Here is a 113,088-nt window from a genome sequence, read left to right as displayed (position 1 = left end):
GCGGCGGGGTCTCTTTCGATCTGATCATCGACAAACGCGACGGGGCGCATCACTCGGGCAATTGGGGTGGCTTGCTTGCCGATCCGGCGATGATCTTGGCCCAAGCGCTGGCGACCATCACCGACAAACGCGGGCAAATCCAGATCGCTGAATGGCGCCCTGACAGTCTGACACCTTCGGTCCGCGACGCGCTGAAAGACCTGCCGATCGAAAGCGATGATGGCCCCGCCATCGACACCGACTGGGGCGAAGAAGACCTGTCCCCGGTCGAGCGCGCCTATGGCTGGAACAGCTTTGCCATTCTCGCGATGAAAAGCGGCGTCCCCGAAGCGCCGGTCAACGCGATCTCGGCCTATGCCACCGCCACCTGCCAATTGCGTTATGTGGTCGGTACCGATCCCGAAGACATCTTGCCCGCGCTGCGCCGCCACCTTGATAAACACGGGTTTGAGGAGGTGCGGATCGAGCCGCATGACCGTGGCTTCTTCCGCGCGACGCGGCTGGATGCGGATCACCCTTGGGTGAAGTTCGTGGCGGCCTCCCTCACGAAAAGCGCCGGAAAAGCGCCACATATCCTGCCGAACCTTGCAGGCTCCCTGCCCAACGACAGTTTCAGCGATATTCTGGGTCTGCCGACGGTCTGGGTGCCGCATTCCTATCGCAGCTGTTCGCAGCACGCGCCGGATGAACATGTGCTGAAACCCGTCTGCCGCGATGCGCTGCAGGTGATGGCGGGCGTGTTCTGGGACCTGGGCGACGGCAATACACCGCCGCGTGCCGCGTGAGAACAAACGGGCGGGGGCAACCGGCCCCTGCCCGACTTACAGCGCAGCCCGGATGCAATTTTCCAGCGCATCTTGGCTGAGGGCGCAGGGGTTTGCCCGCATGGAGGAAGACGCCGCCGCTTCCTGCGCAGTCTCTCCAAGGTCGGTCCCTTCGGGGATCCAGCGGTTCAGACGCTCCAGCCCCCAATCGTCAAGCAGGGCCGAGAGGGCGGTGAATGTGCCGGTCTCGGGCAGATCAAAACCCTCTGCCAGCCATGTCTGCACTTCTGAAAACCGCCGGGAGGCACCGAGCACATCACTATTGGCGGCCAGCACCGGCCCCAGCAGACGCCCACAAATCAACCCATGCGGCGCGCCAAACTGCCCGCCGATCACACCGGCCAGCCCATGCACCGCGCCGAGGCCCGCATTCGCCAGCGCCAAACCGCCCGACAGGCTGACATAGGCCATCGCGTCCCGCGCGGCAGGGTCTTCGCCCGCCGCCAGACGTTTGAGCGCGGCAATCCCCTGCGGAATCGCGGCACGGCAGAGCGCATCGCTGAGCGGGTTGGCTTTGCTTGAAAGATAGGGCTCGATCACCTGCACCAACGCATCAAGGCCCGACCCCAACGTGACGCCGCGCGGCGCGCCATCCGTCAGCGCAGGATCGACCAAGGCCAAACGCGGCAGCATTCGGTCGTCGCGCAGGCTGACTTTTCGCGCGGCTTGCGTCACGGCGATAACGGCGTTTTTGGTGACCTCGGCCCCGGTGCCCGCGGTGGTCGGGATCGCGATCATCGGCAGCGGGTCGGCTTGCAGCGGCTTGCCCGCGCCCACGACTTCGAGATGTTCCATCACGTCGCAATCCGACGGGATCAGCGCCGCTGCGGCTTTGGCAAGGTCGATGACCGCCCCTCCGCCGACGCCCAGCACCACCTGCGCTCCGCGCCCTGCCAGAGCGGCAGAGCGGACATCCTCGACCGAGGGTTCGCCGCTGCTGCGGACCTCGGTCACGTCACATCCAGCCGCCGTCAGGTCACGGCTGAGTTCATCGACCCAAGCGACGGATCCACCGCGTAAAATCAGCACCCGGCGGCCAAAGCTGAGCGCGGCGTCGACGGCTTCTGAAGCGGTCCCACGGCCAAAGCGGATGCGCCCAGCGGTGGCGAAACCAAAGGCTGCGATCCCCTCCATCAGAATTGCAACGTGGCGTTCACAGCGCGCTTCCATGCGCCGTATTTCTCATCACGCGTCGCCGCATCCATCTCCATTTCAAACCGCCGATCAAGCGCCCATTCGCGGGCAAAGCCTTCCATGTCCGGATAGATGCCCGCCCGCTGCCCCGCCAACCATGCCGCTCCAAGCGCCGTGGTTTCCAGCACATCAGGACGGTCGACCGAGGCGCCGATCACGTCGGACAGGAACTGCATCGCCCAGTCACTAGCGCTCATCCCACCGTCGACACGCAGGGTGGCGATCTCGCCCGCCTGCCCCTGCGCGGCCCAATCCGCCTGCATCGCCTCCAGCAAATCGCGGGTCTGGTAGCCGACGCTTTCCAGCGCCGCGCGGGCCAGTTCCGCGGGGCCGGAGTTGCGCGTCAGCCCATAGATCGCGCCGCGACACTCCGCGTTCCAGTAAGGCGCACCGAGGCCGACGAAGGCGGGCACCAGCACCACATTCTGATGCGGATCGGCCTGTTCGGCCAGTGCTTGAGTCTCGCTCGCCTCACGGATCATCTTAAGCCCGTCGCGCAGCCATTGCACCACGGCACCAGCGACGAAAATCGACCCTTCGAGCGCATAGGTTGGCTTGCCGTCGAGTTGATAGGCGATGGTGGTCAGCAGGCGATTGGTTGAAGTCACCGCCGTTTCGCCCGTATTTAGCAGCGCAAAACAGCCCGTGCCATAGGTCGACTTCATCATGCCCGGTTGGAAGCAAGCCTGCCCGATGGTCGCCGCCTGCTGGTCGCCTGCCACACCAAGGATCGGAATCTCGCGGCCAAACAGATCGGGACGGGTCATGCCGAAATCGGCGGCGCAGTCTTTGACCTCGGGCAGCATCTCGACGGGAATGTCGAACATCTTGCAGATCGTCGTGCTCCATCGGCCCTTGTGAATGTCATAAAGCATGGTGCGCGCGGCGTTGGTGGCATCAGTCACATGGCGCGCGCCGCCTGTGAGCTTCCAGATCAGGTAGCTGTCGACCGTGCCGAAAAGCAACTCGCCCGCCTGTGCGCGGTCGCGCGCCCCGTCGACGTTATCCAAAATCCACTTCAGCTTGGTGCCGGAGAAATAAGGATCGGCCAGCAGGCCCGTGCGTTCGGTGATGATCTTGTCGTCACCACTCTCGCGCAGCGCGCGGCAGAAATCGGCAGTGCGGCGGTCTTGCCAAACGATGGCGTTATAGACTGGCTGGCCGGTCTTGGCGTCCCAGACCAGCGTCGTCTCACGTTGGTTGGTGATGCCGATGGCGGTGATGTCATCGGGGCGCAGGCCTGCTTTTTCGATCACCGCGCGGCAGGTGCCCGCAGTGGTGGACCACAGATCGCCGGGATCATGCTCAACCCAGCCGGAACGGGGGAAATGCTGCGGAAACTCTTCTTGGGCGGTGGCCGTCACGGCCATGTTGCCGTCAAAAAGGATCGCCCGCGAGGATGTGGTTCCTTGATCAATGGCGAGGATATGGGTCATGGCGCAGCCCCCGGATAATGGTTTGGACATGAAAAAGGGGCCGGGACGCTAATACGCCCCGGCCCCCAAAGTTTGGCTTACTGCCAGGACTTGATCAACTCTTCGTAGCTGATGGTCTCAGGCTCTGGGTCTTCGTTGTCGAGCTTGGCAACGGGCGAACCCTCTTGCTGCAGCCAGTAGGAGGCTTCCTGCTCTTCGTTCATCTTCGGACCCAGATCGCCTTGGACGCCTGCGCGCTCAAGACGTTCCATGACCTTTTCCTGCTCGGCGCAGAGGCTGTCGAGTGCTTCTTGCGGGGTTTTCGCACCGGACATTGCGTCGCCGATGTTCTGCCACCACAGCTGCGCCAGCTTGGGGTAATCCGGCACGTTCGTCCCGGTGGGCGACCATGCGGTGCGTGCGGGGGAGCGGTAGAATTCCACCAGACCGCCAAGTTTCGGCGCGCGTTCGGTGAAGCTTTCGTGCTGGATGGTCGACTCGCGGATGAAGGTCAGACCGGCGTGGGCCTTTTCAACATCAACGGTTTTCGACGTCACGAACTGCGCATAGAGCCATGCGGCTTTGGCGCGATCCACGGGGGTGCTTTCCATCAGCGTCCAGCTGCCCACGTCCTGATAGCCGACCTTCTGGCCGTCTTTCCAATAGGCACCGTGTGGACTGGGTGCCATGCGCCACTTGGGTGTGCCGTCTTCGTTCAGCACGGCTTTGGCGGCATCGTTCACCATGTCCGCGGTGAAGGCGGTGTACCAGAACATCTGCTGGGCGATGGCACCCTGCGCAGGTACCGGGCCGGCTTCGCCAAAGGTCATGCCAGCGGCTGCGGGCGGCGTGTACTTTTCAAGCCATTCGATGGATTTGGAGATCGCATAGACCGCCGCCGCATCGTTGGTCGCACCACCACGGGTCACACAAGAACCGACGGGCTGCGAGTTTTCGTTGACCCGGATGCCCCATTCGTCGACCGGCAGGCCGTTGGGTTCACCGACATCGCCCATGCCAGCCATGGACATCCACGCATCGGTATAGCGCCAGCCAAGCGACGGGTCTTTTTTGCCGTAGTCCATGTTGCCAAAGACTTCGACGCCGTCGATGGTGCGGCCGGTGAAGAACTCAGCGATGTCCTCATAGGCAGACCAGTTGACCGGCACGCCCAACTCATAGCCGTATTTTTCTTTGAACTCAGCCATCAACTCAGGATCGGTGAACCAGTCCTGGCGGAACCAATAGAGGTTCGCGAACTGCTGGTCGGGCAGCTGGTACAGCTCACCGTCAGGCGACGTGGTGAAATCAAGGCCGATATAATCGTCCAGATCGAGACCGGGGTTGGTCACGTCTTTGCCTTCGTTCGCCATCCAGTCAGTCAGGCTGCGCGCCTGCTTGTAGCGCCAGTGCGTGCCGATCAGGTCAGAGTCGTTGATATAGGCGTCATAGATGTTCTCGCCCGACTGCATCTGCGTTTGCAGTTTCTCGACCACGTCACCTTCGCCGATCAGGTCGTGGGTGATGTTGATGCCCGTGATCGCGGTGAAGGCCGGGGCCAGCACGTTGGCCTCGTATTCATGGGTGGTGATTGTCTCGGACACCACTTTGATGTCCATGCCCTTGAACGGCTCAGCAGCGTCGATGAAGAATTGCATCTCCGCCTCTTGCTCTTCGCGGCTCAGCGCGGAGCGTTCGATTTCCTCGTCGAGGAATTTCTTCGCGGCATCCATATCCGCAAATACTGGTCCGGCGAGCAGACCGAGCGTGACCGCAAGTGCGGTACTCGATTTCATGACAGATCGTTTCATTATGTCCTCCCTAGACATTTGGTCGTGTCGTATGGCTGCCCCGATTAACCGGGATCAGCCGTGATAGCGCCTAGACCCAGCGAAATACGGCTGCGGCATAGGCAAGGCAGACCAGCAGCGCATAGGGCTGCGGCCCCGCCTCGAAACCCAGCCAGATCAAATTGATAAAGGCCGAGCCGAGAAGCGTGATGAACAGACGGTCACCACGGGTTGTTTCGATCCTGAGAATGCCGGTGCGTGGCGTCTCGGGGAATTTGATCGCGAGGATCGTGAAGGTCACGAGTAACAGCGCGATGACACCGAAGAAGATCGCGGTGGGCATGGTCCAAGCCATCCAAGACATTATGCATCCTCCAGACTGATTGAGTTAAAGAACACCGGCACGGAAAATGAAATCCGATTGATCTCTTCTTTTGACGCTCCGGCCCTCAACTCACCTGCACTGAATACCTTCAAGCCGCCCCCGCCTTCTTTGCTAGTTGTAACCGCTATCTCGAAGTCTACGGTTTGCTGCTTCCAAACTGGCTCCACTCCAATTGAACCGAGAGCGATCCATGGGGAATTGCTTTCTTTGCGAGCGTTTTTGATCCCGGCTTCGATTTCCGATAGCGTTTCTTCTACAAATTCGGACAGTTTCATTACACCCTCCCCAAAGCAAAGCCCTTGGCAATGTAGTTGCGGACGAAATAAATTACCAAAGCGCCCGGCACGATTGTAAGCACACCCGCCGCAGCCAGCACGCCCCAGTCGAGGCCCGAGGCCGAAACAGTACGGGTCATAGTGGCGGCGATGGGTTTCGCGTCGACCGAAGTAAGCGTCCGCGACAGCAGCAGTTCCACCCATGAGAACATGAAGCAGAAGAAGGCGGCGACCCCGATGCCGCTGGCGATCAGCGGGGTGAAGATACGGATGAAGAAGCGCGGGAAAGAGTAACCATCAAGGTAGGCCGTCTCGTCAATCTCCTTCGGCACGCCACGCATGAACCCTTCCAAGATCCAGACCGCCAGCGGCACGTTGAACAGGCAATGCGCCAGCGCCACGGCGATATGCGTGTCGAACAGCCCGACGGAGGAATAAAGCTGGAAGAACGGCAGCGCGAAGACCGCCGGAGGGGCCATGCGGTTGGTCAGCAGCCAGAAGAACAGATGCTTGTCGCCCATAAAGCTGTAGCGCGAGAAAGCATAGGCCGCAGGCAGCGCCACAGCGAGCGAGATCACGGTGTTCAGCACAACATAGATCAGGCTGTTGACATAGCCCATATACCAGCTCGGATCGGTGAGGATCTTGGCATAGTTCGCCAGCGTCAAATCACGCGGATAGAGCGAGAAGCTCCCCAGGATCTCTGCGTTGGTCTTCAGGCTCATGTTGATCAGCCAGTAGATCGGCAGTAGCAGGAAAAGCAGGTAGAGGGTCATCACCACCACAGACCCTTTGGGCCGAAAGCGGCTGCGCCGGGCGCGTTTGGCAGTGGTCACGTCACCCGGAATGGGCGCGGCACCGGGGGCTTGCACGGTTGTGTCGGTCATCACACACCATCCCTTTTGTCGAGGTTAACCATCACGGTGTAGAACACCCATGAAATCAACAGGATAACGAGGAAATACATCAGGCTGAACGCCGCTGCGGGGCCGAGGTCAAACTGGCCGATGGCCATTTTCACCAAGTCGATGGACAGGAAGGTCGTGGCATTGCCCGGCCCGCCCCCCGTCACGACGAACGGCTCTGTATAGATCATGAAACTGTCCATAAAGCGCAGCAGAATCGCGATCATCAGCACGCCTGCCATCTTGGGCAGTTCGATGTAGCGGAACACGGCCCAACGGCTGGCTTGGTCGATCTTCGCGGCCTGATAATAGGCGTCCGGGATGGATTGCAGCCCGGCGTAGGCCAAGAGCGCCACCAACGAGGTCCAGTGCCAGACATCCATGATCACAACAGTGATCCAAGCGGCGGTGATGTCTTGGGTGTAGTTATAGGTGATCCCGAGCTTGTCGAGCGTGTAGCCCAAAAGGCCAATGTCGACGCGGCCAAAGATTTGCCAGATGGTGCCGACCACGTTCCACGGGATCAGCAGCGGCAGCGACATGAGCACCAGACAAAAGCTGGCCCAGAACCCGTTTTTCGGCATGTTCAGCGCAACAAAGATGCCCAGCGGAATTTCGATCGCCAGAATGACACCCGAGAAGATCAACTGTCGGCCAAGCGCATCCCACATCCGGTCGCTGTCCAGCATGTCGGAAAACCACTCAAGCCCGGCCCAGAAAAATTCATTCCGGCCAAAGGTGTCTTGCACCGAATAGTTCACCACGGTCATCAGCGGGATCACAGCCGAGAAGGCCACGAGGATCAGAACTGGCAGGACAAGGAACCATGCCTTTTGGTTGACGGTCTTGTTCATGCGGCTTCTCCCTCTGCGCTGATGCGCCAATCGTCGGCATAGACATTGATGCCCGCCGGATCGAAACTGATCGCGGTGTTTTCACTCGGCACGGACGCGCCTTCCTCGGCGATGGCGCTGACCGGCTGGCCGGCCACATCAAGGCGGATGATTTTGTGGCGGCCCACGTCTTCGACGCGCGTCACCTTGGCAGGCAGGCCCAGCCCTTCGCCGTTAAGACGGATAAACTCGGGCCGGACGCCCAGCTGGGTTTTGCCACCTTTGGGGGCGTAGCTTTTGGTCAGGTCAATGTGTGTGCCCGCGACCTGCGCGGCATTGCCAGAGATTTGCGCATCAAACAGGTTCATCCCCGGCGAGCCGATGAAATAGCCCACGAAGGTGTGCGCGGGCCGCTCGAACAACTCTTGCGGCGTGCCGATCTGCACCACCCGGCCATCATACATCACGACGACCTTATCGGCGAAGGTCAGCGCCTCGGTCTGGTCGTGGGTCACATATATCATCGTGTGGCCAAATTCGTGGTGCAGCGATTTGAGCTGCGTGCGCAATTCCCATTTCATATGCGGGTCGATCACGGTCAGCGGCTCATCGAACAACAGCGCGTTGACGTCTTCACGCACCATGCCCCGACCCAGCGAAATCTTCTGCTTGGCATCCGCCGTGAGGCCGCGCGCCTTGCGATTCAACTCGTCTTCCATGCCGATCATCTGCGCGATCTGCTGCACGCGATCTGCAACATAAGAGGCATCCGCACCCCGGTTGCGCAGCGGGAAGGCGAGATTGTCGCGCACGGTCATCGTGTCGTAGACCACCGGGAACTGGAACACCTGCGCGATGTTGCGCTCGGCGGTGGGGGCGTGGGTTACATCGACATCGTTAAACAGAATACGACCCTGAGAGGGCTGCAACAGCCCCGAGATGATGTTGAGGAGGGTGGATTTACCGCAACCGGACGCACCCAGAAGCGCATAGGCTTCGCCGTCGATCCAGTCGTGGTTCAATTCCTTGAGGGCAAAATCATCCTCATGGCCGGGGTTCGGCAAATAGGAATGCGCAAGGTTATCAAGCGTGATCTTGGCCATTATGCCGCCTCCGCATAGGGCGCGGCAGAGACGAGCGCCCCGTTCGCGTCAAACAAGTAAATGTGCGCCGGATCCAGATAGACCGGCAGCGGCTGGCCGGGTTGCAGATGCTGGATGCCATGCACCAGCCCGACCCATTTCGCGCCGTGATAGTCGAGGTGGATAAACGTCTCCGAGCCGGTGATCTCGGTCACGTTCAGCACCGCGTCAAAGCCGATCGCGCCGGGGGTCTGCGCTGCGAGTGTCAGGTGGTTGGGGCGGAAACCAGCGGTATATTCGCCGTCCTTCAAGCTCGCCATCGTGGCAGGAGCGGGCATCTCACCGCCGTCGAACCGCAGCGTGTTGCCCGATTTGGTCATGCTCAGGAAGTTCATCGGCGGGTCGGAGAAGACCCGCGCCGTCGTGGCATTCTCGGGCCGGCGGTAGACGCTTGGCGTCAGGCCGAATTGCGTGACGCGGCCCTCCCAAAGCGTCGCGGTGTTGCCGCCCAAAAGCAGCGCCTCTTCCGGCTCTGTCGTGGCGTAGACAAAGATCGACCCGGCGCGTTCAAAGATGCGCGGAATCTCGGCGCGGAGTTCTTCGCGCAGTTTGTAGTCGAGGTTCGCCAGCGGCTCATCCAGCAGCACGAGACCTGCGTTTTTCACCAGCGCCCGCGCCAAGGCGCAGCGCTGTTGCTGGCCGCCCGAAAGCTCCAGCGGTTTACGGTCAAGCATCGGGGTCAGTTGCATGAGTTCAGCCGTCTCGCGCACGGCGCGGTCGATCTCATCCTTCGACTTGCCCACCAGCTTCATCGGCGATGCGATGTTGTCGTAAACGGTCATCGAGGGGTAATTGATGAACTGCTGGTAGACCATCGCCACCTTGCGGTCTTGGACGCGCATCCCGGTGACATCCTCACCGTTCCAGATCACTTGGCCCGTGTTTGGCACATCAAGCCCGGCCATCAGCCGCATCAGCGAGGTCTTGCCCGCAGACGTAGGCCCCAAAAGCACGTTCATCGTGCCCTTTTCCAAGGTCAGGTCGGTCGGGTGGATATGCGTTTGACCGCCCACCGTTTTCGACACGTTTTTTAGGATCAAACTCACGTTCGTCCTCCCCTCATTCCGCCGCAGAGGCGGCTTGTTTCGCCGCGCGCATCTGCATCCATTCATCAAGACGCGCGATCTGCGCCTCATCCATTCGCAGGCCCAACTTGCTGCGGCGCCAAACGACGTCCTCTGCGCTGAGGGCATATTCTTTGTTCATCAGCCACGCGACCTCACCCGCCGTGAGGGTCGCACCGAAATGCTCGCCCATATCCGCGAGCGTTTTCGCCGCGCCCATCATCGCCCATGCATCGGTACCATAGGCGCGGATCAGCCGTGCTGCCCAGCTTTCATCAAGAAAGTCATAATCCGCTTTCAACCGCGCGATCAACTGCGCGACACCGTCCACCGGGAAATCACCGCCGGGCAGCGCCACGCCAGCGGTCCAATGATCCGACAGCCCGCCGAAATGCGGGGCGATCAGATCCAGCGCGTCTTCGGCCAGTTTGCGGTATGTGGTGATCTTGCCGCCAAAGACATTGAGAATCGGCGCGCCGCCGGTTTCGTCCACCTTGAGCGTATAGTCCCGCGTGGCCGCCGTGGCACTGCTGGCCCCATCGTCATAAAGCGGGCGGACGCCGGAATAGGTCCAGACGATGTCTTTGCGGGTGATGTCCTGCTTGAGATAGCCGTTCACGAAGTTGATCAGGTAATCCTGCTCTTCGGGGGTGCATTCCGGGGTGACGGAAGGATCGGGGTGATCTGCATCGGTGGTGCCGATCAGGGTGAAATCCTGCTCATAGGGGATCGTAAAAATGATCCGCCCATCGGTGCCTTGAAAGAAATAGCATTTGTCGTGATCGTAAAGCCGTTTGGTCACGATATGGCTGCCGCGCACCAGCCGCACCCCTTCGGAGGAGTTCAGCCGCGCAGTGTTGTGGATGATCTCGCCCACCCACGGGCCGCCCGCGTTGACCAGCATCTTCGCTTGGATCACCTCGCGCTGACCATCCGCGCCATGCTCTACGGTGACCGCCCAGCCATCGGCGCTGCGGTCGGCAGAGACGACTTTAGTCCGGGTCATGATACGCGCGCCGCGCAGTTCCGCATCGCGGGCGTTCAACACCACCAGACGGGAGTCTTCGATCCAGCAGTCGGAATACTCAAAGGCTTTCTCGAAGCGATCCTCCAGCGGTGCCCCTTCGGGCGTGCCGCGCAGCGACAGGCTGCGGGTGGCGGGCAGGATCTCGCGACCGCCGAGGTTGTCATAGAGAAACAGGCCCAAGCGGATCAGCCACGCCGGGCGGCGGCCCCGCATCCAAGGCATGAACAGCCGTAGCAATTTGGAGGTCGGCGTGTCCCCCTCAAACCGCATGTCGCGGTGATAGGGCAGCACGAAACGCATCGGCCAAGAGATATGCGGCATCGCTTTCAGCAGCACTTCGCGCTCGGTCAGCGCGTGGCGCACGAGGCCGATCTCAAAATACTCAAGGTAGCGCAGCCCGCCGTGGAACAGTTTGGTCGAGGCCGAAGAGGTCGCCGAGGCCAGATCATTCATCTCGGCCAAGGTCACGCTCAGCCCCCGTCCTGCGGCGTCGCGCGCGATCCCGGCGCCGTTGATGCCCCCACCGATGACGAAAAGATCGACCGGGGCAGCGGGCACATGGCTATCGGGCTGTTGGTTCAAAATCCGGCCCTCCCCCAGCTCAGACTGTCCAATTAGGGGCAGTGTTACGAAACGACTCTCATCTGCACAAGTTTTATTTTCGTTTATGTTCGTTTCACCAGTATATCGAACATGCTAACCACAACCTGCTGCGCGATTGCTTGCGTTAGACAAAACACTGGAGATAATGCGCCAACAGCAGGCAGGAGCGACACCCATTTCACAGACATTCCGCCATCCCGACATCCTTGAAATCGCCCGGCGCGAAGGCAAAGTCACCGTCGACGGGCTGGCCGAGCATTTTGGCGTGACCCATCAGACCATCCGCCGTGACCTTACGGAACTGGCCGATAGCGGTAAGCTTGAGCGGGTGCATGGCGGCGCGGTGCTGCCTTCGGGGGCCAGCAACATCGGCTATGCCGAGCGGCGCAACCTGCACGAAGAGGCCAAGAATCGCATCGCCCGCGCCTGTGCCGAACATATTCCCGACGGTTGTTCGGTCTTTCTGAATATCGGCACCAGCACCGAGGCGGTGGCCCGCGCTCTGCTGCATCACCGCGATCTGATGGTGGTGACGAACAACATGAATGTCGCCAATATTCTGGTCGACAATCCCGAATGCCGCATTGTGCTCACGGGCGGGGCGCTGCGCCGCATGGACGGTGGGCTGGTCGGCAATCTGACAATCGAAACGATCCGCCAGTTCAAGTTCGATATCGCGGTGATCGGCTGTTCGGCCATGGACGCGGATGGTGATCTGCTCGACTTCGATATCGAAGAAGTGGGGGTCAGCCAATGTATCATCGCGCAGTCGCGCAAGACCTTTTTGGTAACGGATCATTCCAAATTCAAACGCTCCGCCCCGGCGCGCATCGCTTCGGCGCGGGAGGTGGATATGTTCTTTACCGATCTGCCCCTGCCCGCCGGGCTTGCAGAGAAATGCAAGGGTTGGGAGACCGAAGTGGTCTTTGCCCCGGATGCCTGACGCGCGCCGCTAGGCGTCCGTCCATTCCCGCGCGGCGGGTTTGGTCACCAGCGTCGGCAGGCAGGCTTGCAACGCTTCGACAAAGTTCTGGCTCCAGCGGTTTACATCCGTCGCCCGCACCTGCGCCATGCAACTGGCATGACGGCGTTTGCGTTCCTCCAGCGGCAGGGCAAGCGCGGTTTTGAGCGCCTCGCTCATGTCCTCGATGTCGTACGGGTTGACCTGAATAGCATCTGTCAGGTCTTCGGCGGCCCCGGCCATATGCGACAGGATCAGCACGCCGGGGTCTTCGGGGTCTTGCGCCGCGACATATTCCTTGGCGACAAGGTTCATCCCATCGGCAAAGGGGGTGACGATCCCCACCCGCGCACGGCGGTAGAGCCGCGCCAAGAGATCGCGATCAAGGTTGCGGTGAATATAGCGCAGCGGGGTCCAATCGATCTCTCCATGTTCGCCGTTCACCCGGCCGACAAGTTCTTCCAATTCGTAGCGCAACTCGCGGTAAGCGGCGACCTCTTCGCGGCTTGGCGGGGCGATCTGGACCATACTTACCCGCCGCTCACGCTCATCGCGGGTTTCCAGATAGCGGCCAAAGGCGCGGAAGCGGTTGGGCAGACCTTTGGAGTAGTCCAGCCGGTCCACCCCGATCACGATGTCCCCCGCCATATCATCGGCAAGCCGGTCCTGCGCGCTGCCGCCTTGGGCGGCCTGCACAAAGGTCTCCACATCGATCCCGATGGGGAATGATCTCAACGCCACTGCCCGAGAGCCGCATTTGATCGTGCCGTTCATCAAGAATTCGGAGTCCGTTTCGGCGCGGAACATTTCAAGGCAACGCGCCACGTCAGCGCGGGTTTGCAGGCCCACAAGGTCATAGTCCGCCAGCCAATGCGCCAGATTGGCCTCCCGCGGGAGGGCGCCCATATCGCCCAATGCGGGGAAAGGAATATGCAGGAAAAACCCGATCTTACCTGCAAAACCCAGCTTGCGCAGTTCTGTCGCGAGGGGAAAGAAGTGGTAGTCGTGCACCCAGATCATATCGTCCGGCCGGGCCACCTTCATCACCTGCCGCGCAAGGCGCGCGTTAACGGCGCTGTAGCCCCGCTCGAACCCCCGGTCCAACTCCACCAGATCGCCGCGACGGTGACAGACCGGCCAAAGCACCGAGTTCGAAAAACCGAGGTAGAAATTCTTGTAGTCTTCGGGGCTGAGGCTGAAGCTCAGCCGGGTGTATTTGCCCTGATCGCCATATTCGCTCAGGCTCTCTGACGGGGTTTCGGTGGTTTCCGGGTGCGACCCGATCCAGATGCCGCCGATCTTGCGCAGGGTTTCATGAAGCGCATAGACCAACCCACCGGAGGGGGCGGCCTCTGACGGGATGCGATTTGAGATTACAATTAATCTGCCAGCCATTTTATGCCTCGGGAACAATCAATTTTTGGCCGCCGAGCCTGCTAAGGCGGAACGCCGACCACCACTAACGGTTTAATGGTTTAGGTTGGTAAAGGTTCCCAGCTTGGTCGGCTTTGGTCAATTCTTTTGCAGGCGCAGCATGGCAAACCGCTGCGATTATTTTTTCAGCGCCCAAGAAAGAACCATGCAACCCCCACGGGAAGCAGGGACATCAAGACCATCGAAAAAATCACGACCCTGCCGTCGCGCATCAGATAGCCCGCCGCGAAAATGGCGATCATGGCCGAGGCGATAGAGCCGGAAGTGGGCACGATTTCCATGAACGGCATGAACATCGACAGGGCCATCACCATCAACAGCGGCAAGTAAATCCACGGGCGGTGCAGGATGAAGGTCGACCGCTGATGCAAATATTGATCCACGAAATCCACCGGGCGGCGCAGCCAGCGCACCCCCGCACGCAGCTTCTTCGCAGCGATGTCGCGGCGCATGATAAAGCCCGGCAGCCACAGGCTCTCGCGGCCAAAGATCATCTGCACCACTAAAAACAAGACCACCAACCCGATAAACGCCGTAAAGCCGGGGATGCCGCTGGCCGGAGAGGTAGAGATCAGGCTGAAGGTCAGGATCGTCGAAGCAAATGAATGTTTGCCCAGACAATCGATGATCTCTTCCACGGTAATCTGCCGATCCGCGCCGCCGGACAGATGCTCCATCTGGTCAAGGACACCGCTGAGGGTTGGCCCACCTGTCTCGTTCATGAAATTTCAGTCCTTCTGCAGCCGGGCGATACCACCATTCATGTTTACAATGCCTGAGCGCGGTTAAAGTTCGCCCGTCCCGCCAATTCAGGGTCACGCGGTGCTGCGCAAAAAGGCCAGAAGCCCCCGTTCGGCTTGGGTCAGATCGTCAATATCAGGTGGGTCCGGCAGGTCTTGGGGGTTTTGGCAAAGGTCGATGACCTGCGGATGGATATAGCTGTTGCGCGCAATGGTGGGCGTGTTGTGCAGCCGTTGGGCCGCCGCTTCGGCCATGGCTTTGATGGTCGGTTTGTCGTCCTTTAATGCCACGTCAAAGGCCGCGACAGACCCGGCCCAAGTGCGAAAAGTCTTGGCGGAGAACCCTTCGGTGCCAGCGGCCTCGGCGATATAGTCATTCAGGGCCGAAGAAGTCAGCCTGCGCGGCTCCCCCTCTTCGTCGAGCCATGTCAGCAGGTCCGCGCCCGGCAGATCGCGGATTTTCTCCAAGGCGCGCATCAGGGTGCGGTTAGCGATCTGGCGGCGGACCCGCTTGCCGCCCTTCGCCATGAAGGAGGCCTGCAATTTCCCATCTTTCAAGACCAGATGCCGCCGTTTCAAGGTCAGCGTGCCATAGGTGCGGTTGGTCTTGGCGTAGACTTGATTGCCCACGCGCAGCGACAGGCGGTCGATCATCGCCACAGCGGCGGCCAGTGCAAAGTCACGTTCGCCCAACTCTTCCTTGAGGTCCCGGCGCACGCGGCGGCGGATGCGCGGCAGGGTCTCGGCAAATTCGGGCAGGCTTGCGTATTTCTCCTGCGCCTGCGCCTCGGACCAGAGCGGATGATAGCGGTACTGTTTGCGCCCCCGCGCATCGAACCCCGTCGCCTGTAAGTGACCGTTGACATGAGGGCTGATCCAGACCTGCTCATAGGCCGGGGGCACCGCCAGTTTTACCAGACGTTCGCGTTCGGCCTTGTCCTTGATGCAGCGGCCATCGGGCGCGTGATAGGAAAACCCCCGGCCGCAGCGCCGTCGCGCAATGCCGGGTTTGCTGTCGGGGTAGTACCTAAGCGTGGACGGTGCGGTCATCTGGGGTTCCGAATGTGTGATGCGGGGTCTTGCGGGGGCGCGCAGATTGCCCTTCGTCTAGGCAAACGCCGCTGCATTGGCTGGGTTCCCGCCCCGCAGGACGCGCATCTTTGCGCAGTTGCGGCATAAATCCTTTGATTTCGCTGCGCCGGCGCATAGGTTTCGTGAGAACGCCCGCGCACTGAAAATCCCAGTGCCCTGAAACGGATAGACCAGACCCTATGGATAGCACCACCCTGTCGCACAGCAATCTGCCGCCCGTGATCCCGCTTGAGCGCCATGCGTTTTTCCTTGATCTCGACGGCACGCTGGCCCCCATCGTCGACAACCCCGAAGACGCCTGCCTGCCGGAGGCGACGCGCCACCTGCTGACGCAACTCGTTGCGCAGACCAATGGGGCGGTGGCGGTGATCTCGGGCCGGGCGCTGGCGGATGTGGACCGCATCTTGGGCGCGCTGCGGCTGCCGGTCTCTGGCTCGCATGGGTTAGAGTTGCGGCTGAGCACCGCGGCGGATCACGCCCCAAAGCAGAGCGCAGGGATCCCCGCCCCCGTGATCGACCGGGTGGAAGAATTCGCCGTGCTGCATGGGGTGACGTCAGAACGCAAACCCGGCGCGATTGCGCTGCATTACCGCAAGGCCCCCGATCAGGGCGAGGCCTGCCGCGCTTTTGTCGATACGCTGGTTGGCGAAGACGCCAGCCTGCGCGGCCTGCATGGCAAGATGGTCAGCGAAGTTGCCCTAAAAGGTGTCGACAAGGGCGGCGCGGTGACGCGATTCACGGCCTCCCCCGCCTTTGCCGAGCGACTGCCGGTAATGGTAGGCGACGACGTAACGGACGAAGATGGCTTTCGCGCGGCGCAGGCCATGGGTGGCTTTGGCATCAAGATCGGCCAAGGGCCAACCGACGCACAACATCGCATCGCAGATGTGGCCGGCTTTGCCGATTGGCTGAAAGAAATTCTGCGCTGATCCGGCCCGCCCGGCAGACGCATCGAGAATAGAAAAGAGGAACTTATGGATCTGGGTGTCATCGGGAATTGCGCGGTTGCGGCGCTGGTCAGCCGCGAAGGGGCGATCAACTGGTTTTGCCTGCCACGGTTTGACGGCGATCCGGTCTTTCACAGTCTGATGGGCCACGGCGCGGGCGAAGAGGGCGACGGGGAGTTTGCCGTCGAACTCGAAGACATGACAGAAAGCGAACAGAGCTATCTGCCCAATACCGCGATCCTGCGCACGGTCCTGCGCAGCGCCAAGGGCGCGGTTGAGATTGTTGATTTCTGCCCCCGTTTCACCGCCTATGGCCGTAGCTTTCGCCCCCAGATGTTGGTCCGGCAAATCCGCCGGATCGAAGGCTCGCCCCGCGTGCGGATGCATCTAAAACCGCGCTTTCAATGGGGAGAGGTGGCCCCCACGCTTACCCGCGGGTCGAACCATGTGCGCTTTGTCGGGCCTGAGCAGAACATGCGCCTGACCACCGACGCGCCGATCGACCATGTGTTGGACGGGCGCATGATCAACCTCGAAGGGGAAATGACCTTCATCCTTGGCCCGGACGAGACACTGTCGGACAGTCCTGAGCAGATTGGCACCACCTTTCGAACCAAAACCACGCGCTATTGGCAGCGCTGGACGCAGCGGTTGGCGATCCCTTTCGAGTGGCAAGAGGCCGTCATTCGCGCCGCGATCACGCTGAAACTCTGCAGCTATGAGGCCACGGGCGGTGTCATCGCCGCGATCACCACCTCTCTGCCCGAAGCGCCGGATTCGGGGCGCAACTGGGATTACCGCTATTGCTGGGTCCGCGATGCGTTTTTCACCGTGCGCGCGCTCAACAGTCTCGCCGCGACCCGCACCTTGGAGCATTATTTCCAATGGCTGATGAATGCCGTGGCGGATGCCGAAGGCGGGCATATCCAGCCCGTGCTAGGGCTCGGGCTTGAGACGGCGTTAACCGAACGTATCTCACCCAGCTTGCAAGGCTTCCGCGGGATGGGGCCGGTGCGGATCGGCAATCAGGCGCATGAGCATTTCCAGCACGACACCTATGGCAATATCATCCTTGGCGCAGCGCCCGCGTTTTTTGATCACCGCCTGCCGATGAACACCGGGCGCACGGCCTTTGAACAGCTTGAGCCCTTGGGCGAGCAGGCGTGGGAGCTGCACGACGAACCTGATGCCGGGATTTGGGAGCTGCGCAGCCGTGCCCGCATTCACACGTCTTCGTCGCTGATGTGCTGGGCTGCCTGCGACCGTTTGGGCAAGATTGCGCGCCATTTGAAGTTGGACGACCGCGCCGCCCTCTGGGCCGAGCGCGCCGAGGTGATCCGCGACAAGATCCTCGACAACGCTTGGTCAGAAGAACGCGGCGCCTTTGTCGAAAGCTTTGGCGGCAGCACCTTGGACGCCAGTGTCTTGCTGATGGGAGAGGTCGGTTTCCTGCCACCGAAAGACCCGCGGTTCATCGCCACGGTCGAGCGTCTTTCCGAAGTGCTGGGCCGCGGCCCCTTCATGCTGCGCTACGAAGAGGCGGATGATTTCGGCGTGCCCGAGGTCGGCTTTAACGTCTGCGCCTTCTGGCGGATCGATGCGCTGGCGCGGATTGGCCGCGAAGAGGAAGCCCGCAAGCTGTTCGAAGAACTGTTGGAAGCCCGCAACCACCTTGGCCTGATGTCCGAAGACACCGCCTTTGCCACCGGCGAGGGCTGGGGCAACTTCCCGCAGACCTATTCCATGGTCGGCATCATCAATGGCGCGATGCGCCTGTCGCGGCGGTGGGAAGCCGAGCTTTAACGCGCGAACAGCAGGCGCACTCCCAAAAGCCCCAGCACCGCTGAGGCCACCCGGTCAAAGTAAACCTTCGCGCGCAGGTAGCCTTGGCTCACTGCCGGGCGGCTCATGCCGAAGGCCAAAGTGGTGTAAAAGGCGACTTCGATGATCAGGTGGTTGGCGACGATCAAAAGGTTCTCGCTCAGGCGCATCCCCTCGGGGAAGATGACCACCAGAACCGCCGCGGCGAAAAGCACCGATTTGGGGTTCAGAATGTTGATCATCAGCCCCTGCCGAAAGGCATGGCGGGCGGGGGTCACCGTACTTGTCACGGGCGTCCGCGCCCCGCGCCACATGCCAAAGGCCACATAAAGCAAATAGACCGCGCCCAGTGTTTTCACGACTGCGTAGGCCCATGGGAAAGCGAGGAACACCGCCTCCAACCCCAAGAGCGCGGCGAGGGTCCAGAACGATGCCACGAGGCCAAGCCCAAGCCCCACCGCAACACCCGCCTGCCGCCCCGAACTTAGCGTGGTCTTTAGCGCGATCAGAAAGGCCGGGCCGGGGCTGAGGATCGACGCGATGAGCGCGATGTTAAAGGCGATGAGATGCGACAGTTCCATGGCAGCGGCCCCCCTTTGTGCGCCCCCAGCTATGCGGGGCTGAGGCACCCGGTCAACTGAGATTGGGTGACCCCGCACCGTCGGGAGGTTGATCCGCCCCACATCTGCCCAAAAAACGGGCACGGCCCCTAGACGAAAGACCGCACCGTCGCGATGGCCCCGTCGAGCGCCTTTCCTTCGGCATCTTGCAGCGCCGCCTCGCGCAGACGTGCAATCCACTGCGCCGCGTCCTTTCGCCCGCGCAGCAGCGCGGCGGCATCCATCACCTTGTCGAACTTGCCCAGCCCCCGCGCATGGGTGTCGGAATAGCCTTTAATGAGCCGTCGGCATTTCACCAGTTCAACCGCCGAGTCGTAGTCGGCTTCGACCTCCGCCAGACAGCGCGACAGCCAACTGTCGAGATGGGCGACTTCGATGGCATGGCGATGGGTTTTCAGACGATACCCTTTGAGTCCGCCGAGAACATGCAGCATGAGAAACGCAGGCAGCCTGTCGGTGCGCAGGCGGCGGCCCTTGTCGAACCAGCGGTTCAGACGCGCCATCCACTTCTCGCTCGCCTCTACCTTTGCGCCAAGACGGGCAGGCATCAGGCCCGCGATTTCGTCGGCGCGGGGGTGAAAATATTCGGTCAGCTGCATGAGGTTGGCATCGCCCGCCCGCATCTCTTGCCGGATATGCGCAAAGCGCGGCGCGCGGGTTTTCAGGTCTGCCACCCGAATAACGTCATCATAGGCCATGGCGTTGGCAATATATTTCGCCGCAGCCGCCGAAAGCCGCCAGTCCTGCGCAGCGCTGTCGCGGGCCAGGACGGTATCGAGCCGATCCAGATAGAGCGTGCCATAGGCGCAGTCTTGGTAGTTTACGACCTTGGCAAGCCCCGCAAAAGCCAGATCATGCACCGCTTCGGGCAGCGCATCGGCGCGGGTGACCAGCGCGTCCCACTGGCTTTGCAGCGCGTCCGGCCCGGCAAGGCGGAATGCGGTTTCGGGGTCTTCCACAGGGTCCGGGGCGGCGTTGGGCAGACGGCCCTGTGCCGCGTCATAGCCCACGGCAAAGGCACGCAACGAAGGCTCCACCCCCTTGCCCCCGGCGCGGATCGCATCCTCATAGGCCTCCCGGCGGAACGGCAGCGCGCCAGACCCGGCCAAAGCGCCAAAGAGCGAGGCCGAGATGACAGAGCCCGCGCCCACGGCCAGCCCCTCCATATCTTCGAGCACCAGTTTCTGCGCCGCGATCTCAGCCGCCGCGCGCACTTCATCGGCATTGGCAATGCCATCGCCGGGGGCCATCTTCTCGCTCACCGCAAGCGCGCGGTGGGTTGAGCCGATCAGCGTGGTGCGGTCGGGTGTCACGAAACCGCGCATCACGGCGCGGCCAACTTCCATCATCTCAGCCGCGATCAACACGTCGACATCGCCCGCCGCAGGGGCGAGGGCAAAGACCGGCTCAAACGCGGTTTTCGGTGCCATTTCAATGTAATAGATCGTGGCCCCAGTGCGCTGCGCCACCCCCGCGACCGAGGTCGCCTGACAGACATAGCCTTCGGCCCGGGCCATGGATTCGATCCACCCGGTCAAAACGCCGCCGCCCTGCCCGCCCACGGCCATGACCGCGAGCTTGATGATTTCGCCGACACGCGCGTCGGGTGTCTTTTGCGGCAGAACCAAATTCACGTCGTCACTCCTTCGCTGCGCAGCCGCTTGGCATCGCGCCGTCTTTGCAGCCAAGCGATGATCTGGCTGGACTTATCGGCACGCCACCGCTCAAACCGCGTCGGATTGTGCACCACATCCGCTTGGTAAAACGACGGGCACAGCACCGCCGTATCGGCGACCTCGCCGCAATTGCCGCAGCCCACACAGGTCTGATCGATATGCGCTACCGGATCGTCGCGCAGCGGATCGTCGAGCCGTTTGAGCGACAGCGACGGGCAGCCCGAGAGCCGGATGCAGGCATGATCCCCGGTGCAAACATCGGCATCGACGCCAAAGCGCGGCACCTCCATGCGGCGGCCTTCCTTGATCGCCTTGTTGCGCAGGGGCTTTTCGCGGCGCTGCTTGTTGAGCATACATTCCGAAGAGGCCACGATGACCTTCGGCCCCTTATAATCGGTAGTCAGCGCCTCGCGCAGCACCTCGCGCAGCTTGCCCACGTCATAGGTCCGGTCGATCTGGCGCACCCATTCGACGCCCACGCCCTTAAGCGCCTTGGAGATCGGATTGTTGGTTGATTTCGTGTCGTTATGCGCCCGCGAGGACATCACGTCCTGACCGCCCGTGGCGGCGGAATAGTAGTTGTCGACGATCACCGCGACGCTGTCGGACTTGTTGAACACCATGTTCCCGATCGAGGTCGAGAGCCCGTTGTGCCAGAATCCGCCATCCCCAAGAATCGAGATCACCCGTTTGTCGCCGCCCCCGTCGAAGGCCGCGTTAGAAGCGGGGCCAAGGCCATAGCCCATGGTCGAGCCGCCGATCTCAAAGGGCGGCAGGCACCCGAAAAGGTGGCAGCCGATATCGCCGGTGATCTGGTGCTTGCCCAGCTCTTGCTCAGTCAGTTTCATCGCAGCAAAAATCGGGCGTTCGGGGCAGCCAGTGCAAAAACCCGGCGGGCGGATCGGCACGGTGTCTGACAGATCGGGGATCGCGGGCGCTTCGGCATTGGGCGCGCGGACCTTGCCGGGGAGCATTTCGGGCGCGGCGATCTTAAGGAAAGCGGTCATCCCATCGAGCAGCACCTGCCCGGTATATTCACCCGCCATCGGCAGCACGTCCTTACCGTGCAGTTTCACCTTGCGTTCGAGCCTGTAGAGGTAGGAGCCGAGTTGCTGTTCGATGTGATCGGGCTGGCCTTCCTCGACCACCAGAACATGCTCTTTGCCCGCGCAGAATTCGTCGAACTCGTCCCGCAAAAGCGGATAGGTGACGTTCAGCACATAAAGCGGCACTTCGGTCTGGCCGTGGATATCGGCCAGCCCCAGCCGTTGCAGCGCCCGGATGACCGAATTGTACATGCCGCCCTGCACCACGATGCCCAAGGGCGCTTTCTCGGGGCCAAAGAACTCATTCAACCCATTGTCGCAGATGAACTTTTCCGCGGCAGGCCAGCGGTTTTCGATCTTGTCCTGCTCATGCAGATAAGACATCGGCGGCAGCACCACGCGGTTGAAGTCCGAGCGCGGGTTGGCGGCGGCTTCGGCCACGGTCAGCGGTGGGCGCTGGTTGTCGCGCGTCTCGAAACTGCCCGTCACATGGCAAGACCGGATGCGGACCATCAGCATGACGGGCGTGTTGCTCGCCTCCGACAGTTCAAACCCGTCTTTGACCGCCTTGGTGATACAGGGCAGGTTGGGGCGCGGATCGAGCATCCAGAACTGTGATTTCATCGCGAAACCATGGCTGCGCTCCTGCATGATCGAAGAGCCCTCGCCATAGTCTTCGCCCACGATCACCAGCGCGCCGCCGGTCACGCCGGAGGAACTGAGGTTCGCCAGCGCGTCCGAAGCCACATTCACCCCCACCGGCCCCTTAAAGGTCACCGCCCCGCGAATGGGGTAGTGCACCGAAGCTGCCAGCATCGCCGCCGCTGCGGCCTCCGATGCGTTCGCCTCAAACCGCACGCCAAGCTCACCCATAAGCTCTTCGGCATCGGCCAACACGTCCATCAGATGCGAGATCGGCGCGCCCTGATAACCGCCCACATAGCCGACCCCGTTTTCCAACAGCGCCTTGGTAATCGCGAGGATACCCTCACCTGTGAAGACGTCGCCGTCCCCTTTGCGCAGGTGCTCCACCTCTGCCTTGAACGAACGTTCGGCCATTGGACCCTCTTAAAAATCGTGTTTTCGGATATTGCGCAGCATGGTGCGCAGCGTGGCCACAAAGGCCTCTTTCTCGGCCGCGCCGATGCCTTTGAACATCGCGTCATAGGCCTCTGCCATATGCGGCCAAAGCCTTGCATAGGCCTCTTGTCCCTTGTCGGTCAGATAAACGCGCGTGGCACGGCTGTCGGCCGCATCGGTCTCGCGCCGCACCAACCCGTCGCGCACCAGCGCGTCGAGCGCGCGGCTTAGCGTGGATTGCTGCACCACAGCATAAACGGCCAATTCGCGGATCAGGATGCCATCGGTCACCGACAGCACGGCGAGAGAGCGCATTTGCGGCGTGGTCAGCCCAAGCGCGGCCATCTCCGCCGACAGGGCGGCGTTATACCGCCCCATGATCCGGTTCATCAAATAGGGCGCGAAATTATCGAGGCCCATCTGATCCAGCGGCGCATTCCCCGCCTCGGAAGGTGATGTATCTGCCACCGGTCAGCCCTTCGGCACCAGCGCCAGCGCCCGAATGGGGCTGCCGGTACCGTTCTTGATCTTAAGCGGTGCCGCAATCAGGATCGCGCCCTTGGGCGGCAGCTTGTCGAGGTTGGCAAGGCTGGCAAGACCGAAACAATTGTTCTTATGCAGCAGGTTATGCGCAGGATACGGCGGCTCCATTCCACCGGCTTGGCCCGCATCGGTGCCGATGCACTGGGTGCCCCAGCCGACGATCTTTTTGTCCATCAAATATTCAATCGCATCCGGGGTCGGCCCGGGGCTGTGGGGGCCCGCCTCATCCGCATTGAGAAAACGCGCTTCGTCATCGACGCGGGCGTCCCAATCGGTGCGCATGACGACCCATTCGCCCTTACCGATCTCACCATATTCCGCTTCCCATTCCTTGATGCCCTTGGCGTCGAGCAGAAAGTCCGGGTCTTCTTGAGATTGCTGCGAACAGTCGATCACATTCACCGGCGCAACGAGGCGCTGCACGTCGAGCGTATCGGTGAACCCGTCGTCGTAATCCTTGCCGGTGATCCAATGGTGCGGCGCATCGAAGTGCGTGCCGGAATGCTCTCCCAGCACCATCCAGTTCCATGCAAAGAACGGGCCATCCTCGTCATATTCGCTGATCTTGTGAATCTCGACCTTCGGTGTCGGCTTGGCAAAGTCGGCTGGCAGTTGCAGGATCGGCGTATCCGGCCCCAGAACGCCCGAACAATCCACCACTTCGACCCCGCCAGAGACGAGCATCGCCCCAAAATCACGCATTAAATCTGTAGCACTCATTTCAAACATTCTCCCTCAAATGGCGCACCCACTCCCGATGCGTTGGCCCCTGAAAAGATGCTAGTCAAATTTATATGCGTTTGCAATTATCTTCTTCGAAAGGGCGCAAAACAACGCAAAAGGCCCGCCGCAAGTGCGACGGGCCTGCCCAGCCGGGGAGAGTTGGGAGGGGGATTAGGCGGCGTATTTCGCGACCGCGCCGCCCTGCTTGCTCCAATCGGCATACCATGTCCGGAACAGCCGGTACTGCGCCTCGGCATAGCCGCGCTGGCTGTCGGTCAGAGCGTCGGTCTCGTTAAAATGCAACGCATATTCCCCATGGCCCTCAAGCACCATCAGGTGCTTATAATAAAGCACGAGGTCCGGCCCCTCATCAAAGGAGGATAGAACACCAAGCGCCGCGTCGAGCTCCTGCGCCCGCTGGCGCGCTTCGGCATCGCCCGCCGCGGCGGCTTGGCTGAGGGCCACAAGATGCAGCACTTCGCGCGGCAGCACATTGCCGATCCCGGTGATAGCGCCCGTGGCACCGCAATTGACGAAACCATGGAACACGGTGGTATCGACCCCGATCATCAGCGTGACTTCATCATCGCGGCTGGTGATGTTCTCTGCTGCATAACGCAGATCATCCGCACCGCCGAACTCTTTGAAACCCACGAGGTTCGAATGCTCGGCCCGCAGGGCAAAGAACAGATCGGCGCGGGTGGCGAAGCCGTAATAGGGGCTGTTGTAAATCACGGCAGGAAGTTCTGGCGCGGCCGACAAAACGGTTTTGAAGTGATCCTTCTGCGCCGCAACCGACGTGCCGCGCGACAGGATGCGGGGGATCAACATCAACCCCTTCGCGCCGACCCTTTGCGCATGGGCCGCATGTTCGGCGGCCAGCTTGGTGTTCACAGCACCCGTGCCAACGACGACAGGCACACCCGCATCAACCAAACGCTCAACGCCCTCCATCCGCTCTGCATCTGTCAGCAAAGGCCAATCGCCCATGGAGCCGCAGTAGACGACCGCGCTCATACCATCGGCGATCAGCTTTTTGCCCATGCGCACCAGCGCATCGAAATCGGGTTTCCGGTCTGCCGTGCAGGGGGTCATCAGGGCCGGGATGCAGCCGGAAAAAATCGAAGGGGTCATTTGTCTCTCCATTCATAGAATCCGGCTGTGATATTGCCGGGGTTGGCTGCATCTTAGCTATTGTATTTTATTTGTCGACAGAAAATCGACAAAAGCTTTCTGCGCGCGAAAAAACCCCGCATTTACTCTAGTTATAGTTCGATATGCTGCCGTCGATCCCGCGAAATCAGCGCCTGAATCTGCCCTACAATCTGATCCGCATGGGTCTCCGCCAAAGAATCCGCGCGCCCGATATCGCGCACCTCGATGGCCGCGATTAAATCCTCATGCTCTTGGACATACTCACTGGGAAGCTGATCGTCGAAGGATTGGTAATACATCCGCAGCAAACGGCGCCCCTCGTCCAACAAGCGCAAACAAAGCGATTCGTAATAAGGGTTGCGCCCCGCCCGCGCGATCTCGGCATGAAACTCGCGGTTCGTGGCGATCATCGACAGCGCGTCCTGCGCCGACACAGCTTTGGCAAACTCTGCCTGCCGCGCGCGGATCTTGGCCATATCGGCCGGGGTATGAAACTGCGCCGCCAGCCGCGTGGTGACACGGTACATCAACGTCATCGCGTCAAAGAAGGTGTGCAGATTCATGAAGTCGATATTCGCCACCACGGTCGAACGGTTGGGCAGCGTGGTCACCAATCCCTCGCTCGCCAGCCGCACCAATGCCTCACGGATCGGCGTGCGCGACATCGAAAGACGCTCGGATAGGCGAATCTCGTCGATCGGGCTGCCGGGCAGCAGGGTTAAATCAAGGATCTCATCCCGCAGGATAGAATAGACAAATTGCGCCCCGGACCCGCGCTTGCGTTCCGCCGTTTTAGGTTTGCTGGTCATGCGGGGATGCCGCCCTTTCGAAATTCTTGGCTCCCCCTCGATAAAGCAACAAATCGCCCCCCCTACAATAGCACAGCCCCACCGAATGCGCGCCCGCCCCCTTCAATTCATCCTTTCTTAAATACCGTCCGCAATCTCCCCCACACGCCATCCTTGCCAATCAAGCCCCCAACAGACCTTCACAAATCGCTCAAAAATCAAGCATCGCCGTTGATACGGCAGGCAATTTCTGTCGCAACAGATTGACCGAAAAAGGCTTTCCCAAAAATTAAAATCGCCGGATTGACAGCAAGAAACTTGCAACCGCATACTCGACCAATCTGATATTGGTTCAAGAAAGCGGTCCATTGCCCAGCCCTGACATCGGCCTCAACACCGACCCAGACAAGGTTTTGCTCGAAGTGCGCGACTTCAGCCTGCGCTTTCGCGGTGCGCCGAGCGACCAGATCAACCATGTGAACTTCGCGGTCCAACCGGGCAAGACGCTCTGCGTTGTCGGGGAAAGTGGATGCGGCAAAAGCGTGACCTCTTTGGCGATGATGGGGCTGCTGCCCGAAGGCGCTGCGACGATCAGATCGGGCGAGATGGTTTTCGAGGGGCAAAAGCTCGACCTTGCCGATCACACCGCCATGCGCAAATTGCGCGGCAGTCGGATGACCATGATCTTCCAAGAGCCGATGACCTCGCTCAACCCCGCGTTCCGCATTGGCGACCAGATCACCGAAGCCGTGCTTGCCCATAGCAACGCCAGCAAGTCCGAGGCCGAGGATAAGGCGCTGGCGATCCTCAAGCGGGTCGGCATTCCGGCGGCGGAAAAGCGGATGCGTGACTATCCGCATCAACTCTCGGGCGGGATGCGCCAACGGGTGATGATCGCCATGGCGCTGGTGAACGACCCCGCGCTGCTGATCGCGGATGAGCCGACGACCGCGCTCGACGTGACCATTCAGGCGCAAATCCTTGAGTTGATCCGCGACCTTCAGGCCGAGACCGACATGGGCACGATCATGATCACCCACGACCTCGGCGTCGTGGCCGAAATCGCCGATACCGTGGCCGTCATGTACGCGGGCACGATTGTTGAGACCGGCCCGGCGGAGCGCATATTCAACGACCCGCAGCACCCCTACACGATTGGCCTCATGTCCTCGATCCCGCAGTTGAGCGGTCCGCGCGGGCGTTTGGCCACCGTGCCGGGCATGGTGCCCACGACGCAGAACATGCCTGAAGGCTGCCGTTTTGCCACGCGCTGCCCTTTCGCCCAGCCCATCTGCGCCAAGGAACCGCCGCTTGCGCCGCTGGAAGGTGGCCACGCCGTCGCGTGCCATTTCGCCCCGCTAGAGACCCATCTGGAGCAGAGCGCATGACCGACACGATCCTGACCGCGCGCGGGCTAAAGAAACATTTCAAAACCTCGGGCGGCGGCTTGGCGAAAGGGGCCACGGTCAAGGCGCTCGACGGCGTCTCCTTCGACGTGCGCCGCGGAGAGACCTTTGCCATCGTCGGCGAATCCGGCTGTGGCAAATCCACCCTCGCGCGGCTGCTCATGCGGCTGCTGACCCCGACCGAGGGCGATGTGCAGTTTGACGGCAGCGATGTGCGCAGCCTTGCCGGGCGCGACCTGACCGCGCTGCGCCGGGACATGCAGTTCATCTTTCAGGATCCCTTTTCGTCGCTGAACCCGCGCATGAGCGTCGGCAAGCTGGTCGGCGAACCCCTAGAGACGCATTTCCCAAAAATGTCCGCCTCTAAGCGGCGCGGCAAAGTGGCGGAACTGCTGGCTAAAGTCGGCCTGCGCCCCGAGCACGCCGAACGCTACCCGCATGAGTTTTCGGGCGGTCAGCGCCAACGGATCGGGATTGCCCGCGCGCTGGCCTCCGCTCCGAAGCTGGTGATCGGGGATGAGCCTGTCTCGGCCCTTGATGTGTCGGTGCAGGCGCAGGTGATTAACTTGCTGGGCGATCTGCGGGATGAGTTGGGGCTCACGCTGGTGATCATCGCCCATGACCTCGCTGTGATCCGCCATATGAGCGACCGTGTGGCGGTGATGTATCTGGGCCAGATCGTCGAACAGGGCGATGTCGATACGGTCTACAACCACCCGCGTCACCCCTACACCCGGGCTCTGCTCTCGGCCATTCCGGTCGCCGCCCATGGTGCACGCACACCGCAAACCGCGCTTGAGGGCGAGATGCCGAGCCCGGCCAACCCGCCCTCGGGCTGCCGTTTCCACACCCGTTGCCCCTATGCCAAAGAACGCTGCGCGAGTGAGCCGCCTGCCTTACGCGAGACCCGCGCGGGCGAGGGTCATGTCGCGGCCTGCCACTTTTTCGAAGAGATCGCCGCCGCCACGCCGGACCTCGGCCTTGTCGATGCGCCAGAACGTGCCCCCGGCGCGGCGGCACGCTTTGCGCTTTACCAAGACGCCATGCGGGATCGGACAACGCTCCGCCCCCGCCAAGACCAAGAATAACAGGCTAAAACAGACTTAATGAAACGACAGGAGAGTTCGATATGACACTGACCAAAATGACCCTCGCCGCCGCGCTGCTGGGGGCCACGACCCTCGGCGCGCAGGCGGCAGACCTGCGCATCGCGCTGCAATCTGACGCAGATGTGCTGGACCCCGACCAGTCGCGCACCTTTGTGGGGCGGATCGTCTATACATCGCTTTGCGACAAGCTGGTGGACATCACGCCTGATCTGGAAATCATCCCCCAACTGGCGACAGAATGGTCCTTTTCTGAGGATGGCAAGCAACTGACCATGATGCTGCGCGATGATGCGGTTTTCCATGACGGCACACCGTTTGACGCCGAGGCCGTGGCCGCCAACATCGACCGCAGCCAGAACCTTGAGACCTCGCGCCGCAAGTCCGAGCTTTCCTCCATCACCGGCGTCGAAGTGCTGGGTAGCCATGAAATCCGCTTTGATCTGGCCGATGCGGACGCCACGCTGATGGCGCAGTTCGCCGACCGCGCGGGGATGATGGTTTCCCCCACCGCTGCCGAAGCGGCGGGCGATGACTTTGGCCTGAACCCGGTCTGTTCGGGCCCCTACCAGTTCAAAGAGCGTGTGGCCCAAGACCGGATCGTGCTGGAGAAATTCGCCGACTATTACAACGCCGACGAATACCACTTTGACAGCGTGACCTACCTGCCGATCCCTGACACCACCGTGCGTCTGGCGAACCTGCAATCGGGCGACATCGACATGCTTGAACGCCTCGCCGCAACCGATCTGGCGCAGGCCGAGGGCGACAACAGCATCAGTGTCGAAAGCGCCGTATCGCTGGGCTATCAGGGCATCACGATTAATGTGGCCAATGGCGAAAAGGGCGACAACCCTTGGGGCAACGACAAACGTCTGCGTCAGGCGCTGAGCTATGCCATCGACCGCGAAGCGATCAATCAGGTCGTCTTCAACGGTGCCTTCGCCGCGGGCAACCAGCCCTTCCCGCCGAACTCGCCTTGGTACAGCACCGACTTCCCCGTGCCTGAGCGTGACGTAGAAAAGGCCAAGGAACTGCTGGCCGAAGCAGGCTTTGCCGATGGGATCGATCTTGAGGTGCAGGTGCCCAACACCACGATCCCGCTGCAACTGATGCAGGTCGTGCAGTCCATGGCGGCAGAGGCGGGGATCAACATCTCGATCACCTCCAAGGAATTCGCAACGCTGCTGGCCGACCAATCGGCGGGTGACTATCAAGCAAGCCAGATCGGCTGGTCGGGCCGTGTGGACCCCGATGGCAACATCCACCAGTTCATGACCTCCGATGGCGGCATCAACGATTCCAAGTTCTCGAACCCGGAAGTGGATGAGCTGCTGAACAAGGCGCGCAAATCCAACGATCAAGACGTGCGTCGCGAAAGCTACACCGCGGCCCGTGCGATCCTGAACGAAGAGCTGCCGATCGTGTACCTCTATCACCAGACATGGATCTGGGCGCTGGACTCCGACATCTCCGGCTTCACCCCCTATCCTGATGGCATGATCCGCCTTGAAGGTATGAAAAAAGAAGAAGGGTAAAACCTTCTCCATATGCACCGCCGGGCCGGTCCCGGCGGTGCCCCTCCCCTGAGCGAGACGTTTCAAAATGCTGTCCTTCATCCTGCGCCGTCTGGTGATCGCGATCCCGACGATCATCTTGATCTCGGTCTTTGTCTTCACCTTGCAAAAGCTGCTGCCGGGCGATCCGGTGCTGGCCATGGCCGGCGAAGAACGCGACCCGCAGGTGCTGGAATTCCTGCGCGAGAAATACCGCCTGAATGACCCAATCCCGGTGCAATATTTCACTTGGATCGGCAACGCGCTGACGGGGGACTTGGGCATTTCGCTGCGCACCAACCAGCCGGTGCTTGAGCTGATCGGGGAAAAGCTGCCCGTCACGATCCAACTGGCGACGATGGCGATGATCTTTGCCCTACTGATCGGCGTGCCTGCGGGCATCTTCTCGGCCGTTAAGAAGGGCACCGTGACCGATTATGTGGCCAATGTGGTGGCGCTCTCGGGCCTGTCGATCCCGAACTTCTGGCTGGGGATCATGCTGATCCTGCTGGTCTCGGTGAAATGGAAACTGCTGCCCGCCTCGGGCTATGTGCCCCTGAGCGAAGACCCCATCCGCTCCATCACCGTGATGATCATGCCCGCCTTCGTGCTGGGCACAGCGCTCGCCGCCACGCTGATGCGCCACACGCGGTCGGCCATGCTGAGCGTGCTGAGCAGTGACTACGTCCGCACCGCCCGCGCCAAGGGTCTGGTCGAGCGGAAGGTTATCCTCAAACACGCCTTCCGCAATGCGCTGACGCCCATCGTTACCCTGACTGCGCTCTTGTTTGGTGAACTTATCGCGGGCGCGGTGCTGACCGAACAGATTTTCACCATCCCCGGCTTTGGCAAGCTTGTGGTCGATGCGGTGTTCAACCGCGATTACGCCGTGGTGCAGGGGATCGTGCTGGTCACCGCCGTTGGCTTTATCTTTATGAACCTGCTGGCCGATGTCGCCTATGTGCTGCTGAACCCCCGCCTGAGGAAGCAATAATGGCCCAACCTGCCACCCCCATCACCATCGACGCCGAAAGCGCCGCTGATCCGGTCCTCTCTGCCCGTCCGGAAAACCGGGTCTGGAAGAAATTCCGCCACCACCGCAGCGCCATGCTTGGCGGCGTGCTGGTGGTGTTCTTCTGCGCCATCGCTTTGCTGGCCCCGTTGCTGCCCATCCCCGACCCTGCCGCCACCGATTGGGGCGCCGTGCGCAAAGGTCCGTCCGCCGCGCATTGGTTCGGCACCGATGAGCTGGGCCGCGATGTGCTGTCCCGGCTGATCTGGGGGGCGCAGGCGTCCTTGCTGGCGGGGGTCGTTTCAGTCGCCATCGCGCTTGGGCTTGGCGTCCCTCTGGGCATCATTGCCGGGTATTTCGGCGGCTGGACCGATGCGATCATCTCGCGCTGCACCGAAGCCCTGCTGGCTGCGCCCTTCCTAATCCTCGCCATTGCGCTGGCGGCTTTCCTCGGGCCAAGCCTGACCAACGCGATGATCGCCATCGGCATCTCGGCCACGCCGATCTTCATCCGCCTCACCCGCGGTCAGGTGCTAAGTGTCGCTGCCGAAGATTACGTCGAAAGCGCGCGCGCCATTGGCCTGTCGACCCCGCGCATCCTGCGCCGCTACATCTTTCCCAACGTTCTGCCGCCCGTGCTGGTGCAGGCCACGCTGACCGTCGCGACCGCGATCATCGCCGAAGCCTCGCTGTCGTTCCTCGGCCTCGGCCAGCAGCCGCCCGCGCCCTCTTGGGGGTCGATGCTGAACACGGCGAAGAACTTCCTCAATCAAGCGCCATGGATGGCGCTTTGGCCCGGCATTGCGATCTTCATGGTCGTGCTTGGCTTCAACCTTCTCGGCGATGGTCTGCGCGATGCGCTGGACCCGCGCGAACACTAACCGGAGACGACATGACCCCCTTTACCACCCGTCCTGAAATCCGCGGCTCCTTCGGTGTCACCACCTCGACCCATTGGATCGCTTCGACCGTGGGTTTTGGCATCCTCGAAAAAGGCGGCAATGCCTTTGACGCCGCCGTGGCTGCGGGCTTTGTCTTGCAGGTTGTCGAGCCGCATTTGAACGGCCCGGCAGGCGATCTGCCGATCATCTTTCACGACGCGGAGAAACAGGCGACCAAGGTCGTCTGCGCCCAGGGGGTCAGCCCCGCCGCCGCCAAGCTCGAGCATTTCGAGGAACTCGGGCTGAAACTGATCCCCGGCTCGGGGCTTTTGTCGACAGTGGTGCCCGGTGCCTTTGACGGCTGGATGCTGATGCTGCGCGATCATGGCACCATGGGCCTTCGCGAGGTGATGCAGCCCGCGATCGACTATGCCCGCGATGGCCATCCGGTGCTGCCGCGCGTGTCGAACACCATCAAGGGGTTGGCCGAATATTTCGCCGCCGAATGGCCCAGCTCCGCCGCCGTCTGGACGCCGGGCGGCGAAGCGCCAGAGCCCAATGCCAACTTCAAAAACCCCGATCTAGCCGCCACCTATGAACGGATTCTGCGCGAGGCCGAAGCCGCAGGAGAGGACCGCAGCGCGCAGATCGAGGCCGCGCGGAAAATCTGGTCCGAAGGGTTCGTGGCCGATGCAATTTTCGACTATCTAGAAGACGCCTGCGTTCATGACGTGTCAGAGCAAAAGAACAGCGCCCTCTTGGCGCGCGAGGACATGGCCAAATGGCAGGCCAGCTACGAAGACACGCTCACGTATGAGTATCACGGCTGGACGGTGCACAAGACCCACGCCTGGTCGCAGGGGCCGGTGTTTTTGCAGGCCCTCGCCATTCTCAAGCATTTTGATCTGGCCGCGATGGACCCGATGGGCGCCTCCTTTACCCATACGGTGATCGAGGCGATGAAACTCGCCTATGCCGACCGCGAAGCCTATTACGGCGACCCCGAACAGAGCATCATCCCGATGGAAGAACTGCTCTCTGACGCCTATAACGCTGAGCGCGCGAAACTGGTGAACGGCAAAGCGTCCCTTGAGCAGCGCCCCGGCGTGATCGCCGGGTTGGAGCATTTGGCCGAGCGTTATATCGAACGCGCTGCCCGTGATTTCGGCGTTCAGAATGCCGCGCCGCAAGAACCGACGATGGCGCATCTGACCGAAAAACGCGGCGATACCGTGCACCTTGATGTGATCGACCGCTGGGGCAATATGGTCTCGGCCACGCCCTCGGGCGGATGGTTGCAGAGCAATCCGGTCGTGCCAGGCTTGGGCTTTCCGCTGAACTCGCGCGCACAGATGTTCTGGCTTGAGCGGGGCCTGCCCACGTCGCTTGCCCCCGGGCGTCGGCCACGCACCACGCTGACCCCTTCTTTCGCCGAGCATGCAGATGGGCGGCAACTGGTCTTTGGCACGCCGGGTGGCGACCAGCAGGATCAATGGCAGCTGATCTGGTTCCTGCGTTTCGTGCATCACGGGATCGACCTCCAAGAAGGCATGGACGCGCCGCTGTTCCATACCATGCATTTTCAAAGCAGCTTCTTTCCCCGCCAAGCCCTGCCCGGCGAGATGATGATCGAACCCAATGTCGGCGCTGCGGTGATCGACGTGCTGCGCGCGCGGGGGCATATTGTCACCGTGGCCGAGCCGTGGTCAGTGGGGCGGATGACCGCCGCGCTGCGCAATCCCGATGGCAGCCTTCAGGCCGCCGCGACCCCCCGCCTGATGCAGGCCTATGCCGTAGGACGTTGACCCATGACCTATTCCATCATCGCCCGTGATCCCGACAGCCAAGAAATCGGCATCGCCGTGGCCAGCCGCTTTTTCGCCTGCGGGGCTGCCGTGCCCTACATCGGGCGCCGTGTCGCCGTGGCGACGCAGGCTTTCGTCAATCCGCTTTGGGGGACCGAAGGCCGGCGCATGCTGGAAAGCGGTGACCCCGCCGAAGCACTGCTGAAGGAATTCGCCGCGCGCGACGCAGGCCGCGATATCCGCCAGTGCCATATGCTCGACGCCGAGGGGAATTTCGCCGCGCATACCGGTGCGGGCTGTGTCGATTGGGCCGGGCACCGCGTTGGCAGCACTCATTCGGTTGCGGGCAATATGCTGACCGGGCCAGAGGTCGTAGAGGCCACGTTCGACACCTATGCCGCCCGCAGCGATCTGCCGATGGCCGAACGGCTGCTTGCCGCGATGCGTGCGGGCGAAGAGGCGGGCGGCGACAAACGCGGGCGTCAGGCGGCGGGGCTGGTGATCCACCGCGGGCAGGACCACGCCTATCTCGACTTGCGGGTCGACGATCACGGCGATCCGCTTGGCGAACTTGACCGGCTGCTTGAGGTCGCAGGAGAGCGCTATCTCCATGTGGCCGAAGCGATGCCGAGCCTCGACAATTTCTCGGGCACCTCGGACCGCGGACCAATTGATGCCGCGATTGCGCGGGCCGAAGAGGCGCGCAAAGCAGCGGGCAAAGCCAGCCGGTCACTGGCGACAGATGTAGAGACAAAGAAAGATTAACCCGATGAACGCGCTCGATTTTGGCCAGCTTTTGCCCCTCCTCGCCATTGCGGTGACCGCCGGTATTTTTGGCGGTATCCTTGCGGGTCTGCTGGGTGTTGGCGGCGGTATTGTGATTGTGCCTGCGCTCTATCTTGCCCTGTCGACGGCGGGGATGGACCCGGCGATTACCATGCAGGTAGCCGTTGGCACCTCGCTGGCGACTATCGTCTTTACCTCTTTGTCCTCTGGCTATGGTCACTTCAAACGCGGCGCGATTGATATGGACCTGCTGAAACTCTGGGCGCCGTCGCTTTTGGTTGGCGTTGTCATCGGCGCGCTTTTGGGGGGCTATGTCTCGGGGCTGATCCTTGTCGGCGTTTTTGCCACCGTAGCCGCGCTCGTCGCGCTCGACATGATCTTTCGCAAGACCAAAGACGACCCCACGCCGCGCGGCTTTGCCAAGTCCATCTGGGCGGTGCTGGGTGTTGTCACCGGCGGGCTGTCGGCGATGATGGGCATCGGGGGCGGGACCATTGGCGTGCCGCTGTTGAATTTTCTCGGCTACGACATCCGCCGCGCGGTCGGCACCTCTGCCGCAATCGGCTTTATCATCGGGCTGCCCGGCGCGGTGGTCTATGCGCTGACGGGCCTCGGCGCCGAAGGGCTGCCGCCCTTCTCGCTTGGCTATGTGAACCTTGCCGCTGCGGCCATCATCATTCCGCTGACCAGCAGCTTTGCCCATGTCGGAGTAAAATTGGCCCATAGCATCCCCCGAAGGGCGCTTCGGTTTGCCTTTGGAATTTTCCTGATGGTAACGTCATTGCGTATGTTCATTGATTTATTTGAAGCGTTTTCCAACTCATGACTCAGCCCCCCCAGACCGCCCCAAGTGAAGATGAATTGGCCGAGCGGCTGCGCGGAGCGATCCGGCAAGGGGATATTCTGAACGATGGGCGGATGCCGCCCGAACGGGCATTGGCCGAGCATTTCGGCGTGAGCCGCGCGCGGCTGCGGCTGGCGCTTGGCCTGCTGCAAGAGGATGGCACGATCTACCGCCGCCACGGCCAAGGCACCTTTGCCACGCCGCCGCCCGCCACCAATGCCGACAGCCTGCGCCACCTCGCCCGGCAGGTCACGCCAAGCGATGTCATGGAAGTCCGGCTTGAGGTCGAGCCCGCGCTGGCCGCCCTCGCCGCCGACCGCGCCCGCCCGCAAGAGATCGAGCGGCTGGACCAGTTGATGCGCGCCACGCTGAACCTCAGTGATCCCGACGCCTATGAGGCAGCGGATGACATGTTCCACTACAAGATCGCCGAAATGGCCCGGAACCCGCTGTTCCTCACGGTCTACGAATCCATCCGCGCGGTGCGCCGCGAAGTGGCTTGGACCTCGCGCCGCCGCAGCTCTCACGCGCCAGAGACGTTACAGATACTTGGCGAACAACACATGACCCTGAACGACGCCATCGCCCGGCGCGATACGCTCGGTGCGGCCGCAGCGATGGAACAGCATTTGCTGACCGTATCCAAAACCCTGCTCCGTGACCGGGTGCGCAAGATCGAGCTCAATCTCTAGCTGGGTCAGTCCTGAGCACTGTTGGAGTGGTCAAAGGTTGTAGCATCGCGTCGGATCATATCACCAAGGGAACCACCCTCAAAACGCTGTGGATTCATTGTCCACAAAGCGCCCTCAACCCCATTGCCATTTGGAGCGTCCAGCGCTAGCAGTTTTCCTGACCTTGTTAATAAGATCGCTGGAGGATACAAAATGTTCAAAATCACCAAGCCCACGGCAATTATCGCCACTTTGGCCGCGCTCACCGGAGGAGCACTGAGCGCCCAGACCGAAGTCAAGATCGGCTACGCCCTCGCCCCCGACAGCCACTACGGCGTCGCGGCGCAGAAGTGGCAGGAAGTCGTCGAAGCCGAAACCGACGGCAAGTTCAGCTTCCGCCATTTCCCCTCTTCCGGCTTGGGCGGTGAGCGTGAAGTGGTCGAAGGTCTGCAGCTTGGCACCGTCGAGGCGACCATCGTCTCCACCGGCACGCTGAGCAACTTCGTCCCCGCCACCGGTGTGACCGACATCCCCTTCCTGTTCCGCAGCCTTGATCACGCCCGCCGCGTGCTTGATGGCCCCATCGGCCAAGACATTCTGGCCGAGTTTGACGGCGCGGGCATGGTGGCCTTGGCTTGGGGTGAGCAGGGTTTCCGCCACATCACCAACAACCGCAACGCGATCGAGACCCCAGAAGACATCGCGGGCATGAAGCTGCGCACCATGGAAAACCCGGTGCACCTTGATGCCTTCAACGCCGCCGGTGCTGCCCCCACCCCGATGGCATGGCCCGAGGTGATCAGCTCGCTCCAGCAGGGCACCATCGACGGGCAGGAAAACCCGCTGTCGGTGATCGTGTCGGTGAAACTCGACGAAGTGCAAAAGTATCTCACGCTGTCGGGCCATGTGTATTCGCCCGCGATGTTGCTGGTCAGCAAACCTTTCTGGGAAGGTCTGTCGGACGAAGACAAGGCCGCTTTTGAGAAGGGCGCGACCGAGGCTGTGGCTGCCATGCGCGGCTTCGTCGATGATGTCGAGCAAAGCGGCGTCGAAACGCTGAAAGAGCGCGGCATGGAAGTGAACGAGCTGACCGAAGAGCAAAAGGCGACCTTCCGCACCTCGATTGAGAGCGCCTATGAAGGCTACTATGAGACCTACGGCAAAGAGTTGATCGACCAGATCGCCGCGACCGAGTAAGCGCCGCGATGTAAAATCAGACGGCCGGGAGCAGCGCTTCCGGCCGTTTTGCACGGGAGGGGAAACCATGCGCAGATTGGAACAGCTATTCGTCAGGGTGAACGCCGCGGTGGTGATCGCCTGCCTGACGGGGATGGTCTTGGTCGTGGGGGCCAATGTCGCTTTGCGGTTCAGCACCAACCATTCGCTGTCATGGTCCGATGAATCCGCCCGTTACCTGATGATCTGGATGGCCTTTCTGGGGGCTGGCCTTGCCCTGCGGCAGGGTGGCCATGTGGCCATCACCAATCTGCACGACGTGATGAACACCCGGATGCAGCGTATCCTGCGCGCGGTCATCGTATTGATCCTGTTGTTCTTTTTCGCCTTTATGGTTAAAGTCGGCTGGGATTATATGCAGCGGGCGCAGTACCAGATGACCCCGGCAATGCGCCTGTCGTTTCGCTATGTCTATGCAGCTATGCCGGTCGGGTTCACCTTGCTGATCGTGCATCTGCTGCTGATCGCGCGGCCCTTTATCATGGCTGGCCACTACCATCAGCCCGATGGCCAAACCGAAAACATGCCGGGAGCCGCCAATGGCTGAGATCCTCTTTATCTCGCTTTTCGTGCTGATGGTGCTGGGCCTGCCCGTTGCCTTTGCCATGGCCATTTCGGTTTTTGCGGCAATTGGCTTGGGCAGTTCCTATCCGCAGATCGTCGTTGTCAAAGAGATGTTTTCCGGCCTCGACAGCTTCCCGCTTTTGGCTGTGCCCTTCTTCATCCTCGCCGCCGAGATCATGACCGGCGGCGCGATCACGCACACACTTTTGCGCTTTGCGGCACAATTCGTGGGCCACCTGCGGGGCGGCTTGGGCTATGCCAATGTGATCTCCTCCACCATGTTCGCGGGCATTTCCGGCTCGGCCTTGGCCGATGCGGCGGGGCCGGGGGCGATGATGATCCGCATGATGGAAAAAGGCGGCTATGACCGCTCCTACGCCGGGGCGCTGACGATTTCCTCGGCGGTGGTAGGGCCGATCATTCCACCGTCGATCGTGATGATCATCTATGCGCTGCAGGATCAGGAAGTCTCGGTCGGGTCGCTGTTTATGGCCGGTGTCATTCCGGGGCTTTTGCTGGCCTGTGGCAGTCTTGCCGCCAACGGGTGGGTCAGTTGGAAACGCGACTATCGCAGCGCAGATGCGCGCCCCGAGCGGGCGCAGATGTGGCGCAATACATTCATGGCGCTGCCAGCACTTGGGCTGATTGTGCTGATCGTCGGCGGCATCCGGGGCGGTATTTTCACGCCCACAGAAGCCTCGGTCATCGCGGTGTTCTATGCCCTCTTCTGCGGTTTTTTCGTCTACCGCGCGCTGCGCTTGCGTGACCTGCCGGGGCTGATCCTGCGCGCCGCGTTGATTTCGTCCGCCGTTTTGTTGATCCTTGGCGCTGCGCGGGCTTTCGCATGGGTTCTGGTGATCGAAGGCGTGCCGCAGTTTCTGGCCGAGACGATCATTTCATGGGAGTTGTCGCCGATCCTGTTTCTCTTGGCGGTCAACGTGTTGCTGCTGCTCTTTGGCCTGTTTATGGACCCGCTGCCGGGCGTGATGATCTTGGTGCCGATCTTGGCGCCGATCAGCCATGCGCTTGGCATCGCGCCGGACCATTTTGCGATTGTGGTGATCGTGAACCTGACGCTCGGCCTGACGACGCCGCCGGTGGGGAGCCTGATTTTCGTGGTGTCTTCGGCGGTGAACCTGCGCCCTGCGGCGCTGATCCGTGAGATGCCGCCGTTCTTTCTGGCGAATTTTGTCGTGTTGATGCTGCTGACCTTTGTGCCGGCGATTTCGACATGGCTGCCGAAGGTCAGCGGTTTTTAACAGTTTACCGCCCGGCATCAGACCGGGCGGCGTTGCCGGTCGCGTTTCCCTACTCGGTCTGAATCCAAACCGCCTTGGTATCCAAATACGCCTGCAGGTGCTCCACGCCGCCTTCCTTGCCATAGCCCGACATCTTGAGCCCGCCGAACGGCACCGCCGGGTCGATTGCGTGGTACATGTTTACCCAAACCGAGCCCGCTTTCAGCCGTTTCACCGTGCGGTGCGCCGTGCTTAGATCGCGGGTAAAGATGCCCGCCGCCAGCCCATAGGGCGTGGCATTGGCGCGCGCGATCACCTCTTCCATCGTGTCGAAGGGCAGGACAGAGATCACGGGGCCGAAAATCTCTTCCCGCGCGATGGTCATGTCGTCGGTCACATCGGCAAAGATCACCGGCTCAAGAAAGTTGCCGCCTTCATAGTCCGCGCCCTCGGGCCGCGCCCCGCCGGTGACCAGCCGCGCGCCTTCGGCTTTGCCCGCAGCGATATAGCCCTCGACCTTTTCGGCCTGCACACGGTTGATCAGCGGGCCGAGGTCCGTGCCCTCATCCAAGCCATGCCCGATCTTCAGCCCCCGCGCGAAAGCGGCCAGTTTCTCGATGAACTCATCCTGAATTTCGCGCGCCACGAACAGCCGCGAGCCTGCGATGCAGATTTGCCCCGAATGCGCGTAGACCGCCATCGCCGCGACAGGCACCGCCTTGTCGATGTCAGCATCCTTGCAGATGATCAGCGGAGATTTCCCGCCCAACTCCAACGTGATCCGCTTGAGGTTCTCAACGCCAGCGCGGGCGATGGTCTTGCCCGTGGCGGTCGAACCGGTGAAGACCACTTTGTTCACGTCCTCATGTTCGGCCAAACGCGCGCCTGCTTCGCGGCCCGTGCCGGTCACCACGTTGACCACCCCATCGGGCACGCCTGCCTCTTGCATCAACTTCGCGATCATCAAGGGCGTCAGCGGCGCGTCTTCGGAGGGCTTCAATACCACGGTGCAGCCCGTCGCCAAGGCAGGCGCGATTTTCCAGATCGAGGCAGCGGTCGGGGCGTTCCAAGGGATAATCGCCCCCACCACGCCGACCGGCTCGCGCGTTGTAAAAGAGAACATCGATTGCGAGACCGAGTTCTCGATCACATCGCCGTGCAACGCGACCGCCTGCCCCGCATAGAACCGCAGCATCCCGATCACCCGGCGTTTGTTGCCCATAGTCCGCGCCAGCGGCAGACCCATATCGGCGGTGTCCGACACACAGAGCTTTTCCCAATCGCGCTCCATCACATCGGCAATGCGCAAGAGCACCTCTTGCCGGTCATAGGGCGTGAATTTCGACCACGCCCCTTCAAAGGCCCGGCGCGCGGCGGCGACGGCGGCATCGACATCTTCGGCCCCGCCACGCGGCACCGTCGCCAGCGCCCGGCCCGAAGCGGGATCGACCACATTCAGCACCTCACCCGAGCGCGCGGGCACATCCTTGCCGTCGATGAACATCGGGCAGAACTGCCCGTGGTAGAGGGTCTCGGCGATCTGGTGGGGGTCGAAGGTCAGGGTCATATCAGCCTCTTTCAATCAATGGGTCATTCCTATCAACCGATGTGTCGGTTTCAAATATACAAAGCCCTGTTTGGCCGAGAAAATCCGCTACAGCCGCGTTGCGCCATGGCAGACCGCGCGGTAGACCTTTCCCCAAGGGAACCGCGCGCAGGGGTGGCGGTGGCAAGGGGAGAAAAATCCATGAAAATCGGTATGATTGGTGTTGGCCTAATGGGCCACGGAATTGCCCGCAACGTGATGCGGCGCGGGGGTTTTGCGCTTGGCTATTTTGGCCACCCCGGCAACCAGCCGACCGATGAGCTGGACGGGCTGGGGGCCACGGCCTTTGACAGTCTGGGCGATCTTGCCGCCGCATCCGATGTGATCATCCTCTGCGTCACCGGCTCTCCGCAGGTCGAAGCGATCCTGACCGGCGAAGGCGGCGTGATTGCCGGACTGAAGCCCGGTGCGGTTGTGGTCGATTGCTCTACCTCTCTGCCCGCCTCGACGGTAAAGATGGCCGAGGCAGTCAAAGCGGCGGGGGGCGAATTCGTTGACGCGCCAATGACCCGCACCGCGCAATTCGCCCATGAGGGGAAGTTGAACCTGCTGGTCGGGGGGGACGCGGCGGTTGTTGAAAAGGTCTCTCCCGTCCTCGCCTCCTTCACCGACGAGGTCAAACATGTGGGCGAGGTCAGCGCAGGCCACCGTTTGAAATTGCTGCACAACTACGTCTCTGTTGGCTTTATGTCGCTGCTCGCCGAAGCCGCCGCGCAATCGGCAGATGCCGGCATTGATCCGCAGAGCTTTGTCGATGTCTTGGCGGGTGGCGGCGGCGCCAGTGTCGCGCTTGATCGGCTGTCGCCCTTCATCGTAAACGGCGACCGCGAGGCGCTGCCCTTTGCGATCAGCAACGCGTTGAAGGATTTCGACTATTATCGGCAGATGTCCGCCCAAGCCGGCGCGCAGGTTGAGATTGCCGATGGGGTCTATGGTGCCTTGTCCAAGGTCGTCGAGATGGGCGCGGGCGATGCCTATGTCCCTGAATTGGTGCAGCATTTCCGCAAGGGTTAAGCCCTAGGGTCAGAGCGTCAGCGTCCCGATGCTCGACCCGCCACAGACGAAAAGCGTCTGGCCGGTGACGAAACTATTGGCTGGATCGCAGAAGAAGAGAAATGCGTTGGTCACGTCCTCGACTTGCCCCAACCGGCCCACCGGGATGCGTTTGGCAAGCTCTGCTTCGCGTTCGCTTTCTTTCGGGATGATGCCCCAGAAATTGTCGGTCTGCACTGGGCCGGGGGCCACGACGTTGACGGTGATCCCATGCGGTGCAAGCTCCAGCGCCCATGTGCGCGCCATGCCGATCATCCCGGCTTTCGACGCCGAATAGGCGGTGCGCGTCGGGGCGCCCAAGGCCGCGCGCGAGGCGTTGAACATCACCCGGCCAAAGCCGCGTTTTTTCATGTTGGGCAGGAAGGCTTGTAGAAGCGTCAGGGCCGAGCCGAGGTGCAGTTGCGCCAGTCCGGAGATGTCTTCGGGCTTGGCCTCTTCAATCAGATTGGGCCAGATCAACCCGGCGTTATGCACCAGATGGGTCACGTCATAACGCGCCGCGATATCGGCGGCCACGGCGGCGACGGAGGCGGGATCGAGCAGATCGGCTTCGACATGCTGGGCGCCTTCCGCCTCCCATTCCGGCTTACCCCGCGCGATTGAGATCACCCGATAACCGCGCTCCAGCAGCCGCTGCGCCAGATCGGCGCCGATGCCCTTGCTGCCCCCGGTGATGACGGCGGTGTAATTGCTCATGGTCTCGCTCCCGGTATCAGCGCCAGCACCCGCAAGGGGCTGCCGGTCCCGCCTTTAATCTTGAGCGGCGGTGCGATCAGCATGGCCCCGGTGGGCGGCAGTTGGTCGAGGTTGCACAGACATTGCAGCCCGTATTTGCCGGCCCCATGCAGCAGGTAATGCGCCGGAAAGGGCGGGTCGTAATGCATCCCCTGCCCCGCATCGGTGCCGACGGTTTCGGTGCCAAAGCCACGAATGCCGCGCTCCAACAGAAGGGAGATTGCGGCGGGTGTGGGACCGGGCGAATGGGCGCCGTCCTCGCGCATGTTGAGGTAATCCGCGCCGCTGCGCTTTGACCAATCGGTGCGCATCAGCACCCAGACGTCTGCCGGGATCGTGCCGTGTTTGTTTTCCCAATCGCGGATGATTTCGGGGGTCAGTTCAAAGTCATCGTCTTGCCCTGCCCCCTCGGAGCAATCGATCACAACAACCGGACCGATGAAGGCCTCGGGCGGGATTTCATCCACCGCGCCATTTGCCACGTCCTTGCCCGAGACCCAGTGAATCGGCGCGTCGAAATGGGTGCCAGTGTGCTCATTGAGGGTGAGGTTATGCCACTTCCACGCCGGGCCACGATGGTCATAGGCCGAGACCTCCTCCATCCGGAACCGCGCGCATTGGCCGAACTCGGGTGGCAGCACGATCACGGGGAAATCGGGATCAAGCCGGTGGGTCAGATCGACGACCCGGGCCGCGCCGCTTGCCAGCGCATCGGCCAGTGCTGTGATTGCATCGCTCATGCGCCGCTCCCCCGCATCTCACGTTCCATCAGTGCCGGATCATCCAGCCAACGGGCCAGAGCATCCTTGGCCACATCCCCGCAGGCGAGTTCTTCGAGGCCATCAATCAGGCCAGTCACCACCGTCCGCGCCAGCGCGCGGGGGGTGACTTTGGGCGGTGGCAGGGGTTGGTGCCATTCATCGTCTACCGGGCCGGTGTAGACATTCATCACCCGCAGCCCGGACCCGGCAAATTCCGCCCGCAGCGTCTGGCTGAGCGACCGCGCCGCTGCCTGCGAGGCATCGAAGCCGCCAAACCCTGCCTCGGGCGCCAAGGCTCCCGCCGACAGGATGTTCACCCACGCCACTGCCGAATTCACACCATCCGCCGTGCGCGACGCCATCGCCGGGCCAAAGCCCTGCGCCAGTCGCATCAGGCCCAGCACATTGGTCTCCATCCCCTCGCGGGCAAAGATCGTATCATTGCCCAGCACCCCGCCGGGGCGGATGAACTGTGCCGTGTTGATGAGGATATCGACCTTGCCGCCGATCTCTGCCGCAAGGCGCGAGACCGAGGCGGTGTCGGTCACATCAAGCGGCATGAGGCTGACGTTTTCCATCGCCTCAAAAACCGCGCGTCCTTTCCACCGCCGCCAATGTTCCGGCTCGCCCAGAAAGACCTGCGCCGCACCAGCTTTCAAAACCGCTTGGGCCAGCGGCAGAGCCAAGGGGGAGCGGGCATCGGTGATCAGCACCCGCCGGTGTTTCGGGTCGCTCGACATTGCGCGCAGCATTGGATCGTCTTGCATAAATTCGCTTTCCTCTCGCGGCAGGGCCACCATGACCCCCTGCCCAGCCCGGTCCAATTTGAGCGCCAGACGGACGTGATCGCCGCGCCCGACATCGCCGTGCAGATGGCACACCGCCACCGGCCCCGCGGCGAGTTGCACCGTGCCAATGCGCCACGGCAGACGTTCGCGAAAGTAAGGATCGGGCGAGACCCGGATCGTCGTTTCGGCCAGCACCTCGCCCGCCGGTTCAGTTTCGCGCCAATCAAGCGCCACCGACAGGCATTTGCCGCAGGCATCACGCGGTGGATATTGCACCGCGCCGCAATCCGCGCAGTGCTGCAGGGCGAACTGCCCGCGCCCTGCGGCAATCGCCAGCCCAAGCGCCGCGCGCGAGCGTTGGGCAGGCGGCAGGGTCGGCACCGTGCTGCGCTTTTGCGGGTTCTTCGTTTGGGGCGGCATCAATGGTTCGGTCATGCCCCGCCCCCTTCGATGATCGCCGCCGCCGAACAGACGCCCCGGTCATAATTGATCATGCCAAAGCCCGAGACCAGCGCCCGCCGGGCACTTGCAACCTGCGTGCCTTCGGCCTGTCCCGTCACCTGCCGGATCGCCTCGACCAGACCCAGATAACCACCCGCGGCCCCGGCTTGGCCGACCGATAGTTGCCCGCCAGAGGTGTTATGCGGAAAGTCGCCCGAGATCGTCAGATCACGCTGGCGGACGAACGCGGCCCCCTCCCCCTTGGCGCAAAAGCCGAGGTCTTCGAACTGCATCATCGAGATCACCGGGTAGTCGTCGTAGGTTTGCAGCAGGTCGACGCCCTCCGGCCCATGGCCCGCCATGTCATAGAGTTCGTCAATATCCACACCCCAACCGCCGCGCAGTTGCATCGGGTCTTCGGGGTAGGCGTTGTGCCGCTCGATCGTGCCGCTGATCCGGGCGAAGGGCAGATTGCGGCGCGCGGCCTCCTCCTCGCGCATGACCAAAAAGGCTTCGGCCCCCGCGCAGGGCATGACGCAATCGAAAAGCGCAATGGGGTCCGAGATCATCCGTGCATTGAGGTATTGATCGAGGGTGAGTGGGGTCTTCATCAGCGCATTGGGGTAGTGCAAGGCATTGGCGCGTTGGGCCACAGCGATGCGGCCAAAATCCTCGCGCGTGGCGCTGAATTCTTGCATGTAGCGGTCCATCAGCAGCGCGAAACTGGCGTTGGGGCCGCCGAACCCATAGGGAAAGGTGGCATCCATCGAAAAGCGCGAAAACCCGCTGAGCAGGGTGCGAAAACTGTCGATCCGGTTTGCGTCCCCCGCCACGCAGGCGACCACATCCACGTCCCCCGATTGCACCGCCCGCGCCGCACGGCGCAGCGCGATCACCCCGCTGGCCCCACCCGTGGGCACGGTATCAAGCCAGCGCGGGGAAAGTCCCAAATGTTGGGTCAGCCCGACCGGCGTGTCGGGGGCGAGCGAGAAGCTGGAGACCGAAAAACCGTCCAACTCCGTCGGCGCGATTCCCGCTTCACCCAACATCTCGCGCAGGGCGCGGGCGATCCACCAATGCGCGGTCTCGGTGCTGTAGCGCGCGTAGGGAACCGAGATGGGTGCCGCAAGCACCACACCGTCATAGCCCTGACGCCTCATGCCGCTGTCCGTTTCTTCAGCCTGCGCAGGTCTTGCGTGGCAGGGTCGGCGAGCAGGTCGGCGGCCAGCGTTTTCAGCACCCCTCGTTGGAGTTTTTGGGTCGCGGTCAGGGGCAGCGCCTCGACAAAGGCGATGAAGCCGGGGGCCTTGTAGTAGGCAAGTTGGGTGAGGCACCATTGGGTGATCTCTTGCGCCAGCGCGGCGGGATCGGCGGCGCTGTCTTTGGCAACGATACAGGCAAAGACCTCATCCCCGCGCACCGCGTCGGGCACGGCGGCGACGGCGGCGCTGGCCACGGCGGGGTGGCGCATCAGGGTCGATTCTACCTCAACCGCTGCGATGTTTTCGCCCGAGCGGCGGATCACGTTTTTCTTGCGGTCAACGAAATACATCGCGCCATCCGGAGCACGGCGCACGATGTCGCCGGTGTGAAACCAACCGTCCGACCATGCCTCATTCGTGGCTTCGGCATTTTTGAAGTAGCCCGCGAAGAACCCGCGCCGAGGGTCGGGACCGGCGCGGCGCACCAGCAGCTCGCCTTGATTGGCCTCTTGCCCGGCATCATCGACCAGCCGCACATCCAGCCCACCCTCGGGGGCACCAAGACAGCTTTCGCCCACCCTCCGGGGTTCGCGGTTGGCGCAGATCACGGCGCCCGCGCCCGTTTCGGTCATGGCCCAAGCCTCCACCAACGGAAAGCCGAAGCGCGCCTCAAACGCGGCGTGGAGTTTTGGGTCGACCCCTGCGCCAAAGCCGAAGCGCAGGGCGTGATCGCGGTCGGCTTCGCTTTCTTCGGCCCCCATCAGCATGGATGGCATGACACCAAGGTAGTGCAGGCAGGTCGCCCCCGAGGCCCGAACCGAGGCCCACCAGGTGCGCGGATGGAACCGATCAAGCGCGGTCAGGCAGCCGCCAACGGCGATCATCGCCATAAAGGAATAGGCCATCGCGTTCATGTGGAAGATCGGCAGGGGCGTAATCATGCGCTCGCGGTCTTGCGACAGGGCGCAGAGCCCACCCGTGTCGGCGTACCACCGCCCGGCGTCGAGGAAATAGGTATTGGTGAGGATGCAGCCTTTGGGCTGGCCCGTGGTGCCGGAAGTGTAGAGAAGTGCGGCTTCCGCGTTCTCCGCGCCGCCATTATGCGCCGCGATGGCCGTGAACGTGACCGGCGATGGGAGTGGATCGCCCGGTGCAATCACCGGCATGTCGCGCCCCGCCTGCCGCGCCGCCGCGCGCAGGTCATCGCCCCGCGAAGGGATCGCCACGGCCAAAACAGGCTCGGCGTGGTCGATCATATAGCTCAGTTCCGCCGCGCGCAGATCGGGGTTCACCGGCACGACCGACAGGCCCAAACCGTTCAGCGCCAGCCACCAGAGGAAAAAGGCCGGGCGGTTCTCCACCAGCAGCATGACCCGCTGGCCGGGAAGGTAGCCCGCCGCCGCGATGTTCTCACGCAAAGCCGCAACCTCGCGCGCGGCTGCGGCATAGCTCACCTCGCCCGCCGCGATGCCGTAGGTTTCCGCCGTTTCTGGCAAGACATTGAGAAAGGCGCGGTTAGGATGCCGCGCGGCGGTGTCCTGAAAGGCCGCGTAAACCGTTGCGATCTCTGGCGCGATCATGGCAGCAACTGAATGTTGCGAAAGGCTGCATCGCAATTGACGATATCGACCCGTTTGTTGGCAATCCGAAGCGCGCCATCGACCATGGCCAACTCATGCCGCGCGGTGATGGCGAGCAGTTGCTGCTCATCAAGCCGCGTCTCAACGTAGTGCATGAAGGTGGTCGTGACGAAACGCCCCGCCTCCATGTCCATCTCATCCACGAAAGGCCGCTGGATCACATGATGGCAGCGGCTTTTTGGCTTTTGGCTGAAGGTCCGTGCGCCGTTGAGCCGTTCGACGCGCAATTTTAGCATGAACATATCCTCATACATCAACGACGTTTCGTTGATCGGATCGGTCTGCTGATAGTCCAGCGGCATCCAGTAATGCCCGTCCGCCAGCCAGAGGTTCAGCCATTCGGTATAGCGCCCCTCGTCCAACATGCGCGCTTCGTCATAGATGAAGTCGATCAGGCACTCGCGCGTCACGCTCATTCCGCTGCCTCCGCTGTTTGGCTCATGGTCATGAACTTGACCCAAGCGTGGAATTGGTTGCGCATCTGGCGTTCGGTGGTGCCGTTTTCGACCGCTTCCACTTCAAAATCTTCGTCGTCTTCGATCAGGCGTTGGATGTTCACCCATTCCAAACCGTCGACCATCAGACCCTCTTGGGCGCGCTCGTACATTTCCAAGTCGTCATGGCCGACGATGGAGGTCGGCGCGTTGATCATGCGGTTGTACATCGCGGTGCGGGCGGTCAGCTCTTCCGGGGCGTCGACAAGGCGGTAGATGTAGCTTTCCACCACCGTGCGGTCCGCCGCGATGGGGATGAATACGCGCAGCTGCTGGATCGGGCCCTTGATCATGATGTTCGGGAAATAGACCGTGTTGTGGCGGTTTTCGTCCAAGATCGCCTTGGCTTTCTCCTCTCCATAGCTGTCGCAGAGCGCTTCGAAATAGCCGGGGATGGCGGCGTAATCCGAGTGGATTGAATGGTTTACGCCCGTATGCCCGTGGCCATTGGGCCAAGTGCGGATGCCCATGCCTTCGAAGAATTCGTAAGGCGACATGAAGGGGGCGATGATCTCCATCGCGGGGGGCTTGGGGGCACCTTCGGGGAGGTCCATTTCCTCGTAGAGTTTCACCGCCGTCCCGGCAGAGCTTTCGTGGGCTACCATCGGGTGGCAGGTGTCGGTCTGGTTTTCGACCAGCATCTTCCAGTTGCAATGATGCATGTAACGCAGCGGCGGGCCGACGACTTCGAGCCGTCCGGCGGGGGAACGGTCCACCATATTGTCGAGCGAGGTCAGGCTCGCGCCAAAGAACTCTTCGAAGCTGATGCCCTCTTCCGCGAGCCGGGCAAAGATGAAGCCGCGGTAGTTCTTCACATCGCCAACGCTGCGCATGCCCTTGCCGCTGTCGGTCTCTTCCAGCCCGGTATTTTGGTAGCCTTTTTTGAGCGGGATCGCCAGAAGGCAGCCGTCGGTTTTGAAGCTCCATGCATGATAGGGGCAGCGGAAGAACTTGCCGGTGTTGCCCTGCCGGTCGATGACGATTTTCGTGCCCTTATGCGGGCAACGGTTCAGCAGCACATGGATGTCGCCGGTGGAATGACGCACCTGAATGACCGGCTGGGTGCCGATGTGGGTGCTGAAATAATCGCCCTTGTTCGGCGTCTGACTTTCATGGCCGACAAAGACCCACGCATTGGCGAAAAGATGCTTCATCTCTTGTTGGAACACCTCCGCGTCGGTGTAGATATCGCGGTGCACCTGATGTGGCTGCACGAGGGCGGCCAGTGCCGCCGGGCTGTCGTAACGTCCCATGAGTTCCTCCCTCAGATGTCGAGTACAAGGCGCGGTGATTTGGCGCGGCTGACGCAGATTTGCATGACATTGCCTGCCGCGCGTTCCGCCTCAGACAGCACCACGTCGCGGTGATCGGGCGTGCCGCTGATCACGTCGCATTGGCAGATGCCACAGTCGCCGCGCTGGCAGTCGTACATGACATCGACGCCCCCCGCCTCCAGCACGTCGATGATGGATTGGCCGGGCGGGATGGTGAAAACCTCCCCGCTTGAGGCTACTTCGACCTCGAAGGCGCTGTCGCCCTGCTGCTCTTGGGGTGCGTCGAAGAGTTCGAAGTGGATGTGGTCAGGCGCGATACCAGCGGCTTCGGCCTTCGCCTTGACCGCGTCGATCAGCCCTTTGGGGCCACAGACATAGAAATGCGCGTCGCCCCCCGCAGAGGCAATCACCGCATCAAGGTTCAGCGCGCTGTCGTCATCGTCACAATGCAGATGCAAGGCATCGCCAAAGGTCGCGCGCAGGGTATCGCGATAGGCCATCAGGGATGAGCTGCGGCCTGAGTAGTGAAATGCAAACGCCTGACCAGCGGCCTTGAGCGTCGCCGCCATTGAGATCATCGGCGTGATGCCAATCCCCCCCGCCAGCAGCACCGCAGGCGCGTCTTGGGTCAGGGGGAAGTCGTTCTTCGGCGCGGCGCAGGTGATTTCTGCCCCCGGTTTCAGCCCGTGCATATGGGTTGAGCCGCCCTTGCCCTCAGGTTCGCGTTGGACGGCGATGCGGTAGCTCTCGGGGGCCTCGGGAATCGGATCGAAGGAGATCAGAGAATAGGCGCGGGTGTCGCCGTCGGGCAGATCGAAAAGCACATGGGCGCCCGCCTCCCACCGCGGCAGCGCGCTGCCATCTGCGGCTGCGATCTGGAACTCACTGATGCGATCGGTCAGCGCTGTGACCTCCCGCACAATAGCGTTGATCTTCGTCATGTGATGTCCTCCCGTGGTAAACAATATGATTTTTCATATAGTTTCGGTCAAGGGTTTTCTTGCCAAGCGCGAATTTGACCGCCATTTAGGGGTGCCGAGGCGCAAGGAGCCCTCTTTTCATCAAAGGCTTAACAGGTGTGACGCAACAAAAGACCGACGCAACCTCTGACAAAGACACGGGTCAGGAGGGGGGATTCGTCTCCGATTACCTGCTCTATTTGTTGGCGGCGGCCAGCGATGTGGCGAGCGCACAGTTCCACGCGCAGGTGCGCAAGGCGGGGCTGCGCGTGCCGGAATGGCGCGTGCTGGCCTGTCTGTCGGACACCGATGGCGCGATGATCACGCAACTGGCTCGGCAGGCGCTGGCCGAGCAATCACGACTCACCCGGATCATCGCCCAAATGGAGGAACGCGGCCTGCTGATCCGCCGCAGTGACCCCGCCGATGGCCGCCGCGTGCGGGTCTATCTGACCGATGCGGGCCGGGCGCTGGCCGCCGAACTGGTGCCGCAAGCGCGCCGTCATGAGGCCGCTTTGATCGAAATGCTCAAGGGCAATGAGGGCGCGCAATTGAAACCGGCGCTGAAATCCTTGCTGGCCGCCTTGGACGACACTGCGGATCAACGCGGCTGATCGCAGCCCTTGCCCTGCGCGCAAAAAATGGTTCCAATCGTGCTGTAAATGTGAATACATGAAAAAGCATATACTTGGCGGCACGGGTTTGGGAGAACCCCGCCAAGGCATATCGAACGGTATGGGGAGGAGCCCAAAATGACCAAATTCACCAAGTTTCTCACGACGAGTGCGCTTGCGCTCTGCACCGCGACCGGCGCGTTTGCCGCCGAGACGCTGACCATTTCCACTTGGCTGCCACCAAGCCACCCGGTCAACACCGGCATGTTCACGCAACTGACCGACATGATGTCGGAAGCCAGTGATGGGCTGATCGAGACCGAGCTGAAAAACGGCCTTGCCCCGCCGCCCGCGCAGATGGACCTGTTGCTGGACGGTGCCGCAGATATCGCGATCCTGTTTCATGGCTACACGCCCGGTCGTTTCGTCGGCACCAAGCTGGTGGAAATCCCCGGATACGAGGGCAATGCCGAGGCGGCTTCGGTCGCCCATTGGCGCGTGCATGAAGCGATGCTGGCCGAGTTGGACGAGCACCGCGGCGTGAAGGTTATTGCGCTGACGACCCACGGTCCGGGGCAGATTCACTCCAACAAAGAAGTCGCCTCGCTGGAAGACCTCCAAGGGCTTAAAACCCGTCTCGGTGGCGGTGTTTCGGCGGATGTGGGGGCGGAGCTTGGCCTCGTCGGCATTCAGGTGCCCGCGCCCAAGGTTTACGAAACCCTCGATTCCGGTGCCGCTGACGCGGTGGCGATGAACATGGGCGAGCGGATCAGCTTTAAACTGAACGAAGTCGCCAAGAACGTCTATGAAATGCCCGGCGGGTTTTACCGTGGTTCCTTCTCGGTCATCATGAGCCAAGAGACCTTTGACAGCCTGCCCGAAGACGTGCAGCAAAAGCTCGACAGCGAAGTTTTTGGCGAGACGGCGAGCCGCATGATGGGTGCCGTCTGGGATCAGAGCGACGTGGACGCGCGTGAGGCGACCGAAGCCGCAGGCGACAACAAGATCGTCACCGCCTCTGAAGAAGATCAGGCCCGCTTTGCCGAAATGGCCGCCAAGGTGCGCGACAAGGTGATCGCCGAGTTGGACGAGGCCGGTGTCGATGGGCAGGCCGCCTATGAGATGATGCGTGAGGAAATGGCAAACGCCAGCCAGTAACCCCCACCGCCAAAGGGGCCGGTCGCAGCAGCGGTCGGCCCCCAGCCAGGGAACCGCCATGCGCTCTTTGATCCGCCTCACCGCCGCCCTCTCGGCCCTGCCGATGACGATGGCCTCTGTCGCGCTTTTCGCGCTGATGGTGCTGACCTTTGCCGATGTCATCATGCGCTCGGTCTTCAACGCCCCGATCGAAGCCGCGACCGAGCTGATCCGCATCGGCATCGCCTTGATCGTTTTCTCTGCCCTCCCCGTTCTGTCTGGTCGCGAGGGGCATATCGCTGCTGATCTGCTGGACCGCCCCTTTGAAAATTGGGGGCTGCAACGCTGGCGCGACGGGTTGGTGACGCTGGGGTGCGGGGTGATGCTGTGGTTTCCGGCCGGGCGGGTCGTGGACCTTGCCTACCGCGCGCTGAGCTATGGCGACGTGACAGAATACCTTGAAATTCCGACCTTTTACATCGGCATGTTCATCGCGGTGATGACCTATCTCACCGCCGTTGTGCTGATCCTGCGCGGGCTTTTGCGCCTCTTTGCGCCGCAACTTCTGGACCCTGCCACATGATCGCATCTGCCATCGGCTTTGCCGCCGTTTTCGCCCTCGTCTTGCTGCGCTTGCCGATTGCCTTTGCCATGGGCCTCGTTGGGATGGTCGGGCTGGTCTATGAAACCAGCTACCGCGCCTCAATCTCTATGGTGTCGCGGCTGATTATCGACACCAGCCAAGACTACGGGCTGTCGGTGATCCCGCTTTTCATCCTCATGGGGCTCTTCGTCAACAAAGGCGGCATCAGCCGTGAGCTTTACCAAGTCTCCAACGCCTTTCTGGGGCACTTCCGCGGCGGCTTGGCGATGGCCACCATCGTGGCTTGCGGGGGCTTTGCGGCGATCTGTGGCTCGTCCTTGGCCACGGCGGCGACCATGTCCAAAGTCGCCATGCCAGAGATGCGCAAATACGGCTATGCTGACAGTCTTTCGACCGCGTCCATTGCCGCTGGCGGCACGCTCGGCATCCTGATCCCGCCGTCGGTGATCCTTGTGATCTATGGGCTGCTGACCGAGACCTCGATCGGCGCGCTGTTTATCGCGGGCATCGTGCCCGGCGCGCTTGGCATCCTTCTTTACCTCTGCGCGGTGCGCTTTTCCGTCGCCATGAACCCCGAGGCAGGCCCCGCTGGCCCCCGCGCCACATGGGGTGAGCGGCTGCGCGCACTGAACCACGTTTGGTCGGTGCTAGCGCTCTTTGCGCTGGTGATCGGCGGGCTCTACGGTGTGCTTGATTTCTGGCCCATCCACCTCGCCTTCTCCCCGACAGAGGCGGCGGGTATGGGCGCTGCAGGTGCGTTCCTGATCGCTTGGGCGCGTGGCGGGCTCAGCTGGGCCGGACTGCGAGAGGTGCTGGAGGAAACCACGCTCACGTCCGCCTCGCTTTTCTCGGTGCTGATTGGCGCATGGATTTTCTCAAACTTCGTGAACCTCGCGGGCCTGCCCGAAGGGCTGCTGGCGACCGTCACGGCGCTGGACCTCGGCCCATGGGTGGTCATGGGGCTGATCCTTTTGATTTACATCGCGCTTGGTTGCATTTTCGAGAGCATGTCGATGCTGCTGCTGACGGTGCCGATCTTCTTTCCACTGGTCACCAGCCTTGGGTTTGATCCGGTGTGGTTCGGTATCATCGTCGTCGTAGTGACAGAGATCAGCCTGATTACCCCTCCCGTGGGTCTGAACGTCTTTGTGCTTAAGGGCGTGGTCGGCGATGTCTCTACCGGGACGATCTTTCGCGGGGTCACGCCCTTCTGGCTGGTCGATATCCTGCGGCTGATCCTGCTGCTGATCTTCCCCGCGCTGGTGCTTTTCCTACCGGGGCAGATGTAAGCCCCCTGCCCTCTCAGCCTCATCGCGCCGCGTCTGTTTGCACTTCGACCAGCGCGGCGCGATAGTGCGGCCAAATCACCAAGGATGAGGCCAGCATGAACATCGACCTACTCAAAGACCTTTGCGAAACCCCCGGCGTGCCGGGGCGCGAGCACCGCGTGCGTGACCTGATCACCCAGCAGATCGAGGGCCTGTTCGACCATGTGGAGACCGACGCCATGGGATCCCTCCTCTGCCGCCGTGATGCGACGGCAGGCGACGGCACAGCGCCCAAGATCATGCTGTTGTGCCACATGGATGAGATCGGGTTTCTGGTCAGCCATATCTCGAAAGACGGGTTTCTGTACCTTCAACCCGTGGGGGGTTTTGATCCGCGCAACCTCTTCTCGCGCCGAGTGTTGGTCTGCACCGATCAGGGCGATCTGAAGGGCGTGATGAACCCCGGCGGCAAGCCCATTCACATCTCCTCCCCCGAGGACCGCAAGAAGATTCCCGAAGTCTCGGAATTCTTCATTGATCTTGGGCTGGGTGAGAAAGCCAAGGACATCGTCAAGGTCGGTGACTTCGTGGTGATGGATGAACCTTTCCTCGAAATGGGCGATCAATTTGTGTCTAAGGCGCTCGACAACCGCGTCGCCTGCTGGCTGGGGATCGAAGCGATCCGCAAGCTGGCCGACAAGGGACGCGGGGCGGAAATTCACGTGGCCTTCACTTGTCAGGAGGAAGTCGGCCTGCGCGGCGCGCGCACCGCGGCCTATAAGGTTCAGCCCGACATCGGTCTTGGCATCGACACGACGCTGGCCTGCGACACGCCCGGCGTGCCCGAGCATCTGTCCACCACACGCCTCGGCAAGGGCTTTGGCCTGCACGTGCGTGACAGCAGCTTCATCGCCGATGTGGATTTGGTGCGCGACATCGAAAAGCTGGCCGAGGCCCGCAAAATCCCCTTCCAACGCACCATGCTCGCCGCCGGCGGCCAAGACGGCGCAGCGGCGCAGCAGGCCGCCGCTGGCGCGCGGGCCGTGGGGATCGTGGTTGGCACCCGCTACATCCACACGGTGACGGAGATGGTCTCCAAGAGTGACCTACAGGCGGCGCTGGATATCCTCGTGGCCTATCTGGAAGGCTTCGACAGCAAGGCCGCCTAGAGCCCCCTGCCCCCCCTAAACGCGCCGCGCGCGTTCAGGGGGGGCCTCCATCATCGGGCGCTTGCGGCAGCCAGACGGTAAAGGCCGCGCCTCCCTCGTCCCGGTTGCGCACCGTGATGATCCCCCCGGCGCGCTGGATCAGCGTCTGAGAGATCGACAGGCCCAGCCCCGTCCCCTCTCCGGGTTTCGTGGTAAAGAAGGGATCGAACAGCGAGCCGAGCAACGCCTCTGGCACCCCCGGCCCACTGTCATGGACAGAAAGCGCGACACCGGGCAAAGCGTCGCGCTCCTCAGACCTTAGATACAGATCCAACCGCCCTGCCCCCCGCATCGCCTGCACGGCATTGACCACAAGGTTCACCACGACTTGCTGAATCTCGCCCGAGTCCGCGCGCACGGGCGGGACCTCTTCAAAATCGCAATCCACCTCAATCCCGCCCCGGCTGATCAGATGGTCAACGAGCACGAGGCAATCCTGCACCAAGGGCCGTAGCGCGATATTATGTTCACAGTCGGAAAACTCAGACGGCGCGGCGAACTTCAGCAATTTGCCGACGATCACCTCGATCCGCGACAGTTGTCTGTCGATCAGCCCCAGTTCCGTGGCCACGGGCGCGGCATCCTCGCCTAGAGTCTCACGGATGACATCGACATTGCCCATGATGACCGCGACCGGGTTGTTGATCTCATGGGCGACCCCGGCGGTGATTTCCCCGATGGAGGCGAGCTTTTCGCTCATCACCAACTGGCGGAAGGTCTGCTCCAACTTCTCATTCGCCTCGCGCAATTCACCGGTACGCTGATCCACGCGCTGGTTCAGCTCATCATTCCAACTGCGCAACTGCCGGTCGCGTTCTTGAACCTGCTCCAGCAACCAATCGAGGTGATGCGCCACGGCGCCGATCTCATCCCGCGCGGGCACTGGCCCGATCCGCGCCGAAAGCTCTCCCTTGCCGACGCGGTGCATGACCTTTGTCATCCGTTCAAGCGGCGAGAAGATTCCCCGCGCCAGCCACAGGAACACCGGCGCCGAGAGGGCCAGCACGGCAAAGAAGGCCGCCAGCATCCACCAGAACGCCTCGCGCTTCGCCTGCGCAAAAGGCGCCTCAAGAAAGCCGACATAGAGCATCCCTACCCGCTCCCCGAAACTGTCGGTGATGGGCTGGTAGCCTGAGATATACCAATCATTCACCACAAACGCCCGGTCGAGCCAAGTGCGCCCTTCGATCAACACGGCCTCCCGCACTTCGGCCGAGACGCGCGTGCCAAGGGCGCGCACATCCTCGAACAGGCGCACATTGGTCGAGATGCGCAGATCATCAAGGAACAGCGTCGCAGTCCCCTGCCGGTCGCCGCCGGTTACCGCGTTCAAATAGACCAGATCGTTGATCGTATCGATGAAGTCGAGGTTTCGGTTCAAAAGCATTCCGCCAACCAAAACGCCCTGCCTGCCGTTCAGCGCCACCGGGCTTGCCGCATGGACCACCATCCCGCGGTCTTCGACTTTCCGGTTGGTGGGCACGGCGGCGGGCGTGTCGATCACCGGCACCTGCGCGCGTACCGCGAGCGCGTCGTTCAAAGTTGTCAGCCGTGCATTGCTAAATACGTCGATCTCCGCCCCGCGTGCTCCCCGCGCCGCGCGGGCGATCACCGGCCAATCCTCGCCTTCATCGACCGCTGTTTCGAGGGGGAGGAAGCGCAGAAAATCCAAGCCCAGCCGATCTTGTATCTCGGCAAAGGAGGCCACCCGATCTGCGGTCGGCATCTCAAGCAAGCGGGCAAATTCGACCGAGCCTGCGACGGCATCCAGTTCATTGCCGGTCTGCGCCAACAACCGCGCGAGATACTGGTTGGCGATCCTCAACTCGCTCTCGACATTCGCGATGAGCACTTCGTCATAGTCCGCCGTCCAACGCGACATGCCCAAGACCAGCAGCAGCGGCATCAACACGATAAGCGGTGTTAGCGCGAGGATCAGCAGGCGTAGGCGAACGGAGGTCATGGGCTTTCCCGAAAAAGTGAGGCCAATTTAGCCGCTGCGCCTTCAAGGGTGAAGTGTGGGGGCGTATTTTGCCCGACAAATCCCACCAATTCAGTATTTTGGCCCCGATTGCCAGGCATACATATGCCTAACCCACTGTAAAACCATAGGTTTTCAAGTTGTCAGCTGACAATTGCGCTGATTTACCAGTGCTGCCACCATAGGATTAAGGGAAAAAGCGCCATTACGGGCCATTTGGGTCAAACGGCGAAGATATGCGCCCGGGCTTCGGATGGTCGCGGCTTTCTCAAGCAGACAAAGGACTGTCACCGCTGCGCTCTCCGCACCCATGTCCCGTTTTGCCTCATTTAAGACCGGCAGGTCAATCCCCAGCATTGGGGCAATCTGATCTCCGATCCGTACAATGTCACTCCAATTGCGCATCGCTTCTGGGAAGAAGCTTTGAACTTCTTTGCAAGCAGCGACCACCTCAGCAAAAGTGACCCCTTTTTTTGGCTCGTTGTCTTCACTGTCAATGTTGTCAGCCGAGTGAGGGAGGGCGTCTTTCGGACCGCTCTGCTGTTCAGAGTCAAAATAGGATTTAATTGAATCCTGTATGTGCCGCTCATTTTCGCCGTCGCTGGCGCTCATTTGTTCTGTAGATGGGGCAGGGGAAACCGGTTCTGCTTCGGCTTCATCAACAATGGTGGCCGTGCTCTCAAGCGCCTCACGTAATGCATTCTCAAGAAGGGTCAATGCCGCTTCATCCGGCTTGCGCCGAAGGACACGCCCCGCCTCATTTGCCACCCCCTCAGCGCCACCCTGACGGATCAGCGCGTGCCTCAGAACAAGCACCCGGTCCCTCAGCGCTTGCAGGCGCTCACTGTGCGCTTCGGCTGCCTGAGCGGCTGTCTCTATCATATCTGACTGAACGACAAGGGGGGAGAGGTCAAAGCCAAAGGCCAGCGCAATCGCGCCGCCCCGGTTTCGTGCAAAGCGTTTGCGATTGGGGCTATCGTGCCGGGCAATAAGCCCGACACGGACAAGCTGGGCAAGATGCCGTCGAAGCGTGCTTTCAGGCATCCCGTGCAACCGCTCAGACAGCCGGGCGTTCGAGGCAAATACGATCCCTGCCGCGCCATCTGGAATATGACGGCTCGGCAGAAAGCTGAGCAACGCCTTCAATACGGTGAGGGTGCGGTGCGACAATTCAAAACAATCAGCCGCAGTTGTCAGCCGGTCGAGCAATGCCCATTTGTCCGGCCCCTCGCATGACACTTGGGTAGCCGATTTCGGCCGCCCGAACCCAGTTCGGAACGTGTTTTCCATTTAAAATCACGAAAGACAACAAAATACCGGCCCTATCCCATCGGGTAGAGTTGACATCGATAAATCTTTGGGGCTATCTCGAAGGTGCAAAGTTTGAGAAGGGCCTTCCGGGATTTATCCTGGGGGGCTTTTTTTGTGGTCTTGGATGTGCCTCCTGTTGCTACTTCCTCAATTTCTCACGCGCGGGTCTTTTGCCAGCGGTCGTGAATCTCTTGCAAAAGCTCTTCTGCATGCGCATCGAGCCATGTATCAAATCCCTCGGCTGCACGGGCAGGGACGGTCACCGTCACCCCACGCTTGCCGCTGCGAATGTCCGCCAAAGCCTTGCCATCACGGCTCCGCAGGGTGCGGGGCTTGGCCGATGGGGCAGGGGAGGCGGCAGCTTTCTCGGGCTGGGCTGAGGCTTCGGAAAAGATCGCCTCGAACCGTTCATCTGAATTGAACCCTTCCCAGTCGGCCCGCGACATCCGTTTGTCCGCCCGCGCTTTTGCTGCGGGTTGCTCAAAGAGTTTGACCAAAGCCATCCAGCGATCCCGCCCGATGGACGGGGCAGAACCGATCTGGCGCAAGAAAGGTAGCTCGAACGCATGACCAACTTTGAGCATGCGACTGACCATAGGCAGATCGATCGACAGCGCGTCTGCGATTGTCTGCCGGTCATGCCCGCCCACGTCTAGCTGAGCAGCAAAGCTCGCCTTTTCGATAAACGACAGGTCCTGTCGCGCGGTATTCTCCTGCCCCTGCGCCATCACCAAAGCATGGTCGTCCAACTGGCGGACCATCGCCTTGACGGGCATCGCAAGCGCTTTCAGTGCCTGAAGCCGCCGCCGCCCGTAGACAATTTCGAACCGTCCGGGGGTTTTGGGATGGGGCCGAACGAGCACAGGAACCTGCTGCCCGTAAGTCTTGAGGCTGTCATGCAGCTGCTTCTGAGCCTGCGTATCAGTGCCTAAACGGTCTTCGACACCTGCCATGTCGATCAGATTACCGTCCATTTCCTGAACCGCGTTTTCTTGCATCCGGTTCAACGAAGACTGAAGCGCCCCCACCGCGCCGCGCGGCATTAAACTGGCCTTACCCCGGCTCTTATTAGGCTCTATCGAGGGGGATTTAGGCTTCTCCGGCTTCTCAACATTCGCCGGTGCAGAAGATAAAATGCCTTTACGTGCCATTACCGCCCCCATGCTTTCTGGATCATGCTTTCGATCTCATCATTCACAAGATTGAGTGAATCCACCGCCCGGTCATAGGTCGAGCGGTGAAATTGGGACCGGTCGACCTCATAAATCGTCTGATGCGTCAGCCCGGCATCCGAAATCGCGGTGGATTTCAGCATTGGTGCGACCATGACTTCCTCGTCAAAGAGCTGGCGCAAGAAGGATAGAACCTGCTGTTGCGGCCCATCATTCGGCTCGTACCGATTTATCAGGAAACGCAGGAAATCAAATTCCATGCTTGCTCCTGCATTAGAGACTACATCAAGCAGGTCCGCGCTCATCTGCAGGAACTGCGACATCGATGCGACGTCGAGCATGTTCGGGACGACAGTGATTAGCACGCCCGTCGAGGCGCAAAGCGCCGACATCGTGAGGTACCCCAGTTGCGGCGGGCAATCGAAGATAACCACGTCGTAATCTTGCTCTACGTCCTGCAGAGAGGTCGCCAACCGGGCGAAAAATGCTGGCTGGGTGTTGTTCAGCAGAGCTTGGGGGGTTTCATGCTCAAACTCCTGAAGCATCAACCCGCCGGGAGCAAGATCAATGCCAGTAAAGAATGTTTTCTGAATGACATCGGCCAAAGGGACCGGATCGTCATATTGGATGGCATCGTAGATGGTCCCCGAGTTCAGGAAATCATACTCTGGCCGATAGCCAAAAAGCGTTGTTAGAGACGCTTGCGGGTCAATATCGACGCAGAGCACACGGTAGCCCTTCAAGGCCAGTCGTTGCGCCGCATGGATTGCGCTCGTCGTCTTTCCGCTGCCGCCTTTGAAGTTCAAAAAAGACAATACTTGCAGTTTGTCCCCGTCACGACGGCCACGCTGGTAGGCACCGCGCGATTTGGCCGTTGATTCAAGCGTGCGCCGGATTGAGAGCAGATCTTCAGCACTGTAATGCCGCCGCCCGCCCGGGCTTGTCTGAACGTCAACGACCTTATTGTCGAAATGGAGTTTGCGAAGGAAGCTGGTTGAAATTCCAAGCAATTCAGCCGCTTCTCCGGCTGAAAAGCGGCGTAGCTCCTTGCGCGCGTCGGGCGCAAAGACCTTCAACATGTGACTTTCCAACGCCTCGGAAAGCGTTTCCGCATTACGGCGGATCCGTGTATTGATGTGTACAGTGTCCGTCACATCTGCCCTCGCTCTCAGTAACGCTATTATTCGGTAGCGCTTTTGTTTCCGTTACTTAATGCCATTAAAGCGATGCGTGCAATAGATTCTTGCGCGAGGAGAGGGAAAGACGGCATCGATAGTCGGAGCTACGATCAAAGATAGTCCGGGCTTTTACGTCTAAGGGTCTGTATTTATTTGTTAAAACTATCCTTGGAAATGAGAATGAGCTCATCATGAGCCGGATGGCCAGCATTTCGCGGTTTTGCCGTAGTTAGAGCCACATACCCGATTTGCGAGAATCATGGGATGGGTCATCCTGACCTTGCGCGGCCGAGATCACGGTGAGTTTCAAGCCAGTCTGTCTCTTCCGGCAATTTCGGTCCCGGTGGCTCTGGCGTCGGCAGGTCAGTCCTGACACTGTGCGGGAAAAGGGGGCTTTGGGCCCCAAGTCGGGGGAGGCCACTGCGGGATGGTCGATATTTGGAGCGGACTGACGCAGGCCTTTTGGCTTGTCTTCACGCTTGATCCCGAGTTGGTTGAGATCGCCGGTCGGTCATTGCAGGTGACCGTCTCCGCCTTGGTCGTTGCCTGCCTGATTGCCCTCCCCCTCGCGGCATTGGTCGCCGTAAAACGGTTTCGCGCACGGCGCTTGGTGATCGCGGTTTTAAATGCGCTCATGGGGCTGCCGCCGGTCGTGGTGGGGCTCATCGTTTATGTGGTCCTTTCCCGCTCCGGGCCCCTTGGCGTGTTGGGGCTGCTTTTTACCCCCACGGCGATGATCATAGCGCAGGTGATCATTATCGTGCCGCTCATTGCCTCGATCGCGCATCAGTCGATCCGCGAACTTTGGCAGGAATATCATGATCTGTTGATTTCGATGAATGTCACGCAGGGCCAAAAGATACGGACCCTGCTTTGGGATTCCCGCCGTGCGCTCCTCACTGCCGCGCTCGCAGGTTTTGGCCGCGCGATTGGGGAGGTGGGGGCGATCATGATCGTCGGGGGCAATATCGACCATGCGACGCGGGTGTTGACCACCGCGATCGCGCTTGAGACCGGAAAGGGTGAGTTTGCCTTGGCGCTCGCCCTCGGTTTCGTACTGATCGGGCTGGCCGTGGCGGTGAACCTCGCGATCCATTGGCTGGGCCGCACCGAACGGGAGGGCCGGTGGTGATGCAGCTTTTCCCGATGCAGGCCAGCGCGGTCGAAAGCCGAAGACGCGGGCAACGGCTGGTGGGACCGATTGATCTGACGCTAGACGGGCAGGGCGCCACGGTCGTTATCGGCCCGAACGGCGCGGGCAAAACCACGCTGTTGCAATTGCTGCATGGCACCGCGCGGCTCTCTGCGGGGCGGATCGACTGGGCCTGCACGACCGAAGAGGCGCGGCATCATCAGGCATTCGTTTTCCAGCGGCCCGTCATGCTCCGGCGCACGGTTTTGGAGAACCTTGTCTATCCGTTGCGCCTGCGTGGTGTCGCAAAGGCAGAGGCCCGTCAGGCTGCGGAGGAATGGGCCGCACGCGTCGGGTTAGAGCCGCTTTTGGGCCGCGCAGCCCCTGTGCTATCGGGTGGCGAGCAGCAGAAACTGGCCCTCGCCCGCGCCCTGATCTGCAAGCCCAAGCTGCTGTTTCTCGATGAGCCCTGTGCCGCATTGGATGGCCGTGCGACCCGCGAGATCGAGGCGATTTTGCAATCGGCGAAATCTGCCGGCACGCGGCTGATCCTTTCGACACATGACCACGGTCAAGCCCGCCGTTTGGCCGACGATGTCTTGTTCCTTCTGGGGGGCCGTCTGCATGAGGCCGGTCCCGCGACTATGTTTTTCAACCGACCTGAGACCCCAGAGGCGCAGGCATTTTTAAGAGGAGATATCGTAGAATGAAACATTGGATTGTAGGCGCAATTTCCGCGCTGGCGATGAGCGGTGCGGCGCAGGCCGCGGACGTGATGAAAATGGCGGTGACGACATCGTTCAACAACTCCGGTCTCGCGGATGTTCTCTTGCCTCAGATCGCAGCGGATCTTGATCTCGATGTGCAATTGTTGGTCGTCGGGACCGGCCAGGCGATCAAGCTAGGCGAATCCGGGGACGTGGACGCGATCCTGGTCCATTCGCGCAAAGCCGAGGAGGCTTTCGTCGACGCGGGGTTCGGCAGCCACCGAACGGAAATCATGTACAACGATTTCGTCTTCATCGGTCCAAAAAGCGATCCGGCGGGCATCGCATCCTCGGGTGCGGCCACCGAAGCATTGAGCGCAATCGCCGGCAAAGAGTCTGATTTCGTGAGCCGAGGGGATGACAGCGGCACCCATAAGAAAGAACTGTCGCTTTGGGCTGAAGCGGGGGTCGATCCGGCAGAGTTCGGCGATTGGTATAGCGCCGTCGGGGCAGGCATGGGGGCGGCGCTCAACACCGCCTCGGGGATGCCTGCCTATGTGATGTCGGACCGGGCAAGCTGGCTGAACTTCGGCAATAAGGGGGATCTGGCGTTGCTCTATGCGGGCGATCCGGTTCTGTTTAACCAATATGCCTATCTGCCGGTGAACCCCGAGCGTCACGGCCATGTCAAAAATGATCTGGCTCTGAAGCTCGAAGACTGGCTGACATCGGACCGGGCGAAAGCGCTGATCAACGACTATAAGATCAATGGTGAGACACTATTCGTGTTCAACGCGGAAGGTGCCGAATAACCTGAGTTAGAGACCATCCGCGCACAAACCGGCGCGGATGGTTCACTCGGGCAGGTCGCCGTGGATCGCGAATTGCTCTAGTCCTGCATCCTGCGGCTGGATCATGCGAAAGCTTTCACGGACGCCCGCGTCGGTCAACTCGCGCGCCACGGTGAGCAGACAGTTGGGCGCGTGATCGGCGCAGAGGTCGATCATCTGCGCCAACTCCTCTTTCGCCACGGGACGCGCGGCATCGACCGAAGGTGCACCGTAGTAGGTAACGAAATGCTGCGCCAGGAGCGCGGCGAGGGCCTCTACCTCGGCTTCTTCGATCTGGGTCACGGCGACAAAGGTCACGCGGCCAAAGGTTTCGAGCCCGAGCCAGCCGTTGGCGAAGGCTTGGCGGGCTTTGCCAGTCAGGTCGCCCTCGGTCCAATCGGAAAACTCGAATCCGCCAGAGATGCACCATTCCCCGGTGCGGGCGGGTGAGGCGAAGACGTTGCGGTCGCTCTCATCGAAATGGATCGCGCGGGCAAGTTTGAGGGTCATGGTGCGGGCTCCAATAAGGTGGTGAGCGGGATCAGGCGGGTCGTCTCTCCCGCGCGCAGTAACATGCCGAAGTCCTCGTCGACACCGATGAATGTACCGCTTGCGCCCTGCGCGGTCACCTCTTCGTCGATCCCGTAGGCCAAGCCGCGCCATTCGCCATGCAGGCTGGCAGGGCCGAGGTCTTCCCAGCGGTTGATCCAATGCAGCGTGTGCCGCGCCCAGGATTCGACAAGGGCAGGGGGCTGCACCTCGGCGCAGCCTTCGGCATAGAGCGCGGTTTGATCCGGGTTTAGACCCGTTTGCGCCATGTCAGGGTCGTTCGCAGGGTAGAGCGGCAGGGTGAAACCGACGACGAGCCAATCGGGCACCGCCGTCGGATCGGTTGTCGAGGCCATCATCCGGAGCGCGCCGCAGGCCGCACCGTTCACGCGGATGCCGCCGTTCCATTCCAGTTGCACCGCGACTTCGGGCGGCGAGAGCGCGCCGAGGGCGTTTTGAAAGCCCACCCCGCAGAGCGGCAGCATCGCCACCGCGCGGGCCAGCGGCACCTCGGGGGCAAAGACCAAGGCCGCCTGCATCTCGGCCCCGTCAAGCCGGTAGGTGATCAGACCCGCATCGCAGCCCTCGGCCGCGCGGGCGCAGGCGGCGGCAAGGGCATCGCCCACGACCGCCTCGCCCGACATCAGCGGGGGGAAGGACAGCGGTTCGCTCATGCGGCGCCAGCGTCCACGAGTTGCTTGGCGATGGCGTGAAAGGCCGCGGCCTGCTTGCTATCCGGCTGGCTGACGGTGATCGGCGCGCCGCCGTCGGAGGCGAGACGGATCTGCAGATCGAGCGGCACTTCGGCCAGCAGGGGCACGCCCCATTTCTCGGCTTCAGTCGCGACGCCGCCGTGGCCGAAAACATGCTCTTCGTGGCCGCAATTGGTGCAGATATGCGTCGACATGTTTTCGATCATGCCGAGGATCGGCACCTTCAGCTGGTTGAACATATCGATGCCCTTGCGCGCGTCGATCAGAGCCACATCCTGCGGTGTAGAGACGATAACCGCCCCATCCACATGGGCCTTTTGCGCCAGCGTCATCTGCACGTCGCCGGTGCCGGGCGGCAGGTCCACGATCAGCACGTCAAGCGCGCCCCATTGCACCTGCGTCATCATCTGCTGCAGCGCGCCCATCAGCATCGGCCCGCGCCAGACCACGGCTTGGTCTTCGTTGGTCATCAGGCCAATCGACATCATGGTAACGCCGTGGTTGCGCATCGGCAGGATGGTCTTGCCATCGGGCGAGGCGGGGCGGCCAGAGACGCCGAGCATGCGCGGCTGGCTGGGGCCGTAGACATCGGCATCCAGCAGCCCGACCCGGCGGCCTTGGGCGGCCAGCGCACAGGCGAGGTTCGCGGAAACGGTGGATTTGCCGACGCCGCCCTTCCCCGAGGCGACGGCGATGATCCGGTCGACGCCGGGGATTTTTTGCGGGCCGGTTGGCTCCGCTTTGCGCTGAGGCTTGAGGTCAGGCGGCGGGGCTTTCTCGCTGTGGCCGGTCAGCACGATGGAGACTTTCGAGACCCCCTCGACCTGCGCCAGCGCCGCTTCGGCCAGCGCCTTGGCCTCCTCATAGGCTTTGGCTTGGGCGGGCGGGATTTCCATCACGAAACGCACCGCGCCCGCGTCATCCACATTCAGCGCGCGCATCACGCCGCTGGCCACGATGTCTGTCCCCGTGGCCGGATCGGTCACGGTCTTCAAGGCGGTCAAGACCGCTTCCCTGCTGGCTGTCACGTCGCTTATGCCTCGCCCTTGTCCGCGCCGGCGATGGTGCCGTCGATCTCATGCTCAAGGCCCAGTTCGGGGATGGTGATCACGGCCTTGACCGCAAACTCTTTGCCGCTGGTGTCATGGTCGCGCATGGCCTTTTCGATGGCCTGCTGCGAGGTCACGCCGACCTGTTTGAGAAACTTGCGCATCGACATGTTGAAGTCTTCGCTCATGGGTGGCTCCTGTGCTGTGGGCGGCCTAGTGGTCGCGCCGTTTGGAGAGATAATCGTCGGTGGTCCGAGGGCGCGGGCGTTCGTTGCCGGTCATCGGGTTGTTGGTGCTGTGATACTGCGCATTGATCCGGCAGTCATCGCACATCTGGATCATCCGCAGTTTTGCCTCGTCGGCAAACATCGAATGGCTGCGCAGCTTGTCGGTGATTTTCTCCACGGTGGATTTCACACCAAAGAGGCTTCCGCATTCGACGCAGGCAAAGGGCTCTTCCTCGTTCAGCACGCGCTGGCTCAGCGCGGCTTCGGTCAGGTCGAGGCGCGGCGCGAGGGTGATGGCATCCTCGGGGCAGACATTGGCGCAGAGCCCGCATTGCAGGCAGGCGTCTTCCTGAAAGCGCAGTTGCGGCAGGTCCGGGTTGTCGCCGAGCGCGCCCGAAGGGCAGAGCGACACGCAGGACAGACACAGCGTGCAGGCATCTTTGTCGACCAGAACGGCGCCGTAGGGCGCACCCTCGGGCAGGTCCAACACCTCGGCCTCGGGGTTGAGCGCCCGCGCTGCCTGCCGGGCGATCTGGCGGCGGCTGCCCATGGGGCGCACCGGCTGGGCGACGGGGGCAGGGGCCTCGCTGTCATAGAGGATGTCGGTCAGCGCCTCGGGGTCGGGGGTGTCAATCAGTGACATCCGCGCGTCCCCCGCAATGGCGCGGGCCAGCGCGGTCTGCGTCTCAATCGCGTCGCGGTCGGCCTTGGGGCCAAGCAGAAGCGAGACATGGGCGAACCCGGCGGCGAGCGCGGCCAGCGCCTCAGCATGGCCAAAGGCGGCGAGCGCATCGAGCGCCATCGGCACCACATCGGCAGGCAGCCCGCGCCCGTGGCGTGCGGCAAGGCGGATCATCTCGGCGCCATGGGCGTCATGCACCATCAGGCGCGGCGCTTCGCCGCCCGCTTCGAGATAGGCACGCGCCAGTGTCTGCACCCGGCGCATGGTGAAATCGACGGGCGGCGCGTCATAGCTGATCGCACCCGAGGGGCAGGCCGAGGAACAGGCACCGCAGCCCGCGCAGATCATCGGGTCGATCGCAACATGATCGCCGTCGGGCGTGATTGCGCCAGTGGGGCAAAGGTCCAGACAATTGGTACAGCCGGTTTGCCCCGCGCGGGAATGGGCGCAGAGCAGCGGCTCGGTCCGCACATAGAGCGGCTGCTCAAATGTGCCGGTGAGATGCGAGGCAGCCAACACGGCGGCGGCCACGGCAGGCGGGTGGCCGGGATCGGCGCGCAGGTAGCCTTCGCGTTTTTCATGCGCCGGGAACAGCGGCGTCTCGCCGCGCAGGTCGATGATGATGTCACATTGGCTGCGCGCACCGTCGCGCGGCGCGGTCCAGTTGAGCGGTCCCCGGCCACGCGGGTCGACCTGCCGCAGCGCGTCGATCACCACTTCGAACTGTCCAAGCGCGCCCTTGGCACGGCGCAGCTTGCCGGAAATGAGGTCAAAATCGCGCACCTCGGGCAGATTGTCCTCGGCCTGTGTCACCGCGTCGTCCATCAACAGCGTGACACTCAGGTGGTCCTTGAGCTGTGCCGCCGCCTCCAGCGCCGCCGGGCCGCGCCCCACGATCAGGCAAAGCCCTTCGGAGCCGACATCGATGGTTTTCTCTGCCGGGGCGTCCAAAAGCGCCTCGGCTGCAAGGGCGGACATTTTGGGTAGTTTGTCACGGGGGTCATCCGACCATCCGGCCCGGTCGCGCAGGTCCAAGAAGGGGGCAGGGGGCTGGCCTAGTTCCTCGGCCAATTCGGTAAAGACCCGCTCTTCTTGGGTGCAGCATAAAATTGCGTCCCCGGCAGTCAGGGCCTTGGCCGCCCGGTCGATCTGGGTGGTGCAGAGGGCCGAACAGGGGGGCGCGACCGCCAAACCGCTGCGCTCGGCCAATGCATCGGAATCGATACGCTGCGACCCTGCGCAATCGCATGTTATCAATGTCTTGGCCATGAATTTTCCCTTATTTCGCACGACATTCCGCAGCCCATCTGGGCAGGGCAGAGGCCCCAAGCTAGACGGGATTTGCCACCCCCTACAACCGAAATTCGCGGCGCGGCGGTGCTGCTCCTAGGCGGTGAAGCAGGCAGAAACAGCGGTCAGCCGGGGCAGTGATTCGAATTTTGCGATTCACTCATTTTCCGAGCGAAATACTCAAGTTAGACAATTAGGCCGAGGCGCCATTGGCGGGCCAAGCCGATGGGCCATCTTGTCTCGAAAGCCGGGTTTTTCGGGCTTTGGCGCGGATTTGCGCTTCCCCGGACCAGCCTTAGAGGCGAAGGTCGTTGAAACGGAGGAGCAATTTGATTCACAACCCGACAATGTATCGGACGATGCCCTTGGGCATTGTACTGCGGCGCGCGCCGGGGGTGACCCGTTGGGCCAAGTGGAGCTGGAAAGCGACCGCCGTGCTGCCCGGTGCCGGGGAGGCCGATTGGCGCGAGCTGCGCCGCGACGGCGAGATCGTCGAGTACCACGCCGCCACGCTCAAGCTGGACCTCCACGGAGCCGAGACCGAAGCCTATGTCCACGGGCTCGGCGCGGATGTGCCATGTGTCTATGTTGTGATGCGCCCCATTCCGGGTGCAACCGACCGCCCCTTCAAACTCGCGCTGGTCACAGCATCGCCCTATGAGGCGCAGGATTATTGCGACAGCGCCGAAGAGGTGGTTGAAAAGGTCGCGATGACGCCGGGTCTGTTGGCATGGGTGCAAGAGTTCGTCGAAGAGTTCCACCAAGAGGAAGCCTTCGTCAAACGCCGCCGGGATCGTCTGCGCACTGATCTTAAACAAGACGGGATCGGGGATCCGCGCATTGAAAAGCCTGCGGACATCTATGCATCGCCCGCGCTGAAACGAAAGCGTCTGGCATGAGCGGTTTTTGGCAGAAACGCCGCGCCGCCGTCGCGGCTGAGGCAGAAGCCGAAGTGCGCGTTCACGCAGCGCAGGTGGCAGAGGCTGAAGAAGCCGCGCTGGCCGAGCGCAGCGATGATGACCTGCTGGCCGAGTTCGATCTGCCCGCGCCCGAGGATCTGGTGAGCGGCGAACAACTGCGTGCCTTTCTCAAGGCGCAACTGCCCCAACGGCTCAAGACCCGCGCGCTGCGCAGCTTTTGGAAAACCAACCCGGTGCTGGCCTGCCTTGACGGGTTGAACGATTACGACGACGATTACACAGCGGCGGCGACAGCTGGGAAACCGGTTAACACGATCTATCAAGTGGGCCGCGGCATGGTCTCGAAGGTCGAGGAGGTGCTGACCGCTGAGGCCGACGCACCCGAAGAGACGGTTGAGAGCGCCAACAATGACGCGCCCGTTCTGGCCTCGACCCATGATGTCGTCGTGCCCGGCCCCCGCCGGACCGAAACGGCGCTGGCCCCAGATGCGCCTCTTGAGGTGCATCATGCCGCCCCGGAAGAAGAAGCCGAAGCGCAGCCCGCGCCGACCCACCGCCGGATGCGGTTTCAATTTGCCAGCGATCTGGCACAGGACATGGAAGGTAGCAGCGCATGACCCAATTGGCCGCGACGCCCCTGCCCGAAGAAGACCGCCTGCGCGCGGACCTTTACAACTTCATGGGGCTAATCCTTTCCGGGCCGCCGGATCAGATCTTGTTGGATCAATGCGCGGGTCTGTCGGGGGATGACAGCGAGTTGGGGCAGGGCTTCAAGACGCTGTCCAAACTCGCCGCCAAAACCAAACCGTCGGGCGCCGAGAGTGAGTTCAATCGGCTTTTCATCGGGCTGGGTCGGGGGGAACTTCTGCCCTATGCCAGCTTCTATCTGACCGGCTTTCTCAACGAAAAACCGCTGGCCGCGCTGCGGCAAGACATGGTGGCGCGCGGGTTGGAACGGGCAGCGAATGTGTTTGAGCCCGAAGACAACATCGCTTCGCTCATGGAGATGATGGGCGCGATGATCGCAGGCCGTTTTGCGTCCCCCGCGACGCTGGCGCAGCAAAAGACATTCTTTAACCGGCATATCGCCCCTTGGGCTGGGCACTTCTTTGCCGACCTCGAAGGCGCGAAAAACTCGGTCTTCTATGCCCCCGTGGGCAAAATTGGCCGTGCCTTCATGCAGATTGAAGCCGAAGCCTTCCGGCTCAGCAAAGACGACTAGACCCACCGCGATGAGACAGGCGGGGCCACGCGCCCCTGAACAAGAGACGTAACAGGAGAGAGAAGATGACACGCAAGCCAGAGGGTACCACCGACGCACCCGTTCGCAAGGACCGGCGCGACTTCCTGAAATTCGCGGGCTCCGCCGCCCCCTTGGCCGCCGTTGCCGTGGCCACCACAGGGACCGAGGCCGAAGCGGCCCAAGCCCCCGACCTGTCGTCGGACCGCATCCAAGACACCGAACACACGCGGGCCTATTACGCCGCCGCGCGGTTCTGATCAGATAACCGGGGCGAGGCCCCGAAAACTTGGCAAGGCGATAACACCCGCCGTTCAATAGCCACCTCAGGCGGGGACCAGCCCGCGCATAGGGAGTGAAGATATGTTGAGGAAAAAGACCAATGGGGTCGCGCGGTCTGCGCAGCGGACAGGCATCATGTCCGATGTGGCGCGCAGCGGTATTGACCGGCGCGCGTTCCTGCGCGGTTCGGGCCTTGCCATCGGCGGGCTTGCCGCAATCGCAGGCACCGCGGGCAGCGTGCAACAGGCATCAGCCGCCACCGCAGCCGTCAGCGGAAAGATGGAAGTCAAGAAATCCGTCTGCACCCATTGCTCGGTCGGCTGTACCGTCATCGCCGAAGTGTCGGACGGTGTTTGGCTCGGTCAAGAACCCGGTTGGGACAGCCCCTTCAACCTCGGCGCGCATTGCGCCAAGGGCGCCTCGGTCCGTGAGCACGCCCATGGTGAGCGCCGCCTGAAATACCCGATGAAGAAAGTCGGCGGCGAATGGCAGCGGATTTCTTGGGAGCAGGCGATCAACGAGATCGGCGATCAGATGCTGTCGATCCGTGATACCTCCGGCCCGGATTCGGTCTACTGGCTCGGCTCGGCGAAACACTCCAACGAACAGGCCTATCTGTTCCGCAAATTCGCCGCCTACTGGGGCACCAACAACGTCGACCACCAGGCGCGGATCTGTCACTCTACCACCGTGGCAGGCGTGGCGAACACATGGGGCTACGGCGCCATGACCAACAGCTACAACGACATCCACAAGTCGCGCGCGATCTTCATCATCGGCGGCAACCCCGCCGAGGCGCACCCGGTGTCGCTGCAGCACGTGCTGAAAGCCAAAGAAGAGAACAACGCGCCGCTGATCGTCTGCGATCCGCGGTTCACCCGCACCGCGGCCCATGCCGACGAATATGTGCGGATGCGTCCCGGCTCTGACGTGGCGCTGGTCTGGGGTATCCTCTACCATATCTTCGAGAACGGTTGGGAGGATGAGGAATTCATCCGCACCCGCGTCTGGGGCATGGATGAAATCCGTCAGGAAGTCGCCAACTGGACCCCCGATGAGGTTGAGCGCGTCACCGGCGTGCCCGGCGAACAGCTTCAGCGCGTCGCGCGGACACTGGCCAACCACCGCCCCGGCACAGTGATCTGGTGCATGGGTGGCACGCAGCACACCAACGGCAACAACAACACCCGCGCTTACTGCATTCTGCAGCTGGCCTTGGGCAACATGGGCACCGCCGGTGGCGGCACCAACATCTTCCGCGGCCACGACAACGTGCAGGGCGCGACCGACCTTGGCGTTCTGGCCGATACGCTGCCGGGCTACTACGGCCTGTCCGATGGCTCTTGGGCGCATTGGGCGCGGGTCTGGGGTGAGGATCTGGAATGGATCCAGAGCCGCTTCGCCTCGTGGACCGATGGCGCGGGCGAAGAGCAAAAGATGATCAACCTCACCGGCATCCCGGTGTCGCGTTGGATCGATGGTGTGCTTGAGGACCGTGAGAACCTTGAGCAGCCCGACAACACCAAAGCCATGGTGCTCTGGGGCCACGCGCCGAACTCGCAGACCCGTCAGGGTGAGATGAAAACGGCGATGGAAAAGCTCGACCTGCTGGTTGTGGTCGACCCATACCCAACCGTCTCTGCCGTTCTCCACGATCGGACCGACAACACCTATCTGCTCCCGGCCTGTACGCAGTTCGAAACCTCCGGTTCCGTGACCGCATCGAACCGCTCGCTCCAGTGGCGCGAAAAGGTCGTCGAGCCGCTGTTTGAAAGCCTGCCGGACCATACGATCCTCTATAAGTTCGCCAAGAAGTTCGGCTTTGATGATCGCATGTTCCGCAACATCGAAGTGAACGGTGAAGAGCCGCTCATCGAAGACCTGACGCGCGAGTTCAACAAAGGCATGTGGACCATCGGCTATACCGGGCAGTCGCCCGAGCGGATGAAAATGCACATGCAGAACCAGCACACCTTCGACAAAACCACTCTGCGTGCCAACGGCGGCCCGGCGGATGGCGATTACTACGGCATGCCATGGCCCTGCTGGGGCACGCCCGAGATGAACCACCCCGGCACGGCGAACCTTTACGATCTGTCGCTGCCAGTGGCCGAAGGCGGCCTGACCTTCCGCGCCCGTTTTGGTGTGGAACGTGACGGTGAAAACCTGCTGGCTGAAGGTGTCTATTCCAAAGGCTCCGAGATCAAAGACGGCTATCCTGAGTTCACGATGCAGATGCTGACGGATTTGGGCTGGGACGGCGATCTCACAGCGGAGGAACGCGCCATCATCGAAGCGGTCGCAGGTTACGAGAAGCCTGAGAATGCGGACGATGGCCAAGAAGAGGTCGGTGAAACCTCGCAGCAAGGCGAGATGGAATCCGATTACGTGGCCCAAGTCGGTGGCATCAACTGGAAGACCGACCTTTCGGGCGGCATCCAGCGGGTCGCGATTGAACATGGCTGCGCCCCCTTCGGCAACGCCAAGGCCCGCTGTGTGGTCTGGACCTTCCCCGACCCGGTGCCAAAACACCGCGAGCCGCTTTATTCCAACCGGCGCGATCTGGTGGCGGATTATCCGACCTACGAAGACAAGACCTTCTGGCGGGTGCCGACGCTTTATGCCTCGATCCAAAAGAACGACTTCTCGAAGGAATTCCCGCTCATCCTCACATCTGGCCGTCTGGTCGAATATGAGGGCGGCGGGGACGAGACCCGGTCGAACCCATGGCTTGCCGAGCTGCAACAGAACATGTTCATCGAGATCAACACCCGTGACGCCAACAACCTCGGCGTGCGCGACGGGTCCGATGTCTGGGTCGAAGGGCCCGAGGGCGGCAAGATCAAGGTGATGGCCATGGTCACCGAACGGGTGGGCGAGGGCGTGGCCTTCATGCCCTTCCACTTCGGCGGGCACATGGAAGGTGTCAGCCTGCGGGACAAATACCCCGATGGGGCCGATCCGATCGTTCTGGGCGAAAGCACCAACACGGTTCAGACCTACGGCTACGATTCAGTGACGCAAATGCAGGAGACCAAAGCGACTCTCTGCAAGATTATGCCAGCGTAAGGAGACAAGAGAATGGCAAGAGCAAAGTTTCTCTGCGATGCCGAGCGCTGCATTGAATGCAACGCATGTGTAACGGCTTGTAAGAACGAACACGAAGTCCCTTGGGGCATCAACCGCCGCCGCGTGGTAACCATTCAAGACGGCCAACCGGGCGAACGCTCGATCTCGGTCGCCTGTATGCACTGCTCGGACGCGCCCTGTATGGCGGTCTGCCCGGTGGATTGTTTCTACCAGACCGACGATGGCATCGTCCTGCACTCCAAGGACCTCTGCATTGGTTGCGGTTACTGCTTCTACGCCTGCCCCTTCGGCGCGCCGCAGTATCCGCAGGCTGGCAACTTCGGCAGCCGCGGCAAGATGGACAAATGTACCTTCTGCGCCGGTGGCCCCGAGGAAAACCACTCTCAGGCGGAGTTCCAGAAGTACGGCCGCAACCGGATCGCGGAAGGCAAACTGCCAATCTGCGCCGAGATGTGTTCGACCAAGGCGCTTCTGGCCGGTGACGGGGACATGGTCTCCGACATCTACCGCGAGCGTGTTGTCGCGCGCGGCTTTGGCTCCGGCGCTTGGGGCTGGGGCACGGCTTACGAGCAAAAAGGCCAGTAACGGCTTTCGGGGCGGCCTGACCGGGTCGCCCCTTTTCTCCATATCTGTCTAGCCGGGGGATTTCCCATGCTGCGCCACCTGATGGCTCTTTTCATTCTCGCCTTGGCCGCGCTGCCGGTCAGCGCCACGGCGCAGGACGTGCGCCTGCCCGAGAACGCGACCCCCTCGGCCATTGACCGCGCCAACACCGGCGGCGCGCAGAACCTGGCCGACATCGAACGCCGCCAAAACGGGGCCGAGATTGACGACGGGTTCCGGCGCAACAATCTGGGCGGCGACGCCGCAACGGTGCCGGGCCTTGGCCCGCTTGGCGGGCGCTCGGACCCGGACCTGTGGCGCGGCATCCGCTATAACGAATTGCCCGTGCGCGTCAGCACGATGAACAAGACCGGCCGCGTCTTGGTGCAAGACAACGGCATGTGGTGGCAGCAATTCCGCGAAGGGCCGCTGGCAACCTACGGCGCTTGGCTTCTTGCCGGGACGCTGGCCGTGCTCTTGCTATTCTATCTCCTGCGGGGGCGGATCCGCATCGAAGGCGGCAAGGTCGGGCGTACCATAACCCGTTTCAAAGCGATCGAACGGTTTGCCCATTGGATGCTGGCCGGGTCTTTCATCCTGCTTGCCCTGACGGGGTTGGCCACGCTCTTTGGCCGCAAGGTGGTCATTCCGCTCTTGGGGCATGAATTCAACTCGGTGCTGCTGACCGGGTCCAAGTTCATCCACAACAACGTGTCATGGGCCTTTATGATTGCGCTCGTCATGGTCTTTGTGATGTGGATTTGGCACAATATCCCGAACAAGACCGATTGGGTTTGGATCAAGCAAGGCGGCGGTTTCATCGGCGACAAACACCCGCCCGCGAAAAAGTTTAACTTCGGGCAAAAGATCGTCTTTTGGGCCGTGATCCTGCTGGGCTTCTCGGTCTCGCTCTCGGGGCTGTCGCTGCTGTTTCCCTTCGAGATCCAGCTTTTCGGGCATACGTTCAACCTTATCAATGACATCGGCATGGCCGAGGCCGCAGGCCTTGGCCCGCTTCAGGGCGATCTGACGCCCCATGCGGAAATGCAATATGCCCAGCTTTGGCACGCGATCATCGGCTTTCTGATGATGGCGGTGATCTTGGGGCACATCTATATCGGGACACTCGGTATGGAAGGCGCCTTTGACGCCATGGGCAACGGCGAGGTTGATGAACGTTGGGCCGAGCAGCACCATTCGCTCTGGCTTGATGAGGTCAAAGATGACAAGCGGACCCCCGCAGAATGATGGGCGGCGTTCAGGTAAAAGGATACGCGCAATGAAAGCCATGCTGGCAGGGTTTCTGGGCGTCGCGGTGATCGGCGTTGTGGCCTATTTCGGACTGCATGAGATAGGCTTTTCCTCGGCTGAGGTCTATTCAGGTGAAAACGTCCGGTTGGACTGACACCGAAGAGGCATATCATGGCGGCAGGCGATGAATACGGCGGCACGCTCGAGGGCGCGTCGATCCTTGTGATCGACGACGAACCGGGAATGCGCCATTTCCTGACCAAGATTTTGGAGCCGCGTGTCAAGCGCGTGGCACAGGCCGCGTCGCCTGCAGAGGCCACCAAACTCTTGGACGAGGCGCATTTCGATGTGGTCGTTCTGGACAATGTCATGCCCGGCAAAACCGGGCTGGAATGGGTGGTCGAGCAGCGCCGCAAAGGGTTTTACGCCGACACGGTTCTGATCACCGCCTATGCCGATCTGGAAACCGCCATCGCCGCGCTGCGCGCGGGCGTCAGTGATTTCGTGCTGAAACCCTTCCGGGCGAACCAAATCCTCGGCGCCGTTTCCCGCACGCTCGACCGCAAGAACCTGCGCCGCGACAACACGCTGTTGCGGCGTGAATTGCAGGGCGGGGCAGCGGTGCAGATGCTTGGCAAGTCCGAGGCCCTGTCGAAGGTGCGCGGGATGCTGAACCGGCTTGCCCCGGTCCCGACGCCGGTGCTTTTCACTGGGGCCAGCGGCACCGGCAAGGAGTTGGCCGCGCGGCAACTGCACCAGATGTCTGACCGCGCCGACCATCCTTTCGTTGCGGTCAACTGCGCCGCCATTACGCCGGATCGGATCGTGCCTGAACTCTTCGGTGCGGTGGAGGGGAACGAAACCCTACAGCCGGGGCTGTTCCTTTTGGCCGATGGCGGCACGCTGTTCCTTGATGAAGTGGCGCAGATGCCGGAGCAGTTGCAGGCGGCTTTGTTGCGAGTACTGGAAGATCAACGCATCCGGCCCGAAGGGGCCGAGCGGGAAATTCCGCTGAGCCTGCGGTTCCTTTTCGCCACAAATGCCGATTTGCCCAAAGCGGTGGAGGAGGGGCGTTTCCGCGCAGACCTTTATCACCGGATGAATGTTGTCGAAGTCGCGATGCCGCCGCTCAAGGACCGCTCGGATGATATCGTCGAACTGGCGGCGATGTTCATGCAGCAATTCTCGACCGCGCTTGGCATGCCCGCGCTGCGGTTGGATGCCGAGACATTGCTGAAACTGCGGCGCTACGATTGGCCGGGCAATGTACGAGAATTGCGAAATTTGATCGAACGCTCGGTCATCCTCGGCAGCCTGCCCGAAGCCTTTGCGGGCCATGGCACCGTCGATGGGCCAAGGGCAATCGAGGATCTTGAACTGGTCACACAGCGCCACATGCTGCACATTCTTGATCTTTCGGGCGGCAACCGGGCCGAGGCCGCGCGGCGTTTGGGTGTCTCTCGCAAAACTGTCGACCGCAAGCTTGCCGCTTGGGCCGCTGAGGGGCTGGATATCGACGCGCTTTGAGGGGCGCAAAGCTATGTAAATTGCGCATATCCGTCCCGCAGCTGAGGAATCAATCCTGCCTTTTGGGAATTCTGTTCTGCCTCTGGGGCCACAGTAGGAAATTCGACCCGCGCATACCCGATGGCCAAAGCTCCCATTCCATCTTAACCCATCCCGCCCGTCAAACGTTCCTGTTTCAGCAATGGTGTTGAAGCGGGCGGCGCCCGGTGACATCTGATGCTCAAGCGTTACAGGAGTAAATTCAATGCTGAAACAGATCGTTACCGCCACCGTGCTCGCCGCGGTTTCTGGCACCGCAGCCTTCGCCCAAGACAATGAAACGCTCCGCGTGGGCATGTCGGGCGGCTATTTCCCCTTCACCTTCGTTAAGCAGGACGTGCTTCAGGGTTTCGAAGTCGACGTGATGAATGCTGTCGGCGAAGAGGCGGGCTTTGAGGTTGAATTCGAAACCATGGCCTTTTCCGGCCTGATCGGCGCGCTGGACGCAGGCCGCATCGACACGATCGCCAACCAGATCACCATCACGCCAGAGCGTGAGGAAAAGTTCGCCTTTACCGCGCCTTACGTATTTGATGGCGCGCAGGTCGTGACCAAAGAGGGCAACGAAGAGATCGGTGGCGTCGAAGACCTGCGCGGTAAAACCGTTGCGGTCAACCTCGGCTCGAACTTCGAGCAGCTTTTGAACGAACTCGACTTTGCAGATGAGATCGAGATCAAGACCTATGAGTCCAACATCGCCCAAGACACCGCGCTTGGCCGGGTGGATGCATTCGTGATGGACCGGGTTTCCTCTGCCCAGCTGATTCAGGAGAGCCCCCTGCCGCTGCAACTGGCAGGCAAGCCGTTCTCCGAAATCCGCAACGCGCTGCCGTTCCAAGACAATGACGAAGGCCGCGCCCTGCGGGACCGTGTCGACACCGCACTGGAGTCCCTGCGCGAAGACGGTACACTGACCGAAATCTCGGACAAATGGTTCGGCACTGACATCACCAAAGCGGAGTAACCCATGCGGGCGCTAGACCTTGACTACATGCTGGGGCTGGTGCCCGTCATATTGGGCTATGTACCGTTAACTTTGTTCATGGCGGTGGCGGGGATGGTCTGTGCACTCATCCTCGCCTCGCTTTTGGCTGTCGAACGGGTGGCCAAAGTGCCTGTTCTCGACTGGTTCGTGATCGTCTTCATCAGCTTTTTCCGCGGCACGCCGCTGCTGGTGCAGTTGTTTCTGTTCTACTTTGGCCTGCCGCAGGTGCTGTCATTCCTGTCGGATATCAACGGCGTGACCGCCGCCATCATGGGCCTGACCTTGCATTTCTCGGCCTATATGGCCGAGAGCATCCGCGCCGCGATCATGGGGGTCGACCGCAGCCAATGGGAGGCCGCGCAATCCATCGGCATGACCCAAGGCCAGATGATGTGGCGCATCATCCTGCCACAGGCCGCCCGGATCGCCGCGCCCACATTGGTCAATTATTTCATCGACATGATCAAAGGCACCTCGCTGGCATTTACTCTTGGCGTGACCGAAATGATGGGCGCAGCCCAGAAAGAGGCGGCGGGCAGCTTTCTCTACTTCGAGGCCTATCTCGTTGTGGCGATGATCTATTGGGTCATTGTCGAAGCGCTTAGCCAGATGCAAAAGCGGCTTGAAACCTATCTAAACAAGGCGTTCGTCCGATGATTGATATCACTGGCCTGACCAAACATTTCGGCGGCGCGCCGGTCCTCAATGGCATTGATTTGCAGATTGCGGAAGGCGAGCGCGTGGTTGTCATCGGCCCCTCCGGCACGGGCAAATCGACCCTGCTGCGCTGTCTCAACTTCCTCGACGTGCCGCAGGCGGGGACCATTCGCATCGGCGATGTGACGGTTGACGCCGCGAAGGTGCGCAAGGCCGACATTCTGGCGCTGCGCCGTCGGACTGCGATGGTGTTTCAGAACTACGCCTTGTTCGCCAACAAGACGGCGAAAGAGAACATCATGGAGGCGCTTGTCACCGTGCAAAAGCGCCCCAAGGATGAGGCCGAGCAGCGCGCGCTTTCGGTCTTGGCCGAGACCGGATTGGCCGACAAGGCCGACAGTTTCCCCGCGGCGCTGTCCGGCGGGCAGCAGCAACGTGTCGGCATCGGTCGCGCGATGGCGCTTGGGGCCGAGCTGATGCTGTTCGATGAGCCGACATCCGCGCTTGATCCTGAATGGGTCGGTGAGGTGCTGGACCTGATGCGCGCGGTGGCAGAGCGCAAGCAAACCATGCTGATCGTGACCCATGAGATGCAGTTCGCCCGCGAGATCGCGGATCGGGTGATCTTTATGGACGGCGGCAAGATTGTTGAGAGCGGCCCGCCATCTGAGATTTTCAGCGCGCCCAAGGATGCGCGATTGCAAAAGTTTCTCAAGCGTGTCGAGGGCTAGGCGGGTGCCGCGCGCCTGTCGCGAGGTATTTGTCGCTTTTACCGGCTTGGCCCGTTATGCTGCGGTGCAGAGAACCTATTGAAGGCTTGGCAAATGAGCGCCCGGATTATCTGTGTAGCCCAACAAAAGGGTGGGGCAGGCAAGACCACCCTCGTTTCGAACTTGGCGATTGCCTATTTGGCAGCGGGCAAAAGCGTGGGCCTGTTGGATACGGACCCTCAAGGCAGCCTTGGCAAGTGGCTCGACATTCGCGAAGAGATGCTTGGGCTTGATCCAAAACTGAAGTTCGCCACGGCGACCCCCTATGGGATATCCCGCGCCATCCGGACGGTCGGCAACGAGGCTGATGTCATTCTCATCGATACGCCCCCAAAGGCGGATAGCGATGTGCGTTGGGTCCTGCGCGACTCGGATCTGGTGCTGGTGCCGGTATCGGCCAGTCAGGCCGATGTCTGGGCAACCCATGACGTATTGGATTTGGCCGAGCGGGCGCAGAAACCGACGCATATCGTGATGAACCGCACCCGCGCCGGCACGCGGGTCGGCGATGACGTGGCCAAGTCGGTGGCCGAGCTTGGGGCCGGGCGGCTTGACGCGTCGCTGGCCAACAGAGTGATCTACGCCGATGCCCTTGGCCGGGGTCTGGGTGTGGTCGAGGCGAAAAAGTCCGGCCCTGCCGCGGATGAAGTCCGCGCGCTAGCGCAAGAGGTCGCAGGCATTCTTGAACTGTAGTCCCGGCTGAGCGGGGTTAATTCTGTCTCGGTACAGACTAAGCCCCCGAAAACGTAAAAAGGCCCGCCATTTGGCGGGCCTTTCCGTTAGAACCGATAGGCTCAGATCACTCCGCGCAGGCGCGGATTTTTTCGATGTCCGGACCGTTGGGCGTGCGGCCCAAGTTGAACGGCGCCGAGGCGTCACGCCATTTGGCGTAGTCGTTCAGATACTCCAACTGGCTCAGGTAAACCTTTGCGGAATCGGGGTTCTCACAGGCGGTTTCTTCGATGGTTTCGTTGGCCATTTCCTGAACGGTGGCCAGCGTTTCATCGTCGTAGCGGTTGATCTCGATGCCCGCATCGAGGAACTGCTGATAGGCTTCGGTCGCGCGCTTCTCGGTGAAGGAGAGCGACCAGACGAGGTTAGCCTGTGCCGCGATTTCAAGCGCTTCGCGGGTTTCGTCCGACAGCGCGTCCCACGCGCCTTTGTTGATCATCACACCGAAGATCGACGCCGACTGGTGCCAGCCCGGTGTCGCCCAGTATTTGGTGACCTGCTGGAAACCGCCCGAGAAGTCGACGTTGGGGGTCGAGAATTCGGCACCATCAATCACGCCGCGCTCAAGCGACTGGTAGATTTCGCCACCGGCCATGGAGACCTGAGAGCCACCCAGTTTCTCCAACAGACGGCCTTGCTCAAGACCCGACAGACGCAGACGCTTGCCCTTGAGGTCTTCCAGCGTAACGATCTGCTCGTTGGTGCGGAAACCGGATTCGTTGTTGGTCACGCCGTAGGGCAGATAGACCATGCCGAACTTGCCGTAGATCTCGTTATAGAGTTCTTTGCCGCCCCATTGTTCGATCCAGTTGACGTAATCAACCGCGTTGAACAGGCTCGCCGTGGTCGCCAGCGGCGAGAAGGCAGAGTTGCGGCCAGCCCAGTAACCGGGCCAGTCGGCGCCAGCCTGCACGGTGTTCGATTCAACCGCGCCGAAAACTTCGCCTGCGGGCACGAGGGAGCCGCCTTCGAAGAATTCGATGGTCAGGTCTTCGCCAGTCAGCTTGTTGGCCAGATCAACGAAGTGTTTGTCGATCTCGATCAGTTCCAGCGAAGTGGGCCATGTGGTGGTCATGGTCCAGTTGTCTTGGGCCGCGGCCTGCGTGCCAAAGCCAGCGCAGAGTGCCAGACCGGCAAGTGTTGATTTCAATTTCATAATATTCTCTCCTCCGTTGATTTATTTTGTATAGAGCGTTTCCGGCAGCCAAGTGACAAGCTGCGGGAACAGGGCGATGGCCACGCACATCATCAGGATCAACCCGATGAACGGCAGCACACCGACGATGATATGCGACGTCTTGACCTCGCGCGGCGCAATGGCGCGCAGGTAGAATAGCGCATATCCAAAGGGCGGGGTGAGGAAGGACGTCTGCAAAACCACCGACATCAGGACGACGAACCACAACAGGCTCACGTCCATCTCCTGCACGATGGGCAGGAAGATCGGGAAAGACAGCAGCACAATGCCGGTCCAATCAAGGAATGCACCGAGGATGAAGACGATGAACATCATCATCGCGATCAGCATCCAAGGGGCCATATCGAGGTTGCGGATGATCTCTTGCGTGGCGCGCAGACCCCCGGTGATGTTGAACACGCCGGTGAAAGCGGTGGCGCCCACAACGATAAACAAGATCATCGCCGAGGTGCGGCCCGTTTCCAGCATCGCGCCGTAAAAGCTGGCCCAAGTGAACTTGCGCCGCATGATCACGATGACCAGCGCCAGCGCCGCGCCAATGGCCGAGGCTTCGGTCGCCGTGGCGATGCCCGCCAGAAGCGAGCCGAGGATGCCAAGGATCAGCACCAGCGGCGGCACGGCTTCGATCAGCAGCATACGCACAAGCGCGGGTTTAGAGATCTTCTCATCCGGCTCAACCGCCGGGGCCATATCCGGCCGCACCACGGCCACGATAAAGACCCACACCGCATAGAGCAGCCCCAGCACCACGCCCGGCACCATCGCACCGGCGAAAAGCTCGCCCACCGACAGGGGCGAATAGGAGGCCATAAGGATCAACATGATCGACGGCGGGATCAGAATGCCCAGACAGCCGGAGGCCGCGATGACGCCGGTGGTCAGTGTCGGGCTGTAGCCATATTGCAGCATCGGGCGCAGGGCCATCACGCCCATCACGGTGATCGACGCGCCGATGATGCCGGTGGTGGCGGCCAGCAGGATCGAGATGAAGACCACCGCCAGCGCCAGACCGCCGCGGATGTTCGACATCAAAAGCCGAAGCGATTCGAACATCTTATCCGTCACGCCCGAATCGGACAGGAACCGCGCCATCAAGATGAACAGCGGAATCGCGATCAGCGTGAAGTTGTCGAGCACATCGCCGAAAATCCGGTTGATGACGATGCCCAGCACCATGGGCTTGCCAGCGATGACAGCGCCCAAAACGGCGGTGCCGCCCAGAACGAAGGCCAGCGGGTGGCCCATGAAAAGGCCCAGCAACAGCAGGCCAAACATGGTGAGTGCAATGAGTTCAGGCGTCACGGGGCAGTTCCTGACGGTTAAGTACGAGTTTCAAAAATTCCGCCACACCTTGCAGCAACAGCAAACCAGCGGCGAGCGCCATGGCCATTTTCAGCGGATAGACCGGCAGCTGCACCGAGCCATAGGTCGTCTCGCCCTGAGCATAAGAGCGCATGGCGAATTCATAAGAGCGGGTGGTGAAGATCCACGCGAAGGGGAAGAAAAAGATCACATAGCCCGCCGCTTCGACCCAGCGTCGCAGGGTGGGGGCAAGGGTTTCGGTGATCAGATCGACCCGCACATGGGCTTGATGACGCAGCGCATAGCCGCCCAGCATCACGAAATAAAAGCCATATAACTGTTTCGTAACGTCAAAAGCCCAGCGGGTCGGGTCATTCAGCGCATAGCGCATGAAAACGTCATAGATGATGATTGCGGCGAAAATGACGGCGACGACCGACACGATACGCCCGACGAATTCGTTCATCTGGTCGATGAATTTTATCAAGATCTGAGCCCTCCCTGGCAGCTCGCACATTATTGGCCTTTCTGCCAAAAACAAGGCAAAAGACCAATAATAATGCTGCTTTAAGTAGCACTACGTATGCGGCGTGGGGAGAGTTTGTCCAGAAGGAGAGGTTTCAATTTGCCTAAGCCATGGACATTTTCGAAAAGCGACGATTATCTGCTGCGCAGAGCCCTCCGCATCGACGTCGGGGGAGGCTTAGCAAATATCCGTTTGGGAGGAAAAACATGGATCGTCGTTCATTTATTCGCAAAGCTGGTGTGATGGGGGCAGGTGCCGCCGCCACGACACTTGCAGCGCCCGCTATTGCGCAGGGCAACATCACGTGGCGCATGGTCACCACTTGGCCCAAAAACTTCCCCGGTCTGGGTGTCGGCGCGCAGCGTCTGGCCGACCGGATCACCGCCGCCTCGGGTGGCGAGCTGACCATTCAGGTCTTCTCCGCCGGTGAAATGGTGCCGCCGCTGCAGTCGCTCGATGCCGTGATCGACGGTACCGCCGAGATGAGCCACGGCGCGGCCTATTACTGGCAGAACAAATCGCCGGCACTGTCGTTCTTCACCGGCGTTCCTTACGGCATGACCACGCCCGAGCTGACAGCTTGGATGCGCTATATGGGCGGTCAGGAAATCTGGGATGAGATCTATGACCAGTTCGGCGTTCAGGGCTTCTTGTCGGGCAACACCGGCACGCAGACGGGTGGTTGGTTCCGTGATGAGCTGAAGAGTCTCGACGACGTTAAAGGTGTACGCTTCCGGACGCCGGGCCTTGGTGGCCGCGTGTGGGAGAAGCTTGGCGCAACCGTGACCAACATGGCCGCGGGCGAGATTTTCCAGGCGCTGCAGTCGGGCACACTCGATGCCGCGGAATTCGTTGGCCCCTACAACGATCTGGCGCTCGGCTTCCATCAGGTTGCTAAGAACTACTACATGCCGTCCTTCGTGGAATCGGGTCTGGCGACAGAGCTTGTCGTCGACAAGAAGAAGTATCAGGAACTGCCCGAGAACCTGCAGGCGATCATCCGTGACGTGAGCCAGGCGGAATACGATCAGGTTGCCGCTGACTTCTACGCCAACGATCCTCGTGCGCTGAAGACGCTGCAGGAAGAGCATGGCGTGACCGTGCGCAACTTCCCCGACGACATCATGGAAGCCGGTGCCAAGGCGTCGGTCGAAGTGGTCGAAGAGCTGCGCAACAGCGACGATCCGCTGGTCAAGAAGACCGCCGACAGCTTTGTCGAAGCGCTGAACCTCGTCCGCACCCGGACCGAGAACATCGACAGCCCCTACGTTCAGGCGCGTCAGAAGTTCTTGAAGTACTAAGCTTCGCGTTCAGGAATGTGGAAAGGCCCGGTGGAAACGCCGGGCCTTTTTATTTGAGGGCATCGCCCTTCCTCCCCCCGGAGGGCGATTTTGCGACCTTTCACCAGCCGGATTGGTTTGCGAGAAAGCACGGCATCAGCTACTTTCCCACGTCCAGATCGCCCACCAGGGAGGGCGATGCCCTTAGCGCTTAAACGCAAAAGGCCCAGCGTTTCCACCGGGCCTTTGCTCTAGAAAAACGCCGTCTTACCCGGCGATCAACTTCGGCAACCACGTCACGATCTGCGGGAAGGCGAAGAGGATCGCAATCGCCACCACCTGCAACATCACAAACGGCAGAATGCCTTTGTAGATCGCACTGGTCGGCAGATCCGCCGGAGCCACCCCGCGCAAATAGAACAGCGCAAAGCCGAAGGGCGGCGTGAGGAAGGAGGTCTGCAAGTTCACCCCCACCAGCACGCCCAGCCAGATCGGATCAATGTCCAGCATCAAAAGCACGGGCGCGGTGATCGGGATCACGATGAAGATGATCTCAAAGGTATCAAGGATGAACCCGAGGAAGAACATGATGATCATCACCACCGCCACCGCCGCCAAGGGGCCGCCGGGCAGGTTGCTCAGGAACTCATGCACCAGATTGTCGCCGCCCATCATGCGGAACACGATGGAGAACACCGAGGCCCCCAGCAGAATGATGAAGACCATGCTGGTGATTGTCGCTGTTGCGATCATCGTCTCGCGCAGAATGCGGAAGGACAGGCGCCAGCGCAACGCTGCCAAGACCATCGCGCCAACGGCCCCGACCGAAGCCGCCTCGGTCGGTGTCGCAATACCGCCGAGGATCGAACCGAGAACGGCAAGGATCAGCAAGAGCGGCGGCACCAGCGCCACAAAGAAGTCCCGCAGAAGCTGGCCTTTTTCATCCGCAGGAACGGGTGTCGCAGGGCAGGAGGCAGGCGCAGTCACGGCCTTGAACAGGACATAGCCCATGTAAAGCGACACCAGTAGGATGCCCGGCAAAAGCGCCCCGGCGAAAAGGTCGCCGACCGACACGGGCGATGGCGCAAAGTTCCCCTTGGCCATCTGCACTTGCGAGTTGATGCCCGCGAGCATGTCGCCCATGAAGATCAAAACGGTCGACGGTGGAATGATCTGGCCCAGTGTCCCGCTCGCGCAGATGACGCCGGTGGCAAGCTTTGGATCATAGCCTGCCCGCAACATGGCAGGCAGAGAGATCAGCCCCATGGTCACAACCGTCGCGCCAACCACACCGGTTGAGGCGGCCAGCATCGCACCCACGATCACGACCGAAAAGCCAAGCCCGCCGCGCATATTGCCAAAGAGTTTGCCCATGGTCATCAGCAGTTGCTCGGCGATCTGACTGCGCTCCAGCATCACCCCCATGAAGATAAATAGCGGCACGGCGACCAAGACTTCGTTGGTCATGAAGCCGATGTAACGGTTCGGCAGAGAGCCGAAGTTCGATGGGTCGAAGACGCCAAAGCCGATGCCGACCAATCCAAAGAGCAACGACACACCAGCAAGCGTGAAGGCGACCGGAAAGCCCAAGAGCAAAAAGCCGATAACGCCAAAAAACATTAGCGCGGCGAGCATTTCGCCGATCAAAATCGGATCCATCAAACGGCTCCCTGCGGGTGGTCTGCGGGGATTTGGTCCCGGCTGTATTGCATGGATTTGGGCACCAGCTCAGCATTGCCGCTGAGCACGAGGATGGAGCGGATGATCCATGCAATCCCTTGAATTGCGAGTAGAAATGCAAAGCCGATGATGAAGGCCTTGAGAATATAAAGCCCCGGCATGCCGCCCACATTGGCGGACCCTTCTTGATAACCCCATGCGCGTGTCACGAAGGGCATCGAATAGGTGTAAACGATCCAGCAGAAGGGCAGCAGAAAAACGACCACGCCGATCAGGTCGATCAGCGCGCGGCGTGCCATCGTGGCGGGGCGGTAAAAGATATCGACCCGCACATGGTCGTCGCGCAGCAGGGCAAAGCCCGCAACGGCGGTGAACATCGCGCCGTTTAGCCAAATATAGAGATCTTGCATCCAAACGAAGCTGATCGCGAAAAGATAGCGCTGCACGACCACGGTGAAACAGACCAACACGATGCCGAGTGCGAGCCATGAGAAGAGATTGCCGATGAATAAGTTCACCGCGCAGATAACTCTGGCAATTGCTGCTAAAAAACGCACCTTGTCCCCTCTCCCGTCAAGTTCGTTTGACCGTCAATCAAAGGGAGGGGGCTAAATGTCAAGATTTAGATGGCGGGTGGCCCTCAACGGGCCGCATTTGTCCTGCCCGCAGTGGCAGGAGGGCAACCGAAGGGCGGGGCCGCTCAGTAGATGTTGGTTTCGGGGGCGCTGCCTTGCCGCACCGAGCCGCGGTACATCCCTTGGGAATTGAACGGTATGGCGATATTGCCCGCACCGTCCACGGCGATGACCCCGCCCGACCCGTCGTTGGGGGCCAGATCCTGCATCACCACATGATCGGCGGCGGTGGCAAGGTCTTCGCCCGCGTGTCGCATGCGTGCGGCGATTTCGCCCGCCGCGTTCCAGCGGATAAAGACCTCTCCATGTCCGGTGGCCGAGACCGCGCAGGTTGCGTTATCGGCGAATGTGCCCGCGCCGATCATCGGCGTGTCGCCGACGCGGCCCGGGGCCTTGGCGGTCATGCCCCCTGTTGAGGTGGCGGCGGCTATATTTCCTGCAACATCGCGCGCCACGGCCCCCACGGTGCCATGCCGCCGCGCCGGATCGTCCGAGACTTCGCCGCGCGCCCGCATCGCAAGCGTCTCTTGCAACGCGTCCCAGCGGGACTGGGTGAAAAAGTAGTTGCGGTCGCCGAATTCAAGCCCCGCTTGCCGCGCGATCTCGAGTGCGTTGGGGCCAATGAGCGTGACATGCTCGGTCCGCTCCATCACCGCGCGGGCCAGTTTCACCGGGTTCTTCGGGCCAAAGACACCGGCGACCGATCCCGCCCTGCGGTCGCGCCCGTCCATCACGGCGGCGTCCATCTCCTGCGCGCCTTCCGAGGTATAGACCGCGCCGCGCCCTGCGTTGAACAGGGGCTCATCCTCCAGCGCGCAGACCGCCGCTTCGACCGCGTCCATCGCGCTGCCCCATTCGCGCAGGATGGCTTCGCCCGCCTCCAGCGCGCGGGCGAGGGCGTCGTGATAGGCGGCCTCCTGCTCGGGGGTGATGTTTTCCTTGAGGATGGTTCCGGCACCGCCGTGAATGGCAAGGGAATAGGTCATGTCGGTCCTTTCGATCCGGGGGGAGGGCGTCTAGCCCGCAACCCGGTGCAGCATCTGGCGGCCCGGGGTCAGCCCCTGCACCTTTTCCACGATCGACCGCGCGTCGATCCCGAAGTGGCGATAAAGGTCGGCAATGGTGCCGGTCTGGCCGAAGTGCTCAACCCCAAGCGGCACGGTCTGGTGCCCAACGACCGAGCCCAGCCACGAAAGCGTTGCCGGATGCCCGTCGATCACCGTGATCAGCTTGCAGTCGCGCGGGAGCTGCCCCAGCAGCGTCTCGATATGGCTTTCCGCCGCCGCATTGCCCCGCGCGCGGGCGCGTTGCGCGGCTGTCCAGCCCGCGTTCAGACGGTCGGCAGAGGTCACCGCCAGTACGCCGACATCGCGGCGGCCTTCGGCGATGTTGCCCGCCGCTTTGATCGCTTCGGGCGCCACCGCGCCTTGATAGGCGATCACCACGTCGCAGTTCGGCCCCGGCTTGCGCAGCCAATAGGCCCCGTCGATGGCGCCTTGGCGGAAGTCCTCGTCGACCCGCTTGCCGGGCTGTTCGATGGGATTGGTGGTGAGCCGGAGATAGACCGAGCCGCCGGTCTCATCGCGCAGCCACGTGCGCTCGTCAGGGTCGCCTTCGCCGTCCTTTTGCAGATAATCGAAGGCCCACTGCATGATGACGGCCAACTCATCGGCAAAGGCGGGCTCGAAGCTCGCCAACCCGTCTTGGCTCATCCCGATCAGCGGCGTGCCGATGGACTGATGCGCGCCGCCTTCGGGGGCGAGCGTCACGCCCGACGGCGTGCCGACAATCATAAAGCGCGCATCTTGATAGCAGGCATAGTTCAACGCATCCAAGCCGCGGGCGACGAAGGGGTCGTAGACCGTGCCGATGGGAATGACCCGCTTGCCAAAGAGCGAATGCGACAGACCCGCCACACCCAAGAGCAGAAAGAGGTTCATCTCGGCGATGCCAAGCTCGATATGCTGGCCCTCGGGGGTGAACTCCCATTTCGCGGTGGAGGGGATTTTCTCGTTGATGAAAGTGTCGGCCTGTTCGCTGCGCGCGAACAGCTTGCGCCGGTTCACCCACGGGCCGAGGTTCGTGGTGCCGGTCACGTCGGGGGACATGGTGACGATACGCGCGGCCAGATCGCTGTCGCCTTTCGACAGATCGTCGAGGATCTTGCCAAAGGCCATTTGCGTGGAAATCTCGCGGTCGCTGGAAAGTTCGATCTGCGGCACCGGCAGGGTCGCGTCACCGTAGCGGCGGCGGCCCTTGGCAAAAAACGGCACGCGGTCGAGCGCAGCTTGCAGGGCATCGGGGTCGTCGACGGTGGCGAATTTCTCCCATTCCGCGCCCTCATTCACTCCCATGTGTTTCTGCCAATCGGCCATCTGACTTTTGGTCATCAGCCCGCCGTGGTTGTCCTTGTGCCCCGCGATCGGCGTGCCCCAGCCCTTGATCGTGTAGGCCAGAAAACAGACCGGGCGGTCGTGGTCGATGGCGGCAAAGGTCTCGGCCATGGTCTCAACGCAGTTGCCGCCGAGGTTCTCCATCAGTTCGGCCAGTTCGTCATCGCTGCGCGCGTCGATCAGTGCTGTGACATCGCCCTGATCGCCAAGCGCCTCCATCAGCCGCTCGCGCCAGACCGCGCCGCCCTGATAGGTCAGCGCCGAGTAAAGTTGGTTGGGGCAATTGTCGATCCAGTCGCGCAGCTTGTCGCCGCCCGGCTCGTCAAAGGCGGCGCGTTGCAGGGCGCCGTATTTCACCTTGACCACATCCCAGCCGAAGGCGTCGAAAATCTGCTCGATCCGTTTGAACAGCCCTTCACGCACCACCCCGTCGAGCGATTGGCGGTTGTAGTCGATGATCCACCATGTGTTGCGCAGATCGTTCTTCCAACCCTCTTGCAGGGCCTCATAAATATTGCCCTCGTCGAGTTCCGCATCGCCCACCAGCGCCACCATGCGGCCCAGATCGACATCCGCGCCCCAAACCTTCGCGGTGATGTAGTCCTGCACCAATGAGGCGAAGGAAGTCACTGCCACGCCAAGACCCACCGATCCGGTGGAGAAATCCACGTCGTCGATGTCCTTGGTCCGGCTGGGGTAGCTCTGCACGCCCTGAAATCCGCGGAAGTTTTCCATCTTTTCGCGGGTCTGATTGCCCATCAGATATTGCATCGCGTGGAAGATCGGGGAGGCATGGGGTTTGACCGCCACCCGGTCCTCGGGCCGCAGGGCGCTGAAATAAAGCGCCGTCATGATCGACACCATGGAGGCCGAAGACGCCTGATGCCCGCCCACCTTGATCCCGTCCACCTTGGGCCGGATGTGGTTGGCGTTGTGGATCATCCAATGCGACAGCCACAGCAGACGTTGTTCGATGGTTTTGAGCTGGGCAGGGGCGAGAGCGGTCATGGCAGGTCTTTCATCTTGAGGATCCCTCGGGCGGTGCCCTCCTCGACACCGCCCGCGACTGGTCCGGTCTTTGCCGGATCAGGCCGCTTGCATGTTATGCGCGCCAAGCGCGGCGTAAAGGTCATCAATGATGTCTTCCGCAGATTCCAGCCCAACCGAGAGCCGCACCAGCCCTTCGGCGATGCCATGCTCGGCGCGTTCCTCGGGGGAATAGGTGGAATGGGTCATGCTCGCCGGATGCTGGATCAGGCTTTCCGCATCGCCAAGGCTCACCGCGCGCTGAATGAGGTGCAGACGGTTCATAAAGGCGATGCCGCCCGGTTTGCCGCCCTTGACCTCAAAGGGGATCATGCCGCCGAAATTGCCCATCTGCCGCCGCGCCAGTTCGGCCTGCGGAAAGCTCTCCAGCCCCGGATAGGCGACATGCAGCACCGCCGGATGCGCTTCGAGCGCCTCGGCCACCTTGGCGGCCGTGGCGCAGTGCCGCTCCATCCGCAGTTCCAGCGTTTTGATCCCGCGCAAGAGCAGCATGGCGGTCAGCGGCGACATCACGGCACCGGTCATGTCTTTGAGCCCGACAAGCCGCACCTGCGTCATGTCCTCGGCACTGCCAACGACAAGACCCGCGACCACATCACCGTGGCCTGAGAGGAATTTCGTCGCCGAATGCAACACGATGTCCGCGCCATGTTCGATGGGACGGGTGATCACCGGCGTGGCATATGTGTTGTCGACCACCACCTTGGCCCCGGCGCGATGCGCAATGGCCGAGATCGCGGCGATGTCCACCAGACGGTTGTTCGGGTTCGCGGGGGTTTCGAAATAGACGATCTTGGTCTGAGCGCTGATCACCTCGGAAAGGTTTTCAGGCTCGGTCATGTCGACCAGCGTCACCTTGACGCCAAAGCGCGGCAGGCCGTGGGTCATAAATGCAAAGGTGCAGCCGTAAAGCGTCTTGTCGATGATGATCTCATCGCCCGCCTGCAGGAATGTCCAGAGCGTGGAGGTGATCGCCCCCATGCCCGAGGCGGTGGCGAGGCCCGCTTCGGCCCCCTCAAGGTTGGCAATGCGTTTTTCCAGATGGTCCAGCGTCGGATTGGAAATGCGGGTATAGAAATGCCCCGCGCGCTCGCCCGCGAACATGTCGCCGCCGGCCTCGGCGGTCTCGAAGGTGAAGGTCGAGCTCATGTAGATCGGCGGGTTCAGCGCGCCCTGTTCGCTTTGCGCGTCATACCCGTGGTGGATGGCGCGGGTGGAGAAGGATTTCTGGTTCTCGGTCATGGCTGGCCCCCTGATTGATTTTGAGGGCATGATCCGATGGCGCAAGAGGCATTTGGTTGCTAATGTATGCGCCGATTGCAGAGGATTTGGCATATCATGCCCCAAACACCCCGACTGGACGCTACTGACCGCCGCATCATCCGCGCGCTACAGCGCAATGGCCGGATGACGAACCTTGATCTGGCCGAGGAAGTTGGCCTGTCGCCTTCCCCCTGTCTCCGCCGCCTGCGCGCGCTTGAGAAAAACGGCGCGATCCGTGGCTATAGTGTGGAGGTCGACGCCAAGGCCTACGGCCTGCCGGTTACGGTCATGGTGCGGGTGACGCTCGATGGCCATGACGAGGGCACGGTGAAACGTTTTGAAAATAAGATTCGCGCGATCCCGGAGGTGCTGGAGTGTTTTGTGATGAGCGGATTGTCAGACTACCTGCTGCGCGTGGTGGTGGGCGATCTGGAAGACTACGAGCGTTTCGTGCGCGCCCGGCTGCACCCCATCGGCGGCATCGGGTCAATCGACACCAGTTTTGTCTACGGGGTGGTCAAACGCTCTCAGGTCTATCCTGACATCGGGGGCTGAGCGGGCGCGATTGAGGACGCCGAAACCATTTAACCGGTTTACAATTCCGCCCCCCTTGGGAAAGGTTCGCCCCAAGCCCCGAGGAGTCCCCATGACATTCGCCGCCACCCCCGCCCTGCAAGCCGTCGTCGACCACGCGCTGGCGCATGAGACTGACTGGCCCCGCTCGATGTATCACCCCGATGGGGCCTATGTTGGCAACCGCGAGTGGAACGAAAGCGGCCCTTGGACCGAGATCGTGGGCCCGGTAAAGCCGCGCGGCGGCCCGGCAGGGGTGATCCTGCACCGGGGGCAGCGGGTCGCCGATTGGGGCGATACGACGCGGACCGACATGACCTTTTCCATCGCCAAGAGCTACCTGTCGGTGCTGGCGGGGCTTGCGGTGAAGGATGGGCTAATCACCGACCTCGACGCGCCCGTGGGCGACAGCGTGCCGGGGCCGCATTTTGCGGGCGACCACAACGGGCGCATCACTTGGCGGCATATGTTGCAGATGAACAGCGAATGGCGCGGCGAGATTTTCGGCAAGGACGATCAGGTCGACCATTACCGCCAGATCGGGCCGGGCGCAGACAACAGCCGCAAGGGACAATTGCGCAAAGTCCGCCCACCGGGAAGCCATTACGAATACAACGACGTGCGGGTGAACGCGCTGGCCTATGCGCTGCTGATGCGGTTCGGCCGCCCGCTGCCAGAGGTGCTGCGCGCGCGGATCATGGGCCCGATCGGCGCCTCAGACGATTGGCGGTGGGAGGGCTATTCCACCTCTTGGATCGAGATGGCAGACAGGCGCGTTCAATCGGTCACCGGTGGTGGCCATTGGGGCGGCGGGCTGTTCATCGGCGCCGAAGATCACGCGCGCTTCGGCCAATTCATCTGCCAAAACGGCCAGTGGAACGGCGCGCAGATCTTGCCCGAAGGTTGGATGCAGCAAGCGCTGACGCCCACGCCGACACTGGATAAATACGGCTTCCTGTGGTGGCTGAACCGCGGGGCGGAGGCTGACCCCAAGCTGCCCGAAACCGCCTTTAGCGCGCAGGGCGCGGGTGGGCACACGATCTGGATCGCGCCGAAGCATGACATCGTGGCGGTGATGCGCTGGCTCGCCCCAACCGCCACGCCGCACTTTCTGCGCCAGCTTTTCGCTGCGCTGGCAGACCACTGAGATACGAAAGGAAAACCCCATGAAGATCGCGACCTTCGGCGTCGAAATGTGGATGAACGAGTTCGAAAACCACTGCCGCTACAACCTCGCCGAGACCTGCGTCGATTCGATCACATTGGGAGAGTTGATCGACATGGCGGGCGTCGACAATTCGGTGCTGGGCGAATTGCGCGGGATGCGCATGGGCTACGGCGCGATCGAAGGCTCGGACCGTCTGCGCGACGCAGTGGCGGGGCTTTATGAGACCCAGAGCCGCGAGAACATCCTGACCACCCATGGCACCATCGGGGCCAATGCCTTGGTACACCAAACGCTGATCTCGCGCGGTGATCATGTCATCGCCATCGTGCCGACCTACCAGCAGCACTACTCCATCCCCGAGAGCATCGGCGCAGAGGTCGAACTGCTGCACCTGCGCCCCGAGAACGGGTTTCTGCCCGATCTGAACGAATTGCGCGCCATGATGCGCCCTGACACGCGGATGATCGCCACCAACAATCCCAACAACCCGACCGGCGCGCTGATGGACCGCGCGATGCTGGCAGAGATCGCCGAGATCGCGCGCGGCAGCGAGGCTTGGGTGCTCTGCGATGAGGTCTATCGCGGCACCGATCAGACGGGTGATGGCTATACCGCCTCGATCTGCGATCTCTACGACCGCGGCATCAGCACGGCGGGCATGTCCAAAGCCTATTCGCTGGCCGGGCTGCGCGTGGGCTGGGTGGCGGGGCCGCAGGCGCTGCTTGAGAAGATCATGATCCACCGTGACTACAACACGATTTCCGTCGGGGGGATCGACGAGTATTTCTCGGCTCTCGCGCTTGAGAGCCGCGCGCAGATCCTTGAGCGCGCGCATCGGATCACCCGGGGGAACCTCGAAATCTTGGCAGATTGGGTCGAGGCGGAGCCGCTGATCTCATGGGTGAAACCCCAGTCGGGCACCACGGCGTTGGTGCAATACGACCTGCCACTGCGCAGCCGCGATTTCTGCACCCAGTTGCTGGAGGAAGAGGGCGTGCTTTTCACCCCCGGCAGCGCCATGGATATGGAGGGTTGGCTGCGCATCGGTTTCGCCAATTCGACCGCCGACTTGCAGGACGGGCTGGCACGTGTCTCAACCTTCCTCGCGCGGCAGAGCGTGGCCCAGACAGCCACGCAGCCTTAACCCATGACCGCCCTCCGCTGTGGTCATCGGTTCTGACGGGCCCACATGCCGCAGCGGCGCATCTCAGCCAACCTGATGGAGCCTATCATGCCGCCAGTCTCTGATCTGATCGCCCAATCCGCCGCGCGTTCCTGCGTGGTTCACCGCAAGATCGCAGGCGCGATTTCGCGCACCCCGGTGATCGCCTCGCGCCTGCCGATGGCAGAGGGCACGCGGCTTTTCTACAAAACCGAGAACTTTCAACACACCGGGTCGTTCAAGCTGCGCGGGGCCAGTGCCAAACTGACCACGGTGCCGCTGGACCGACCGGTCATCACCGCATCCTCCGGCAACCACGGCATCGCCTGTTCACGTGCCGCCCAGACCACGGGGCATGAATTGATCGTCGTGCTGCCCGAGACGGTTGTCGCCAAGAAACGCAAAACCATCGAAGGTTTTGGCACCAAGGTCGTGATCCATGGGTCGGATGCGTCGCTTTCGGAACGGCATGCGCAAGCCTTGGCCGAAGCCGAAGGCTACACCTATATCTCCCCCTACAACGACGCCGAGGTGATCGCGGGCCAAGGCACCGCCGCGCTGGAACTGCTCGACCAGATCGAAGGGATCGACACTGTCTTTATCTCGATGGGCGGGGGCGGGCTGATCTCTGGCATGGGGTCGGTGATCAAAGAGTTCTCGCCGCAAACCCGTGTGATCGGCGTGAGTGCCGCCAACAGCTGCGCTCTGGCGGCGTCGATCAAGGCGGGCAAGATCGTCGAGACGGACCATCTCGACACTTTGGCCGATGGCGTGGCGGGCGGGGTCGATGAAGGATCGCTCACCCTGCCGATGGCGAGCGCGGTGATCGACAAGATCGTATATTGCGACGAAGAACAAATCGCCGCCGCGCTAAAGGTGCTGGCATGGGAAGAGAATATGTTGGTCGAAGGGGCCGCCGCCTTGGCGTTGGCGGCCTATCTGGCGGAGCCGCAGAAATACGCAGGCCAAACCTCTGCCGTTTTGCTTTGCGGGGGCAACTATGAGGTCGCGCAGTTGCGCAGCATTCTCTGATTGCAGCCCGGCCCGCTGTGGCGTCAGCGGGCCGGGGCTCTTTGCCTCAGGGCATGTCGAACCGCAGATCAACCCAACGGCCCACGGGGATGTCACAGGGCGCACCCCCGGCCCAGCCATCCTGCCAGATCACCTCGCGGGTACGGACATCAAGCGCCGCCATTCCCGCGTCATAGCTGCAATCGACATAGACCAACCGGTTGCCATTCGCATCCTGCGGCACTTCGATCTGCCACCCTTTGGACGCAAGCGGCGGGACATCCGTCAATCTGTAGTGGCCAAGCCCAATCCGTTCGAACCGCGCCGCTAGGGGCACCGCTGGCTCTTCGCTGCTGTCGTGGAACAGCCGGACAATCGGGCTCGCTTCCTTGATGAACCCATTGGCATCCACAGTCGTGTTCGCCCCAGTCCACAGGGATTGCCACGCGCCCCACGCCCCGGTTGCCCGCACGCGAAAGGCCAGACCCGGCGTGTCGATCCCCACTGCGATCTGCCACAAGTTCGCGCTCTGCCCGCCCAAGGTGCTGTTGCCGCACAGCAGGCCAAAGACCCCATCCAGCGCCGAAAACGGATTGGCCCCAGCGGGTGCCTGTGCATGGGCGCCGCCATAGGCTGAGAAACTGCCCGAAAGCGCATGCGCGTCAAGGTCCGCCACAAGCGGCCCCGCATCCGCACCGATGCCGAAATCCCCCACGCGCAGCAGCCGGCCCACCGTCGCGTCACCCACGCTCTCCGTCAGCGCCGCGCCCGAGGCCATGCCGCTGGCGGCGTCAAAGGCCAGCGCGGTGGTCCACCCGCTGCCATCGGCGCTGACCTTGATGGCGAAATCATCCTGCCCCGCCGTGCCCATTTCGGCCCGTCCGGAAAAATCGGTCTGGAACAGCAGGCTCGCGGTATCGGCGGCGCTGGCTTTGTTGAGCTTCACTTGATGCCCCGCGCCTTCGTGGGTGAACAGGCTCGCCGGGGAAGAAACCGACAAGCGATTGCCGCTGTCGTGATCCGTGTTGATCCCCACCCCAGAGAGGTTCGCCAGATCGGGGGGCGACACCTCGGCCCATGCGCCCGCCACCCAACGGTGCAGGATCCCGGTGGATTTATCCAAGGCAAGCCAGCCGTCCTGTGGCGCGCTGAACTGCCAGGTCTCTCCAATCCAGACGGCCAGTTCGCCGACATGACCCGCCCAAGCCGCCGTGGGGGCGGTGCCGAGGGCATGAACCTCCCCCGCCTGCGGCAGGGCGGGCGGCGTGTTGGCGTCGAAACCTTCGACCGCAAGCTGCACCAGAAGGTCCAGCCGTTGCAGCGCTTCGTTGTGGGTCACATGTTTCTGCGCCTGTGCCGGCATCAGATAGGGAAGGGACAGGCGCTCTGAGGTGTCGGGCATCGGGGCTCTCCGGGTTATGGGTCGCCTGAGACTGTGTGAAAGAAGTCTTTCCAGCCTGACAACCCACCGCTCGGGCGGGGCGCAACGGCGCGGGGGGCTTGCCCGGCCGCGCCCCGCGCGCAAATTGCTGAACCGGGCTGCTTTCACATTCGCCAATCCGCCCTAACTCCCTGTCAGGCGGCACCTTTTCAATCCGAAAGCCGCAGTCTAACATCCCGCCACCGGCACGCAGGAAAGGCCCACGCTTATGTCTATGACCAAGATCGCCGTTGTTGGCATCGGCTATGTCGGGCTGTCGAACGCGGTGCTTTTGGCGCAGCACAATGACGTGACGGCGGTGGATCTGAACGCGGACAGGGTGGCGCAGGTGAATGCGCGCCACGCGCCGATCGTCGACCCCGAGATCGAGCAATACCTCGCCCAAAAGCCGCTCACCCTCAAGGCCAGCACCGAGCCGGAGGCGGCATACCGTGAGGCCGACTATGTGCTGATCGCCACGCCGACGAACTATGACCCGCGCACCAATGTTTTCGACACCTCCAGTGTCGAGGCCGTGGTGCGGGATGTTCTGGCGGTTGCGAAAACGGCCACCATCGTTATTAAATCCACGGTGCCGGTGGGCTATACCGCAGGTCTGTCTGCCGCGTTGGACACCGATCAAGTGATCTTCAGCCCGGAATTCCTGCGCGAAGGCCGCGCGCTTTATGACAATCTGCACCCCTCGCGGATCGTCGTCGGCGAAGACAGCCCCCGTGCGCGGCGCTTTGCGCAACTGCTGGCCGAGGGGGCAATCGACGATGATATTCCCATGCTCTTTACCGGTGCCTCCGAGGCAGAGGCGGTCAAACTCTTCGCCAATACTTTCCTCGCCATGCGGGTGGCGTATTTCAATGAATTGGACAGCTATGCGCTGACCAATGGGTTAGACACGCGCCAGATTATCGACGGTGTCTGCCTCGACCCGCGCGTCGGCGGGCATTACAACAACCCATCTTTCGGCTATGGCGGCTATTGTTTGCCCAAGGATTCCAAGCAGTTGCTGGCGAACTATTTGGATGTGCCGCAGAACCTGATCAACGCCGTGGTCGAGGCGAACCGCACCCGCAAGGATTTTGTGTCAGAGCAGATCATGGCACTTGGCCCGCAGCGGGTGGGCATCTACCGGCTGGTGATGAAGACCGGGTCGGACAATTTCCGCCAAAGCTCGGTCCAAGGGATCATGAAACGGCTCAAGGCCAAGGGCATCGAAGTGATCGTCTATGAACCTGTGTTGCAGGAGGACCAGTTCTTTGGTTCGGAGGTCACCCGCGATCTGGAGGCCTTCAAGGCGCGCGCGGATGTGATCGTGGCAAACCGCAATCACCCCGATCTGGCGGATGTCCCGGACAAGGTCTTTACCCGCGACCTTTTTGGCGCGGATTAACGGACGGGCGGCACTCCTCAACGCGCTTTGGAATGGTGGGCCGCAGCGGGGCGAGGATAGCAGCCGTTGCCCGCCTTCCGCGACCGGAAGGCGGGTCTCACCACCGCCTAATCCGCGGTTGCCGGGGCCATAGGCGCAAGGTCCAACCCGCCCACCTGCGCCAGATGCTCCAGCAGGGCGTCGACCCCTTGACCGGACTTCAATGCGCAAAAGACCGTCGGCAGGACTGGCCGCATCCGCGCGCTGTCACGCTGCATGACCTCAAGCGAGGCCCCGACATGGGGCGCGAGATCGGTCTTGTTGATCACCAGAATGTCGGACTTGGTAATCGCCGGACCGCCTTTGCGGGGGATTTCCTCACCCGCTGCCACGTCGATCACATAAAGCGTCACATCCGCCAATTCAGGGCTGAAAGTGGCCGACAGATTGTCGCCGCCGCTTTCGATCAAGACCACGTCCACCTCAGGGTGGCGCGCGACCATCTCTGCCACGGCGGCAAGGTTGATCGAGGCATCTTCGCGGATTGCCGTATGCGGGCAGCCGCCGGTCTCGACCCCGATGATCCGGTCTTGGGGCAACACCTGCATCCGCATCAGCGCTTCGGCATCCTCTTGGGTGTAGATGTCATTGGTGATCACGCCGATTGACAGCCGGTCACGCAGGGCGCGGCAAAGCGCTGCCGTCAGGGTGGTTTTGCCCGCGCCCACGGGGCCGCCGATGCCGACGCGCAAAGGGCCGTTGTTGCGTTTCATGTGCGGAAAATCCTCGAATACTGGGTTTCGTGTTTCATGGCGGCGATGTCACTTAAAAAGGCGGTGGAGGAGAGATCGTCGAGCGTGCCCGCCGCCGCCCCGGCAACTTCGAGACAGACTGGCGCGAGCGCGCGGATGACGATCTGCCCCTCGGTCTGCCCCAAGGGAATAAGGCGCATGCCTGCGGTGGCAAGATTGGCGGCAAAGGCGTGCAAGAACATCTCTAGCGTTTGGCGCAGCGGCAGCGCTTGCAGACGCGCCGCGTGTCCTACGGCAACAGGATAGCAAAGCGGCGGCAGGTCGACCTGCCAGATCGCGGCACTTGCGCGGGCAAAGGCTTCGCCTTGCAGCACGGTCTCTTTCAACCGCTCGGCAGAGGCGGCAAAGACGCGGGCCTGCGCGTCGATCTCTGCCGGGTCATCCGCGCGATAGGCCGCCGCGAGGAAAAGCGCATCGGCCTGTCCCGCGCCGTGCCGCAGCACGCTGGACAGCCAGTCGGCCAAAGCATCTTGATCCGTCACCGCCCCGTCCTGCACCGCCCATTCCAGCCCGTGGCTATAGGCAAATGCCCCCACCGGATAGGAGGGGGAGAGCATCTGCACCAGCGTCAGAAGCGCGTCGGCCTGCAGGGTTTCAGCCATGCGCGTGGTCGTGGTGCTGGGCGGGGTCGTGATCATGCGCATGGTCGTGATCATGAACGGCGTGATGGACAGGGCCGTGGTCATGCCCATGGGTGCGCCCATGGCCATAGGCACCGCCTTCGGGGCGGAAGGGGGCGGTGATCTCTCGCGTGGCGGCACCAATCTGGCCAAGCATCTTGGCGATCACATGGTCGCGCTGGATCACAAGCCGGTCGGCGTCGATCTGGCAGGGGGTATGTCGGTTGCCGATGTGCCACGCGATGCGCGGCAGGTCGGGGCCGGTCACTTCCAGCAGGTCTTCGTCGGCGGCCACCACCTCAACCACGCGCCCGTCGGCCAGAACAAAAGCGTCGCCGTGGTCAAGCGAGGTGGTCTGCGCCAAATCGACCAGAAACGGCAGCCCGCCCGCTGTGGTCAGCACCTTGCGGCGCAGAAAACGCCCGTCATAGGTCAGTTCTACCCGGTCACTGGCATCGGACCACGCTTCGGCGCGGCGCATGTCTTGGCATAGGATGGGGGTCATTTCGATCTCGTCAAAACAGGAAATAGCGCTGCGCCATGGGCAGCACAGAGGCAGGTTCACAGGTCAGCAACTCACCGTCGGCGCGGACTTCATAGGTTTCGGGGTTCACCTCGACCTTGGGCAGCGCATCGTTCAGCTTTAGATCGCGCTTGCCGATCTCGCGGGTGTTGCGCACGGCGAGGGTTTGTTTGGCAAGGCCAAGCCTGCCGCCCACGCCCGCCGCCTCTGCCGCTTCGCTGATAAAGACCACGGCAGAGTTTTCCACCGCGCGGCCATAGGCCCCGAACATGGGCCGCGAATAGACCGGCTGCGGGGTCGGGATAGAGGCGTTTGGGTCGCCCATCTGCGCACAGACGATGCTGCCCCCCAAAAGCACCATCTCGGGCTTCACTCCGAAAAAGGCGGGGTTCCACAGCACCAGATCGGCGCGCTTGCCCTCTTCGATGCTGCCGATATGGGTCGAGATGCCATGCGCGATGGCGGGGTTAATGGTGTATTTCGCAATGTAGCGGCGGACGCGGAAGTTGTCGTTCTCGCCCGTCTCTTCGGCCAGCCGCCCGCGCTGCTTTTTCATCTTGTCGGCGGTCTGCCATGTGCGGATCAAGACTTCTCCGACCCGGCCCATGGCCTGACTGTCGCTGGCGATGATGGAAAAGGCCCCCATGTCATGCAGGATATCTTCGGCGGCGATGGTCTCTCTCCGGATGCGGCTTTCGGCAAAGGCCACGTCCTCGGGGATGGATTTATCAAGGTGGTGACAGACCATGAGCATGTCGAGATGCTCTTCCAGTGTGTTGACCGTGAAGGGCCGCGTGGGGTTGGTCGAGGAGGGCAGCACATGCTCTTCGCCGCAGATCTTGATGATATCCGGCGCATGGCCCCCGCCTGCGCCTTCGGTGTGGAATGCGTGGATCGTGCGGCCTTTCATGGCCTTTACGGTATGTTCGACAAAGCCGCTTTCATTCAGCGTGTCGGTGTGGATCATCACCTGCACATCCATGGCGTCGGCGACGCTCAGGCAGCAGTCAATCGCGGCAGGGGTGGTGCCCCAATCCTCATGCAGTTTCAGCGCACAAGCGCCCGCGTTGATTTGTTCTTCAAGGGCGGCGGGCTGGCTGGCGTTGCCTTTCCCCGCGAAGGCGAGGTTCATCGGAAAGGCATCTGCCGCCTGCATCATGCGCCCAATATGCCAGCCGCCGGGCGTGCAGGTGGTGGCCAATGTGCCATGCGCGGGGCCGGTACCGCCGCCGAGCATGGTGGTCAGCCCCGAATGCAGCGCGTCTTCGATCTGTTGCGGGCAGATGAAATGGATGTGGCTGTCAAACCCGCCTGCGGTCAGGATGCGCCCTTCGCCCGCGATCACCTCGGTGCCCGGTCCGATGATGACATCGACCCCCGGTTGCGTGTCAGGGTTGCCCGCCTTGCCGATCTTGGCGATGCGCCCGTCTTTCAGCCCCACATCGGCTTTGTAGATGCCGGTATGGTCGACGATCAGCGCATTGGTGATGACCGTGTCCACGGCCCCGCCTGCTCGGGTCACCTGCGACTGGCCCATGCCGTCGCGGATCACCTTGCCGCCGCCGAATTTGACCTCTTCGCCATAGGCGGGGGCGTTTTGACCGCTGTGTTCGGTGGTCAGGTCGCGCTCAACTTCGATGATGAGGTCCGTGTCAGCCAGCCGCACCCGGTCGCCGACCGTGGGGCCGAACATGGCTGCATAGTCACCGCGTTTGATCTGTGCAGGCATCAGAGGTCTCCCATCACCGCGCTGTTAAAGCCAAAGATCCGCCGCGCCCCGCGGATCGGGATCAGCGATACCTCACGCCGTTGGCCGGGCTCGAACCGCACAGCGGTCCCCGCCGCGATATCAAGCCGGTGCCCCCGTGCCGCCGCGCGGTCAAACTCAAGCGCGGGGTTGCTCTCGGCGAAATGGTAGTGGCTGCCCACCTGCACCGGGCGGTCACCGGTATTGGCCACCATGAGCGTGATCGCCTCGCTGTCGGCATTCAGGGTCAGCAGGCCCGCCGCCGGAAAGATCTCTCCGGGGATCATGCTTTTGCTGTTTTCAGGTGGCGCATGGCAAGGATCAGGCCCGACAGCACAAAGGCAAGCCCGGCGACAATATAGACCGCCAGCGATCCGTCACTCTCTGCGCCATGGCCATGGGGGAGAGGCGCTGTATGGGCAAAGGCCGCCATGGCAAGCGACATGAGCGGCAGGGCAAGAAGGGGGGCAAAACGCGGCATGAAATGTCCTTATCTGATGGGGTTGTGCACGGTGACCAATTTGGTTCCGTCGGGGAAAGTGGCTTCGACTTGCACTTCGGGGATCATCTCGGCCACCCCCTCCATACAGTCGTCTCGGGTGATGACATGGGCACCGGCCTGCATCATATCGGCCACGCTGCGCCCGTCCCGCGCGCCTTCGACCACGGTGTCGGTGATCAGCGCGATGGCTTCGGGATGGTTCAGCTTGACCCCCCGCGCAAGGCGCTTGCGGGCGACCTCGGCGGCCATGGAGATCAGCAGTTTGTCTTTTTCTCGCGGGGTCAGTTGCACGTCAGGTCATCCATGATCGGGGGAGGGTGTCACCGCTCAGTTCACCCAAGATCGGGACGAGCGACTGGCGAAGGTCGAAACTGTCTGCCGCGAGGATCCGCGCGACCAGCAGGTCAGGGCCGATCAGACTGGCCCCGGCGCTGGCGGGCAATTGGCCGCGGAGCCGGGCAAGCCGCGCTTCGGCATCGGGCGCGACATAGATAATCGTGGCAAGGGCGCCCGCGCCCGCCGCGATATGAGGGGCCGCCAGATGGGCGGTGACATCGCCGCTAAGCGTCATCGCGTCGTGGAACAGCGGGCGTCCCGCGCGGCTGACCTCGATCCGGTCGCGGAAATGGGCCTGTCGAAGGGTTTCGCCCATGGCGGCGCGGCCAAAGACCAGCGGCTCAACCAGCAGGAGGGAGGCATCTTGCGCCAGATCGACCGACAGCCGCCGCCGCAGCGCGCATCCGTCATAAAGGATCGTCTCTTGCGGCAGCCAATGCAGCGTCGCGCCGGAGTCTACGGCGAGGGTGTTGCGCAGGTTTGCCACTTGCCCCGGTTGCGCGCGATAGGCGCGTTCGGCGGCCTGCGTGGTGAGGCTGAGCGCGGCCTTGGCCTCTGCACGGGCGGTCAGGGTGAAGGCATCGCCGCCCGTGATGCCACCTGCGGAATTGATAATGATCGCTTGCAGCATCGCGGGGTCGGGGCGCGGAAAGAGCAGCTTCATCGCGCCCGATTGCCGCAAATCCCCCAGCATCGAGCCACCCCGCGCGGCCTTGGCCGAGACCATCGCCGCACCGATCGCGCGCGGCTGCACGGGGGTCGCTTGGGGGCTGTTTATGCTGGTGTCGACGAGAATGAGAATGGCTCCGCCCGGAAAGGTATGATGATTTTTTAATCACCATAGAGACGGGGGAGAGTCATCGCCGAGGCGGTGCAGGGTCGCCAGCGCGCTGCGTTTGCCCAAATAAAGGGCGGAAATTCGCGGATGTGTCGTAATCTTGGGCGGTGCAAGAATGGCGCGGCGGCCCCGCGTTGAGGGCCGCCGCTGTCGTCAAATCCCGATCAAGGGCGCAGCATGACCTTGCCGCCACGGCCCGTGGTCAGTGCGGCCTTCATCGCCTCGGTCACATCGGCCAGCGGGTAGGTGCCGCCTGTGTCGAGGGGGAGCTGCCCCTTCGCGGCGAGTTGCACCAGCTCACCAATCAGACGGCCCCGCGTCTCAGCCGCCATGTCACCACTGACGCGCGAACCCCAGAAGCCTTTGACGGTGATGTGCTTCATGATCAATTCGCCCGAGGACATGGAAAGCGGTTGGCCCGTCGCCGTGCCGAAAACGATCAATTCCCCATCCTTGCCCAGAAGCTCGACCAATTGACCGCCCAACTCACCGCCGACCGAGTCGATGGCCGAAACCGCGCCGTCTTTGCCGATCAACTCGCGCGCCTTGCTCTGCCAATCCGCATCTTCGGTGGAAAGCACGTTCTCCGCGCCGGTGTCGCGCATTTCTTCGGCGGCACCTTCGCGGCGGACGAGGTTCAGCAGCTTGATCCCGCGTGCCTTGGCCAGACCGACCATGATCTTGCCCACCGCGCCGTTGGCGGCGGTTTGGATCAACCATTCGCCTTCGCCGACCTTCAGGGTCTCCAGCAGGGACAGGGCGCTGAACGGCATGGCGATCAACTGCGCACCGGCCTCGTCCGAGATCGCCTCGGGCAGGGGCAGCAGGCCGGCAGCGGGGGCGGTGAAATACTCAGCCCATGCGCCGTGGAACCCGGCCGCCGTGACCCGTTTGCCGATCAGCGCTTCGTCAACGCCTTCGCCCACAGCCTCGACGATGCCAAGCGCTTCAGAGCCGCCGATGGCACCGGGCAGTTCGGGCTTGTAGCCATAGTTGCCGCGCACGGTCCAAAGGTCGTGGTTGTGAATGGGCGACAGCACCATGCGGACCAGCGCTTCGCCTGCGGCGGGTGCGGGTTTGTCGGTTTCGCGGGTGGTCAGAACCTCGGCGGGCTCGCCGAATGTGTCGTGGATGGCAGCGAACATGCTGTTTCCTTTCAGGTTGGGAATTGGCCCCCAGTGGGGGAGAGTTGGGCAGAGGTTTCAGCGCGGGCCATGCGCAGGGCTGCATCGCTGCGCGCCAGTTTGGCCAGCACCGCCGCGCCGAGCCATTTGGCATAGAGCATGCGGGCGGTGGTTTCGGGGTCAGACAACGCACGAACGGTCCCATCCTCTGCGCCTTGGCGCAGCAATTGGGCAATCCGGGCGACCAATGCGTCGACACCCTGATCAAGTGTTTCGCGCATGGAATCCGACAGATCAGCTACTTCGGAGCCGAGTTTCACCACCAAACACGCATTGGCGATCCCCGGGGCGCTAGATTGGCTGAGCCATGCAGACCAGAAACTGTCGAGCTTGTCGCCCGCCGTTCCCGGGGCTGCAATCAGCGCATCGACGCGGTCGAGATAGGCCTCGATGTAATCGGCCAGCATCGCGGTGCCAAAAGCCTCTTTCGACGCGAAGTAATAGTAGAACGACCCTTTGGGCACGCCGCTTTCGCTCAGGATCCGCGACAGGCCAACGCCAGAGAACCCGTGCCGCAGCACGAGGCTACGTCCGGTGTCCAAGATGCGTTGCCGCGTCTGATCTGATTTCTTTGCGTCCGTCATGAGGGGCATCTATGAAATAATAGACCGGTCGTCTAGTGCGCTCGCGTGAATGTGAGGCGCGGACCCCGTGATGATTGGAAAGCGGTGAAAAAACCTTTCCCTGTAACATCTTATATATTAGATTCTCAGTAACGGCCCGACGCGCAACGATAAGGAATGGGATAGTAGGATGAACCAAAAGATTGCTCTGATCACAGGGGCCGGGAGCGGCGTCGGCCTCGCCTGCGCGCAAAGGTTGGCGAAAGACGGTTTCACTCTCGTTCTCACCGGGCGGCAGCAGGATAAGATCGACGCTGCCTGTGCTACGCTTGACGGGCAGGGGCATATCGCCGTGGCTGCGGACGTGGGGGTTGAGGCCGATGTCGACGCGCTTTTCGACAGAGTGGAGGCGACCTTCGGGCGGCTGGACCTGCTGTTCAACAATGCCGGGCGCAATGGTCCGGCGGTTGAGGTGGATGCGCTCAGCGTGGCGGAGTGGAATGACATCGTCGCGACCAATCTGACCGGCTCTTTCCTCTGCGCCCGCGCGGCCTTCGCCTTGATGAAACGCCAAAGCCCAAAGGGCGGGCGGATCATCAACAACGGCTCGATCAGCGCCCATGTGCCGCGCCCTCTGTCGGTGCCCTATACGGCGACGAAACACGCGATCACCGGGCTCACCCGCGCGCTGTCGCTCGATGGGCGCGCGCATGACATCGCTTGCGGGCAGATCGACATCGGCAATGCGGCCAGCGAGATGACGGAGCGGATGAAAGACGGCATCCTGCAACCGAACGGCAGCCGCATGTCCGAGCCACGCATGGATGTGAACGACGTGGCCGAAACGCTGTCATACATGGCGAAGCTGTCGCTCGACTCCAACGCCATGTTTGTCACCGTGATGGCCACCAAGATGCCATTTGTCGGGCGCGGCTAAGCCGTCAAAGCACCTTGCCCGGGTTCATCAATTGGCCCGGGTCGAGCACGGCTTTGATCTGCTCCATCAACTCCAGCGCGACCGGGTCTTTATAGCGGCGCAGTTCGGCCCGTTTGAACGTGCCAATGCCATGTTCCGCCGAGAATGAGCCGCCCATCTGGTGCACGATATCATGCACGATGCGGTTGAACGTGCTGTATTCTGCAAGGAAATCGGCATCGGCCATATCGACGGGGCGCGACAGGTTGAAATGCAGGTTGCCGTCGCCGAAATGGCCAAAGGGGCAGGGGCGCAGTCCGGGCATATGTTCCATGCATGCTTGAGTCGCCTCGCGGATGAAATCAGCCACGCGCGAGACCGGCACGGATACGTCATGCTTAATCGACGCGCCCTCAGGCTTTTGCGCTTCTGAGAGGTTTTCCCGCAGCGCCCAAAGCGCGTCCTTCTGCGCTTCCGATGCGCCGATCACGGCGTCGATGATTTCTTCCGCCTCAAACGCTGCTTCCAACGCCGCCTCCAGCCGGGCATCAAGGTCGGCCTGCGCGCCATTGCCGGTGAGTTCGATCAGGCAATAGGCCGGATGGGTCTCTGCCATCGGGTCGCTACAGCCGGGCGCGTGGTCGATCACCATTTGCAGGCCAAGCCGGTCGATATATTCAAAAGTCGAGAGCGTGTCCGCCGTTTGGCCACGCATCCGGGCATAGAGCGCGAGCGCGGGGTCGGGGCCGGTGCAGGCCACCAGCGCCGTGGCGCGGGCGGTGGGCTTGGGGAAAAGCTTGATCACCGCTGCCGTGATGATGCCAAGCGTTCCTTCGGCCCCGATAAAGAGGTGTTTGAGGTCAAAGCCAGTGTTGTTTTTCCGCAGCCCGCCCAGATCATTCAGCACCCGGCCATCGGGCAGAACCGCTTCGATCCCCAGCACCAGATCGCGGGTATTGCCATAGCGCAGCACCGCCGTGCCGCCCGCGTTGGTCGAAAGATTGCCGCCGATCTGGCAGGACCCTTCGGAGGCGAGCGACAGCGGGAAGAGCGCATCAACCTCATCCGCAGCCGCTTGGATATTGGCGAGGATACAGCCCGCCTCAACCGTCATGGTTGCGTTGGTCGGATCGACCCCCCGAACGCGGTTCAGCCGGCCAGTCGTGAGGATGATCCCGCCGTCCGGCACGCCGCCCCCAGCCAGACCGGTGTTGCCGCCCTGCGGGGTCACCGGCACCTGTGCGGCATGGCACAGACGCATGCAGGCGGCGACCTCCTCGGTGGAGCCGGGGCGGATGAGGGCCAGCGCCGTGCCGCGCCGAAGCCCGCGATCTTCGATCAGCCGCGCGTCGAAATCCTTGGCGTCGGTCACGACATGGGCGGCACCGATGGCTTGGCGCAGATCATCGAGCAGAGCGCTATGGTTTTGCCCGTCCGTTTCGGGCGCGCGGCGTGGCGCGGTCAGAGTGGTCATCTGGGTCATCCTTTAGCGCTGGTCGGCGTCGACTTTTTTCTGGGCCGCCGCGCGCAGCTTGCTGATGGTGGTGCGGGTCGAGATCTGCTCGGGGTCGGTTACAAGCTCGATCAGGGCCGGGCGGCCACTTTCGCGGGCGCGGATGAAGGCGGCGGCGAAATCCTCGGTCTTGGTCACCCGTTCAGCATGAGCGCCCAGCCCCTCGGCCATCTTGACGAAATCTTGGTTCTGCAAAGTGGTGCCCGAGATGCGCTCGGGGTGGTCGCGTTCTTGGTGCATGCGGATCGTGCCATAGATGCCGTTGTTGAACAGCAGCACGATGGGCCGCCCGCCATATTGCGCGGCGGTGGCAAGTTCATTGCCGCTCATCATAAAGCCGCCATCGCCGACGAAGGAGAGCGTCAGGCGCTCCGGTTCGGCAATCGAGGCCGCGACGGCGGCGGGCACGGAATAGCCCATCGCACCACAGGTCGAGCCGACAATCCGGCCCGGACGGCCAAAGCGCAGGAACCGTTGCGCCCAGCCGGTGTGGTTGCCCGCGTCGAGCGTGACCACCACATCATCGGGCAGCTCGTCGCGCAGCTGCGCAAGTGCCACCCCCATGTCGAGATCCCAGTCGCCGCCATTGGGCGCTTCGGTATCGGTGAGGTAATCGGCGTGGAGTTTCTCGCACCAACCGCCCCACGCCTCAGCGCGGCCCAGATCGACACCGTCCAAGGCGGCAGCGACAGAAACGGGTGCTGCAGCGATGCCCAGATCTGGCGAATAGACGCGCCCGATCTCATCCGCGTCGGGGTAGAGATGCACCAGCCGCGTCTCGGGGTTGGGCGATTGCATGGTGGTGTAGGTCTTGGTCGTCATCTCCCCCAAACGCGCGCCGATCACCACGAGCAGATCCGCATCGCGTTGATGCGCATAGAGGCTGGGCGCGGTAGAGGTGCCGAAATCGCCTGCATAGACGGGCGAGAGGTTGTTGACGATGTCTTGCCGCCGGAAAGAGGTGGTGACGGGGATCTTGTTGGCCTCGGCAAAGCGGGTGATGGCCGCCGCACTCTCATCCGACCAGCCCGAGCCGCCGAGCAGCAGCAGGGGCCGTTCGGCCTGCGCGATCTCGGTCTTGAGCATGTCGAGATTGTCAGGCGACAGCCCAGCATGGGTCGCCGTATAGGGCCGCGCGTCGGCGACGGAAACCACCTCGGTCAGCATGTCTTCGGGCAGGGAGATCACCACCGGGCCGGGGCGGCCCGAGGTCGCCACGCGGAAGGCGCGGGCCATGTATTCCGGCACGCGCGCCGGGTCGTCGATCTGGGTGGCCCATTTGGCGATCGGGCCGAACATGGCGCGGTAGTCGACTTCTTGAAACGCTTCACGGTCAGTCGTGTCGCGGGCGATTTGACCCACCAGTAGGATCATCGGCGTGCTGTCTTGTTGCGCGATATGCACACCGATGGCCGCGTGGCAGGCGCCGGGGCCACGGGTGACCATGCAGATGCCGGGCTTGCCCGTCAGCTTGCCATAGGTCTCGGCCATATTGGCGGCCCCGGCCTCGTGCCTTGCGTTGATAAGGCTGAACTTGTCCTGCACATCATGCAGCGCATCGAGCACCTCAAGATAGCTTTCGCCGGGCACGCAATAGGCGGTGTCGGCACCGTGGATCAGCAGTTGATCCACAAGGACCTGTCCGCCGGTCCGCGCCTTGAGGGAAGTTTTTTGCAGCATGGAGAAGGCTCCGTTTCGTTCGTTCTAAGATTTAAGTATGTGTGGCCGCTTGGCTTTTCGGGTTGGGGTTCCTGGACTTTTGGAAGGCCAGGATAACGCCCGCGATGACCAACCCCGAGGCGGTGAGCCGCAGATCGGGGTAGATCAGCAGCAAGGACGCCCCGAACAGCACCACCGACAGCACATTGGACAGTCTGCCGAAGTAGTAGCGCTGCAAGGCGGCGGCCAGCAGGATGACGCCAATGGTGGCCTGCAACAGGACCAGCGTGATCTGGGTGACCGAACCCTGCATCAGGATCGCCGGTTCATAGACGAACATGAAGGGCACGATAAAGCCGGTGGCACCGAGTTTCACCGCAGCCCAACTCGCCTCGACGATCTTGGCGTGCGATAGGGTGTTGGCTGCATAGACCGCCATGGCGACGGGGGGTGTGATGGCCGACAGGATGGCGAAGTAGAACACAAAGAGGTGCGCCGCTTCGACCTGTACGCCCAGCTTCACCAGCGCCGGAACCAGCAGGGCGACCTGCACGATATAGGCGGGTGTTGTCGGCATCCCCATACCAAGGATGATGCCCGCGATCATCGACAGGAACAGCGCGATGACCAGCGTGTCTTGGGCCGCTTCGATCACGAAGTTCGAGAAGGTGAGGCCAAGGCCGGTAATGTCGATCACGCCCACCACGATGCCCGCACAGGCACAGGCCGCGGCAATCGCCAGCACGTTGCGCGCGCCGCCCTCAAGCGCTTCGAGGATGTTGTCGATGGTGACGTAATGCCGTGTCGTCTTGCGCAGGGCCGCGACCGGCACGACCGAGATGATACCGCAAAGTGCTGCATAGGGAGCAGAGTAGCCCATCATCAGCACGCCCACGATAATCGCCAACGGCAAGAACAGGTGGCCGCGTTCAAGCAGCACGATCTTCAGCGGCACTTGATCCTCTTTCGGGACTGAGCCGATGCCCTTGCGCTTGGCCTCAAAATGGACCGCCGCGAAGAGCGCGACATAGAACAGAACCGCGGGGGCCAGCGCATATTTCGCGACCGTCAGGTAGCCCACGCCGAGGTATTCCGCCATGACAAAGGCCGCAGCCCCCATCACGGGGGGCATGATCTGCCCGCCCGTCGACGCCACGGCCTCAACCGCGCCCGCGAAGGCGGGTTTGAACCCCATGCGTTTCATCAGCGGAATAGAGAAGGTGCCGGTCGTCATCACATTGGCCACGGCAGAGCCAGAGACCGAGCCGAAGAGGCCGGAGGTCACACAGGCCACCTTGGCCGGGCCGCCGACCTGACGCCCCGTAAGCGCCACCGCAAAATCCATAAAGAGCTGGCCGACGCCCATCCGCTCGACCAACGAGCCGAAGAGGATGAAGAGCACCATATAGGTTGCCGAGACCGCGATCGGGATGCCGAAGATGCCTTCGGGTGTCATGAACAATTGCTCAAGGATCACCGAAGGCAGGGTGGAGGTGAAAGCCAGACCGTAGCCGAGAAACAGCAGGGCGGTGATGGGCAGCATCGGCCCGAGCATCCGTCGAGTTGCCTCAAGCAGCAGAACCACAAGAGTGATCCCCACCACGATATCCATCGGCATCAGAGGGTCGACGTAGAGAAACCGCTGCGTGATGTAATTAAGGTTAAAGGAAGGATAGAGTGCGGCCCCCGCCGCGATAAGCCCGATGACCACATCATACCAACTGGGCACATCATTGCGCAGACCCTTGCGGTTCACCGTCAAGAAAATCAGCAAAAGCGCCAAAGCGACGTGCACGCCGCGCATAATATAGGGGTTAGGCGGGCCAACGAAGGCGACGTAGAGATGCCAAGCAGCCATGCCGATCAGGATCAGCCTTGCTATACGGGTAATCAGGGGCATCTTGTCCAGAAAGATCGACAGTTGCATGGGGGTTCTCGCGTCTAGAGTGGAAGGCGGCCCTTATGCGTCATCGCGCGGAATGCGCGGGGCAGGGCCTTTAGGGGGGTAGGTCGGACGGAGCATGGCCCCGGCCGACCCGTTTCTCGTCAGGGGTGGATTACATCCCCGAGACGCCACGCTCTGCGTAGAACTCTTTCGCGGCGGGGTGGAAGGGCACGCCGATGTCTGTGGCCATTTCCTCAACCGTCAGGTCTGCCATGGATTTACTGATCGCGGCAAAGCTGTCGTTATTGTCGGCAATCGCGCTGAGCACCGATTTGATGATCTCACCGTCATAGTCGCAGGGCGCGACCATATGGGTGTCGTAGCTGATCGCGTGCACGGTCTCATCGAAACCGGGATAGGCACCGGCTTTGACTTCGCGACGCTGGAAGGCGGCGTTCTTGTCCTTGAAATAGGCAAAGGTCTCTTCGTCCACGTCGACCAGACGGATTTTGCGCGAGGACGCCAGATCCATCACCGAACCGGTCGGCAGCGACGAGCCAAGGGTGAAGAAATCGGCCTGACCGTCTTTCATCTGCGAAGCAGAGTCGGAATAGGACGTGTTGGCCACGCTATCGAGATCATCGAACGTCATGTCAGCAGTCGACAAAAGCTCGCGCGTCAGGAATTCGCCGGTGTTGCCAAGCTGTTGCGTGGTCAGGCGTTTGCCCTTCATGTCGGCGATGGTCTTGATGCCGGAATCCTCAAGCGCGACGATCTGGAAATACTGCGGATAGAGAATGCCAAGGTTGCAGACATTGGTGGTCGCCTTGCGGAATGGCTCTTTGCCCGACAGGCTGTCCACGGTCGAGATCGAGTTCGCGAATGCGATGCCAAAGCGGCCCGCGTCCACGCCGACCACGTTGGACACGCCCGCGCCTGGCGTGACGGTGATGTCCATATCGGGGTTCTCACGCTCAACAATCGCCTTGATCGCGCCGCCCACGGGATACCACGACCCGCCCTGCTGGCCGGTGGCCATGACAAAGCTCTGCGCATGTGCGGCGACGCCGGCGACGGTGAAAAGGATGGTGGCCGCGGCTGTGCGGCGCAGTGATTTCAACATTGGTGACATAGAAACTCCTCCCGAGTTTTAACTGTGTATCGGCAGTAACTGGATGGGTTCCGGGCTCCCCCCTGACATCCTCTTGCCGTAGGACCGCAGACTGCGGGGGAATCGTCAGCCTGTCAATTAAAAATACAAATTTAGGGGGATTTCCTCTTACTTGTAATGTTGTATTCTGCTTGTAATGCAGCGAATGGCCCTAGTTACTGATTATTGACAGCTTGTCATACAGGTGCTCCAATCGGCGAAAGGATGTTGTTATCATGACTGGAAATCTTCAGGCGACTGCGCTCCTCGTCGATGGCGCGACGCTCAGCGATCAAGTGACGGAAGTCCTGCGCCATAATGTCGTGAACGGCATCTGGGGCGTGGGGGATGTGCTGCCGTCGGAAACCACCTTGGCCAGCGATTTCGATGTCAGCCGCACCGTGATCCGGGAGGCTGTCTCGCGGCTCAAGGCGGAAGGCATGCTTTCCAGCCGCCAGGGCCGTGGGGCATTTGTGGCCAGTGATCGGCCCCGGCAGGGCTTTGCGATTCCTGAGCGGGATATGGAAAGCCAGCGTAAGCTTGAGCAGATCCTAGAGTTGCGCATGGGGCTTGAGATCGAAGCCGCCGCCATCGCCGCCGCCCGTGCAACGCCCGAAGCCTGCCAGGAGATCCAGCGCGCCGCCGCCGCCTATGACCAAAGCAACAAAATCGGCGGCCCCGCGGTTGCGAGTGGGGTCAGCGCCGACCTCGCCTTTCACCGCGCGGTTTGTGAGGCGACCGGGAACAGCTATTATCTCAGCCTTTTCAACTACCTTGTCGCCAGCCTGCGCGAGACGATGCTGGCCGGGCGTTTGCAAGCATTGAAACGCGGCGGCGAAAGCCGGGACGCCATTCAGGAACACTATGACATTGCGGCCTCTATTGCTCAGGGCGATGCCGAACGGGCGC

Annotated in this window: 107 protein-coding genes (2 of these 107 running past the window's edge); 46 read left to right on the top strand and 61 right to left on the bottom strand. The window is 61.9% G+C overall.

Annotated features, from left to right (window positions below):
* On the top strand, window positions 1–785 hold the 3' portion of the coding sequence (locus K3762_RS18110) for a M20 family metallopeptidase (protein ID WP_260012903.1). 610 nt of this gene lie to the left of the window's left edge; the window shows 785 of its 1,395 coding nt (coding positions 611–1,395); the start codon falls outside the window, past its left edge; its stop codon occupies window positions 783–785.
* Window positions 786–821: 36 nt separating this feature from the next.
* Here K3762_RS18110 and K3762_RS18105 read toward each other — a convergent pair whose 3' ends face one another.
* From K3762_RS18105 to glpD, 10 genes are all read right to left on the bottom strand, one after another.
* Entirely contained in the window at window positions 822–1,994 is a 1,173-nt protein-coding gene (locus tag K3762_RS18105) for an iron-containing alcohol dehydrogenase (protein ID WP_260012901.1), read from the bottom strand.
* Window positions 1,958–3,454, bottom strand: coding sequence for a glycerol kinase GlpK (gene glpK / locus K3762_RS18100; protein WP_120352348.1), 1,497 nt, complete (start codon window positions 3,452–3,454; stop codon window positions 1,958–1,960). The genes K3762_RS18105 and glpK overlap by 37 nt, the downstream gene beginning before the upstream one ends.
* A gap of 77 nt (window positions 3,455–3,531) precedes the next feature.
* Window positions 3,532–5,229: an ABC transporter substrate-binding protein gene (locus K3762_RS18095; protein ID WP_260012991.1), complete on the bottom strand. Its 1,698-nt coding sequence runs from the start codon at window positions 5,227–5,229 to the stop codon at window positions 3,532–3,534.
* An 85-nt stretch (window positions 5,230–5,314) separates the two neighbouring features.
* Window positions 5,315–5,587: a DUF2160 domain-containing protein gene (locus tag K3762_RS18090; RefSeq protein WP_007121386.1), complete on the bottom strand. Its 273-nt coding sequence runs from the start codon at window positions 5,585–5,587 to the stop codon at window positions 5,315–5,317.
* Entirely contained in the window at window positions 5,587–5,883 is a 297-nt protein-coding gene (locus tag K3762_RS18085; protein WP_132445309.1) for a trypco2 family protein, read from the bottom strand. Before K3762_RS18085 ends, K3762_RS18090 begins: the two co-directional genes overlap by 1 nt.
* The gene (locus K3762_RS18080; protein ID WP_132445312.1) at window positions 5,883–6,770 is read right to left on the bottom strand and encodes a carbohydrate ABC transporter permease; all 888 of its coding nucleotides are present in this window, start codon (window positions 6,768–6,770) and stop codon (window positions 5,883–5,885) included. Before K3762_RS18080 ends, K3762_RS18085 begins: the two co-directional genes overlap by 1 nt.
* Complete coding sequence (locus K3762_RS18075; protein WP_132445315.1) at window positions 6,770–7,642, bottom strand: carbohydrate ABC transporter permease; 873 nt, start codon at window positions 7,640–7,642, stop codon at window positions 6,770–6,772. The genes K3762_RS18080 and K3762_RS18075 overlap by 1 nt, the downstream gene beginning before the upstream one ends.
* Window positions 7,639–8,724, bottom strand: coding sequence for an ABC transporter ATP-binding protein (locus tag K3762_RS18070; protein ID WP_132445318.1), 1,086 nt, complete (start codon window positions 8,722–8,724; stop codon window positions 7,639–7,641). Before K3762_RS18070 ends, K3762_RS18075 begins: the two co-directional genes overlap by 4 nt.
* Window positions 8,724–9,809, bottom strand: a complete 1,086-nt coding sequence (locus K3762_RS18065) for an ABC transporter ATP-binding protein (RefSeq protein WP_067936725.1) — start codon at window positions 9,807–9,809, stop codon at window positions 8,724–8,726. The genes K3762_RS18070 and K3762_RS18065 overlap by 1 nt, the downstream gene beginning before the upstream one ends.
* 13 nt (window positions 9,810–9,822) lie before the next feature.
* Entirely contained in the window at window positions 9,823–11,436 is a 1,614-nt protein-coding gene (gene glpD / locus K3762_RS18060; RefSeq protein ID WP_260012898.1) for a glycerol-3-phosphate dehydrogenase, read from the bottom strand.
* Window positions 11,437–11,632: 196 nt separating this feature from the next.
* On the opposite strand from glpD, the gene K3762_RS18055 reads away from it, so the two are divergent.
* The gene (locus K3762_RS18055) at window positions 11,633–12,400 is read left to right on the top strand and encodes a DeoR/GlpR family DNA-binding transcription regulator (protein ID WP_260012990.1); all 768 of its coding nucleotides are present in this window, start codon (window positions 11,633–11,635) and stop codon (window positions 12,398–12,400) included.
* Between the two features lie 9 nt (window positions 12,401–12,409).
* Here the strand turns inward: K3762_RS18055 and K3762_RS18050 are convergent, their stop codons facing one another.
* From K3762_RS18050 to K3762_RS18040, 3 genes are all read right to left on the bottom strand, one after another.
* The gene (locus K3762_RS18050; RefSeq protein WP_240791621.1) at window positions 12,410–13,813 is read right to left on the bottom strand and encodes a trehalose-6-phosphate synthase; all 1,404 of its coding nucleotides are present in this window, start codon (window positions 13,811–13,813) and stop codon (window positions 12,410–12,412) included.
* 164 nt (window positions 13,814–13,977) lie between these two features.
* Window positions 13,978–14,574, bottom strand: coding sequence for an exopolysaccharide biosynthesis protein (locus K3762_RS18045; RefSeq protein WP_120352343.1), 597 nt, complete (start codon window positions 14,572–14,574; stop codon window positions 13,978–13,980).
* 93 nt (window positions 14,575–14,667) lie between these two features.
* The gene (locus K3762_RS18040; protein ID WP_132445324.1) at window positions 14,668–15,642 is read right to left on the bottom strand and encodes a DNA topoisomerase IB; all 975 of its coding nucleotides are present in this window, start codon (window positions 15,640–15,642) and stop codon (window positions 14,668–14,670) included.
* A 221-nt stretch (window positions 15,643–15,863) separates the two neighbouring features.
* Here K3762_RS18040 and otsB point away from each other — a divergent pair, with 221 nt between their 5' ends.
* On the top strand, window positions 15,864–16,613 hold the full coding sequence (gene otsB, locus K3762_RS18035) for a trehalose-phosphatase (RefSeq protein ID WP_260012893.1): 750 nt from the start codon (window positions 15,864–15,866) through the stop codon (window positions 16,611–16,613).
* Window positions 16,614–16,658: 45 nt separating this feature from the next.
* The gene (locus K3762_RS18030; protein ID WP_132445330.1) at window positions 16,659–18,434 is read left to right on the top strand and encodes a glycoside hydrolase family 15 protein; all 1,776 of its coding nucleotides are present in this window, start codon (window positions 16,659–16,661) and stop codon (window positions 18,432–18,434) included.
* On the opposite strand, the gene K3762_RS18025 is transcribed toward K3762_RS18030, so the two are convergent.
* The 7 genes from K3762_RS18025 to K3762_RS17995 all read right to left on the bottom strand — a co-directional run bounded on the left by K3762_RS18025 (window position 18,431) and on the right by K3762_RS17995 (window position 26,104).
* Entirely contained in the window at window positions 18,431–19,033 is a 603-nt protein-coding gene (locus K3762_RS18025; protein WP_260012888.1) for a LysE family translocator, read from the bottom strand. The two genes, K3762_RS18030 and K3762_RS18025, sit on opposite strands and share 4 nt — an antisense overlap.
* A 128-nt stretch (window positions 19,034–19,161) precedes the next feature.
* Entirely contained in the window at window positions 19,162–20,640 is a 1,479-nt protein-coding gene (locus tag K3762_RS18020; RefSeq protein ID WP_260012989.1) for an indolepyruvate oxidoreductase subunit beta family protein, read from the bottom strand.
* 62 nt (window positions 20,641–20,702) lie between these two features.
* Window positions 20,703–22,853 (bottom strand): indolepyruvate ferredoxin oxidoreductase subunit alpha, encoded by a 2,151-nt coding sequence (locus K3762_RS18015; protein WP_260012885.1) that lies wholly within the window; start codon window positions 22,851–22,853, stop codon window positions 20,703–20,705.
* A 9-nt stretch (window positions 22,854–22,862) separates the two neighbouring features.
* The gene (locus K3762_RS18010) at window positions 22,863–23,294 is read right to left on the bottom strand and encodes a MarR family winged helix-turn-helix transcriptional regulator (protein WP_120352448.1); all 432 of its coding nucleotides are present in this window, start codon (window positions 23,292–23,294) and stop codon (window positions 22,863–22,865) included.
* 51 nt (window positions 23,295–23,345) lie between these two features.
* The gene (locus K3762_RS18005; protein ID WP_120352447.1) at window positions 23,346–24,137 is read right to left on the bottom strand and encodes a cyclase family protein; all 792 of its coding nucleotides are present in this window, start codon (window positions 24,135–24,137) and stop codon (window positions 23,346–23,348) included.
* 174 nt (window positions 24,138–24,311) lie between these two features.
* Complete coding sequence (locus K3762_RS18000) at window positions 24,312–25,274, bottom strand: dihydrodipicolinate synthase family protein (RefSeq protein WP_067628772.1); 963 nt, start codon at window positions 25,272–25,274, stop codon at window positions 24,312–24,314.
* Between the two features lie 131 nt (window positions 25,275–25,405).
* Window positions 25,406–26,104 carry a GntR family transcriptional regulator gene (locus K3762_RS17995; RefSeq protein ID WP_120352335.1) on the bottom strand — a complete coding sequence of 233 codons (699 nt, stop codon included), beginning with the start codon at window positions 26,102–26,104 and terminating at the stop codon, window positions 25,406–25,408.
* 347 nt (window positions 26,105–26,451) lie between these two features.
* On the opposite strand from K3762_RS17995, the gene K3762_RS17990 reads away from it, so the two are divergent.
* The 12 genes from K3762_RS17990 to K3762_RS17935 all read left to right on the top strand — a co-directional run bounded on the left by K3762_RS17990 (window position 26,452) and on the right by K3762_RS17935 (window position 39,209).
* Window positions 26,452–27,471 (top strand): ABC transporter ATP-binding protein, encoded by a 1,020-nt coding sequence (locus K3762_RS17990; RefSeq protein WP_120352334.1) that lies wholly within the window; start codon window positions 26,452–26,454, stop codon window positions 27,469–27,471.
* A complete protein-coding gene (locus tag K3762_RS17985; RefSeq protein ID WP_132445346.1) occupies window positions 27,468–28,577 on the top strand; it encodes an ABC transporter ATP-binding protein in 1,110 nt (369 codons plus the stop codon). Before K3762_RS17990 ends, K3762_RS17985 begins: the two co-directional genes overlap by 4 nt.
* Window positions 28,578–28,618: 41 nt before the next feature.
* Window positions 28,619–30,133: an ABC transporter substrate-binding protein gene (locus K3762_RS17980; RefSeq protein WP_132445349.1), complete on the top strand. Its 1,515-nt coding sequence runs from the start codon at window positions 28,619–28,621 to the stop codon at window positions 30,131–30,133.
* Window positions 30,134–30,200: 67 nt separating this feature from the next.
* On the top strand, window positions 30,201–31,145 hold the full coding sequence (locus tag K3762_RS17975) for an ABC transporter permease (RefSeq protein WP_067628831.1): 945 nt from the start codon (window positions 30,201–30,203) through the stop codon (window positions 31,143–31,145).
* On the top strand, window positions 31,145–32,044 hold the full coding sequence (locus K3762_RS17970) for an ABC transporter permease (RefSeq protein ID WP_067628764.1): 900 nt from the start codon (window positions 31,145–31,147) through the stop codon (window positions 32,042–32,044). The genes K3762_RS17975 and K3762_RS17970 overlap by 1 nt, the downstream gene beginning before the upstream one ends.
* A gap of 11 nt (window positions 32,045–32,055) precedes the next feature.
* Window positions 32,056–33,849, top strand: a complete 1,794-nt coding sequence (locus tag K3762_RS17965) for a gamma-glutamyltransferase family protein (protein WP_132445355.1) — start codon at window positions 32,056–32,058, stop codon at window positions 33,847–33,849.
* 3 nt (window positions 33,850–33,852) lie between these two features.
* Window positions 33,853–34,614, top strand: coding sequence for a DUF1028 domain-containing protein (locus K3762_RS17960; protein ID WP_120352330.1), 762 nt, complete (start codon window positions 33,853–33,855; stop codon window positions 34,612–34,614).
* A 4-nt stretch (window positions 34,615–34,618) separates the two neighbouring features.
* Window positions 34,619–35,461, top strand: coding sequence for a sulfite exporter TauE/SafE family protein (locus K3762_RS17955; protein ID WP_120352329.1), 843 nt, complete (start codon window positions 34,619–34,621; stop codon window positions 35,459–35,461).
* On the top strand, window positions 35,458–36,171 hold the full coding sequence (locus K3762_RS17950; protein ID WP_260012881.1) for a FadR/GntR family transcriptional regulator: 714 nt from the start codon (window positions 35,458–35,460) through the stop codon (window positions 36,169–36,171). Before K3762_RS17955 ends, K3762_RS17950 begins: the two co-directional genes overlap by 4 nt.
* Window positions 36,172–36,363: 192 nt before the next feature.
* Window positions 36,364–37,347: a TRAP transporter substrate-binding protein gene (locus K3762_RS17945; protein ID WP_260012880.1), complete on the top strand. Its 984-nt coding sequence runs from the start codon at window positions 36,364–36,366 to the stop codon at window positions 37,345–37,347.
* Between the two features lie 67 nt (window positions 37,348–37,414).
* Entirely contained in the window at window positions 37,415–37,933 is a 519-nt protein-coding gene (locus tag K3762_RS17940) for a TRAP transporter small permease (RefSeq protein ID WP_260012878.1), read from the top strand.
* Window positions 37,926–39,209, top strand: coding sequence for a TRAP transporter large permease (locus K3762_RS17935; protein ID WP_120352325.1), 1,284 nt, complete (start codon window positions 37,926–37,928; stop codon window positions 39,207–39,209). The genes K3762_RS17940 and K3762_RS17935 overlap by 8 nt, the downstream gene beginning before the upstream one ends.
* Before the next feature lie 49 nt (window positions 39,210–39,258).
* Here K3762_RS17935 and K3762_RS17930 read toward each other — a convergent pair whose 3' ends face one another.
* A complete protein-coding gene (locus K3762_RS17930; protein ID WP_260012876.1) occupies window positions 39,259–40,755 on the bottom strand; it encodes an aldehyde dehydrogenase in 1,497 nt (498 codons plus the stop codon).
* Between the two features lie 180 nt (window positions 40,756–40,935).
* Between K3762_RS17930 and K3762_RS17925 the strand changes: the two genes are divergently transcribed.
* Window positions 40,936–41,808, top strand: coding sequence for an NAD(P)-dependent oxidoreductase (locus tag K3762_RS17925; protein ID WP_132445367.1), 873 nt, complete (start codon window positions 40,936–40,938; stop codon window positions 41,806–41,808).
* A gap of 9 nt (window positions 41,809–41,817) precedes the next feature.
* On the opposite strand, the gene K3762_RS17920 is transcribed toward K3762_RS17925, so the two are convergent.
* From K3762_RS17920 to K3762_RS17885, 8 genes are read right to left on the bottom strand one after another with little or no spacing between them, the layout of a single operon-like run.
* Window positions 41,818–42,543 carry an SDR family NAD(P)-dependent oxidoreductase gene (locus K3762_RS17920; protein WP_132445370.1) on the bottom strand — a complete coding sequence of 242 codons (726 nt, stop codon included), beginning with the start codon at window positions 42,541–42,543 and terminating at the stop codon, window positions 41,818–41,820.
* Window positions 42,540–43,322, bottom strand: a complete 783-nt coding sequence (locus K3762_RS17915) for a cyclase family protein (RefSeq protein ID WP_132445373.1) — start codon at window positions 43,320–43,322, stop codon at window positions 42,540–42,542. Before K3762_RS17915 ends, K3762_RS17920 begins: the two co-directional genes overlap by 4 nt.
* Entirely contained in the window at window positions 43,319–44,566 is a 1,248-nt protein-coding gene (locus K3762_RS17910; RefSeq protein WP_260012873.1) for an SDR family NAD(P)-dependent oxidoreductase, read from the bottom strand. The genes K3762_RS17915 and K3762_RS17910 overlap by 4 nt, the downstream gene beginning before the upstream one ends.
* Window positions 44,563–45,732, bottom strand: coding sequence for a thiolase family protein (locus K3762_RS17905; protein ID WP_132445379.1), 1,170 nt, complete (start codon window positions 45,730–45,732; stop codon window positions 44,563–44,565). The genes K3762_RS17910 and K3762_RS17905 overlap by 4 nt, the downstream gene beginning before the upstream one ends.
* Window positions 45,729–47,354 (bottom strand): AMP-binding protein, encoded by a 1,626-nt coding sequence (locus K3762_RS17900; protein WP_132445382.1) that lies wholly within the window; start codon window positions 47,352–47,354, stop codon window positions 45,729–45,731. Before K3762_RS17900 ends, K3762_RS17905 begins: the two co-directional genes overlap by 4 nt.
* Window positions 47,351–47,830, bottom strand: coding sequence for an aromatic-ring-hydroxylating dioxygenase subunit beta (locus K3762_RS17895; RefSeq protein ID WP_132445385.1), 480 nt, complete (start codon window positions 47,828–47,830; stop codon window positions 47,351–47,353). The genes K3762_RS17900 and K3762_RS17895 overlap by 4 nt, the downstream gene beginning before the upstream one ends.
* Entirely contained in the window at window positions 47,827–49,161 is a 1,335-nt protein-coding gene (locus K3762_RS17890) for an aromatic ring-hydroxylating dioxygenase subunit alpha (RefSeq protein ID WP_132445388.1), read from the bottom strand. The genes K3762_RS17895 and K3762_RS17890 overlap by 4 nt, the downstream gene beginning before the upstream one ends.
* Window positions 49,162–49,172: 11 nt before the next feature.
* On the bottom strand, window positions 49,173–50,123 hold the full coding sequence (locus tag K3762_RS17885; protein ID WP_132445391.1) for a PDR/VanB family oxidoreductase: 951 nt from the start codon (window positions 50,121–50,123) through the stop codon (window positions 49,173–49,175).
* Between the two features lie 137 nt (window positions 50,124–50,260).
* Here K3762_RS17885 and K3762_RS17880 point away from each other — a divergent pair, with 137 nt between their 5' ends.
* The 5 genes from K3762_RS17880 (at window position 50,261) to K3762_RS17860 (ending at window position 54,933) form a co-directional block, all read left to right on the top strand.
* A complete protein-coding gene (locus K3762_RS17880; protein ID WP_120352314.1) occupies window positions 50,261–50,755 on the top strand; it encodes a MarR family winged helix-turn-helix transcriptional regulator in 495 nt (164 codons plus the stop codon).
* Window positions 50,756–50,893: 138 nt separating this feature from the next.
* On the top strand, window positions 50,894–51,913 hold the full coding sequence (locus K3762_RS17875; protein WP_067628729.1) for a TRAP transporter substrate-binding protein: 1,020 nt from the start codon (window positions 50,894–50,896) through the stop codon (window positions 51,911–51,913).
* Window positions 51,914–51,971: 58 nt separating this feature from the next.
* Window positions 51,972–52,475, top strand: a complete 504-nt coding sequence (locus K3762_RS17870) for a TRAP transporter small permease (protein WP_132445394.1) — start codon at window positions 51,972–51,974, stop codon at window positions 52,473–52,475.
* On the top strand, window positions 52,472–53,785 hold the full coding sequence (locus tag K3762_RS17865; protein WP_120352313.1) for a TRAP transporter large permease: 1,314 nt from the start codon (window positions 52,472–52,474) through the stop codon (window positions 53,783–53,785). Before K3762_RS17870 ends, K3762_RS17865 begins: the two co-directional genes overlap by 4 nt.
* Before the next feature lie 95 nt (window positions 53,786–53,880).
* Window positions 53,881–54,933, top strand: a complete 1,053-nt coding sequence (locus K3762_RS17860; protein WP_132445397.1) for a M42 family metallopeptidase — start codon at window positions 53,881–53,883, stop codon at window positions 54,931–54,933.
* Window positions 54,934–54,967: 34 nt separating this feature from the next.
* On the opposite strand, the gene K3762_RS17855 is transcribed toward K3762_RS17860, so the two are convergent.
* The 4 genes from K3762_RS17855 to repA all read right to left on the bottom strand — a co-directional run bounded on the left by K3762_RS17855 (window position 54,968) and on the right by repA (window position 60,590).
* A complete protein-coding gene (locus K3762_RS17855; RefSeq protein ID WP_132445400.1) occupies window positions 54,968–56,935 on the bottom strand; it encodes a cache domain-containing protein in 1,968 nt (655 codons plus the stop codon).
* 153 nt (window positions 56,936–57,088) lie between these two features.
* On the bottom strand, window positions 57,089–58,243 hold the full coding sequence (gene repC / locus K3762_RS17850) for a plasmid replication protein RepC (protein ID WP_132445403.1): 1,155 nt from the start codon (window positions 58,241–58,243) through the stop codon (window positions 57,089–57,091).
* Between the two features lie 176 nt (window positions 58,244–58,419).
* Window positions 58,420–59,415 carry a plasmid partitioning protein RepB gene (gene repB / locus K3762_RS17845; RefSeq protein WP_132445406.1) on the bottom strand — a complete coding sequence of 332 codons (996 nt, stop codon included), beginning with the start codon at window positions 59,413–59,415 and terminating at the stop codon, window positions 58,420–58,422.
* On the bottom strand, window positions 59,415–60,590 hold the full coding sequence (repA, locus tag K3762_RS17840; protein ID WP_120352309.1) for a plasmid partitioning protein RepA: 1,176 nt from the start codon (window positions 60,588–60,590) through the stop codon (window positions 59,415–59,417). The genes repB and repA overlap by 1 nt, the downstream gene beginning before the upstream one ends.
* A 451-nt stretch (window positions 60,591–61,041) precedes the next feature.
* On the opposite strand from repA, the gene K3762_RS17835 reads away from it, so the two are divergent.
* From K3762_RS17835 to K3762_RS17825, 3 genes are read left to right on the top strand one after another with little or no spacing between them, the layout of a single operon-like run.
* On the top strand, window positions 61,042–61,746 hold the full coding sequence (locus K3762_RS17835) for an ABC transporter permease (protein WP_067628713.1): 705 nt from the start codon (window positions 61,042–61,044) through the stop codon (window positions 61,744–61,746).
* Window positions 61,746–62,456, top strand: a complete 711-nt coding sequence (locus K3762_RS17830; RefSeq protein WP_132445597.1) for an ATP-binding cassette domain-containing protein — start codon at window positions 61,746–61,748, stop codon at window positions 62,454–62,456. The genes K3762_RS17835 and K3762_RS17830 overlap by 1 nt, the downstream gene beginning before the upstream one ends.
* The gene (locus K3762_RS17825) at window positions 62,453–63,265 is read left to right on the top strand and encodes a substrate-binding domain-containing protein (protein WP_132445409.1); all 813 of its coding nucleotides are present in this window, start codon (window positions 62,453–62,455) and stop codon (window positions 63,263–63,265) included. Before K3762_RS17830 ends, K3762_RS17825 begins: the two co-directional genes overlap by 4 nt.
* Window positions 63,266–63,307: 42 nt before the next feature.
* On the opposite strand, the gene K3762_RS17820 is transcribed toward K3762_RS17825, so the two are convergent.
* The 5 genes from K3762_RS17820 to K3762_RS17800 are packed head-to-tail and all read right to left on the bottom strand — an operon-like array spanning window position 63,308 to window position 67,772.
* Window positions 63,308–63,793, bottom strand: a complete 486-nt coding sequence (locus K3762_RS17820) for a DUF6505 family protein (protein ID WP_132445412.1) — start codon at window positions 63,791–63,793, stop codon at window positions 63,308–63,310.
* The gene (locus K3762_RS17815; RefSeq protein ID WP_132445415.1) at window positions 63,790–64,506 is read right to left on the bottom strand and encodes a biotin/lipoate--protein ligase family protein; all 717 of its coding nucleotides are present in this window, start codon (window positions 64,504–64,506) and stop codon (window positions 63,790–63,792) included. Before K3762_RS17815 ends, K3762_RS17820 begins: the two co-directional genes overlap by 4 nt.
* On the bottom strand, window positions 64,503–65,573 hold the full coding sequence (locus tag K3762_RS17810; RefSeq protein WP_132445418.1) for an Mrp/NBP35 family ATP-binding protein: 1,071 nt from the start codon (window positions 65,571–65,573) through the stop codon (window positions 64,503–64,505). The genes K3762_RS17815 and K3762_RS17810 overlap by 4 nt, the downstream gene beginning before the upstream one ends.
* A gap of 5 nt (window positions 65,574–65,578) precedes the next feature.
* Window positions 65,579–65,782: a DUF6494 family protein gene (locus tag K3762_RS17805; protein WP_067628701.1), complete on the bottom strand. Its 204-nt coding sequence runs from the start codon at window positions 65,780–65,782 to the stop codon at window positions 65,579–65,581.
* A 25-nt stretch (window positions 65,783–65,807) separates the two neighbouring features.
* Window positions 65,808–67,772 (bottom strand): 4Fe-4S binding protein, encoded by a 1,965-nt coding sequence (locus tag K3762_RS17800; RefSeq protein ID WP_132445421.1) that lies wholly within the window; start codon window positions 67,770–67,772, stop codon window positions 65,808–65,810.
* Between the two features lie 380 nt (window positions 67,773–68,152).
* Between K3762_RS17800 and K3762_RS17795 the strand changes: the two genes are divergently transcribed.
* The 13 genes from K3762_RS17795 to parA all read left to right on the top strand — a co-directional run bounded on the left by K3762_RS17795 (window position 68,153) and on the right by parA (window position 79,850).
* Complete coding sequence (locus K3762_RS17795) at window positions 68,153–68,692, top strand: DUF3305 domain-containing protein (RefSeq protein ID WP_067941244.1); 540 nt, start codon at window positions 68,153–68,155, stop codon at window positions 68,690–68,692.
* Window positions 68,689–69,330 (top strand): DUF3306 domain-containing protein, encoded by a 642-nt coding sequence (locus K3762_RS17790; RefSeq protein ID WP_132445424.1) that lies wholly within the window; start codon window positions 68,689–68,691, stop codon window positions 69,328–69,330. Before K3762_RS17795 ends, K3762_RS17790 begins: the two co-directional genes overlap by 4 nt.
* Window positions 69,327–69,935 (top strand): molecular chaperone, encoded by a 609-nt coding sequence (locus K3762_RS17785; RefSeq protein ID WP_132445427.1) that lies wholly within the window; start codon window positions 69,327–69,329, stop codon window positions 69,933–69,935. The genes K3762_RS17790 and K3762_RS17785 overlap by 4 nt, the downstream gene beginning before the upstream one ends.
* Window positions 69,936–70,000: 65 nt before the next feature.
* Window positions 70,001–70,213, top strand: coding sequence for a twin-arginine translocation pathway signal protein (locus K3762_RS17780; RefSeq protein ID WP_067935401.1), 213 nt, complete (start codon window positions 70,001–70,003; stop codon window positions 70,211–70,213).
* Window positions 70,214–70,316: 103 nt separating this feature from the next.
* On the top strand, window positions 70,317–73,304 hold the full coding sequence (locus tag K3762_RS17775) for a formate dehydrogenase subunit alpha (protein ID WP_132445433.1): 2,988 nt from the start codon (window positions 70,317–70,319) through the stop codon (window positions 73,302–73,304).
* 12 nt (window positions 73,305–73,316) lie between these two features.
* The gene (gene fdh3B, locus K3762_RS17770) at window positions 73,317–73,910 is read left to right on the top strand and encodes a formate dehydrogenase FDH3 subunit beta (protein ID WP_067266580.1); all 594 of its coding nucleotides are present in this window, start codon (window positions 73,317–73,319) and stop codon (window positions 73,908–73,910) included.
* Window positions 73,911–73,976: 66 nt separating this feature from the next.
* A complete protein-coding gene (locus K3762_RS17765; protein WP_132445436.1) occupies window positions 73,977–75,176 on the top strand; it encodes a formate dehydrogenase subunit gamma in 1,200 nt (399 codons plus the stop codon).
* 31 nt (window positions 75,177–75,207) lie between these two features.
* Complete coding sequence (locus tag K3762_RS17760; RefSeq protein WP_259950196.1) at window positions 75,208–75,333, top strand: hypothetical protein; 126 nt, start codon at window positions 75,208–75,210, stop codon at window positions 75,331–75,333.
* 17 nt (window positions 75,334–75,350) lie between these two features.
* Entirely contained in the window at window positions 75,351–76,706 is a 1,356-nt protein-coding gene (locus tag K3762_RS17755) for a sigma-54 dependent transcriptional regulator (RefSeq protein ID WP_120352435.1), read from the top strand.
* Window positions 76,707–76,950: 244 nt separating this feature from the next.
* Window positions 76,951–77,709 (top strand): amino acid ABC transporter substrate-binding protein, encoded by a 759-nt coding sequence (locus K3762_RS17750; RefSeq protein WP_120352434.1) that lies wholly within the window; start codon window positions 76,951–76,953, stop codon window positions 77,707–77,709.
* Window positions 77,710–77,712: 3 nt separating this feature from the next.
* The gene (locus K3762_RS17745; protein WP_120352433.1) at window positions 77,713–78,387 is read left to right on the top strand and encodes an amino acid ABC transporter permease; all 675 of its coding nucleotides are present in this window, start codon (window positions 77,713–77,715) and stop codon (window positions 78,385–78,387) included.
* Entirely contained in the window at window positions 78,384–79,118 is a 735-nt protein-coding gene (locus K3762_RS17740) for an amino acid ABC transporter ATP-binding protein (protein WP_132445439.1), read from the top strand. Before K3762_RS17745 ends, K3762_RS17740 begins: the two co-directional genes overlap by 4 nt.
* A gap of 93 nt (window positions 79,119–79,211) precedes the next feature.
* Complete coding sequence (gene parA, locus K3762_RS17735; RefSeq protein ID WP_132445442.1) at window positions 79,212–79,850, top strand: ParA family partition ATPase; 639 nt, start codon at window positions 79,212–79,214, stop codon at window positions 79,848–79,850.
* Window positions 79,851–79,956: 106 nt separating this feature from the next.
* On the opposite strand, the gene dctP is transcribed toward parA, so the two are convergent.
* The 3 genes from dctP to K3762_RS17720 are packed head-to-tail and all read right to left on the bottom strand — an operon-like array spanning window position 79,957 to window position 82,879.
* Window positions 79,957–81,045, bottom strand: a complete 1,089-nt coding sequence (dctP, locus tag K3762_RS17730; RefSeq protein ID WP_067941242.1) for a TRAP transporter substrate-binding protein DctP — start codon at window positions 81,043–81,045, stop codon at window positions 79,957–79,959.
* Window positions 81,046–81,066: 21 nt separating this feature from the next.
* Complete coding sequence (locus K3762_RS17725) at window positions 81,067–82,389, bottom strand: TRAP transporter large permease subunit (protein ID WP_205570937.1); 1,323 nt, start codon at window positions 82,387–82,389, stop codon at window positions 81,067–81,069.
* Window positions 82,379–82,879, bottom strand: a complete 501-nt coding sequence (locus tag K3762_RS17720; protein ID WP_067936149.1) for a TRAP transporter small permease subunit — start codon at window positions 82,877–82,879, stop codon at window positions 82,379–82,381. Before K3762_RS17720 ends, K3762_RS17725 begins: the two co-directional genes overlap by 11 nt.
* 242 nt (window positions 82,880–83,121) lie before the next feature.
* On the opposite strand from K3762_RS17720, the gene K3762_RS17715 reads away from it, so the two are divergent.
* Window positions 83,122–84,216: a TRAP transporter substrate-binding protein gene (locus tag K3762_RS17715; RefSeq protein ID WP_067622572.1), complete on the top strand. Its 1,095-nt coding sequence runs from the start codon at window positions 83,122–83,124 to the stop codon at window positions 84,214–84,216.
* Between the two features lie 246 nt (window positions 84,217–84,462).
* On the opposite strand, the gene K3762_RS17710 is transcribed toward K3762_RS17715, so the two are convergent.
* From K3762_RS17710 to K3762_RS17690, 5 genes are all read right to left on the bottom strand, one after another.
* Window positions 84,463–85,854, bottom strand: a complete 1,392-nt coding sequence (locus K3762_RS17710) for a TRAP transporter large permease subunit (RefSeq protein WP_132445445.1) — start codon at window positions 85,852–85,854, stop codon at window positions 84,463–84,465.
* Window positions 85,854–86,432, bottom strand: coding sequence for a TRAP transporter small permease subunit (locus K3762_RS17705; RefSeq protein WP_067622577.1), 579 nt, complete (start codon window positions 86,430–86,432; stop codon window positions 85,854–85,856). Before K3762_RS17705 ends, K3762_RS17710 begins: the two co-directional genes overlap by 1 nt.
* Before the next feature lie 143 nt (window positions 86,433–86,575).
* Window positions 86,576–87,496 (bottom strand): isoaspartyl peptidase/L-asparaginase family protein, encoded by a 921-nt coding sequence (locus tag K3762_RS17700; RefSeq protein WP_132445448.1) that lies wholly within the window; start codon window positions 87,494–87,496, stop codon window positions 86,576–86,578.
* Window positions 87,497–87,526: 30 nt separating this feature from the next.
* Window positions 87,527–89,911 carry a transketolase-like TK C-terminal-containing protein gene (locus K3762_RS17695; RefSeq protein ID WP_260012981.1) on the bottom strand — a complete coding sequence of 795 codons (2,385 nt, stop codon included), beginning with the start codon at window positions 89,909–89,911 and terminating at the stop codon, window positions 87,527–87,529.
* Window positions 89,912–89,989: 78 nt separating this feature from the next.
* On the bottom strand, window positions 89,990–91,192 hold the full coding sequence (locus tag K3762_RS17690; RefSeq protein ID WP_132445454.1) for a methionine gamma-lyase: 1,203 nt from the start codon (window positions 91,190–91,192) through the stop codon (window positions 89,990–89,992).
* A gap of 96 nt (window positions 91,193–91,288) precedes the next feature.
* On the opposite strand from K3762_RS17690, the gene K3762_RS17685 reads away from it, so the two are divergent.
* From K3762_RS17685 to K3762_RS17670, 4 genes are all read left to right on the top strand, one after another.
* Window positions 91,289–91,768, top strand: a complete 480-nt coding sequence (locus tag K3762_RS17685; RefSeq protein WP_120352424.1) for an Lrp/AsnC family transcriptional regulator — start codon at window positions 91,289–91,291, stop codon at window positions 91,766–91,768.
* 91 nt (window positions 91,769–91,859) lie between these two features.
* Window positions 91,860–92,933 carry a serine hydrolase gene (locus tag K3762_RS17680; RefSeq protein WP_132445457.1) on the top strand — a complete coding sequence of 358 codons (1,074 nt, stop codon included), beginning with the start codon at window positions 91,860–91,862 and terminating at the stop codon, window positions 92,931–92,933.
* Window positions 92,934–92,952: 19 nt separating this feature from the next.
* On the top strand, window positions 92,953–94,098 hold the full coding sequence (locus tag K3762_RS17675) for an aminotransferase (RefSeq protein ID WP_132445460.1): 1,146 nt from the start codon (window positions 92,953–92,955) through the stop codon (window positions 94,096–94,098).
* 87 nt (window positions 94,099–94,185) lie between these two features.
* On the top strand, window positions 94,186–95,148 hold the full coding sequence (locus K3762_RS17670) for a pyridoxal-phosphate dependent enzyme (protein WP_132445463.1): 963 nt from the start codon (window positions 94,186–94,188) through the stop codon (window positions 95,146–95,148).
* Between the two features lie 46 nt (window positions 95,149–95,194).
* Here the strand turns inward: K3762_RS17670 and K3762_RS17665 are convergent, their stop codons facing one another.
* On the bottom strand, window positions 95,195–96,529 hold the full coding sequence (locus K3762_RS17665) for a DUF2793 domain-containing protein (RefSeq protein ID WP_132445466.1): 1,335 nt from the start codon (window positions 96,527–96,529) through the stop codon (window positions 95,195–95,197).
* Window positions 96,530–96,776: 247 nt separating this feature from the next.
* On the opposite strand from K3762_RS17665, the gene K3762_RS17660 reads away from it, so the two are divergent.
* Window positions 96,777–97,952, top strand: a complete 1,176-nt coding sequence (locus tag K3762_RS17660) for a nucleotide sugar dehydrogenase (RefSeq protein WP_132445469.1) — start codon at window positions 96,777–96,779, stop codon at window positions 97,950–97,952.
* Window positions 97,953–98,059: 107 nt separating this feature from the next.
* Here K3762_RS17660 and ureG read toward each other — a convergent pair whose 3' ends face one another.
* From ureG to K3762_RS17610, 10 genes are all read right to left on the bottom strand, one after another.
* Window positions 98,060–98,704 carry an urease accessory protein UreG gene (gene ureG, locus K3762_RS17655; RefSeq protein WP_120352419.1) on the bottom strand — a complete coding sequence of 215 codons (645 nt, stop codon included), beginning with the start codon at window positions 98,702–98,704 and terminating at the stop codon, window positions 98,060–98,062.
* A complete protein-coding gene (locus K3762_RS17650) occupies window positions 98,701–99,345 on the bottom strand; it encodes an urease accessory protein UreF (protein WP_132445603.1) in 645 nt (214 codons plus the stop codon). Before K3762_RS17650 ends, ureG begins: the two co-directional genes overlap by 4 nt.
* The gene (ureE, locus tag K3762_RS17645) at window positions 99,338–99,868 is read right to left on the bottom strand and encodes an urease accessory protein UreE (protein ID WP_206054315.1); all 531 of its coding nucleotides are present in this window, start codon (window positions 99,866–99,868) and stop codon (window positions 99,338–99,340) included. The genes K3762_RS17650 and ureE overlap by 8 nt, the downstream gene beginning before the upstream one ends.
* 10 nt (window positions 99,869–99,878) lie before the next feature.
* On the bottom strand, window positions 99,879–101,615 hold the full coding sequence (gene ureC / locus K3762_RS17640; protein WP_132445472.1) for an urease subunit alpha: 1,737 nt from the start codon (window positions 101,613–101,615) through the stop codon (window positions 99,879–99,881).
* The gene (locus K3762_RS17635; RefSeq protein ID WP_067630724.1) at window positions 101,615–101,920 is read right to left on the bottom strand and encodes an urease subunit beta; all 306 of its coding nucleotides are present in this window, start codon (window positions 101,918–101,920) and stop codon (window positions 101,615–101,617) included. The genes ureC and K3762_RS17635 overlap by 1 nt, the downstream gene beginning before the upstream one ends.
* Window positions 101,917–102,114, bottom strand: coding sequence for a hypothetical protein (locus K3762_RS17630; RefSeq protein ID WP_067941446.1), 198 nt, complete (start codon window positions 102,112–102,114; stop codon window positions 101,917–101,919). Before K3762_RS17630 ends, K3762_RS17635 begins: the two co-directional genes overlap by 4 nt.
* A gap of 9 nt (window positions 102,115–102,123) precedes the next feature.
* Window positions 102,124–102,426, bottom strand: a complete 303-nt coding sequence (locus K3762_RS17625) for an urease subunit gamma (protein WP_067263701.1) — start codon at window positions 102,424–102,426, stop codon at window positions 102,124–102,126.
* Window position 102,427: 1 nt separating this feature from the next.
* A complete protein-coding gene (locus K3762_RS17620; RefSeq protein ID WP_132445606.1) occupies window positions 102,428–103,198 on the bottom strand; it encodes an urease accessory protein UreD in 771 nt (256 codons plus the stop codon).
* A 275-nt stretch (window positions 103,199–103,473) separates the two neighbouring features.
* Window positions 103,474–104,454, bottom strand: a complete 981-nt coding sequence (locus K3762_RS17615; protein ID WP_260012978.1) for a zinc-binding dehydrogenase — start codon at window positions 104,452–104,454, stop codon at window positions 103,474–103,476.
* Between the two features lie 11 nt (window positions 104,455–104,465).
* Entirely contained in the window at window positions 104,466–105,077 is a 612-nt protein-coding gene (locus K3762_RS17610; protein ID WP_132445477.1) for a TetR/AcrR family transcriptional regulator, read from the bottom strand.
* A gap of 169 nt (window positions 105,078–105,246) precedes the next feature.
* On the opposite strand from K3762_RS17610, the gene K3762_RS17605 reads away from it, so the two are divergent.
* On the top strand, window positions 105,247–105,993 hold the full coding sequence (locus K3762_RS17605; protein ID WP_132445480.1) for an SDR family oxidoreductase: 747 nt from the start codon (window positions 105,247–105,249) through the stop codon (window positions 105,991–105,993).
* A gap of 4 nt (window positions 105,994–105,997) precedes the next feature.
* On the opposite strand, the gene K3762_RS17600 is transcribed toward K3762_RS17605, so the two are convergent.
* The 4 genes from K3762_RS17600 to K3762_RS17585 all read right to left on the bottom strand — a co-directional run bounded on the left by K3762_RS17600 (window position 105,998) and on the right by K3762_RS17585 (window position 112,161).
* A complete protein-coding gene (locus tag K3762_RS17600; protein ID WP_260012975.1) occupies window positions 105,998–107,446 on the bottom strand; it encodes an FAD-binding oxidoreductase in 1,449 nt (482 codons plus the stop codon).
* Window positions 107,447–107,458: 12 nt separating this feature from the next.
* Window positions 107,459–109,165, bottom strand: coding sequence for a thiamine pyrophosphate-binding protein (locus K3762_RS17595; RefSeq protein ID WP_132445486.1), 1,707 nt, complete (start codon window positions 109,163–109,165; stop codon window positions 107,459–107,461).
* Window positions 109,166–109,196: 31 nt separating this feature from the next.
* Entirely contained in the window at window positions 109,197–111,071 is a 1,875-nt protein-coding gene (locus tag K3762_RS17590) for a TRAP transporter permease (RefSeq protein ID WP_132445490.1), read from the bottom strand.
* A gap of 130 nt (window positions 111,072–111,201) precedes the next feature.
* On the bottom strand, window positions 111,202–112,161 hold the full coding sequence (locus tag K3762_RS17585) for a TAXI family TRAP transporter solute-binding subunit (RefSeq protein ID WP_240791624.1): 960 nt from the start codon (window positions 112,159–112,161) through the stop codon (window positions 111,202–111,204).
* 254 nt (window positions 112,162–112,415) lie between these two features.
* Between K3762_RS17585 and K3762_RS17580 the strand changes: the two genes are divergently transcribed.
* Window positions 112,416–113,088, top strand: partial view of a FadR/GntR family transcriptional regulator gene (locus K3762_RS17580; RefSeq protein WP_120352409.1) — the 5' portion only. The gene runs 83 nt beyond the window's last position; the window shows 673 of its 756 coding nt (coding positions 1–673); the start codon lies at window positions 112,416–112,418; its stop codon lies off the right edge, out of view.

Source organism: Sulfitobacter sp. W074 (assembly GCF_025142275.1).
Lineage (GTDB): Bacteria > Pseudomonadota > Alphaproteobacteria > Rhodobacterales > Rhodobacteraceae > Sulfitobacter > Sulfitobacter profundi.
Note: the sequence above shows the minus strand (reverse complement) of the source record. Positions and strands in the feature narration are given on the sequence as shown.

What these genes read in the sequence shown, in the direction of transcription:
- K3762_RS18105 (WP_260012901.1), bottom strand. Translation starts at nt 1,994, where the DNA reads ATGGAAGCGCGCTGTGAACGCCACGTTGCAATTCTGATGGAGGGGATC.
- glpK (WP_120352348.1), bottom strand. Translation starts at nt 3,454, where the DNA reads ATGACCCATATCCTCGCCATTGATCAAGGAACCACATCCTCGCGGGCG.
- K3762_RS18095 (WP_260012991.1), bottom strand. Translation starts at nt 5,229, where the DNA reads ATGAAATCGAGTACCGCACTTGCGGTCACGCTCGGTCTGCTCGCCGGA.
- K3762_RS18090 (WP_007121386.1), bottom strand. Translation starts at nt 5,587, where the DNA reads ATGTCTTGGATGGCTTGGACCATGCCCACCGCGATCTTCTTCGGTGTC.
- K3762_RS18085 (WP_132445309.1), bottom strand. Translation starts at nt 5,883, where the DNA reads ATGAAACTGTCCGAATTTGTAGAAGAAACGCTATCGGAAATCGAAGCC.
- K3762_RS18080 (WP_132445312.1), bottom strand. Translation starts at nt 6,770, where the DNA reads ATGACCGACACAACCGTGCAAGCCCCCGGTGCCGCGCCCATTCCGGGT.
- K3762_RS18075 (WP_132445315.1), bottom strand. Translation starts at nt 7,642, where the DNA reads ATGAACAAGACCGTCAACCAAAAGGCATGGTTCCTTGTCCTGCCAGTT.
- K3762_RS18070 (WP_132445318.1), bottom strand. Translation starts at nt 8,724, where the DNA reads ATGGCCAAGATCACGCTTGATAACCTTGCGCATTCCTATTTGCCGAAC.
- K3762_RS18050 (WP_240791621.1), bottom strand. Translation starts at nt 13,813, where the DNA reads ATGGCTGGCAGATTAATTGTAATCTCAAATCGCATCCCGTCAGAGGCC.
- K3762_RS18045 (WP_120352343.1), bottom strand. Translation starts at nt 14,574, where the DNA reads ATGAACGAGACAGGTGGGCCAACCCTCAGCGGTGTCCTTGACCAGATG.
- K3762_RS18040 (WP_132445324.1), bottom strand. Translation starts at nt 15,642, where the DNA reads ATGACCGCACCGTCCACGCTTAGGTACTACCCCGACAGCAAACCCGGC.
- otsB (WP_260012893.1), top strand. Translation starts at nt 15,864, where the DNA reads ATGGATAGCACCACCCTGTCGCACAGCAATCTGCCGCCCGTGATCCCG.
- K3762_RS18030 (WP_132445330.1), top strand. Translation starts at nt 16,659, where the DNA reads ATGGATCTGGGTGTCATCGGGAATTGCGCGGTTGCGGCGCTGGTCAGC.
- K3762_RS18025 (WP_260012888.1), bottom strand. Translation starts at nt 19,033, where the DNA reads ATGGAACTGTCGCATCTCATCGCCTTTAACATCGCGCTCATCGCGTCG.
- K3762_RS18020 (WP_260012989.1), bottom strand. Translation starts at nt 20,640, where the DNA reads ATGGCCGTGGGCGGGCAGGGCGGCGGCGTTTTGACCGGGTGGATCGAA.
- K3762_RS18015 (WP_260012885.1), bottom strand. Translation starts at nt 22,853, where the DNA reads ATGGCCGAACGTTCGTTCAAGGCAGAGGTGGAGCACCTGCGCAAAGGG.
- K3762_RS18010 (WP_120352448.1), bottom strand. Translation starts at nt 23,294, where the DNA reads ATGGGCCTCGATAATTTCGCGCCCTATTTGATGAACCGGATCATGGGG.
- K3762_RS18005 (WP_120352447.1), bottom strand. Translation starts at nt 24,137, where the DNA reads ATGAGTGCTACAGATTTAATGCGTGATTTTGGGGCGATGCTCGTCTCT.
- K3762_RS18000 (WP_067628772.1), bottom strand. Translation starts at nt 25,274, where the DNA reads ATGACCCCTTCGATTTTTTCCGGCTGCATCCCGGCCCTGATGACCCCC.
- K3762_RS17995 (WP_120352335.1), bottom strand. Translation starts at nt 26,104, where the DNA reads ATGACCAGCAAACCTAAAACGGCGGAACGCAAGCGCGGGTCCGGGGCG.
- K3762_RS17985 (WP_132445346.1), top strand. Translation starts at nt 27,468, where the DNA reads ATGACCGACACGATCCTGACCGCGCGCGGGCTAAAGAAACATTTCAAA.
- K3762_RS17980 (WP_132445349.1), top strand. Translation starts at nt 28,619, where the DNA reads ATGACACTGACCAAAATGACCCTCGCCGCCGCGCTGCTGGGGGCCACG.
- K3762_RS17975 (WP_067628831.1), top strand. Translation starts at nt 30,201, where the DNA reads ATGCTGTCCTTCATCCTGCGCCGTCTGGTGATCGCGATCCCGACGATC.
- K3762_RS17970 (WP_067628764.1), top strand. Translation starts at nt 31,145, where the DNA reads ATGGCCCAACCTGCCACCCCCATCACCATCGACGCCGAAAGCGCCGCT.
- K3762_RS17965 (WP_132445355.1), top strand. Translation starts at nt 32,056, where the DNA reads ATGACCCCCTTTACCACCCGTCCTGAAATCCGCGGCTCCTTCGGTGTC.
- K3762_RS17960 (WP_120352330.1), top strand. Translation starts at nt 33,853, where the DNA reads ATGACCTATTCCATCATCGCCCGTGATCCCGACAGCCAAGAAATCGGC.
- K3762_RS17955 (WP_120352329.1), top strand. Translation starts at nt 34,619, where the DNA reads ATGAACGCGCTCGATTTTGGCCAGCTTTTGCCCCTCCTCGCCATTGCG.
- K3762_RS17950 (WP_260012881.1), top strand. Translation starts at nt 35,458, where the DNA reads ATGACTCAGCCCCCCCAGACCGCCCCAAGTGAAGATGAATTGGCCGAG.
- K3762_RS17945 (WP_260012880.1), top strand. Translation starts at nt 36,364, where the DNA reads ATGTTCAAAATCACCAAGCCCACGGCAATTATCGCCACTTTGGCCGCG.
- K3762_RS17940 (WP_260012878.1), top strand. Translation starts at nt 37,415, where the DNA reads ATGCGCAGATTGGAACAGCTATTCGTCAGGGTGAACGCCGCGGTGGTG.
- K3762_RS17935 (WP_120352325.1), top strand. Translation starts at nt 37,926, where the DNA reads ATGGCTGAGATCCTCTTTATCTCGCTTTTCGTGCTGATGGTGCTGGGC.
- K3762_RS17930 (WP_260012876.1), bottom strand. Translation starts at nt 40,755, where the DNA reads ATGACCCTGACCTTCGACCCCCACCAGATCGCCGAGACCCTCTACCAC.
- K3762_RS17925 (WP_132445367.1), top strand. Translation starts at nt 40,936, where the DNA reads ATGAAAATCGGTATGATTGGTGTTGGCCTAATGGGCCACGGAATTGCC.
- K3762_RS17920 (WP_132445370.1), bottom strand. Translation starts at nt 42,543, where the DNA reads ATGAGCAATTACACCGCCGTCATCACCGGGGGCAGCAAGGGCATCGGC.
- K3762_RS17915 (WP_132445373.1), bottom strand. Translation starts at nt 43,322, where the DNA reads ATGAGCGATGCAATCACAGCACTGGCCGATGCGCTGGCAAGCGGCGCG.
- K3762_RS17910 (WP_260012873.1), bottom strand. Translation starts at nt 44,566, where the DNA reads ATGACCGAACCATTGATGCCGCCCCAAACGAAGAACCCGCAAAAGCGC.
- K3762_RS17905 (WP_132445379.1), bottom strand. Translation starts at nt 45,732, where the DNA reads ATGAGGCGTCAGGGCTATGACGGTGTGGTGCTTGCGGCACCCATCTCG.
- K3762_RS17900 (WP_132445382.1), bottom strand. Translation starts at nt 47,354, where the DNA reads ATGATCGCGCCAGAGATCGCAACGGTTTACGCGGCCTTTCAGGACACC.
- K3762_RS17895 (WP_132445385.1), bottom strand. Translation starts at nt 47,830, where the DNA reads ATGAGCGTGACGCGCGAGTGCCTGATCGACTTCATCTATGACGAAGCG.
- K3762_RS17890 (WP_132445388.1), bottom strand. Translation starts at nt 49,161, where the DNA reads ATGGGACGTTACGACAGCCCGGCGGCACTGGCCGCCCTCGTGCAGCCA.
- K3762_RS17885 (WP_132445391.1), bottom strand. Translation starts at nt 50,123, where the DNA reads ATGACGAAGATCAACGCTATTGTGCGGGAGGTCACAGCGCTGACCGAT.
- K3762_RS17875 (WP_067628729.1), top strand. Translation starts at nt 50,894, where the DNA reads ATGACCAAATTCACCAAGTTTCTCACGACGAGTGCGCTTGCGCTCTGC.
- K3762_RS17870 (WP_132445394.1), top strand. Translation starts at nt 51,972, where the DNA reads ATGCGCTCTTTGATCCGCCTCACCGCCGCCCTCTCGGCCCTGCCGATG.
- K3762_RS17865 (WP_120352313.1), top strand. Translation starts at nt 52,472, where the DNA reads ATGATCGCATCTGCCATCGGCTTTGCCGCCGTTTTCGCCCTCGTCTTG.
- K3762_RS17860 (WP_132445397.1), top strand. Translation starts at nt 53,881, where the DNA reads ATGAACATCGACCTACTCAAAGACCTTTGCGAAACCCCCGGCGTGCCG.
- K3762_RS17855 (WP_132445400.1), bottom strand. Translation starts at nt 56,935, where the DNA reads ATGACCTCCGTTCGCCTACGCCTGCTGATCCTCGCGCTAACACCGCTT.
- repC (WP_132445403.1), bottom strand. Translation starts at nt 58,243, where the DNA reads ATGGAAAACACGTTCCGAACTGGGTTCGGGCGGCCGAAATCGGCTACC.
- repB (WP_132445406.1), bottom strand. Translation starts at nt 59,415, where the DNA reads ATGGCACGTAAAGGCATTTTATCTTCTGCACCGGCGAATGTTGAGAAG.
- K3762_RS17835 (WP_067628713.1), top strand. Translation starts at nt 61,042, where the DNA reads ATGGTCGATATTTGGAGCGGACTGACGCAGGCCTTTTGGCTTGTCTTC.
- K3762_RS17830 (WP_132445597.1), top strand. Translation starts at nt 61,746, where the DNA reads ATGCAGCTTTTCCCGATGCAGGCCAGCGCGGTCGAAAGCCGAAGACGC.
- K3762_RS17825 (WP_132445409.1), top strand. Translation starts at nt 62,453, where the DNA reads ATGAAACATTGGATTGTAGGCGCAATTTCCGCGCTGGCGATGAGCGGT.
- K3762_RS17820 (WP_132445412.1), bottom strand. Translation starts at nt 63,793, where the DNA reads ATGACCCTCAAACTTGCCCGCGCGATCCATTTCGATGAGAGCGACCGC.
- K3762_RS17815 (WP_132445415.1), bottom strand. Translation starts at nt 64,506, where the DNA reads ATGAGCGAACCGCTGTCCTTCCCCCCGCTGATGTCGGGCGAGGCGGTC.
- K3762_RS17805 (WP_067628701.1), bottom strand. Translation starts at nt 65,782, where the DNA reads ATGAGCGAAGACTTCAACATGTCGATGCGCAAGTTTCTCAAACAGGTC.
- K3762_RS17800 (WP_132445421.1), bottom strand. Translation starts at nt 67,772, where the DNA reads ATGGCCAAGACATTGATAACATGCGATTGCGCAGGGTCGCAGCGTATC.
- K3762_RS17795 (WP_067941244.1), top strand. Translation starts at nt 68,153, where the DNA reads ATGCCCTTGGGCATTGTACTGCGGCGCGCGCCGGGGGTGACCCGTTGG.
- K3762_RS17790 (WP_132445424.1), top strand. Translation starts at nt 68,689, where the DNA reads ATGAGCGGTTTTTGGCAGAAACGCCGCGCCGCCGTCGCGGCTGAGGCA.
- K3762_RS17785 (WP_132445427.1), top strand. Translation starts at nt 69,327, where the DNA reads ATGACCCAATTGGCCGCGACGCCCCTGCCCGAAGAAGACCGCCTGCGC.
- K3762_RS17780 (WP_067935401.1), top strand. Translation starts at nt 70,001, where the DNA reads ATGACACGCAAGCCAGAGGGTACCACCGACGCACCCGTTCGCAAGGAC.
- K3762_RS17775 (WP_132445433.1), top strand. Translation starts at nt 70,317, where the DNA reads ATGTTGAGGAAAAAGACCAATGGGGTCGCGCGGTCTGCGCAGCGGACA.
- fdh3B (WP_067266580.1), top strand. Translation starts at nt 73,317, where the DNA reads ATGGCAAGAGCAAAGTTTCTCTGCGATGCCGAGCGCTGCATTGAATGC.
- K3762_RS17765 (WP_132445436.1), top strand. Translation starts at nt 73,977, where the DNA reads ATGCTGCGCCACCTGATGGCTCTTTTCATTCTCGCCTTGGCCGCGCTG.
- K3762_RS17760 (WP_259950196.1), top strand. Translation starts at nt 75,208, where the DNA reads ATGAAAGCCATGCTGGCAGGGTTTCTGGGCGTCGCGGTGATCGGCGTT.
- K3762_RS17755 (WP_120352435.1), top strand. Translation starts at nt 75,351, where the DNA reads ATGGCGGCAGGCGATGAATACGGCGGCACGCTCGAGGGCGCGTCGATC.
- K3762_RS17750 (WP_120352434.1), top strand. Translation starts at nt 76,951, where the DNA reads ATGCTGAAACAGATCGTTACCGCCACCGTGCTCGCCGCGGTTTCTGGC.
- K3762_RS17745 (WP_120352433.1), top strand. Translation starts at nt 77,713, where the DNA reads ATGCGGGCGCTAGACCTTGACTACATGCTGGGGCTGGTGCCCGTCATA.
- K3762_RS17740 (WP_132445439.1), top strand. Translation starts at nt 78,384, where the DNA reads ATGATTGATATCACTGGCCTGACCAAACATTTCGGCGGCGCGCCGGTC.
- parA (WP_132445442.1), top strand. Translation starts at nt 79,212, where the DNA reads ATGAGCGCCCGGATTATCTGTGTAGCCCAACAAAAGGGTGGGGCAGGC.
- dctP (WP_067941242.1), bottom strand. Translation starts at nt 81,045, where the DNA reads ATGAAATTGAAATCAACACTTGCCGGTCTGGCACTCTGCGCTGGCTTT.
- K3762_RS17715 (WP_067622572.1), top strand. Translation starts at nt 83,122, where the DNA reads ATGGATCGTCGTTCATTTATTCGCAAAGCTGGTGTGATGGGGGCAGGT.
- K3762_RS17710 (WP_132445445.1), bottom strand. Translation starts at nt 85,854, where the DNA reads ATGGATCCGATTTTGATCGGCGAAATGCTCGCCGCGCTAATGTTTTTT.
- K3762_RS17700 (WP_132445448.1), bottom strand. Translation starts at nt 87,496, where the DNA reads ATGACCTATTCCCTTGCCATTCACGGCGGTGCCGGAACCATCCTCAAG.
- K3762_RS17695 (WP_260012981.1), bottom strand. Translation starts at nt 89,911, where the DNA reads ATGACCGCTCTCGCCCCTGCCCAGCTCAAAACCATCGAACAACGTCTG.
- K3762_RS17690 (WP_132445454.1), bottom strand. Translation starts at nt 91,192, where the DNA reads ATGACCGAGAACCAGAAATCCTTCTCCACCCGCGCCATCCACCACGGG.
- K3762_RS17685 (WP_120352424.1), top strand. Translation starts at nt 91,289, where the DNA reads ATGCCCCAAACACCCCGACTGGACGCTACTGACCGCCGCATCATCCGC.
- K3762_RS17680 (WP_132445457.1), top strand. Translation starts at nt 91,860, where the DNA reads ATGACATTCGCCGCCACCCCCGCCCTGCAAGCCGTCGTCGACCACGCG.
- K3762_RS17675 (WP_132445460.1), top strand. Translation starts at nt 92,953, where the DNA reads ATGAAGATCGCGACCTTCGGCGTCGAAATGTGGATGAACGAGTTCGAA.
- K3762_RS17670 (WP_132445463.1), top strand. Translation starts at nt 94,186, where the DNA reads ATGCCGCCAGTCTCTGATCTGATCGCCCAATCCGCCGCGCGTTCCTGC.
- K3762_RS17665 (WP_132445466.1), bottom strand. Translation starts at nt 96,529, where the DNA reads ATGCCCGACACCTCAGAGCGCCTGTCCCTTCCCTATCTGATGCCGGCA.
- K3762_RS17660 (WP_132445469.1), top strand. Translation starts at nt 96,777, where the DNA reads ATGTCTATGACCAAGATCGCCGTTGTTGGCATCGGCTATGTCGGGCTG.
- ureG (WP_120352419.1), bottom strand. Translation starts at nt 98,704, where the DNA reads ATGAAACGCAACAACGGCCCTTTGCGCGTCGGCATCGGCGGCCCCGTG.
- K3762_RS17650 (WP_132445603.1), bottom strand. Translation starts at nt 99,345, where the DNA reads ATGGCTGAAACCCTGCAGGCCGACGCGCTTCTGACGCTGGTGCAGATG.
- ureE (WP_206054315.1), bottom strand. Translation starts at nt 99,868, where the DNA reads ATGACCCCCATCCTATGCCAAGACATGCGCCGCGCCGAAGCGTGGTCC.
- ureC (WP_132445472.1), bottom strand. Translation starts at nt 101,615, where the DNA reads ATGCCTGCACAGATCAAACGCGGTGACTATGCAGCCATGTTCGGCCCC.
- K3762_RS17635 (WP_067630724.1), bottom strand. Translation starts at nt 101,920, where the DNA reads ATGATCCCCGGAGAGATCTTTCCGGCGGCGGGCCTGCTGACCCTGAAT.
- K3762_RS17630 (WP_067941446.1), bottom strand. Translation starts at nt 102,114, where the DNA reads ATGCCGCGTTTTGCCCCCCTTCTTGCCCTGCCGCTCATGTCGCTTGCC.
- K3762_RS17620 (WP_132445606.1), bottom strand. Translation starts at nt 103,198, where the DNA reads ATGGTCTCGGCCAAGGCCGCGCGGGGTGGCTCGATGCTGGGGGATTTG.
- K3762_RS17615 (WP_260012978.1), bottom strand. Translation starts at nt 104,454, where the DNA reads ATGTTCGCTGCCATCCACGACACATTCGGCGAGCCCGCCGAGGTTCTG.
- K3762_RS17610 (WP_132445477.1), bottom strand. Translation starts at nt 105,077, where the DNA reads ATGACGGACGCAAAGAAATCAGATCAGACGCGGCAACGCATCTTGGAC.
- K3762_RS17605 (WP_132445480.1), top strand. Translation starts at nt 105,247, where the DNA reads ATGAACCAAAAGATTGCTCTGATCACAGGGGCCGGGAGCGGCGTCGGC.
- K3762_RS17600 (WP_260012975.1), bottom strand. Translation starts at nt 107,446, where the DNA reads ATGACCACTCTGACCGCGCCACGCCGCGCGCCCGAAACGGACGGGCAA.
- K3762_RS17595 (WP_132445486.1), bottom strand. Translation starts at nt 109,165, where the DNA reads ATGCTGCAAAAAACTTCCCTCAAGGCGCGGACCGGCGGACAGGTCCTT.
- K3762_RS17590 (WP_132445490.1), bottom strand. Translation starts at nt 111,071, where the DNA reads ATGCAACTGTCGATCTTTCTGGACAAGATGCCCCTGATTACCCGTATA.
- K3762_RS17585 (WP_240791624.1), bottom strand. Translation starts at nt 112,161, where the DNA reads ATGTCACCAATGTTGAAATCACTGCGCCGCACAGCCGCGGCCACCATC.